94 protein-coding genes (2 of these 94 running past the window's edge) are annotated in these 115,343 nt (G+C 61.4%); 45 read left to right on the top strand and 49 right to left on the bottom strand.

The annotated features are described in order from the left end of the window. The 7 genes from O3303_RS10330 to O3303_RS10300 form a co-directional block, all read right to left on the bottom strand. Positions 1-560: the 5' portion of a branched-chain amino acid aminotransferase gene (locus O3303_RS10330; protein ID WP_269558339.1), read on the bottom strand. The gene continues 505 nt to the left of window position 1, outside the view; only the first 560 of its 1,065 coding nucleotides appear in the window; the start codon lies at positions 558-560; the stop codon falls past the left edge of the window. A gap of 155 nt (positions 561-715) precedes the next feature. After that, positions 716-1,264 carry a cob(I)yrinic acid a,c-diamide adenosyltransferase gene (locus O3303_RS10325; RefSeq protein WP_269558338.1) on the bottom strand — a complete coding sequence of 183 codons (549 nt, stop codon included), beginning with the start codon at positions 1,262-1,264 and terminating at the stop codon, positions 716-718. 148 nt (positions 1,265-1,412) lie between these two features. After that, positions 1,413-2,135, bottom strand: coding sequence for an ABC transporter ATP-binding protein (locus O3303_RS10320; protein ID WP_434086397.1), 723 nt, complete (start codon positions 2,133-2,135; stop codon positions 1,413-1,415). 12 nt (positions 2,136-2,147) lie between these two features. Continuing rightward, positions 2,148-5,210, bottom strand: coding sequence for a hypothetical protein (locus tag O3303_RS10315; RefSeq protein WP_269558337.1), 3,063 nt, complete (start codon positions 5,208-5,210; stop codon positions 2,148-2,150). Positions 5,211-5,216: 6 nt separating this feature from the next. Beyond that, complete coding sequence (gene gatC / locus O3303_RS10310; protein WP_269558336.1) at positions 5,217-5,504, bottom strand: Asp-tRNA(Asn)/Glu-tRNA(Gln) amidotransferase subunit GatC; 288 nt, start codon at positions 5,502-5,504, stop codon at positions 5,217-5,219. A gap of 28 nt (positions 5,505-5,532) precedes the next feature. Continuing rightward, positions 5,533-6,390: a lysophospholipid acyltransferase family protein gene (locus tag O3303_RS10305; RefSeq protein WP_269558335.1), complete on the bottom strand. Its 858-nt coding sequence runs from the start codon at positions 6,388-6,390 to the stop codon at positions 5,533-5,535. Between the two features lie 141 nt (positions 6,391-6,531). Continuing rightward, positions 6,532-7,110, bottom strand: coding sequence for an NUDIX domain-containing protein (locus O3303_RS10300; protein WP_269558334.1), 579 nt, complete (start codon positions 7,108-7,110; stop codon positions 6,532-6,534). Between the two features lie 403 nt (positions 7,111-7,513). Between O3303_RS10300 and O3303_RS10295 the strand changes: the two genes are divergently transcribed. Together O3303_RS10295 and rnhB are read left to right on the top strand one after the other, a co-directional pair. Beyond that, complete coding sequence (locus tag O3303_RS10295; protein ID WP_269558333.1) at positions 7,514-7,765, top strand: hypothetical protein; 252 nt, start codon at positions 7,514-7,516, stop codon at positions 7,763-7,765. A gap of 150 nt (positions 7,766-7,915) precedes the next feature. After that, entirely contained in the window at positions 7,916-8,491 is a 576-nt protein-coding gene (gene rnhB / locus O3303_RS10290; protein WP_269558332.1) for a ribonuclease HII, read from the top strand. A gap of 171 nt (positions 8,492-8,662) precedes the next feature. On the opposite strand, the gene O3303_RS10285 is transcribed toward rnhB, so the two are convergent. After that, entirely contained in the window at positions 8,663-9,088 is a 426-nt protein-coding gene (locus O3303_RS10285) for a response regulator (RefSeq protein ID WP_269558331.1), read from the bottom strand. 57 nt (positions 9,089-9,145) lie between these two features. After that, on the bottom strand, positions 9,146-10,687 hold the full coding sequence (locus O3303_RS10280) for a sensor histidine kinase (protein WP_269558330.1): 1,542 nt from the start codon (positions 10,685-10,687) through the stop codon (positions 9,146-9,148). Between the two features lie 200 nt (positions 10,688-10,887). Between O3303_RS10280 and gcvT the strand changes: the two genes are divergently transcribed. After that, entirely contained in the window at positions 10,888-11,994 is a 1,107-nt protein-coding gene (gene gcvT, locus O3303_RS10275; protein WP_269558329.1) for a glycine cleavage system aminomethyltransferase GcvT, read from the top strand. 150 nt (positions 11,995-12,144) lie between these two features. Next, positions 12,145-12,858, top strand: a complete 714-nt coding sequence (locus O3303_RS10270) for a 2-phosphosulfolactate phosphatase (RefSeq protein ID WP_269558328.1) — start codon at positions 12,145-12,147, stop codon at positions 12,856-12,858. A 153-nt stretch (positions 12,859-13,011) separates the two neighbouring features. Here O3303_RS10270 and O3303_RS10265 read toward each other — a convergent pair whose 3' ends face one another. Together O3303_RS10265 and dtd are read right to left on the bottom strand one after the other, a co-directional pair. Further along, on the bottom strand, positions 13,012-13,338 hold the full coding sequence (locus tag O3303_RS10265; protein ID WP_269558327.1) for a nucleotide pyrophosphohydrolase: 327 nt from the start codon (positions 13,336-13,338) through the stop codon (positions 13,012-13,014). Between the two features lie 234 nt (positions 13,339-13,572). Further along, positions 13,573-14,025, bottom strand: a complete 453-nt coding sequence (dtd, locus tag O3303_RS10260) for a D-aminoacyl-tRNA deacylase (RefSeq protein WP_269558326.1) — start codon at positions 14,023-14,025, stop codon at positions 13,573-13,575. Between the two features lie 111 nt (positions 14,026-14,136). Here dtd and O3303_RS10255 point away from each other — a divergent pair, with 111 nt between their 5' ends. Next, positions 14,137-15,675: a hypothetical protein gene (locus O3303_RS10255; RefSeq protein ID WP_269558325.1), complete on the top strand. Its 1,539-nt coding sequence runs from the start codon at positions 14,137-14,139 to the stop codon at positions 15,673-15,675. 90 nt (positions 15,676-15,765) lie between these two features. Here O3303_RS10255 and O3303_RS10250 read toward each other — a convergent pair whose 3' ends face one another. From O3303_RS10250 to O3303_RS10235, 4 genes are all read right to left on the bottom strand, one after another. Further along, positions 15,766-17,106: a hypothetical protein gene (locus O3303_RS10250; protein ID WP_269558324.1), complete on the bottom strand. Its 1,341-nt coding sequence runs from the start codon at positions 17,104-17,106 to the stop codon at positions 15,766-15,768. 70 nt (positions 17,107-17,176) lie between these two features. After that, on the bottom strand, positions 17,177-18,430 hold the full coding sequence (locus O3303_RS10245; protein WP_269558323.1) for an OmpP1/FadL family transporter: 1,254 nt from the start codon (positions 18,428-18,430) through the stop codon (positions 17,177-17,179). 160 nt (positions 18,431-18,590) lie between these two features. Continuing rightward, positions 18,591-19,640, bottom strand: a complete 1,050-nt coding sequence (mltG, locus tag O3303_RS10240; RefSeq protein WP_269558322.1) for an endolytic transglycosylase MltG — start codon at positions 19,638-19,640, stop codon at positions 18,591-18,593. Between the two features lie 233 nt (positions 19,641-19,873). After that, on the bottom strand, positions 19,874-21,358 hold the full coding sequence (locus O3303_RS10235) for a helix-turn-helix domain-containing protein (RefSeq protein ID WP_269558321.1): 1,485 nt from the start codon (positions 21,356-21,358) through the stop codon (positions 19,874-19,876). A gap of 223 nt (positions 21,359-21,581) precedes the next feature. Here O3303_RS10235 and aceB point away from each other — a divergent pair, with 223 nt between their 5' ends. Continuing rightward, the gene (gene aceB / locus O3303_RS10230; RefSeq protein ID WP_269558320.1) at positions 21,582-23,213 is read left to right on the top strand and encodes a malate synthase A; all 1,632 of its coding nucleotides are present in this window, start codon (positions 21,582-21,584) and stop codon (positions 23,211-23,213) included. Between the two features lie 152 nt (positions 23,214-23,365). Further along, the gene (gene aceA / locus O3303_RS10225) at positions 23,366-24,646 is read left to right on the top strand and encodes an isocitrate lyase (RefSeq protein WP_269558319.1); all 1,281 of its coding nucleotides are present in this window, start codon (positions 23,366-23,368) and stop codon (positions 24,644-24,646) included. A gap of 166 nt (positions 24,647-24,812) precedes the next feature. On the opposite strand, the gene O3303_RS10220 is transcribed toward aceA, so the two are convergent. Continuing rightward, a complete protein-coding gene (locus O3303_RS10220) occupies positions 24,813-25,982 on the bottom strand; it encodes a ribonuclease D (RefSeq protein WP_269558318.1) in 1,170 nt (389 codons plus the stop codon). Between the two features lie 285 nt (positions 25,983-26,267). Here O3303_RS10220 and O3303_RS10215 point away from each other — a divergent pair, with 285 nt between their 5' ends. After that, positions 26,268-29,240, top strand: coding sequence for a SusC/RagA family TonB-linked outer membrane protein (locus tag O3303_RS10215; RefSeq protein WP_269558317.1), 2,973 nt, complete (start codon positions 26,268-26,270; stop codon positions 29,238-29,240). Positions 29,241-29,259: 19 nt separating this feature from the next. Then, positions 29,260-30,666 carry a RagB/SusD family nutrient uptake outer membrane protein gene (locus tag O3303_RS10210; RefSeq protein WP_269558316.1) on the top strand — a complete coding sequence of 469 codons (1,407 nt, stop codon included), beginning with the start codon at positions 29,260-29,262 and terminating at the stop codon, positions 30,664-30,666. A gap of 96 nt (positions 30,667-30,762) precedes the next feature. On the opposite strand, the gene O3303_RS10205 is transcribed toward O3303_RS10210, so the two are convergent. Continuing rightward, positions 30,763-31,230, bottom strand: a complete 468-nt coding sequence (locus O3303_RS10205) for a hypothetical protein (protein WP_269558315.1) — start codon at positions 31,228-31,230, stop codon at positions 30,763-30,765. Positions 31,231-31,438: 208 nt separating this feature from the next. On the opposite strand from O3303_RS10205, the gene O3303_RS10200 reads away from it, so the two are divergent. Continuing rightward, positions 31,439-31,696: a hypothetical protein gene (locus tag O3303_RS10200; protein WP_269558314.1), complete on the top strand. Its 258-nt coding sequence runs from the start codon at positions 31,439-31,441 to the stop codon at positions 31,694-31,696. A 72-nt stretch (positions 31,697-31,768) separates the two neighbouring features. Here O3303_RS10200 and O3303_RS10195 read toward each other — a convergent pair whose 3' ends face one another. Then, positions 31,769-33,688 carry a CocE/NonD family hydrolase gene (locus tag O3303_RS10195; RefSeq protein WP_269558313.1) on the bottom strand — a complete coding sequence of 640 codons (1,920 nt, stop codon included), beginning with the start codon at positions 33,686-33,688 and terminating at the stop codon, positions 31,769-31,771. A 187-nt stretch (positions 33,689-33,875) separates the two neighbouring features. On the opposite strand from O3303_RS10195, the gene O3303_RS10190 reads away from it, so the two are divergent. Then, positions 33,876-36,434 (top strand): M14 family metallopeptidase, encoded by a 2,559-nt coding sequence (locus O3303_RS10190; RefSeq protein ID WP_269558312.1) that lies wholly within the window; start codon positions 33,876-33,878, stop codon positions 36,432-36,434. A gap of 172 nt (positions 36,435-36,606) precedes the next feature. On the opposite strand, the gene O3303_RS10185 is transcribed toward O3303_RS10190, so the two are convergent. From O3303_RS10185 to O3303_RS10175, 3 genes are all read right to left on the bottom strand, one after another. Continuing rightward, complete coding sequence (locus O3303_RS10185) at positions 36,607-36,924, bottom strand: hypothetical protein (RefSeq protein ID WP_269558311.1); 318 nt, start codon at positions 36,922-36,924, stop codon at positions 36,607-36,609. Positions 36,925-37,033: 109 nt separating this feature from the next. Further along, on the bottom strand, positions 37,034-38,272 hold the full coding sequence (locus O3303_RS10180; protein WP_269558310.1) for an S-adenosylmethionine:tRNA ribosyltransferase-isomerase: 1,239 nt from the start codon (positions 38,270-38,272) through the stop codon (positions 37,034-37,036). Positions 38,273-38,323: 51 nt separating this feature from the next. Next, positions 38,324-39,109 carry a class I SAM-dependent methyltransferase gene (locus O3303_RS10175; RefSeq protein ID WP_269558309.1) on the bottom strand — a complete coding sequence of 262 codons (786 nt, stop codon included), beginning with the start codon at positions 39,107-39,109 and terminating at the stop codon, positions 38,324-38,326. 195 nt (positions 39,110-39,304) lie between these two features. Between O3303_RS10175 and O3303_RS10170 the strand changes: the two genes are divergently transcribed. Both O3303_RS10170 and O3303_RS10165 read left to right on the top strand, forming a co-directional pair. Next, a complete protein-coding gene (locus O3303_RS10170; RefSeq protein WP_269558308.1) occupies positions 39,305-39,895 on the top strand; it encodes a hypothetical protein in 591 nt (196 codons plus the stop codon). Positions 39,896-40,048: 153 nt separating this feature from the next. Next, positions 40,049-40,654, top strand: a complete 606-nt coding sequence (locus tag O3303_RS10165) for a hypothetical protein (protein ID WP_269558307.1) — start codon at positions 40,049-40,051, stop codon at positions 40,652-40,654. A gap of 19 nt (positions 40,655-40,673) precedes the next feature. Here the strand turns inward: O3303_RS10165 and priA are convergent, their stop codons facing one another. From priA to rpsF, 6 genes are all read right to left on the bottom strand, one after another. Continuing rightward, positions 40,674-43,223 carry a replication restart helicase PriA gene (gene priA, locus O3303_RS10160; RefSeq protein WP_269558306.1) on the bottom strand — a complete coding sequence of 850 codons (2,550 nt, stop codon included), beginning with the start codon at positions 43,221-43,223 and terminating at the stop codon, positions 40,674-40,676. Positions 43,224-43,292: 69 nt separating this feature from the next. Next, entirely contained in the window at positions 43,293-45,323 is a 2,031-nt protein-coding gene (locus O3303_RS10155) for a thioredoxin domain-containing protein (RefSeq protein ID WP_269558305.1), read from the bottom strand. Positions 45,324-45,388: 65 nt separating this feature from the next. Beyond that, positions 45,389-47,953 carry a GSCFA domain-containing protein gene (locus O3303_RS10150; protein WP_269558304.1) on the bottom strand — a complete coding sequence of 855 codons (2,565 nt, stop codon included), beginning with the start codon at positions 47,951-47,953 and terminating at the stop codon, positions 45,389-45,391. 177 nt (positions 47,954-48,130) lie between these two features. Further along, the gene (gene rplI, locus O3303_RS10145) at positions 48,131-48,574 is read right to left on the bottom strand and encodes a 50S ribosomal protein L9 (RefSeq protein ID WP_044016618.1); all 444 of its coding nucleotides are present in this window, start codon (positions 48,572-48,574) and stop codon (positions 48,131-48,133) included. A gap of 103 nt (positions 48,575-48,677) precedes the next feature. Beyond that, positions 48,678-48,929, bottom strand: a complete 252-nt coding sequence (gene rpsR, locus O3303_RS10140; protein ID WP_022822548.1) for a 30S ribosomal protein S18 — start codon at positions 48,927-48,929, stop codon at positions 48,678-48,680. A 13-nt stretch (positions 48,930-48,942) separates the two neighbouring features. Then, a complete protein-coding gene (rpsF, locus tag O3303_RS10135; RefSeq protein WP_269558303.1) occupies positions 48,943-49,314 on the bottom strand; it encodes a 30S ribosomal protein S6 in 372 nt (123 codons plus the stop codon). Between the two features lie 361 nt (positions 49,315-49,675). On the opposite strand from rpsF, the gene O3303_RS10130 reads away from it, so the two are divergent. The 20 genes from O3303_RS10130 (at position 49,676) to O3303_RS10035 (ending at position 75,994) form a co-directional block, all read left to right on the top strand. Next, positions 49,676-51,019, top strand: coding sequence for a c-type cytochrome (locus O3303_RS10130; RefSeq protein ID WP_269558302.1), 1,344 nt, complete (start codon positions 49,676-49,678; stop codon positions 51,017-51,019). A gap of 154 nt (positions 51,020-51,173) precedes the next feature. Continuing rightward, positions 51,174-54,191 carry a TAT-variant-translocated molybdopterin oxidoreductase gene (locus tag O3303_RS10125; protein ID WP_269558301.1) on the top strand — a complete coding sequence of 1,006 codons (3,018 nt, stop codon included), beginning with the start codon at positions 51,174-51,176 and terminating at the stop codon, positions 54,189-54,191. Positions 54,192-54,296: 105 nt separating this feature from the next. After that, positions 54,297-55,754 carry an NrfD/PsrC family molybdoenzyme membrane anchor subunit gene (gene nrfD / locus O3303_RS10120; protein ID WP_269558300.1) on the top strand — a complete coding sequence of 486 codons (1,458 nt, stop codon included), beginning with the start codon at positions 54,297-54,299 and terminating at the stop codon, positions 55,752-55,754. Beyond that, positions 55,747-56,271, top strand: coding sequence for a DUF3341 domain-containing protein (locus O3303_RS10115; protein ID WP_044016625.1), 525 nt, complete (start codon positions 55,747-55,749; stop codon positions 56,269-56,271). The genes nrfD and O3303_RS10115 overlap by 8 nt, the downstream gene beginning before the upstream one ends. Beyond that, a complete protein-coding gene (locus O3303_RS10110; protein WP_269558299.1) occupies positions 56,271-57,020 on the top strand; it encodes a c-type cytochrome in 750 nt (249 codons plus the stop codon). Before O3303_RS10115 ends, O3303_RS10110 begins: the two co-directional genes overlap by 1 nt. 6 nt (positions 57,021-57,026) lie before the next feature. Further along, positions 57,027-58,346 carry a quinol:cytochrome C oxidoreductase gene (locus tag O3303_RS10105; RefSeq protein ID WP_269558298.1) on the top strand — a complete coding sequence of 440 codons (1,320 nt, stop codon included), beginning with the start codon at positions 57,027-57,029 and terminating at the stop codon, positions 58,344-58,346. Between the two features lie 94 nt (positions 58,347-58,440). Beyond that, positions 58,441-59,502, top strand: a complete 1,062-nt coding sequence (locus O3303_RS10100) for a cytochrome c oxidase subunit II (RefSeq protein ID WP_269558297.1) — start codon at positions 58,441-58,443, stop codon at positions 59,500-59,502. Positions 59,503-59,530: 28 nt separating this feature from the next. Next, positions 59,531-61,384: a cytochrome c oxidase subunit I gene (locus O3303_RS10095; RefSeq protein WP_269558296.1), complete on the top strand. Its 1,854-nt coding sequence runs from the start codon at positions 59,531-59,533 to the stop codon at positions 61,382-61,384. A gap of 176 nt (positions 61,385-61,560) precedes the next feature. Beyond that, complete coding sequence (locus O3303_RS10090; RefSeq protein WP_269558295.1) at positions 61,561-62,652, top strand: COX15/CtaA family protein; 1,092 nt, start codon at positions 61,561-61,563, stop codon at positions 62,650-62,652. Between the two features lie 52 nt (positions 62,653-62,704). Then, positions 62,705-63,568, top strand: a complete 864-nt coding sequence (gene cyoE, locus O3303_RS10085; protein WP_269558294.1) for a heme o synthase — start codon at positions 62,705-62,707, stop codon at positions 63,566-63,568. Between the two features lie 113 nt (positions 63,569-63,681). After that, on the top strand, positions 63,682-64,269 hold the full coding sequence (locus O3303_RS10080) for a cytochrome c oxidase subunit 3 (protein ID WP_269558293.1): 588 nt from the start codon (positions 63,682-63,684) through the stop codon (positions 64,267-64,269). 21 nt (positions 64,270-64,290) lie between these two features. After that, the gene (locus tag O3303_RS10075) at positions 64,291-65,067 is read left to right on the top strand and encodes a cytochrome c oxidase subunit 3 (protein WP_269558292.1); all 777 of its coding nucleotides are present in this window, start codon (positions 64,291-64,293) and stop codon (positions 65,065-65,067) included. A 96-nt stretch (positions 65,068-65,163) separates the two neighbouring features. Beyond that, the gene (locus tag O3303_RS10070; RefSeq protein WP_269558291.1) at positions 65,164-65,502 is read left to right on the top strand and encodes a cytochrome C oxidase subunit IV family protein; all 339 of its coding nucleotides are present in this window, start codon (positions 65,164-65,166) and stop codon (positions 65,500-65,502) included. Positions 65,503-65,566: 64 nt separating this feature from the next. After that, positions 65,567-66,172, top strand: a complete 606-nt coding sequence (locus O3303_RS10065; RefSeq protein WP_269558290.1) for an SCO family protein — start codon at positions 65,567-65,569, stop codon at positions 66,170-66,172. Further along, the gene (locus O3303_RS10060) at positions 66,159-66,713 is read left to right on the top strand and encodes a DUF420 domain-containing protein (RefSeq protein ID WP_269558289.1); all 555 of its coding nucleotides are present in this window, start codon (positions 66,159-66,161) and stop codon (positions 66,711-66,713) included. Before O3303_RS10065 ends, O3303_RS10060 begins: the two co-directional genes overlap by 14 nt. Positions 66,714-66,845: 132 nt before the next feature. Beyond that, the gene (locus tag O3303_RS10055) at positions 66,846-67,103 is read left to right on the top strand and encodes a hypothetical protein (RefSeq protein WP_269558288.1); all 258 of its coding nucleotides are present in this window, start codon (positions 66,846-66,848) and stop codon (positions 67,101-67,103) included. Beyond that, the gene (locus O3303_RS10050) at positions 67,103-67,516 is read left to right on the top strand and encodes a DUF983 domain-containing protein (RefSeq protein ID WP_269558287.1); all 414 of its coding nucleotides are present in this window, start codon (positions 67,103-67,105) and stop codon (positions 67,514-67,516) included. The genes O3303_RS10055 and O3303_RS10050 overlap by 1 nt, the downstream gene beginning before the upstream one ends. A gap of 90 nt (positions 67,517-67,606) precedes the next feature. Continuing rightward, positions 67,607-71,329, top strand: coding sequence for a sensor histidine kinase (locus tag O3303_RS10045; RefSeq protein ID WP_269558286.1), 3,723 nt, complete (start codon positions 67,607-67,609; stop codon positions 71,327-71,329). A 183-nt stretch (positions 71,330-71,512) separates the two neighbouring features. Further along, on the top strand, positions 71,513-75,292 hold the full coding sequence (locus O3303_RS10040) for a DUF8818 domain-containing protein (protein ID WP_269558285.1): 3,780 nt from the start codon (positions 71,513-71,515) through the stop codon (positions 75,290-75,292). Between the two features lie 264 nt (positions 75,293-75,556). Next, complete coding sequence (locus O3303_RS10035) at positions 75,557-75,994, top strand: hypothetical protein (RefSeq protein ID WP_269558284.1); 438 nt, start codon at positions 75,557-75,559, stop codon at positions 75,992-75,994. Between the two features lie 134 nt (positions 75,995-76,128). Here the strand turns inward: O3303_RS10035 and O3303_RS10030 are convergent, their stop codons facing one another. Next, on the bottom strand, positions 76,129-78,201 hold the full coding sequence (locus tag O3303_RS10030) for a beta-N-acetylhexosaminidase (RefSeq protein ID WP_269558283.1): 2,073 nt from the start codon (positions 78,199-78,201) through the stop codon (positions 76,129-76,131). Positions 78,202-78,389: 188 nt separating this feature from the next. On the opposite strand from O3303_RS10030, the gene O3303_RS10025 reads away from it, so the two are divergent. Continuing rightward, entirely contained in the window at positions 78,390-80,192 is a 1,803-nt protein-coding gene (locus tag O3303_RS10025; protein WP_269558282.1) for a hypothetical protein, read from the top strand. Positions 80,193-80,329: 137 nt separating this feature from the next. Here O3303_RS10025 and O3303_RS10020 read toward each other — a convergent pair whose 3' ends face one another. From O3303_RS10020 to O3303_RS09995, 6 genes are all read right to left on the bottom strand, one after another. Then, positions 80,330-81,682, bottom strand: coding sequence for a DUF58 domain-containing protein (locus O3303_RS10020; RefSeq protein ID WP_269558281.1), 1,353 nt, complete (start codon positions 81,680-81,682; stop codon positions 80,330-80,332). A gap of 41 nt (positions 81,683-81,723) precedes the next feature. Further along, complete coding sequence (locus O3303_RS10015; RefSeq protein WP_269561897.1) at positions 81,724-82,617, bottom strand: AAA family ATPase; 894 nt, start codon at positions 82,615-82,617, stop codon at positions 81,724-81,726. Between the two features lie 346 nt (positions 82,618-82,963). After that, on the bottom strand, positions 82,964-84,370 hold the full coding sequence (locus O3303_RS10010; RefSeq protein ID WP_269558280.1) for a DUF4350 domain-containing protein: 1,407 nt from the start codon (positions 84,368-84,370) through the stop codon (positions 82,964-82,966). Positions 84,371-84,384: 14 nt separating this feature from the next. After that, the gene (locus O3303_RS10005) at positions 84,385-85,152 is read right to left on the bottom strand and encodes a DUF4129 domain-containing protein (protein WP_269558279.1); all 768 of its coding nucleotides are present in this window, start codon (positions 85,150-85,152) and stop codon (positions 84,385-84,387) included. A gap of 75 nt (positions 85,153-85,227) precedes the next feature. Next, entirely contained in the window at positions 85,228-86,211 is a 984-nt protein-coding gene (locus O3303_RS10000) for a hypothetical protein (protein ID WP_269558278.1), read from the bottom strand. Between the two features lie 31 nt (positions 86,212-86,242). Then, positions 86,243-87,196, bottom strand: coding sequence for a stage II sporulation protein M (locus O3303_RS09995; RefSeq protein WP_269558277.1), 954 nt, complete (start codon positions 87,194-87,196; stop codon positions 86,243-86,245). 191 nt (positions 87,197-87,387) lie between these two features. On the opposite strand from O3303_RS09995, the gene O3303_RS09990 reads away from it, so the two are divergent. Further along, positions 87,388-88,110, top strand: coding sequence for an RDD family protein (locus O3303_RS09990; RefSeq protein ID WP_269558276.1), 723 nt, complete (start codon positions 87,388-87,390; stop codon positions 88,108-88,110). Between the two features lie 105 nt (positions 88,111-88,215). On the opposite strand, the gene O3303_RS09985 is transcribed toward O3303_RS09990, so the two are convergent. The 5 genes from O3303_RS09985 to O3303_RS09965 all read right to left on the bottom strand — a co-directional run bounded on the left by O3303_RS09985 (position 88,216) and on the right by O3303_RS09965 (position 95,182). Then, positions 88,216-90,195: a DUF4394 domain-containing protein gene (locus tag O3303_RS09985; RefSeq protein ID WP_269558275.1), complete on the bottom strand. Its 1,980-nt coding sequence runs from the start codon at positions 90,193-90,195 to the stop codon at positions 88,216-88,218. 240 nt (positions 90,196-90,435) lie between these two features. Further along, complete coding sequence (locus O3303_RS09980) at positions 90,436-91,155, bottom strand: SDR family oxidoreductase (RefSeq protein ID WP_269558274.1); 720 nt, start codon at positions 91,153-91,155, stop codon at positions 90,436-90,438. A 153-nt stretch (positions 91,156-91,308) separates the two neighbouring features. Beyond that, positions 91,309-92,052: an energy transducer TonB gene (locus O3303_RS09975; RefSeq protein WP_269558273.1), complete on the bottom strand. Its 744-nt coding sequence runs from the start codon at positions 92,050-92,052 to the stop codon at positions 91,309-91,311. Positions 92,053-92,211: 159 nt separating this feature from the next. Beyond that, positions 92,212-93,753, bottom strand: coding sequence for a bifunctional GNAT family N-acetyltransferase/carbon-nitrogen hydrolase family protein (locus O3303_RS09970; RefSeq protein WP_269561896.1), 1,542 nt, complete (start codon positions 93,751-93,753; stop codon positions 92,212-92,214). 310 nt (positions 93,754-94,063) lie between these two features. Beyond that, a complete protein-coding gene (locus O3303_RS09965) occupies positions 94,064-95,182 on the bottom strand; it encodes a hypothetical protein (protein ID WP_269558272.1) in 1,119 nt (372 codons plus the stop codon). A gap of 85 nt (positions 95,183-95,267) precedes the next feature. On the opposite strand from O3303_RS09965, the gene O3303_RS09960 reads away from it, so the two are divergent. Further along, on the top strand, positions 95,268-95,744 hold the full coding sequence (locus tag O3303_RS09960) for a hypothetical protein (RefSeq protein ID WP_269558271.1): 477 nt from the start codon (positions 95,268-95,270) through the stop codon (positions 95,742-95,744). A 107-nt stretch (positions 95,745-95,851) separates the two neighbouring features. Here the strand turns inward: O3303_RS09960 and O3303_RS09955 are convergent, their stop codons facing one another. The 9 genes from O3303_RS09955 to O3303_RS09915 form a co-directional block, all read right to left on the bottom strand. Further along, positions 95,852-96,508 (bottom strand): CoA transferase subunit B, encoded by a 657-nt coding sequence (locus O3303_RS09955; RefSeq protein WP_269558270.1) that lies wholly within the window; start codon positions 96,506-96,508, stop codon positions 95,852-95,854. 5 nt (positions 96,509-96,513) lie between these two features. Then, positions 96,514-96,915 carry a four helix bundle protein gene (locus tag O3303_RS09950; RefSeq protein ID WP_269558269.1) on the bottom strand — a complete coding sequence of 134 codons (402 nt, stop codon included), beginning with the start codon at positions 96,913-96,915 and terminating at the stop codon, positions 96,514-96,516. Between the two features lie 70 nt (positions 96,916-96,985). Further along, on the bottom strand, positions 96,986-97,681 hold the full coding sequence (locus tag O3303_RS09945) for a CoA transferase subunit A (RefSeq protein ID WP_269558268.1): 696 nt from the start codon (positions 97,679-97,681) through the stop codon (positions 96,986-96,988). Between the two features lie 66 nt (positions 97,682-97,747). Continuing rightward, the gene (locus O3303_RS09940) at positions 97,748-98,695 is read right to left on the bottom strand and encodes a bifunctional riboflavin kinase/FAD synthetase (protein WP_269558267.1); all 948 of its coding nucleotides are present in this window, start codon (positions 98,693-98,695) and stop codon (positions 97,748-97,750) included. 93 nt (positions 98,696-98,788) lie between these two features. Then, entirely contained in the window at positions 98,789-99,601 is an 813-nt protein-coding gene (gene truB / locus O3303_RS09935; protein WP_350356578.1) for a tRNA pseudouridine(55) synthase TruB, read from the bottom strand. 135 nt (positions 99,602-99,736) lie between these two features. Further along, the gene (locus tag O3303_RS09930) at positions 99,737-100,525 is read right to left on the bottom strand and encodes an undecaprenyl-diphosphate phosphatase (protein WP_269558266.1); all 789 of its coding nucleotides are present in this window, start codon (positions 100,523-100,525) and stop codon (positions 99,737-99,739) included. A gap of 150 nt (positions 100,526-100,675) precedes the next feature. Next, positions 100,676-100,996, bottom strand: coding sequence for a DUF3098 domain-containing protein (locus O3303_RS09925; RefSeq protein WP_350356577.1), 321 nt, complete (start codon positions 100,994-100,996; stop codon positions 100,676-100,678). 136 nt (positions 100,997-101,132) lie between these two features. Then, positions 101,133-102,026 carry a cell division protein FtsX gene (locus O3303_RS09920; protein ID WP_269558265.1) on the bottom strand — a complete coding sequence of 298 codons (894 nt, stop codon included), beginning with the start codon at positions 102,024-102,026 and terminating at the stop codon, positions 101,133-101,135. Between the two features lie 229 nt (positions 102,027-102,255). Then, positions 102,256-106,833: a translocation/assembly module TamB domain-containing protein gene (locus O3303_RS09915; protein ID WP_269558264.1), complete on the bottom strand. Its 4,578-nt coding sequence runs from the start codon at positions 106,831-106,833 to the stop codon at positions 102,256-102,258. Positions 106,834-107,081: 248 nt separating this feature from the next. Here O3303_RS09915 and tsaD point away from each other — a divergent pair, with 248 nt between their 5' ends. The 5 genes from tsaD to O3303_RS09890 all read left to right on the top strand — a co-directional run bounded on the left by tsaD (position 107,082) and on the right by O3303_RS09890 (position 110,860). Further along, positions 107,082-108,089, top strand: coding sequence for a tRNA (adenosine(37)-N6)-threonylcarbamoyltransferase complex transferase subunit TsaD (gene tsaD, locus O3303_RS09910; protein WP_269558263.1), 1,008 nt, complete (start codon positions 107,082-107,084; stop codon positions 108,087-108,089). A 159-nt stretch (positions 108,090-108,248) separates the two neighbouring features. Continuing rightward, positions 108,249-108,722, top strand: a complete 474-nt coding sequence (gene smpB / locus O3303_RS09905) for an SsrA-binding protein SmpB (protein WP_269558262.1) — start codon at positions 108,249-108,251, stop codon at positions 108,720-108,722. 173 nt (positions 108,723-108,895) lie between these two features. After that, a complete protein-coding gene (locus tag O3303_RS09900) occupies positions 108,896-109,699 on the top strand; it encodes a C40 family peptidase (protein ID WP_269558261.1) in 804 nt (267 codons plus the stop codon). Between the two features lie 160 nt (positions 109,700-109,859). After that, a complete protein-coding gene (locus O3303_RS09895) occupies positions 109,860-110,357 on the top strand; it encodes an HNH endonuclease (RefSeq protein ID WP_269558260.1) in 498 nt (165 codons plus the stop codon). A 125-nt stretch (positions 110,358-110,482) separates the two neighbouring features. Next, complete coding sequence (locus O3303_RS09890) at positions 110,483-110,860, top strand: hypothetical protein (protein WP_269558259.1); 378 nt, start codon at positions 110,483-110,485, stop codon at positions 110,858-110,860. 84 nt (positions 110,861-110,944) lie between these two features. Here the strand turns inward: O3303_RS09890 and O3303_RS09885 are convergent, their stop codons facing one another. Then, positions 110,945-111,808, bottom strand: a complete 864-nt coding sequence (locus tag O3303_RS09885) for an alpha/beta fold hydrolase (RefSeq protein ID WP_269558258.1) — start codon at positions 111,806-111,808, stop codon at positions 110,945-110,947. Positions 111,809-111,925: 117 nt separating this feature from the next. Here O3303_RS09885 and O3303_RS09880 point away from each other — a divergent pair, with 117 nt between their 5' ends. The 4 genes from O3303_RS09880 to rpsA all read left to right on the top strand — a co-directional run. Then, a complete protein-coding gene (locus O3303_RS09880; RefSeq protein ID WP_269558257.1) occupies positions 111,926-113,167 on the top strand; it encodes a DUF3298 and DUF4163 domain-containing protein in 1,242 nt (413 codons plus the stop codon). A 100-nt stretch (positions 113,168-113,267) separates the two neighbouring features. Then, positions 113,268-114,332: a fatty acid desaturase family protein gene (locus O3303_RS09875; RefSeq protein WP_269558256.1), complete on the top strand. Its 1,065-nt coding sequence runs from the start codon at positions 113,268-113,270 to the stop codon at positions 114,330-114,332. 67 nt (positions 114,333-114,399) lie between these two features. Beyond that, positions 114,400-114,999: a hypothetical protein gene (locus tag O3303_RS09870; RefSeq protein ID WP_269558255.1), complete on the top strand. Its 600-nt coding sequence runs from the start codon at positions 114,400-114,402 to the stop codon at positions 114,997-114,999. 158 nt (positions 115,000-115,157) lie between these two features. Then, a protein-coding gene (gene rpsA, locus O3303_RS09865) for a 30S ribosomal protein S1 (protein WP_269558254.1) crosses the window boundary here: on the top strand, positions 115,158-115,343 show its start. The gene runs 1,914 nt beyond the window's last position; only the first 186 of its 2,100 coding nucleotides appear in the window; it begins with the start codon at positions 115,158-115,160; its stop codon lies off the right edge, out of view.

Here is a 115,343-nt window from a genome sequence, read left to right as displayed (position 1 = left end):
GCGGAGCGCACGTATTTCTCCTCGAAGCGCACGCGCAGCGGCTTATTGTAGTAGAGGCCGACGGGGCAAGTGAAGATGACGAAACGGTACGACTCGGAAGGGCGCACGCCGATGAAGCCGTCGGTGGCGTACATGAACGGCCGGATGTAGAGGGCGCTGCCCGACGAATTGGGCACCCACTCGGAATCGAGGCGGATGAGTTGGGTGAGGCCCTGCATGAACAGCTCCTCGGGCACGGCAGGCATGCACATGCGCTCGGCCGAGGCGTTGAGGCGGTGCACGTTGTCAAGCGGGCGGAACAGCGCAATGTCGCCGTCGGCATTTTTGTAGGCTTTCATACCCTCGAAAATGGCCTGCCCGTAGTGCAGGGCCGAGTTGGCGGGGCTCACCGTCATGTCGCCGTAGGGCAGCAGCTGGGGCTCCTGCCATTCGCCGTCGCGGTAGTCTACCACGAACATATGATCGGAGAAGATTTTGCCGAACTCAATATGTTCGGGGTCCAGGTGTTCGAGGCGCGAGGCCGTAGTACGCTGGGTCCGGATGGTGAGGGTTTCGAGCATGGAAAAGGGAGGGTAAAGGGAGGGGGATGGGGGAATTTGGGCAGGTAAGCGGGGCGTGGTACTTGAAAACGAAAGCAGTAAGGGAGTAGTTGCCAAGACGGGCCGCATGGCCGGAAGTTGCACCAAAGATGGTGGAAAGGCGCAACTACCCGCGGCTACATGCGCGGCTTCCAGCTAACTTCTTCGGCGCCAAGGTCATGGCTCATCTGGCGGCTCAGCACGAATAGATAGTCGGAGAGGCGGTTGAGGTACATCACCACCAAGTCGGCTACGAAGGAGTCTTCACGGAGGTGAATCACGAGCCGCTCGGCGCGGCGGCATACGCAGCGCGCTACGTGCGCAAACGACACCGACTGGTGCCCACCGGGCAGAATGAACACCCGCAGCTCAGGCAGGTTGGCGTTCATGGCGTCCATTTCGGATTCCAGCAGCGTTACATCGGCCTCATGCAGGTCCGGAATCTTCATCTTCGATTTCTCGGGGTCGGAGGCCAGCGACGAGCCGATGGTGAACAGGCGGTCCTGGATTTCCTTGAGCAGGTCGCGGCGGGCGGCATTCACGTCCTGGTCGCGGAGCAGGCCGATGTAGGAGTTCAGCTCATCCACGGTGCCGTAGCAGTCGATGCGGAGGCTGGACTTGGGCACCCGGGTTCCTCCGATAAGCGAGGTCAGGCCTTGGTCGCCGGTTTTGGTATATATTTTCATGAAGCCAATTCGGGGAAGTGCGCTGGTGGGCAGGCCGGCGCGGATTTCGGTCGAAAGTAAAGAAGGCCTTTCAGCAGCGCTTGTTCCTTGTTGAAGGGATAACAGGCAACCTGCGAAAAGGCCTTGCTCTCGACAAAAATACTAGGTTTTACTTGGCAATCTCCACGTGGTGAGTGGCCACATCGGTGTTCTCCATGTCCGACTCCACGAGGCCGTCGCGCAGGCGCACGATGCGGTGGGCGTAGCGGGCAATGTCCTCTTCGTGAGTTACCATGATGATGGTGTTGCCTTTCACGTAGAGGGCCTCGAACAGGTCCATGATTTCGTGGCTGGTCTTGGTGTCGAGGTTGCCGGTGGGTTCGTCGGCTAGGATAATGCTGGGGTCGTTGACGAGGGCGCGGGCAATGGCTACGCGCTGGCGCTGGCCGCCGCTCAGCTCGTTGGGGCGGTGCTTGGCCCGATCAGCCAGGCCTACGCTACGCAGCGCCTGCATGGCCTTTTCCTCGCGGTCAGACTTGCTATATCCGGCGTAGATGAGCGGCAAAGCCACATTATCGAGGGAGGTAGCGCGGGGCAGCAGGTTGAAGGTCTGGAAAACGAAGCCGATTTCCTTGTTGCGCACGTCGGCCAGTTGGTTGTCGCTCATGTGGCTCACGTCCTTGCCATTGAGGATGTACTGCCCGCCCGTGGGGGTATCGAGGCAGCCGACAATGTTCATGAGCGTGGACTTGCCGGAGCCGGAAGGCCCCATGAAGGCGACATACTCACCGCGCTGAATGGTGATGGTAACCGAGCGCAGGGCATGGATTTCCTCGGTGCCCATCCGATACATCTTCGAGATGTCGTGGGTGTCGATAACGGGGTTCAGCATAGCCGGGCCGGGTTAGTTCCAGGGAGCAACCGCCGCTGCCTGAGCGGCAAGGCGGGCGTCGTACAGTATACGAAAGGTAGCATATTCGTCGGGGGAAAGCAACGGCCGCAGTTTGGCGAGCGAAGTGGTGGCGTATTCGGCCAGGCCGGCCGGAATGGCCGCCAGCGCATAGGCCTTCAACAGCGGAACTGACTCCGGGTTATACTCCAGGGCTGCTTGCAGCGCGCCGTAAGCGCCCAAATAATCTTTTTGCCGCGAATAAAACTTTGCTGCCGCCAATACGCCCGACTCCAGGAAGGGGGCTTCCTGCAGCAGGCGGCGGTAGAGCTGGCCAGCTTGCTTGGTCTGGCCGGCTTTGTCAGCCAACGCAGCCTGATAGGAGAGGCGGTAGGGCTGGTGCAAGGCCGCGAAGTAGCCGCTGGCTACCAGCTGGCGCAGGCCGGCCGTATTCTGCTGGCGCAGCAGCAGGTCGCCGCGCACTACGTCCCACTCAGAAGCTTCCGGGGTTTGCTGGGTTGGGGCCGGGGCAAAACGAGCCACCGCCTGCGCGGCAGCGGCTAGCTGGTCGGCCTGCAAAGCACGGGGCATCTGGGCCAGCAGCGCAGTTTCGCGCAACTTGCCTTCAGGCAGGCGTTCAGCTGCGGGCAGCATTTCCGCCGGGGGCAGCATGTAGCCCAGCAATGCCAGATACTGTGCCTGAGTAGCCGCCGGAGCCGCAGTATACGTCTGCGGATAGGTGAGGGAAAGCAACTGCTGCAGCTGCCGGGCCGGACGTTGCAAGGCGGTATCGGGCTGCGCCAGTATGGCGGCGGCGGCGGCCCGCGCCGAGTCCGGCTGCTGGTTCAGGGCTAAAGCGTATGCGCGGTGTAGCTGAGCTTCGGGGTAGCCGTTGCGGCCGGCGGCGGCGAAGGTGGCGGCTGCCGAGCTGTAGGCGCGCTGCTCTAGTAGCCACAGCGCTTCCAGATTCTGGTAATAAGCGGCGCTGGGTGTGTTGCCAGCCAGCAGCGGTGCCAGCGTGGTGCGGGCTGGCACAGGCTGGCCGCCATAATGCTGCGTGAGGCCCCGAAGGAACGTCAGCTGCTCGAAGTAGTCGGTGTTGCTGGGGCGCTGGACCAGCTGCGTGAGGGTCGACAGGTAGCTGGTATCGGCCTGCTGCACTTTCCACAAGGCGGCATGGTAGAGGCGCGCAAACTCCGATACCGTCAGGTTGGCAGCGGGGGCGGGAGCGGGCACCGCGGGCAGGGCCACCGTAGCGCGCAGTGACTGTTGGGCCAGCAGCAGCACGTTGCTTTGCCAGGCGGCGTCATCTGTGGGCTTGGCTTCCTGCACCAGTTTAGCGGCATCCGCGAACTGTGCGTTCTGCAGTAGGAAGGCCAGGCGGTTGGTACGTACCACCGGGCTGCCCGGGTCGGCGGCTTCGGCCCGGTTGAGGTACCAGTTCACCGAGTCGGAGAGGGTGGAGCGGGAGTAGAGGTGCGCCAGGTCGTTATTGAGGCGGGGACTGGTGGGGGCGTTTTTCAAGCCCTCGCGCAGCACTGCCAGCCGGTCGAAGAAGTCGTTGGGCTCGTTGTAAAGGGCGGCTAGACGCAGGGAAATCTTTTCAGAGGGCCGGCGGCTGAGGGCCCGGCGCAGGATGTTGATTTCGTTCTGGCGCTGCAGCCGGAACCGGTAGAGCGCCGCGCGGCCCAGGCTGGCCTTGTGGTTATGCTCGTCCAGAATGTCGCTCTCGGCGTAGTAGCGCTCGGCCAGCAATGCCAGCGCGTCGCGGGAAGGCTCCTGCTCACTTTGCAGGCGGGTCAGGTCGCCGAGGTTGTTGTAGTAGCCGGCCTGCACCTGGTAGAGCGTGGCGAAGTTGTTGCGGAACTCCACCGCGCCCACGCCGCCCAGCAGCAGCACGTACACGGCAAACAGCGGCAAGCGGCGCGGCTCATACACCACCCGGTACACGCGCAGCCGCTGCCGGATCAGCGGCCCAAAGTTCACGAGGATATAGAGCAGGTAGGCGGCCCCGCCCACAAACAATACCAGCGCCGTGAAATGGCGCGCGGCCAGCAGCAGCGGGTCGTTGGCGGTAGCAAAGGCGTAGCCTAGGGCGGCCGCGGCCAGCAGCACCAGCACCGGATACAGGTAGAGGGCGCCTTCCCGGTACGGCAGCCAGTCGGCCGCGGCAGCGGCGCGGCGCGGCAGGCCCAGCCAGCCGATAACCACGGCCGGCAGCAGCAGCACCAGCGGGTCGAGGTGGAGGCCGGGCAGCAGCAGGTCGCCGTCGTTCCAGATGTACAGGCCCAGCATGCCCACGTACAGCATGCTGGCCGCCACAAAGGGCAGCAGCCCGAAACGGCTGGCGGGATTTTCGGCCTGGGTGTTGAACCACAGCAGGCCGTTGATATTCTCAAACGCCACCCACACCACCAGCAAGGCCACCAAAATAGCGCCGCCGTTGGTGAAGAAGCTGGCCAGATGCAGCGCCGTGGCATCCAGGGGCAGCTCGGAGCGCTGCACCAGCAGCAAACTCACGGCCAGCACCAGCCCGGCAAACAGCAGCAGCCGGCGTCCCAGCGGTACTTCCGGCCAGAAAGCGTGGAAGGCGTAGGCCGGCAGCACGAAAGCCGCCAGCATCAGCACCAGGAAATACTGCTTCTGCGAATCGAAGATGCCCAGCAAGTCGGCATTCAGCGACATCAGCAGGAAAATCAGCCCCGCCATGGCCGCCACAAACGTGGGGCGCGGCAGCGCGCTGGCCGCCGCCAGAAAGTACACCAGCGCGCCGGCCAGCAGCAGCAGCAGGCCATACGCGGCCTCCGGGCGCACGTAGGGCCCCACTAAGTCGTGGGTTTGGGTGAGCAGGTAGCCGTTGACGCGCACCGGCAGCTCGGCTAGGCCCGCCGCTACCGACGTCAGGACCGTGGGCACGGGCTTGAGCTGGGCTATGGCCTGCACGGGCAGTGCCAGGTCGTCGCCGGTGAAATAGTGGTAGACTGCCAGCAGCACCGCTACGGCTGCCAGGGCCGCCAGTGGCAGCCAAAGGGCGCCGCGCCCCGAAGTGGGGCGGGCAGCAGAAGAAGAGGCCGACACCAGACGCTATTCCAGAACTTTCGGTACGCGGAAATAATCGGAATCCTTGCGCGGGGCGTTGCGCAGGCCTTCCTGGTGGCTCACGGAGTTGTGCGCCTCATCGGGCCGCAGCACGTTGATTTCGTGCGACAGGTGCACCAGCGGCTCCACGTCGGTGGTGTCGAGCTGGCGGAGCTGGTCCACCCAGTTCAGGATCTTGTTCAGGTCGCCGAGCATCTGCTCCTCCTTGGATTCGTCGAGTTCGAGGCGGGAAAGATGGGCCAGTTGGCGCAGGGTGGCTAAGTCGGTGCTCACAGATCAATTAAGAATTAAGAATTGAAAATTAAGAATTGGTGGAGGCCAATTCCTGGTTTTTGGCAGCCTGCGCCGGATGGCTGGCATTTGGCGGCACCGGCGGCGCCGGAAGCCGGCGCCAGTGGCTGGGCTCCGGAATGCCCCGGGCGTCGGGGCGGAAGGCGCTGGCGATGGTGTCGTAGGCTTGCTGCCGAAGCCGGGGAGCATCGACAGCGGTGAGGCCGGTGGTGAAGATAGGCGCGTGCAGCGTGATGGCCAGCGGCGAGTAGCGCACCCGCAAACCTCCAACGTCGGGCATGAAGCGGTGGTTCAGTGGCATCGTGACGGGTACCAGCGGCACACCGGCCGCAATGGCCAGCTGAAACGCGCCGTCCTTGAACTCGCCCATCTCCTCGCCGGGCTTCTTGGAAATCGAGCCTTCCGGGAAAATAACGACCGAGCGGCCGGCTTCCAGCGAGCGGCGCGCCTGCACCATGGCCCGGCCCCGGCTCATGGCATTGTCGCGGTCGACGGTGATGTAGGCGCGCCCGAAAATGGGCCCCCACGCTGGCACGCGGGCCAGCGAAACTTTGCCCATGATGTTGAGCCAGCCCGGAATGGTGCTGAACAGCAGCGGAATATCGATATAGGAGCTGTGATTGGCCACGTACACGCACGGCTGACCGGCGGGCAGTGGGCTGTGGCGCACCACTTCCACCGGCATACCCCACATCCGGATGAAAAGCCGGCTCCAGCCGCGGTTGAGACTGTGCAGGTAGCGGTGCCCGCTTGGTCGCCGGCTCAGGGCCCATTGCAGCGGGTAGGTAACCACAAACGGCATCACAAACCAGAACGTCGCCCAGGTGGTGTAAAGCCGATGACCAAGATAGCGCAGAAGATGCCGCATAGCTGCAAAGGTAGGAACTTGGGTAGGTTCTGTCATCCTGAGCAGATCGAAGGACCTTATCACGCCGGAGTAGTCCTCGTTACAACGCCTTATGCTGGCGTGATAAGGTCCTTTGCTTCACTCAGGATGACAGGCCATTTGCTAAGCCTTCTTTCCCGCCAGCACCTTTTCCGCCTTCAGCAGGCCCGCCACGCTTACGGCGTCGGTGATGCGGTTGTCCATCACCATCTGCACGGCGTCGGCGAGGGGTAGCTTCCAGAGGCGCAGGTCTTCGGTTTCTTCGGGTTCCAGGTCGCCGGGCGTCAGGTCTTCGGCCAGAAACACGAAGCCTTCCTCATCGGTGACGGAGTTGGAGGTGTGCAGGCGGGCAATGTTGGTCCAGCGGCGGGCCGTGAGGCCGGTTTCCTCGCGCAGCTCCCGCTGCGCCGACTCCAGCACGTCCAGCTCCACAGGGCCGCCGCCCATCGGAATTTCCCAGCTGTACTCGCTGAGCGGGTAGCGGTACTGGCCCACCAGCCACGTATTACCTTCGTCATCCACCGGCACAATGCCCAGGGCCTTGTTTTTCATGGTCACGACACCGTAGATGCCGCGCCCGCCGCCGGGATTGAGCACCTGGTCTTCGCGCACCGAAATCCAGGGGTTGTGGTATTTCACTTCGGTGCTGAGCACCTGCCAGGGGTTGTGGTTTTCGTCGAGCGAAGGATCGGGATAGTGCATGAGCGGCAGCCTAATAAACGGTAGGCGGCAAAGGTACGGCCGGGGCGCAATTGACATCCATCGGGTGAGCGGGCGGCTTGGTCGGCAAAATCGGGCAGTTGGCCAAATAGATTAGAGCAAGCCGCTGATGGTGAGTAGCTTTGTTTCATTCAAGAAGGTGCGAGGGAGTTTTGTGGAAAGGAAGGCCTCTCCCGTACTGAGCCGGATGAATACTAAGAGTAGGGTGGATGATTACTAATAATTCATCCGGCGCCGAATGCAAAAGACCGTTGCCGCCCCGCAACGGTCTTTTTGTTTGGTTACGCGCCAGGCCCGGTGCCCCGGCCAAGATTCTGTTTCAACCTGCTTTCTGATGCCGCCGTACCAGTACTACGCCGGCTGCTCACATTCCGGTCGGCGTTGCATGTCTATGGCCAATCAGCCCAAAAACCAGCCCACCCAGAATGCTCAACCCGGCGACCCGCTCTTCAACCTGAAGCACGCACAGGCCGAATCGGAGCTGACCGCCCAGACCGGCGGCCTCGGCCCCACCACCAACGTGTATATCAGCACCGACGAAGACGCGGAGCTCGACGAAGGCCCGCGCGACAAGCAGGGGCTGCGCCGCGGCGAAACACCACCCAGTGAAGGTTCTGCCGCCGGCAGCCATAAATAAGTAGCGAGTAGTTTGTAGTGAGTACTGAGTGTTTTTCTCGCACTACTCACTGCCAAATATCCATTGCCAGAAAAGGCCTCTCCAGGTGCGTCAGCCGCTGGGGAGGCCTTTTTTTAGGTGCTGCGCCGAGGGCCGCCCTATCTTTGGGCCATGTTGCTTGCTTCCTACACTGATCAGCCGCTAGAGGCGGGCCTCGACGAAGCGGGCCGGGGCTGCCTAGCGGGCCCGGTTTTCGCGGCGGCCGTCATTCTGCCACCTGATTTCGCGCCGGCCTACCTCAACGATTCCAAGCAGTTGAGTGCCCGCCGCCGCACGGCGCTACGGGCCGAAATCTGCCAGCACGCCGTGGCCTGGGCCGTAGCGGAGGCGTCGCCCGCTGAAATAGCCGCCGTCAATATTGCGCAGGCTAGCTATCTGGCTATGCACCGCGCCGTGGCGGCCCTGGGCGTGGTGCCTACGCATCTGGCCGTCGATGGCAACCGGTTTAAGCCGTACGCGGGCCTCGAGCACACCTGCCTGATCAAGGGCGACACCCGCTTCCGGCACATTGCGGCAGCTTCCATCCTGGCCAAAACCTTCAGGGATGAGCGTATGAGCGAGCTGGCCGAACTCTATCCGGCGTATGGCTGGGAGCAGAATGCCGGCTACCCGACGCTAAGCCACCGGGCCGCTATCCGGCAGCACGGCCCCACCGAGCACCACCGGATGGGTTTTCGTTTGCTGTGATTGAGTGATGAGGTGAGTGGGTGATGAGGAAGAAATAAAAAGAACGTCATTCCGAGTTGAAGCGAGGAATCTCGCCAGTGTGGTAAAATCATTTACTACACTGGCGAGATTCCTCGCTTCACTCGGAATGACGTTCTTTTGTCACCTGTCACCTTTCACCTCATCACTTCACTACTCTTTCATCTTTAGCAGATCCAGAAACAGGCTGAAGCCGTCTACGGTCGTGCCGCCTTCGCCGAAGCTGTCGAAGCTTAGGGGCTTGATGATGTAGCCGCTCACGGCCAGGTTCTGGGCCTTGAGGCGCTCAGACTCCAGGTCGGAGGTGGTAGTGATGAACACGTTGAGGTTCACAAACTCCGGGTCGGAGCGTATCTGCTCCAGCAGCTCCAGGCCATTCATGCGGGGCATATTGATGTCGAGCATCACGACGCTAGGTTGCTCAATTTTGGTCTGGTCGGCTTCACCGCGCAGCATATTGAGGGCTTCGCGGCCGTTGCGGGCGATATGCAGGGGAACGTTGATATTATTCTTCCGAAGCTCACGCTGCACATTCATGATGTCCATCTGGTCGTCTTCAACTAGCAGAATACTAGGCATATTGGGTGTTGGTTGGTAAGAGCGGAAAACGCAAAACAAAAGCCATTCGGCCAGTGGCTATACGGTAATCAGGGACTTTGGTGCTGAACTACCGGCCCCGGCCCGGCCAGTGGGTGGCTGGCGCGGCCACGTGAAGTAGAACGTGGCACCCTCACCCTCGGCCGACTCGATGCGGATGGTGCCGCCCTGCCGCTCCACAATCTTCTTGACGATGGCCAGCCCCACGCCCGTGCTTTCCAGCGTGTCGCGCTCCGTCAGGGTCTGGAAAATAATGAAGATTCGCTCGTGGTATTCGGGGGCAATGCCGGGGCCGTTGTCGGCTACCGAGAAGGTGAAATAGGTCTTCTCCTCGGTGCAGCCGATGCGTACGAAGCCCGTTTTGGGGTGCTGGTGGTACTTCACGGCATTGCTGATAAGGTTGGTGAACACCTGCTGCAGCTGCACCCGGTTCGTGACCAGCGTGGGCAGGTAGAACGGCAGCTCCACCTCAAAGCCCTCGGGTAGCTCCAGCGAGTCGGTGATTTCGCGCAGCAGCTGCCGCACAAACACGGGCTCGTCGGCTTGGGTGGTGCGGCCTACTCGCGCCAGATCCAGAATGCCCGTGATGAGGTGCTCCATGCGGCGCACCCGCGTGCGCATCAGCAGCAGAAACTCCTGAATGTGGGGCGGCGTGTCCTGGCCCAGGTCTTCCTCAATCCAGCGCGAGGCACTCTCGATGCCCCGTAGCGGCGCCTTCAGGTCGTGCGACACCACGTAGGCAAACTGGTCGAGCTCCTGGTTGCGGCGCTCCAGCTGCGCGATGTTGCCGTTGATGGTGGCCGCCATCTGGTTCAGCGACACCGACAGGTCGCTGAGCTCGTCGCCGGCCGTGTCGGTGAGCTGCGTGTGGTACTCGCCGGCCGCAATCTGCGACGACAGCGACACCATGGTCTGGATGCGCCGCCCGATGAGGCGGGTGAGGTAGAGAGCCCCGGCCAGCCCCAGCGCAATGGCCAGCAGCGTGGTGCCCACCGAAATCAGGCGGGTTTCGCGGATGCTCTCCTGCAGCTTGATGCCTTGTTTCTCGCGCAGCAGCGTCTCTTCGCGGGCAAAGGACGCAAACAGCACCCGAATTTGGTCGGTCAGGCGCTTGCCCGTCAGGCCCTCGGCCTGGTCGCGGTGGGCCATGCCCTGCAGGCCGGCTTGGTCGGGCAGGAGGCGGCGGGCTTCGCGCTTCTCCTGAATGAGCATGTGCGAGTAGGTGAGCCACTCGCGAAAGACAGCGCGGGCCCGCACGATGCGGGCACGCTGCGCCGAGCTATCCTCCAGATCCACCAGCAGCTGCTCGAAATGCATGACCAGGTACCGCTCGCCCTCGTGGTACGGCTCTAGGGTTTCCTCCTTGCCGATCAGCAGGAAGCCCCGAAAGCCGTTTTCCATGTCCACGATGCTGCGCAGCAGGGTGGAGGCCTCCGAGGAAGTGCGCTGCGAGAGCTGCACGCGCCGGGCGTTGCGCAGCACCTTGCGCGAGAGCTGGTAGTTGACGAACACCACCCCCACAAACAGCAGCAGAATAACCAGAAAACCGGTGAAGAGCTTGGTGGAGAGCTTGAGCTTCATGAGCAACGAAAAAAAGACGGCAGCCGCAAATCTGCTGTCGGGTACGCAGGCGCCCGGCCAGAGTTGGCGGCCGGTGCGGGCCGGGCGCTGCCGCCATGCCCGCCCGGCGAAGATACCCGATGCCGACTGCCGCGCGGAAATGGCTAATTTCGCCCCGCCGCCGGGCGGCGCCTCACCTTCCCACCCACTTCTATTTACTGATGAGCGAAAATCTCAAAACCGTAGTCCTGAACGACGTGCACCAGCAGCTGGGTGCCAAGATGGTGCCCTTTGCCGGCTACAACATGCCCGTGCGCTACTCCTCCGACCTCGACGAGCACCACACCGTGCGCCGGGCTGTGGGCATCTTCGACGTGTCGCACATGGGCGAGTTCCGGGTGCGCGGCCCGCAGGCCCTCGACCTGATCCAGCGCGTGACCAGCAACGACGCCAGCAAGCTCACCGACGGCAAGGCCCAATACTCCTGCCTGCCCAACGCCGACGGCGGCATCGTGGACGACCTATTGGTGTACAAGCTGGCCGACGAAGACTACATGCTGGTGGTGAATGCCTCCAACATCGATAAAGACTGGAACTGGATCAGCCAGCACAACACACAGGGCGCCGACCTGGAAAACGTGTCGGACCAGATGAGCCTGTTTGCGGTGCAAGGCCCGAAAACCAGCCAGGCCCTGCAGTCCCTCACCGACGTAGACCTGAGCACGATTCCGTACTACTCGTTCGTGCAGGGTACGTTTGCCGGCGTTGAGGACGTGATTATCTCGGCCACGGGCTACACCGGCGCGGGCGGCTTCGAGCTGTACGTGCCCAACGAGCACGCCAAAACTGTATGGGACAAAGTGATGGAAGCCGGCCAGCCCTACGGCCTGAAGCCCATCGGCCTCGGCGCCCGCGACACGCTGCGCCTGGAAATGGGCTACTGCCTCTACGGCAACGACATCGACGACACCACTTCGCCGCTGGAAGCCGGCCTGGGCTGGGTGACCAAGTTCACCAAGGACTTCACCAACGCCGAAAGCCTGAAGCAGCAGAAAGAAGCGGGCGTGGCGCGCAAGCTGGTGGGCTTCCTGATGGACGGCCCCGGTATCCCGCGCGGCCACTACGAGCTGGTGAACGAAGCCGGCGAGAAAATCGGGGACGTGACCAGCGGCACCCAGTCGCCGAGCTTGAGCAAGGGCATTGGCCTGGGCTACGTGCAAACTGAGCTCAGCAAACCTGGCAGCAAGGTGTTCGTGCAGATCCGGGGCAAAAACCAGCCGGCTACGGTGGTGAAGCTGCCCTTCGTGCCCGGCACGGAAGAAGTGTAAGCTGAATAGTAAATAACTGTCATCCTGAGGCGGCAGCCGAAGGACCTTATTGCGTCAGGACGAGTAGTCCAGCTGTATTGCAGGCGTACTAAGGTCCTTCGGCTATCGCCTCAGGATGACAGCTTTTTTGTAGCATTCCTGATTGACCTTATGCCCACGATTGATATCTGCTTCTCGCCGGAGCTGTTGCCGCTTTTCAACCTGCAGGGCCGCGTGGCGGTGGTGGTAGACGTGCTGCGCGCCACCTCCTCCATTGTGGCGGCGCTGGCTTCGGGCGTCACGCACCTGGTGCCGGTGAGTGAGCTGGCCGAGTGCCGCGCGCTGGCCGCCGAGGGATACCTCACCGCCGCCGAGCGCGACGGCCGCCAGGCCGAAGGCGTGGACCTCGGCAACTCGCCCTTCGGCTACCTCGACGGCGTGGTGCCGGTGCGGGGCCGGGCCGTGGCCATCACCACCACCAACGGCACCCGAGCCCTCCAGCTCGCCCAAACTGCCGACGCCGTCGTGGTAGGCGCGTTCCTGAACCTGCAGGCCGTGGTCGACTTCGTGCGCCAGCAGCAGAAAAACGTGGTGGTAGTTTGCGCCGGCTGGAAAGGCCAGTTCTGCCTCGAAGACACGCTCTTCGGCGGCGCCCTGGCCGCCCGCCTCGCCGACACCTTCGACACTACCGCCTCCGATGCCACCCTGGCCGCCCTCGACCTGTGGCACGCCGCCGAAGCAGATGTGGCCGGCTACCTACTCAAATCGTCGCACGTGCGCCGCCTCAACAGCCTGGAGCTGCACAAAGACATGGAGTTCTGCGTGCGCCCTGACGTGTACGACCTCGTGCCGCTGTTTCGGGAGGGGAAGATTGAGGTGGTTTGAGTGATTTGAGGTGATGAAGTAAGAACGTCATTCCGAGCGGAGCGAGGAATCTCGCTAGTGTGGTACATGATTCTACTACACTGGCGAGATTCCTCGCTCCGCTCGGAATGACGTTCTGCTTTTCACCTCATCACCCCATCACTTCAACACCCCTCAACGCAGCTTCTCGTTGTTGCGGTGGCGGTCGGCGTCGCGGATGGTTTTCTTGGCCAGGTTGCGCTGCAGGGCGTCGGTGAGGTTGATGCCGGTCTGGTTGGCCAGGCAGATAACCACGAACAGCACGTCGGCCAACTCATCGGCCAGCACCTTATCCTTGTCTGATTCCTTGAACGACTGCTCGCCGTATTGCCGGGCAATGATGCGGGCCACTTCGCCCACTTCCTCGGTGAGCATGGCCATGTTGGTTAGCTCGTTGAAATACCGGACGCCGGTGGTCTGAATCCAGTGGTCGACGGTTTGCTGGGCTTCTTCGATGGTCATGGGGGAGTAAATGAGTAGTGGAGTAACTGAGTAAAGAGTAGCTGAGTGGTTGGGTAAGGGAGTAATTGCTTTTACGCAGCGGCAGTAGCGCGAACTTCGTAGTTCGCGTCTCCGCGCCGTTCAAAAGATTCCAGCGGCGCGGGGGCGCGAACTACAAAGTTCGCGCTACTGCCCCCAACGCCCTGCGCAACAGCCGTGAGTAAGCCGATACGGTCTACTCAGTTACTCCACTACTCAGTTACTCTCAGGCGAGTCCAGCACGATGGTGACGGGGCCGTCGTTGAGCAGCTCCACCTGCATGTCGGCTCCGAATTCGCCGGTGGGCACGGGCTGGCCCAGCAGTTGCTCCAACTGCCGCACAAACTGCTCGTAGAGTGGAATGGCAATGGGCGGTGGGGCGGCGCCGGTGTAGCTGGGGCGGTTGCCTTTGCGGGCATCGGCCAGCAGCGTAAATTGGCTCACCACCAATATCTGCCCGCCTACGTCCTGCACGGAGTGGTTCATCTTGCCTTCGGCATCGGAAAAGATGCGCAGCTGCGTGAGCTTGCGCGCCATCCAGTCGAGAGACGTAGCGGTGTCGGTAGGGGAGAAGCCGGCCAGCACCAACAGGCCCGGCCCAATCTGGCCCGTAATGCGGCCTTCGACGGTAACGCTGGCGTGCCGGACGCGCTGAATAACGGTGCGCATAAGGTGGATTGTGGGGTTGGTGGAGTGGTGGATTTGGGCAAAGATAGCGCTCCATGATCCGCCCGGGATGACTGTATCTTTGCCAACCCATCAACCCACCAACCCGCCATCTTGCGTCTGTCGTTTCGGTTGTCTGCTTTCTGGTTGCCGCTGCTGGCCCTGCTGGCCGTGGTGGCGGTGCGCCTGCACGGCCTGGGCCAGGTAGCACTACCCGACTACGATTCGGTGCGCAACTGGCAGATTGTGCAGGAAGTGGCCCACGGCAACCTGCGCAACCTGTTTCACCACGGCAGCCCCGGCTTCTCGCTGCTCTACGCCCCGGTGGCTTGGCTGACTTCCGACTATCACGTGTTCCAGGGCCTGAACGCGCTGGTGGCGGTGGCGGCGCTGGGCTGGCTGGTGCAGTGGGTTGCCCGCGAATGGCGCCTCACCGCGCCGGAAACGGCCCTGCTGCTGCTGTTCACGGGTACCTCCGTGTTCCTCACCTTCTCCGGCCGCGACTTCACCATGGGCTCGTGGAGTTTGCTGCTGTTTGTGGGGCTGCTGCGGGCACACTACCGGCGGCTGCAACAGCCCAGCGCGACGGCGCTGCTGCGGGCGGCCGTCTGGCTGGCGGCCGGGCTCAGCATCAACTACAAATTTCTGCTGACGTTGCCCATTCTGCTGATGCTGGAGCTGCTGTATGGCGGCCGGCTGCTCTGGCAGTGGCGCAACCTGGGGCGGGTGCTGCTGGTGCTGGCCGCGCCCTACGTGCTGCTGGGCGCGCTGGGCGCCGCTGGCGGGGTGCCCTGGTACCGCTGGCCGGCCGTGTACTACAACCTAGTGTTTCCGGGCGCGCAAAACGCCGCCGGCCGCACCGGCCACCTGCGCTTCGACGGGCTCTACTACTTGCGCTTCCTGCGCGACTTCGAGTCGCCGGGGTTAGGGCCGGGGCTGGCAGCGGCGCTATGGCTGTTGGGGCGACGCCTGCGGCCGCTGGCCGGGCCGCGCTGGCCGTGGCCCGCGCCGGGGCTGGCGCTGTATCTGGCGGTGTGGGCCGGCTGCTTTCTGGTGGGCATGTCGCTGTTGCTGAAAGCCCCGCGGGGGCTTTTGCTGGCATATCCGCTGCTGTATGTGCTGGCGTTCTGGGGCGGGCGGCAGTTGCTGCGCCACTGGGCAAGCCCGGTAGCCGGCCAGTGGCTGCTGGCGGCCAGTGTGCTGCTGGCTGTGGCGTTCAACCTGCTACGGATTCAGCGCGAAATCTACGCTTACGCGCCCACCCGCTACGGGCAGGTAGCCGCCTGGCTGCAGCAGCAGCAGCCGGGCCCAGTGCGCGTGGCCAGCACACTCAGCCTGGGCGTGGCGCCGTTTCTAACTGCTGCCGACACTGTTTCGGTCATCGTGAAGGAAGCCGACCTCGCCCAGGCCCGCCGCCAAGGCATGCAGTACGTGCTGCTCGATGCCTCCTGGCGCGTGGTGAATGCCACCGCTTTCGATTCGTTGCGCCGCCAGCCGCCGCTGGCCGCCTGGCCCGAGCCGCTGCTTACCTCGCCGCTGCTGTTTCTGGAGCATTCCGAGTACACCGGCCTCGGCTACGAGGCAACCCTGCAGCTGCAGCGCGCCGCCGCCCTCGAGCCCCGGCAGCTCCGCGTTTACCGTTTACAGCCCTGAAAGAAACCCGTTTTCCTACGGCAAACCCCGAACACGCAAAAAGCAGCCCGAAGGCTGCTTTTTGTAATAGGCGAAGCAAGATGCCGCTGCTTACGGATTGGCCTGCGTGGGCATGTTGTTCACGTTCAGCAGCGGAATGCTGGTGTTGTAGCTTTCGTTGATTTTACGCAGAAACACGTTGGCCAATAAGGCATTGCCGCGAGGCGTCAGCGTGATGCGGTCCAGCGAGTAGAAGTTGCCGCGCACTAGCTCCGGCGTGTAGTTCACCCCGTTGACGTTGATGTTGCCGGCCACCTGCGAAAACAGCGCATCGTTGGTGTCAATGAGTGGCAGTTTGAACGTGGTGTTGGCCAAGCCCAGCATACCCGTGCGGAAGTCTTCGGCTACCTGGCTGATGCGGGCTACTTCCAGGTAGTCCAGCACGTCGGCCCCGCTTACCGGGTTCTGGCGGCTGCCGTAGGGCCGGGTCTGGGGCACGCCCGTCACCGATTCCAGCCGCCCGATGCGGCGCTGGCCGCTGGCCAGTACGTAGTCATCCCCCGAAACCGCCTGAAGGGCGCCGTTAAACGCGCGCACAAACAGCGTATCGTTGGCCGTCGCGCTGTTCTGGCGCAGGCGCTGCTGCACGTCAAGGCCGCGGCTCAGGCGCAAGATGGGCAATGTAGCCAGGGCTGGCGGCAAAGCCACCACGCCGGGCCGGCCACCCGCCGAGAGCTGTGCGAGCAGCAGGCGGGCATTGGCCGTGAGCGTAGACGATGAAGGCAGTGGGCCGCAGCTGCCGCCGCTCACCACGTAAGGCAGCAGATCATCGAGGCCCGCGAAAAATGTGAAAAACGACGCGTTAGCGCTGGCCGCCGTCACTACCTGCAGGTAGGTGCGGTTGTCGTTGGCCGGCAGCAGCCGCTCGAAATAGGGATTGAACAGGCCGACGCGGGTGAGGTTGGCTGTGTTGCCGAGGCCCGTAATGCTGATCTGGCTGAGGCGCAGGCCCGGCACGCCCAGGTTTTGCGGCAGCGTGGTGGCAGCGCGCGGGTAGAGGTAGAGCGTATCGGCTCCGTTGCAGCCGGCCGTGTTGATGAAGCGCGCCACTGTGGTGGCGGGCCTTACCCGCGGCGTGCGGGGCAGGCCGTTGGCATCGTAGCCGGCCAAGGTGAGGTAGCCGGTGCCGGCACCATCCGCCAATAGTGGCTGCGTGAAGGTGGCGTTGGCATCCACCTTGGCAAACTGCCCGGCAATCAGGTTGGCGTAGGAATACGCCTGGCTGGCGCTCGTGAGGCCACCATCGGCGAAGCCGGCCGTGTACGAGTCGCCGACGGCCACGTAGCGGGTCAGGTCGAGGCCGTTGCTGCTGAGCGCTGGTACGGGCTGGTCGGGCGAGCAGCCGGCCAGCAGGAGCAGGGCACTGGCTGCGGCGGGCAGCGCCGTACGCAAAAGAGAAGGGGAGAAAGTATGCACTAAAGTCAGACCTTAAATGAGAAGGAAAGCGGGTAGAGGCCGCCGACTACTTAACCGGGCTGGTGGCGCGGCCTCCAAACGAGTAGGAGATGCCCACCGCCGCCGTCTGCACCGCCGTGCGGTACGAGCCGTCGATGTTGCTCACCACGTCGCGCGATGGGTTCACGCGGGCGCGCCGCTCGCCGCCCTGGGCATAGCTGTAGGCCAGGTCCAGCAGCAGGTTAGACTTCAGCGCCAGACTCAGGCCCACCGAGCCGCCGAGCAGGTTGGCGTCGGGCAGGTCGGGCGAGATGTACTCGTCGCGCACAGGCGTTTCGTCGTAGCTCACGCCGCCGCGCACGCTCAGGGCGGGCGTCACGGTGTACTCGGCCCCAATCCGGAACGCCATGGCGTCTTCGTAGCGGCGGCCGGCCGTCACGCGGGAGGCATTGTCGAGCTCGAAATTCAACGAATCGTAGCGGCTCCAGCTGGTGAGGTGAAAGTCGAACGTCACCAGCAGGTTTTTGGTCATGCGGTCAGCCATGCCCACCGATAGGGTAGAGGGCAGCTCCAGATCAGTGCGGAAGCCGGTGCTGGCCGGAAACTGCGCGGCGTCGCGCTCCGGAATGCCGGTGTAGGTGGCCTCGCCGTTGCGCACTTTCAGCGTCACGGGCGTGCGATAGCTGATGCCGAAAGCCAGGTTGTCGGCAGTGCGGCCGTACAGGCCCACGTTGGCGCCGTAGCCGCTGCCGCTGCCCGTGAACAGGGCCTGCGCGGTGGGGTCGTCGTACTGGCCCAGAGCGCGCTGCTGGCGCATGTCGCCGTAGGCATAGATGACGCCGGCGCCCACGCTGAAATTCTCACTGAGCTGGTAGCCCACCGTGGGCTGCACGTAGAGGCTGCTGAAGCGGGCTTCCTGCACCACGCTGCGGCCTTCCCAGTTGGAGGGCCACTTGGTGTTGTAGCCGAAGGGCTGGTTGACACTCAAACCCACGCTGATTTTGCTGTTGAGGCGGGTGGCGGCGTAGAAGTAGCCGCCCGGCTGCGGCTTCAGCTCCTGGCGGGTCAGGCGCCGCGAATCGGTGCCCAGAAACGAGGACAGCCGCGCCGTGCCCAGGCCGCCCACGCTCACATGCGTCAGCGAGTCGAGGTGGCCCAGTGCCCCGGGGTTGTAGTAGAGCACGGCAATGTCGCGCACGTACGCTGTGCCGGCCCCGCCCAGCCCCAGCAGGCGCGCACTCTGCGGCGCCGACTGGAAGCCGCCAGCGGTGGCGGAAAGCGAAAGAAACAGGAAACCAGAAAGAAAGTAATGATGCGCCATGCAGACAGGGTTTCGGACAATAGGCCGCAAAGGTAGCGCAATTAAGTGGCTGAGTGTTCAGGCAATTAGGCGGGTTTTTGCGGAGCTGTTCAGCCGGATGCTTTTCCGGGAAGCTGGCTGCTGGCCGGTGGTTTCGATGGCGCAGCAGCAGTCAGCCGCTTTACCGTTTCACGCCGAGGCTGTCCAGCGCGTGCTGGTAGCGGCGGGCATTCTGGCGGTGGTCGGCGTAAGTTTCGGCGAAGTCCGAGAAGCCGCTCAGGTCGGCGCGGGCGCAGAAAAACAGGTAGCGGTGCGCCGCCGGCTGCAGCACGGCATCAAGGCTCTGGCGGTTGGCCGACGTGATGGGGCCGGGTGGCAAACCTTTGTGGCGGTAGGTGTTGTAAGGTGAATCCACGAGCTTGTCGCGGTTGAGCACCCGCTTCACCCCAAAGTTGCCGATGGCCCACAGCAGCGTAGGGTCGGCTTGGAGGCGCATGCCGCGCCGCAGCCGGTTGAGGTACACGCCCGCGATAACCGGCTTGTCCTCTTTCTTGGCCGTTTCGCGCTGCACGATGCTGGCCAGTACGTGCACCTGCGGCACCGTCAGCTCCAGTGAGTCAGCCCGCTGGCGGCGCTGCGCGGTCCAGAAGCGGCGGTGCGTGGCCGCGGCCGAATCCAGAAACGTGCGGGCCGAGGTGTTCCAGAAGGCGCGGTAAGGGCCGGGCAGAAACAGCGTCAGGATGGTGGTGGTGTCGAGCTGGTAGCGGCGGCGCAGGTAAGCATTGTCCTGCAGCAGCCGGCGCAGCTCCAGCGAGTCGGCCTCCAGCTGCCGGCTGATCTGGCGCGTGAGCTGGGGCTTGTACTTGAAGGCGTCGAGCGTGAAAGCCACCGTATCCTGGCGGCCGGCCAGCAGCATGTCCAGCAGCTCGGCATTGCCAAGGCCAGGCGCCAGCCGGTAGCGGCCGGGGCGTACCTTGGTGGGGTAGTCGCGCTGCGTGGCCAGCCACTCAAACGTGCCTGGGTCCAGCAGTAGCTCCTGCCGCTGCAGCGAGTCGCGCACGGCCGGCCAGCCCGCGCCCGTCCGGATATACAGGTAGGCCGCCCCGTACGGCGACTCGGCCACGTTGGGCTGCCACAGCACGCGCCACGCGCCGTACAGCGCCGCACCGCCGCTCAGCAGCAGCAAAACCAGTAACAAGAGAATCAGGCGACGACGGGCGGAAACAGTCAAGCGAACCGGGAAATGTGGGCGGCAAAGTTCCAAAGATAACGCGCCAGATGGCTGTGGCACGGACTTCAGTCCGTAGCCCGCTGGTATCGGTCAATTGAACAACAACTTTGAGCTACGGACTGAAGTCCGTGCTACAACCAGCCGTACGCGGCGCGGCCGCCGGTTCGGAAACCGGCCCCACTGGGCGGCGTACGGTCTTGCCGACTTTGTCGGGGCAGACCGTTGCCAGTGTGCTACTCGCCGTTTACCAGGGCCGCAATGGCGTCGGCAGCTTCCTGCTGGCGCTGGCGGCGCGCAATTTCTACGGGCGGCGCGGCCCGCACCTCGCAGTCGGCAATGGAGCACCGCTCGCAGGTTTCGTTTACGCGCTTCTGCACAATGGCCGGGTCGCTGAGGAACTGCACCTTCTGGCGCAGGTTGTCGTCGCAGAGCAAACCCACCGTGACGCTTACGGCCGGCTCGGTGGCCGTGCCGGCGCGGGCCAGCGAGAGGCACAGGTACTCGTCCTCGTTGGGATAGCGCGAACGTTGGGCACCCAGCACAAAAGACGGCGCCGGGCCGGCGGCCTGCTCCCGCGCCTCCCGGATCAGGCGGATGGACACCCAGCGGCGGCAGTATTTCTCGTGCAGCTCGTTGCCGTGCGGGTTGTGCAGCCGCGACAGGTGCAGCTCCTTGGTCAACAAATACGCCGCATCCGCGTCGGGTTGGTCGAAGCGCAGGAAAAACAAACTCTGGATGCCGAAGTAGCGCGGCAGCAGGTTGGTGATGCGCTGCATGAACATCTCCGGCGACACGTCATACTTGGTGAGCATGGCCTGCAGGCGCTCCGGCTGCCAGGTGGCCTGCCCGAAAAAGTCCTGCAGGTCGCGCACCAGGCTTTCTTCCTCCATCAGCAAGGCCCCGGCAAAATAAGAGGCTTTGAAGTTGTTGAGAACCTCATCGAAGGAATGCACCGGGAACGTGGCATTCACGTAGGGCCGCTCCTTCAGGTTGAGGTAGTTGAAGGCCACCTCGCGGCCCAGCACAAACGACTCCTGCGCCTTGCTCAAACCCGGCCGCAGCAGCAGGGTGCGGGTTTTGGGCTGAAACACCGACCGGAGCCGTCCCAGCGCCGCGTACTCCGCCAGCTTCTCCCGGTTGAGGCGGTAGCCGTATTTCTGGCTGAGCACGCGCTCCAGCTGGGTGGTGTCGAAGGGAGCCTGGGTGCTCAGGTTCTGCTCGCCGCAGAAGGTGCGCACGTCCTGCTCCAGCTCCTCAAAATAGTTGTCGTGCATCTCCTGGTAGGAGCGCAGCGCGGCCAGGAAGAAGCTTTCCTGCCGCATTTCGTAGTTGCGGGCTATTTCGAAGATGGTGCTGATGAAGGCGTTCATCTTGGCCGGGGCATCGGCAATCAGCTCCACGATGCGCAGCGGGTCCAGCCCAAACATCTCCAGCGGAAACTCCTTCAGCAGATCCGACTGCAGCAGCTCGGAAATCGGCTCCAGCCGCCGGCTTAGCGTCAGGGACGTGAGCTGGTCGTAAGTGACGCCCAGCACCTTGCTCAGCCCCAGAATCTTGTCGGCCTTGGGGTACTTCTTGCCTTTCTCAATCTCATTGAGGTAGGATACCGACACGTCGCAGGCGCGGGCCAGCTCGGCGGGCGTGAAGCCGCGTTCCTGGCGCAGCTCGCGCAGTTTCAGCCCGAAAATAAGTCGGACAACCTGACCGTGGCTTAGCATTTATAGAATAGAGAGGAAGAAGCGAGAGAGGACATGGTGCCGACAGCAGCAGGTAGCCGCCGCAAAATGCGGTAGTGCGGCATCAGGAACCGCGCAAATCAACGCAAATTCAATGGGTTATAAAAATTAGCGAAAATTCGCTTGTTTGATAAAATTCGCTGAGCTACGTTTGTAATGTCCTCAGCGTAGGGCCCCGATTGTTCTCACACTCAACCGATTCCCTATGTCGCCCTTCGCCGACCTCGAACCTGCCGTAGCTGCTCCCACCTTCCTGACGCCGGAGCGCGTGAAAATTACCGGGGTGTATTCGCCGGAATTCGCGGAAATCCTGACGCCCTCGGCGCTGGCCTTCGTGGCCGAGCTGCACCGCCGCTTCGACCACACGCGGCAGGCGTTGCTCAAGCGTCGCGAGGAGCGGCAGCAGGCATTCGAGGCCGGTCAGCTGCCCGATTTCCTGCCCGAAACCCGCATCATTCGTGAGAAGCCCTGGACCGTGGCGCCCATTCCGGCCGATCTGCAGGACCGCCGGGTGGAAATCACGGGGCCGGTAGAGCGGAAGATGATCATCAACGCCCTGAATTCGGGGGCCAAGGTGTTCATGGCTGATCTGGAGGATTCCAACTCGCCCACCTGGGCCAACGTGGTGGAAGGCCAGCGCAACCTGCGCGACGCCGTGCGCCGCACCATCTCGCTGAGCACGCCCACCAAAGAGTACACCCTCAATGAGAAAACCGCCGTGCTGATGGTGCGGCCCCGCGGCTGGCACCTGCTAGAAAAGCACATGCTCGTGGATGGCGAGCCGGTCAGCGCTTCGCTCTTCGATTTCGGCCTCTACTACTTCCACAACGCCCACGAGCTGTGCGCCCGCGGCACGGCCCCGTATTTCTACCTGCCCAAAATCGAGAGCCACCTGGAGGCCCGCCTCTGGAACGACGTGTTCGGGTTTGCGCAATGGTCGCTGAAGCAGCACAAATGCACCATCAAGGCCACGGTGCTGATCGAGACGCTGCCGGCCGCCTTCGAGCTGAATGAAATTCTGTATGAGCTGCGCGAGCACAGCGCCGGCCTCAACTGCGGCCGCTGGGACTACATTTTCAGCTATATCAAACGTCTGGGCCTGAAGCCGGAATTCCGCCTGCCAAACCGCGCCGACGTGAATATGGCCGTGCCGTTTATGGCCGCCTACTCGCAGCTCGTCATCCAGACATGCCACCGCCGCGGCGTGCACGCCATCGGGGGCATGGCCGCCCAGATTCCCATCAAAAACAACCCCGAAGCCAACGAAGCCGCCTTGGAAAAAGTCCGGCTGGACAAGGTGCGCGAGGCCCGCAATGGCCACGACGGCACCTGGGTGGCGCACCCCGGCCTCGTGCCGGTAGCGCTGGCCGTGTTCGACGAGCTGATGCCCGAGCCCAACCAGATTGCCAACAAGCGCGAGGACTTGGTAGTAACGGCCGAGGATTTGGTGCGGGCTCCCGCGGGCCAGATCACCGAGGACGGCGTCAAGCTCAACATCGACGTGGCGGTGCAGTATCTGGAATCCTGGCTGGGCGGCAACGGCTGCGTGCCCATCTACAACCTGATGGAAGACGCCGCCACCGCCGAAATCAGCCGGGCGCAGGTGTGGCAGTGGCTGCACACGCCCGGCACCGTACTCGCCGATGGCCGTCCGCTCACGGTGGAGCTCTACCGCAGCCTGGTGCCGGGCCAGCTAAATAAAATTGAGGCTTTAGTAGGGGAGGAGCGCTACGCCGCCGGCCGTTACATCGAAGCTGCCCGCCTGTTCGATAAGCTGGTGATGAGCGAGAAATTCATCGAGTTCCTGACCGTAGCGGCCTACGAGCAGCTGAAATAGAACGGAGTGGTACCACGAATTGCCCGAAGGGCTTCGTGGTACCACAGCTGCTCCACACCCCAAACCTGACACTTCCTGACCCAAAAAAAGCCGCTCCGCGAGCCGGCCGGCTACCCTTTTGCCTTCACTTTCACACTTTCATTCCAACTACCATGAACAAGCAGGAACGCATTGCCGCTATCAAGCAGGACTGGGCCACAAATCCGCGCTGGAAAGGAATTGAGCGGCCATACACCGCCGAGGAAGTAGTGAAGCTGCAGGGCTCAGTGCAGATTGAGTACTCGCTGGCCCGCCAGGGTGCCGAGCGGCTCTGGCACCTGCTGCACACCGAGCAGTACGTAGCCGGCCTCGGCGCCCTCACCGGCAACCAGGCCGTGCAGGAAGTGCAGGCCGGCCTCAACGCCATTTACCTCTCGGGCTGGCAGGTGGCTGCTGATGCCAACGGCGCCGGCCAGATGTACCCCGATCAGAGCCTATACCCCGCTGACAGCGTGCCGGCCGTGGTGAAGCGCATCAACAACGCCCTGCTCCGCGCCGACCAGATTCAGAGCGTATCGGGCGAGGGCGACGTGCACTGGATGGTGCCGATTATAGCCGATGCCGAGGCGGGTTTCGGGGGCAACCTCAACGCCTTTGAGCTGATGAAGATGATGATTGAGGCCGGGGCCGCCGGCGTGCATTTCGAGGATCAGCTGTCGTCGGCGAAGAAGTGCGGGCACTTGGGCGGCAAGGTGCTCGTGCCCACCCAGGAGGCCATCAACAAGCTGGTAGCGGCCCGCCTCGCCGCCGACGTGCAGGGCACGCCCACGCTAGTAGTGGCCCGCACCGATGCCGATGCCGCCGACCTGCTCACGGCCGACGTAGACCCGCGCGACCTGCCGTTCATTCTGCAGGAAGCCGAGCGTACCTCCGAGGGCTTCTACCGGGTGCGCTGCGGCGTGGAAGCCGGCATTGCCCGCGGCCTAGCCTACGCCCCCTACGCCGACCTGATCTGGATGGAAACCTCCCACCCCGACCTGGATCAGGCCCGCCAGTTCGCCGATGCCATTCATGCGCAGTTCCCCGGCAAGCTGCTGGCTTACAACTGCTCGCCCTCGTTCAACTGGGCCGCCAAGCTCAGCGTGGAGCAGATGGAAACCTACCGCGAGGAGCTGGCGGCCATGGGCTACAAGTTCCAGTTCATCACGCTGGCTGGCTTCCACGCCCTCAACACCAGCATGTTCGAACTGGCGCTGGCCTACAAAGCCCGGGGCATGGCCGGCTACTCGGAGCTGCAGGAGCGCGAGTTTGCGCTGCAGAAGCACGGTTTCAAGGCCGTGAAGCACCAGAGCTTCGTGGGCACCGGCTATTTCGACGCCGTGCAGAACGTAGTAACCAGCAACCTCACCAGCACCGCCGCTTTAGTCGGTAGCACCGAGGAAGCGCAATTCTAGAACGCGGATTAGCACGGATTTCACGGATTTCGTGGATGATTGCCGCTGGTTGAAAAGAAAGAGGCTTGCCAATCGGCAAGCCTCTTTCTGTTGGCTCTGTTGATAACGCAAGCTTGCGCAGTCCACAAAATCCGTGAAATCCGCTAAAATCCATGCTAATCCGCGATTAAAACGGCTCGGCTATCTGGCTATACTCCAGGCCGTGGCGCTGGGTGGTTTCCTGCAGGATGGTTTTCTGCCAAGGGCGCAGCACTTGGTCGGCGCCCAGCTCGATGATGTCGGCCACGAGGCGGTTGGACAGCACGAGGTTGGCCACGTAGCCGTTCAGGTCGGTGGTGATGTGGTTTTTGAGCTGGAGCAGCAGCTGCTCGCGGGCATCAGCGCGGTTGGCCTTCTCGCCGCTGAGGCGGCGGCGGAACGGGAAGCGGCGCTGCTCGCCCGCCACGGCCGGTTCCGGCACGGCCACGAAATTGTCGGGCGAGAGAGCCGTTAGCTGCTCCAGATACGGGGTGCGCTTCAGCTCGGGGTGCAGGCCGCGGGCGTTTTTCCAGTCGTTGAGGCTGCGGGGCGTGTCGCGCACCAGCTCTGGCAGGCGCTCGTTGGCAAACACCATGTAGGGCGGCCGGTCGAGCTGGCGGGCCACTTGGTCGCGGAGCATATACAGGTCGCGGAACAGGGGCATTTCCTGGGGCATGATGCGGTATTTGCCGGCTACGCGCAGGTAAGGGCGCTCGTCGCGGGTGTAGCGTACTTCTTCCAGGGCAGCGTTTTCCTCGTCGGCCCAGTGCAGGCGGCCCAGGGCGGCCAGCTTGTCGCGCAGGCGGTCGGCCAGCTCAAACAGGTAGAGCACGTCGTTGGCGGCGTACAGTTTCTGGGCTTCCGTGAGTGGGCGCTTCAGCCAGTTGGATTTCTGCTCGCCCTTGTCCACCTCCAGCCCCAGTTCAGACTGAATCAGGCGGCCCAGCGAAATATTGTTGTCAGCTTCGGCCAGCAGTGTGTACTGCACGCTGGTGTCGGTGATGTTGCGCACATGCACACCGTACAACTCATCGAGCAGCAGAATATCCGACTTACAGGAGTGGAACACCTTTTCCACGGCCGGGTCGCGCAGAATGGCCCAGAGCGGCTCCAGGTCGTGGGCCGGGTTGGTGAGCGGCAGCGGGTCGATGAGCAGCATGGACTGCCCGTCAAAAATCTGAATCAGCGCCAGATTGCGGCCGTAGCGGTGGCGCATGTCATCAAACTCCAGGTCGATGGCAATGCGGGGGGCCGTGCTGAGTGCCAGGGCGGCTTGCTGCACTTCTGCAGCAGTGGTAAGGTATTGAATGGCAGACATTCGCAAACAAGGGAAGAGAGCGGCAGACAACGCCGGCCGCCGGGTACTGGCCGGGCCAACTCCGGTAAAGGTAGCTAGTCGCTACACGCAAACCCAACCGGCTATTAAAGGCAGGTTAAGGTCAGTAAGTAGCATGTTAAGAAATATATGATGATTTTGCGTGCAAATTTGGGGCTTTAGGCATCTGAACAGAGGCCGTATGTGCCCGAATTTCCTTTGTTTTTCCGTCTGGCGGTCTTGCCGGATATTTTTCACTCTAATAGGCTCTTGTCATAGTCAAGTAGTATGAAACAAACTTCACTCATTCCTATACTGTGCGCCGTTGCAGCGGCCACGTCGGTGCCGGCTATGGCGCAGACGCGGGCCGTAACCGGCCGCATCACGGGTGCCGACGGCACCGGCCTGCCCGGCGTGACGGTGCTGGAACGCGGCACCTCCAACGGGACTAGCACTGCCAATGACGGCACATTCTCGCTGAACGTGCAGCCAGGTGCCACGCTGGTCGTCAGCTCTATCGGCTTCACCAGCCAGACCCTTGCGGTAGGCAATCAGTCGACGCTGGCCGTTACGCTGCGCGAAGACGCGGTGGCGCTCAGCGAAGCCGTGGTTATCGGTTATGGCTCGCAGGCCAAGTCGGAGGTAACCGGCTCCGTGACGCAGCTGACTAGCAAGGACGTGGAAAACGTGCCGACGGTAAGCTTCGAGCAGGCCATCCAGGGCCGCACGCCGGGCGTGACCATCAACCAGGGTTCCGGCAAACTGGGCTCCGGGGTGCAGATCCGGGTACGGGGCTCATCGTCGGTGACGGCGTCCAACCAGCCGCTGTATGTGATTGACGGTATTCCGGTGACGTCGCAGGACGTGGGCTCAGATACAGAGCCACTGAACCCGCTGGCCGACCTGAACCCGAACGATATCGAATCGATTACGATTCTGAAAGACGCGGCTTCGGCGGCAATCTACGGTTCGCGCGCTTCCAACGGGGTAGTGCTGGTAACGACCAAGCAGGGCCGGGCCGGTCAGTCGCGGGTGAACCTGGGCTACTACGTGGGCACCAGCGAAACCACCAAGCGCCGCGAGTTCCTGAACGCCGCGCAGTACAAGGAGCTGTTTTCGGAAGCAGCCACCAACGAAGGCTACGACCCGCAGGAGGAGTTTGAGGGCAACGGCTTGGATTTCAACTCCACTACCGACCAGAAATGGTCGGATGAGGCGTTCCGCAAGGGCAAGGTGTCCCAGTACGACCTGAACGTGAGTGGTGGAGATGCCAAGACGCGCTTCTACATCAGCACCACTTACAACGACCAGACGGGTATCATCATCGGTAACCGCTACCGTCGTGGCAGCGCCCGCGTCAACCTCGACCACTCCATCACGGAGAAGCTGCGCGTGGGGCTGAACCTGTCGTTGACCCGCTCGGTGAACGACCGGACGCCCAACGACAACGCCTTCTCCAACCCCGTTCAGCTGAACGCACTGCCGCCGATTCAGCCTAAGTTTGACGCCACTACCGGCCTGCTGAACCAGAACACGCTGTACTACAACAACCTGATTGATCTGGACCGCGGCTCCAACCGCGCCGGTACATACCGCTCGTTCAGCAACTTCAACCTGTCGTACCAGCCCATCAAGGACCTGACGCTGCGCACGGAAGCAGGTGCCGACTTCCTGAACCTCAATGAGGAACTGTACCGCGCGGCTGGTACCCAGGACGGTGGCAACACCGGCTACGGCTACAGCAACCAGGTGCAGGTTATCAACTACACCACCAACAACACGGCGGTCTACAACAAAACGCTCAACGAAGACCACAACGTGGAAGCGCTGGTGGGCTTCTCGTTCCAGCGTTCGGACACGAAGCGCACTTCGGCCGAAGGCCGTGGCTTCCCCAACGACCAGTTCACGAAAGTAGCCAGTGCTGCCATCAAAACGGCAGGTTCGTCGTCGTCGGCAGAAGGCTTCTCGTTCGTGTCGTACTTCGGCCGCCTCAACTACGCCTATCAGGGCAAATACCTGCTGTCGGGTAGCGTGCGCCGCGACGGTTCCTCGCGCTTCGGTACCAACAACCCGTACGGTACGTTCGGGGCCGGTTCCGTTGGCTGGGTTATTTCGGAGGAAAGCTTCCTGAAAGAAAACTCTATCATTAATCTGCTGAAGCTGCGGGCCAGCTACGGCCTGACGGGTAACGCCGAGATTGGCAACTTTGCCGCCCGCGGCCTATTTGGCGCCGTGCCCTACGCCGACCAGGCGGGTATCCGCCCGAGCACCGTGGTAGGCAACCCCGACCTGACCTGGGAAAGCACTGCCCAGGCTGACCTGGGTCTGGAATTCGGTTTCCTTGACAACCGCATTTCGGGTGAAATCGACGTGTATAACAAGAAAACCTCTGACCTGCTGCTCAGCCGCCCGCTGGCTTTCAGCAACGGTTATTCCAGCGTGACGGAAAACGTAGGGGAACTGCGTAACCGCGGCCTCGAAATCTCCCTGAACACCCGCAACTTCGACAAGGAGTTCAAGTGGATCACCAACTTCAACATCTCGTTCAACCGCAACGAAATCACTTCCCTGGCGGCACCGATCCAGAGCCAGTACCTGGGCAGCGTGCGTGAGGGTGAGCCGATTGGTGTGTTCTACGGCCGTAAGTATGCCGGCGTAGATCCTGAGAACGGCGATGCGCTGTACTACAAAGCCGATGGCGCTACCACCAACGTGGCCTCGGAAGCGGCGCTGCAGGTGGTCGGCAACCCGACGCCGAAGTACACGGGCGGTATCACGAACAGCTTCTCCTGGAAAGGCATCGACCTGAGCGTGCTGGGCCAGTTTGTGTACGGCAACGACATCTATAATGCCGCCGGTATCTACCAATCGGCCAACGGTGACTATTTCGATAACCAGACGATTGACCAGCTGAAACGCTGGCAGCAGCCCGGCGACATTACCAACGTACCACAGGCCCGACTCTACGCGGCCAACGGCACGGTGCAGTCGTCGCGTTGGGTGACCAAAGGCTCGTTCCTACGCGTGAAAAACGTAACGCTGGGCTACAACATTCCGCAGACGCTGGCCAAGCGAGGCTACCTGCAGTCGGCCCGGATTTACGTGTCGGCCCAGAACCTGTTCACCATCACCAACTACGATGGCTACGACCCAGAAGTGAACACGGCGGCCTTCGGTTTGGCTAACTACTTGGTTGGCCACGACTTCTATACCCCGCCGCTGGCTAAAACCTTTCTGGTTGGCATCAACGTGGGCTTCTAATTTCTAACTGACACTTTCCATGAAAACGATATTTTTTCGGTCGGCCGCCCTCGCCGCGTTGGGCCTGACGCTGGGCCTGGGCTCGTGCGACAAGAAGCTTGACATTGAACCCTTCCAGTCGATTGATGCCAGCACGGCACTGTCGACGGAGGCCAACGTAACCAGTGCTGTGGTGGGCCTGTACGCCACCATTGGCGGTTCTAACCTGTACGGTACCAACCTGATCCTGACGCCGGAACTGATGGCTGCCGACGGCTACATCAACTTCCAGGGAACGTTTGCCAACTTCCGGCAGCTGGCCCGCCGCCTCACCAACTCCGACAACGCCACGGCCGCGCAGATCTGGCAGTCGGCCTATCAGTCCATCAACCAGAGCAACCTGATCATCGACGCGCTGCCGGTGGTGGCTACGCCCAGCCTGAAGTCGCGCTACGAAGGCGAAGCCCGCTTCATCCGGGCCATCATGTACTTCGAGCTGGTACGCCTGTACGCCAACCAGTATGTGGCAGGCGCCAACAACTCGCAGCCGGGCGTTCCGATCAGCTTGGTGCCGGTTAAAACCATTCAGGAGGCCTCGGTGCTGGGCTCACGCGCTTCGGTAGAGGCCGTTTACACCCAGATAATTGCCGATCTGACGCAGGCCGCTACGCTGCTGCCCGCCAACAACGGCACGTATGCTTCCCAGTTTACGGCCAAGGCGCTGCTGGCGCGCGTGTACCTGCAGCAAGGCAACTTCGCCGCCGCCCGCACGCAGGCCAACGACGTGATTACCGGCAGCGGCAAAACCTTGTCCCCTACGTTGCAGTCGGTTTTCACGGGTCGTAACACGTCGGAAACACTGCTGGAAATTCAGCAAAACGACCAGAACAACGCCGGTACGGCCAACGAAGGTCTGGCCACGTTGTTTTCCAACATCGGCCAGCAGGGCCGCGGCGATATTCAGGTGCTGACCGCTTTTGCCAGTCAGTATGAAGAGACCGACGCACGCGGCCGCTCGCAGCTCATCTATGTGGGCACAGGCACCAACCGCCCGGCCGGCCAGCTGCGCTCCGGCAAGTACACGGCTTTCGGCCAGAACATTCCGATCATTCGCTTAGCGGAGATGTACCTGATCCGGGCCGAAACGGCTTTTCGGGCGGGTGATGCCGTTACGGCGCTGGCTGATGTCAACCGCGTCCGGGCCCGGTCGGGCGCTACGCCGCTGACGGCCGCCACGCTCACGCTGAACACCATTCTGCGGGAGCGGCAGCTGGAACTGGCGTTTGAAGGTTTCCGCCTGCATGATCTGAAGCGCACCGGCACCAACATCGTGACGGCTACCACGCCGCCAGTTGTTGTTCCCATCACCAGCAACATCCTGGTGCTGCCGATTCCAAAGCGCGAAACCGACCTGAACCCGAACCTGGTACAGAATCCCGGCTACTAGCCCGACCTAGGCTTAAGCGCATTAAAAAGCCGCCCCACATTCGTGGAGCGGCTTTTTTTGTCAATCAACCGGCTGTTCAAGGTCCAGTCGACGCGCTTATTCGTAGTCGTCTTCGTCGCGCTCAAAATCCAGGGTGCCGGCCAGCTCAGTAGCTTCCCGGATGACGTCGTCCATCAGGGCCTGGGAGTCGGCATCGAGGGTGCGCTCGAACAGGTTCAGCAGCAGCTCGCCCTCGTCGTTGACGTAGAGGTTGGTATAGAGGCGCTCGAAGGCTTTGGCTTCCTTGTGCATCACATTGTCGATTTCGGCGATGGAGCGGGCCTGCAGGGCGCGGAGCAGGGCGTCTACCACTTTGCGGCTGTCGTCGTTGTCGCCGAGGTCGGCGAGTAGCTGCAGGATGCTCATGGCCGTAGCCAGCCGCACCCGCTCAAACCGAAACGACAGGTCGCGGGCCGGGGCCTGCTGCAGCTCGGTGTAGGCCGCAAGGGTGGCAGGCGTGAGGAAGTGGGCCGGATTGGGCGCGCGGCGAAACGCTGCGTGGAGTAACTCTTCGAATGCAGACATAGGAGCAGGGCAGGAGTGGCGCCAACGCCCTGAATAAGGCCGCTGGCGGGTACTGGGAATAAAAAGCAGGAAACCAGACAGGAGATTCTGTAACCCTGCGCGGCAAAGGTACGATTGGAAATAAAGCACGTCGGCACGGTTTTTCCAGCGCTTTCGTGCTTACCTTCATTGTCCCATAAAATTCCCTCCCGCTAACTTCCTTTTCCCGATGACGCACAAGAAAAAATGGCTGCTGTTTGCCCCGGCCGGGCTGGCACTTATTGGCTGTGGGGCCTGCCTGGTGCAATGGGCCGGTCAGAAAAAAGAGCACGGCAGCGATTGGGTGCTGGCGGGCACCGTGGCGCTTGGCGTACTGAATGCCGGCGTAAGCCTGTTTGGCCGCGGCGTAGCGGAAGTGGTGCTGTATGAGCTGGAGGAAAAGGAGCTGGAAGAGAGCTTCGACTACAACAACGTGGCCCGCTTCTAGCGTCCGGCTACCATAAGAAAAAAGCTCCTCAGCACTGGCTGAGGAGCTTTTTTCTTATGGCCTACAGCTGGCCTACAGCACTTTTAGGGTGAGCTGCGAAGCGTGCTGCGGCGAGTGGTAAAGGCGGTGCGTGGCCGTCTGGAAGTCCTTGGCATCGGCCTCAAAGATGTTGGGCACGAAGTTCTGCGGGTTGCGGTCCACCATCGGGAACCAGGTGCTTTGCACTTGCACCATCAGGCGGTGGCCCTTGCGGAAGGTGTGGCACAGGTCCTGCACCGTGAAGGGCACGGCCGTCACTTGGCCTGGCACGAAGGCCTCGGGCTTCTCGAAGCTGTTGCGGAAGCGGCCGCGCATCACCTCGGAGCGCACCATCTGCTGGTAGCCGCCGAGGCGCACGTTGGGCAGCAGGCGCGGGTTGTCGGGCGTATCGTTCGGGTACACGTCGATAATTTTCACCACCCAGTCGGCGTCGGTGCCGGTGGTGGCCACCTGCAGCAGGGCCTGGATGGGGCCGGCCAGCGTCATGTCCTCGGTCAGTACGTCGGTCTGGTAGGTCAGCACGTCGGGGCGGCGCGAGGCGAAGCGCTGGTCGTCGGTCATGTACTCCCGGGTCATGCCGGTGGCCATGTTTTCGTTGGAAGGTACCGGGTGGGTCGGGTCGCTCAGGTACTGGTCGAACTCGGCGCCGCTGGCAGGCTTCTCAAACGAAATCATGCCGCTGGGCTGAAAGTACAGCACCTTTTCCTTGGACTCTTTGGGCGGCCAGGCATCGAAGGTGCGCCAGCGGTTGGTGCCGCTTTCAAAAACCGTGGCTTCGGGCGTGGCGGCGGGCTTGCCATCTTTCAGGTTGGCCTTGAAGAAGGGCGCCTCTATTTCCGTCTGGTAGTACTGCGACGGCGACGGGCCGTAATCGACGTTGCCGACCAGCTCGCCTAGGCCACGGGCCCAGCCTCCGTGCACCCACGGCCCCATCACGAGTCCGTTGCGCTGGCCGGGGTTCTGCCGCTCGATGCTCTTGTAGATTTCCAGGGCCCCAAACAGGTCCTCGGCATCATTGAATCCGCCTACCGTGAGGATGGCGGTGCCTTTGTTTAGGTTTTTGAGGTGCGGGCGCAGGTTGCGCTCCTGCCAGAACTGGTCGTAGTTGGGGTGGCTCATCAAATCCTTCCAGAATGCCACCTGGCCTTTGTAATACTGCGCGTCGGCGTTTTTCAGCGGCCCCATCTTCAGGAAGAAGTCGTAGCCGTCGGGGGTGCCGTGCTTGAAGCCGGGGTTGCCGGTGGGCGTAGGGGTGGGGCGCGGCAGCCCGAAGCTGGCGTAGAAGTTGAAGGCGTGGGGCAGGAAAAACGCGCCGTTGTGGTGGAAGTCGTCCCAGAACCAATCGGCAATGGGGGCCTGGGGCGAGGCGGCTTTCAGGGCCGGGTGGCGGCTGAGCAGGCCGGCGGCGGTGTAGAAGCCGGGGTAGCTGATGCCCCACTGGCCCACGCGGCCGTTGTTTTTGGGTCCGTTTTTCAGCAGCCACGCAATGGTGTCGAAGGTGTCAGTGCCCTCGTCGATGTCGTTTTTGCCGTTGTGCGTGTCCTTTTCCGGCCGCATATCCACAAACTCGCCCTCCGACATGTAGCGGCCGCGCACGTCCTGGTAGGCGAAGATGTAGCCGTCGCGCATCATAGTGCTGCTCGGGCCCAGCACTTTCTTGTAGGTGCCCGGGCCGTAGGGGCCCACCGCGTAGGGTGTGCGGTTGAGCATAATCGGGTATTTTACCTGGCCGGCGTCGTTGGGCGCGTACACGATGGTGTAGAGCTTGCGGCCGTCGCGCATCGGAATCTGGTATTCCGTTTTGGTGTAGTGCTGCCGGATGTAGAGCGTATCGGCCATCATTTGGGCCTGATAGGCTTTTTCAGCGGGCGTAACGAGCTGGGCACGGGCCGGGGCGGCAGCCGCCAGCAGGATTCCCGCCAGCAGCGCCGAACGGAAGTAGGAGTGGGTCATGGGGGGGGGAGAGAAAAGGAACGGCTAACAGACACCCCAAACTACCACAGGCTGCGCAACTTTATAGTTGTAATCCGGACTTTCAGCGAATTCGCGGCTTCTGTAACCCGCTGCTTACCTTGCCGCCTCCAATCCTTTCCGCTACCTGATGAGAGAAGTGTACCGCCTCCCCCGTAGGCTTACTGCTATGCTAGCCTGCGGGCTGGCGCTTCTGGGCGGCCCGGCCATGCTGCCGGCCACCGCCCAGACCACGCCCGCCACCTCTGCCGAAACCGGCGCGCTGCTCACGCCCGCCCAGTTTCTGGGCTATGAGCTGGGCGCCCGCTTCACGCCGCACGCCACGCTGCTGCGCTACGTAGAGCATGTGTCGGCCCACTCCACCGGCCGCATGCGCGTCCAGCCCTACGGCAGTACCTACGAAAACCGCCCGCTGGAAGTGGTGCAGGTCGGGACGCCCGAAAACCTGGCCCGCCTCGACGATATCCGCCAGAACAACCTGCGCCTAGCCGGCCTGCAGTCTGGCACCGCCCGCACCGAAGCTCCGGCCGTGGTGTGGCTCAGCTACAATATCCACGGCAACGAGGCCGTGTCGTCGGAGGCCGTGATGCAGGTGCTGTATGACCTGGCCAACCCCCAGAACGAGCAAACCCGCGAGTACCTGCAGCATACCGTGCTGCTGATTGACCCCTGCGTGAACCCCGACGGCCACGAGCGGTACGCGCAGTGGTACAACCGCGTGCGGGCCCAGACGCCGAATGCCTCGCCCTACGCCTGGGAGCACCACGAGCCCTGGCCCGGCGGCCGCTACAACCACTACTACTTCGACCTGAACCGCGACTGGGCCTGGCAAACCCAGCAGGAGAGCCGCCAGCGCCTCACGCTCTACAACCAATGGCTGCCCCAGGTGCACGCCGACTTTCACGAAATGGGCCCCGACGACCCGTACTACTTCTCGCCGGCCGCCAAGCCCTACCACGAGGATATTACCGATTTCCAGCGCAAGTTTCAGGGTGTTATCGGTGACTACAACCGCACAGTGTTCGACAAGAATAACTGGCTGTACTTCACCCGCGAAACCTACGACCTGTTCTACCCCAGCTACGGCGACACCTATCCGTCGTTCAACGGCGCCATCGGCATGACCTACGAGCAGGGCGGCTCGGGCCGAGCCGGCGTGCGCTACGCCAAGGCCGATGGCGACACGCTCACGCTGGCCCAGCGCATCAGCCACCACCACGCGGCCAGCCTGGCCACCATCCGGGCCGCTTCCGAGCGCCAGCCCGAGTTGATCCGGGAGTTCAAGAAGTACTTCGATGATGCCCGTACTAAGCCGCGCGGCACCTACAAAACGTTCGTGGTGGCCGGGGCCGGCGACCCGGGCCAGCTGAAGGCTTTCACGCAGTACCTGGAGCGCCAGCAGATTCAGTACGGCTACGCGCCGCGCCGCCAGCGCACGCGCGGCTTCAACTACTTCTCCGGCAAAGAAGAAAACGTGCAGGTGGAAGCCCAGGACGTGGTAGTAAGCATGTTTCAGCCGAAATCCACGCTGGTAAAGGTGCTGTTTGAGCCCCGCCCGGCCCTGGAAGACTCCCTGACCTACGACATCACCGCCTGGGCGCTGCCGTATTCGTTCGGCCTGAAATCGTATGCCCTCAAAGACCGGATTGCCACCGACGGCAAGGCCCCCAGCAAAGCCACGCTCAACAACTCGGCCGCCACTGGCCAGCCCTACGCCTATGTGGCGCGCTGGAACAACCTGCAGGACGTGCGGTTCCTGAGCCGCCTGTTGCAGCAGAAAGTGAAGGTGCGTGTGGCGGGCCGGGCCTTCGAGGCCGAAGGGCAGAAATACCAGCCCGGCACGCTGGTTATCACCCGCACCGGCAACGAAACGCTGGGCGCCAAATTCGACCAGCTGGTGCGCGCCCAGGCCGATTCGTCGGGCGTGATGCTGCAGGCCGTGAAATCGGGCTTCTCGACCTCCGGGGCCGACTTAGGCTCGGGCTATGTGCGCAACGTGGCGCGGCCCAACGTGGCCGTAGTGGCCGGCGAAGGCGTGTCGTCGACGGCGTTTGGCGAGGTATGGCACTTCTTCGAGCAGCAGATCGGCTACCCCGTTACGGTGCTGGGCTCCGACTACCTGCGCTCGGTGCCTTTAGCCAAGTTCGACGTGCTGATTCTGCCCGATGGCGACTACTCCGACATCTACAACGAGCGGCAGCTGGAAGCCCTCAAAACGTGGGTGCGTGGCGGCGGCCGCCTCATTGCCATGGAAGGTGCTTCTGCCTTCCTGGCCGGCAAAAAGGACTTTCTGCTGCGCACAAAGCCCGCCGACAGCTCCGCCACCAAGAAAGCCAGCCCCTACCGTTTGCTCAAGCCCTACGCCAACGCCGAGCGCGAGCAGATCGGGCAACGCGTGCAGGGCAGCGTTTACCGCGTGCAGCTCGACAACACGCACCCGCTGGCCTTCGGCTACGGCGACACCTACTTCGCCCTCGTGCGCGACACCCTCAACTACCGCTTCCTCGGCGAAGGCGGCTGGAACGTGGGCGTGCTCAAGCGCGACAACTACGCCGCCGGTTTCGCCGGCCGCCAGGCCCGCCGCAAGCTCACCGACACGTTCGTGTTCGGGGCCCAGGACATGGGCCGCGGCCAGGTTATCTACATGGCCGACAACCCGCTGTTCCGGGGCTTCTGGCAGGGCGGTAAGCTGCTGTTCGGCAACGCCCTGTTCTTCGTGGGCCAATAGCAGCACGGATTTTTGCGGATTAGTCGGATTTCACGGATTTAGTGAGGGCCGGCTGAGTAATCCACTGCAACACCACAAAAAAAGGGCTTGCCAGATGGCAAGCCCTTTTTTTCTATAATCACCTCAGCCGAATCGTCTGGAATAATCCAGATTTTTTGACTGATTCCGGGAGTTAGTCAACGATATCCTCAGCTTTGTTTTTCACGGCTTTGGCGCCTTTCTTGATGCCACGGCCGGCTTTTTTAGCGCCTTTCTCTACGGTACGGCCCGTCTTTTTGCCGGCGTACTTTACGTCTTCTTTGGTATTATAGGCCTTCTGGCCGGCTTCCGTGCGGCCGGTGCGGGTTTCGGTTGTTACCGTACCGTTGTCACGCACAGTAGTTTCGGCTTTGGCACCGGTGGCTTCATCACGCACAACTACTTTGTCGCCTTGGGCGAAAGCTGCGGTGGAAAAGGTAGCTGCAGCGAGCAGCATGAGCATCTTTTTCATGAGTTCAGATTTTAGGAGAGGTTTAGGTAAACCTGAGCCCTTATACGCGCCTCACGAAATAGGTTGCTGCCTCCTGCCGAATTGGGTTTTATAGCCCCTAAAATGCTGTCTACGGCAGCAGCAGCGAGGAGTCACCGTAGCTGAGGAACCGGTAGCCGCTGGCCAGGGCGTGGTCGTACACGCGCCGCCAGCCCGGCCCTATCAGGGCGGCTACCAGCAGCAGCAGGGTGCTTTCGGGCTGATGAAAATTCGTGACCAATCCCTGAATAAGGCGGAATCGGTAGCCGGGCGCGATGAGTAGCTGCGTGGTGGCGTGCAGCGTGTCCTGCTGCTGCGTGTCGAGGTGGTGTAGCAGGGCGTGCAGCGCGGCGGCTGTGGGCAGGTCGGAGCCGGGCTCGTAGGGCTGCCACTGGCCTACGTGCGGCGTGGCATCGGTTGGGAGTAAACCTTGGGCGGCCTGCACGCCCAGCCAGTAAAGGCTTTCCAGCGTGCGCAGACTAGTGGTACCCACCGCAATGATAGGGCGCGGGGCATGGTGCAGCAACTGCTCCAACACCGCCCGGCTCACGCTGATGGGCTCGCCGTGCATAGCGTGGCCGTCCATGCGGTCGGCTTTCACGGGCTGGAAGGTGCCGGCGCCCACATGCAGCGTCACGCGCACCTGCTGGTGGCCGCGTTCGGCCAGCTCAGCCAACACAGCTTCGGAGAAGTGCAGGCCGGCGGTAGGAGCCGCTACGGCGCCTTCATGGGCGGCGTACACGGTCTGGTATCGCACGGCATCTACGGCGGTGTCGTCGCGGTTGAGGTAGGGGGGGAGGGGCAGGTGGCCGGCCCCGCGCAGCACTTCGGCAAACGGCAGCGCGGCCGGCTCCCAGCTGAACTGAATCAGTGAATAGCCTTCAGCGGTGGCTTCCAGCCGCTCGGCCGTGAGCGTGGCCGGCGCACCTAAGGCTTCAAACTCCAGCAAAACCGGCCCGGTTTTCCAGCGCTTGCCATTCCCGACCAGGCATTTCCAGACGCAGGAGCCGGTTTGCTGCATGGCGGGCTCCAGCGCGCGGTGTGGCGCTACCGGCTCCAGGCAAAACAGCTCGATCTGGCCGCCGGTGGGCTTGTGGCAGAACAGGCGGGCCCGTACCACTTTGGTATCGTTGAAGACCAGCAGCGAATCGGCCGGCAACACGGCCGGCAGCTCGTGAAATGTGCGGTCTTCAATAGCGCCCTGGCGGCTCAGCAGCAGTTGCGACTGGTCGCGCTGGGCCAGGGGCTCGGGCGCGATACGCTCGGGCGGGAGCTGGTAGGTGTAGTCGTGGATGGAAAGCTGGCGTGGGTCGGGCAGGGAACTGGACATGGGCACAAAGGTAGCCCGAGGCCGCCATTGCGCCTATATTCCCGCCAGGGCTTACTTTTTGCGCTGGAAAATCAGCAGGTGCTGCTGCGGCAGCGTCTGGCGGTTTTCCACAAACTCTAGGCCGGCCGCTTCCACTTCCTTGCGGGCCTGGGCCTCGCTCATCTTATGGATGCGCTTGATGGGCACGTTGGGGTCTTCAGCGCGGTATTCCACCAGCGCCAGGCGCCCGCCCGGTCGCAGCGACTTGTAAATGGACTGCATCATTTCGCGCGGGTGGTCGAACTCGTGGTAGGCATCCACAATCAGCACCAGATCCACGCCGGCGGCCGGCAGGTTGGGGTTTTGCACGGTGCCGAGCACCGGCTGCACGTTGGGGGCCTTGTTGCGGGTTCGGTTGTCGCGCAGATACTCAATCATTTCCGGCTGAATATCCACGGCCAATACCTTGCCTTTGGGCACCAGCGGGCTGATCCGAAAGGAGAAGTAGCCGGTGCCGGCCCCGATATCCGCTACCACATCGGTGGGCTTTAGCTGTAGCTCACGCAGCAGAATATCGGTGCCTTCTTCTTCCTGCCGGTCGTTGCGTTCCAGCCAGTCGGCGCCTTCGTGGCCCATTACGTGGGCAATCTGGCGGCCTTGATAATACTTGCCGATGCCGTTGGGGTCCTGCGGCGCGCCCACCCGATAGCCAGAGGTATCGGGGGCCGCCGCCGGACCGGTTTGCAGCCGGCGCTCCGCGCCTATGGCGGCAGCGCTTTCCATCGGCGTTTGGGTGCAGGCTGTGGGAAGCAGAAGGGCAAACAGCACAGCTGCTTGGAACAGGGGGTAAGGAGTCATACGCACAGGTGCAAATAAACTGTGTTCCGCTCAACATTCCAGCAGGCGGAAGCGTTCGGCGGCATTGGGTATGCCATACGTGCTAAACCCAAATTGGCGCTGATACGGCTGTACAGCGCACTTTTTTTTCACCGTGTTCCGATTTGTATCGTACAAAGTCCTTTCTTAACACTTTCACCAACCCTCTTACTACCTATGAAGCACCTCTTCAACCATCTGCCCAAGCTGGCGGCCATTGCCGCCATTGCCCTGAGTATGAGCAGCTGCAACCGCGCCGAGTACGCCATGCTGCCCAAGACCACGCCGTACCACGCCACGTACCACGGCACCGCCAAGCCGGCCCCTGCGCCAGTCGTAGCAGCCGAAACGCCCGCTCCAGCTGAAGCTCCGGCCGCTGTGGTAGAAGAAAAAAATTCGGTTGCTGCTTCGGTAGTGGCGCCCGTAGCTACTCCGGTAGCTGCCGAGAAGCCCGCTACGGTAGTTGCTCCGGCCGCGGTAGCTAAATCGGCTACGGCTGCCCCGCAGAAACTGCGTCTGGCCGAGCGGGTGGCTCTCAACAAAGTAGCTAAGAAGCTGGACAAGTACGCCCCGAAGCTGCAGCTCAAGCAAAAGAGCGAAACGGCGGAGGCCAATGCCATCAGTGGCAACCTGCGTACCGGCCTGATTCTGCTGCTGGTAGGCGCTTTGATTACGATTTTGCCCGGTAGCATCTTCGGCGTGATTGGTGGTATCATCGCCATTATCGGTCTGATCTTCATTATTCTATGGCTGCTGGATCAGGCGTAGGCTACCCTGATTCTTGTAAATAGAAAAGACCCTCCCGATACATTGGGAGGGTCTTTTTTTGTAGCAAGGCGGCACGTTGGCGGCTGTAAGCAGGAAGGATTATCTGGCTGTGCTGTAATAGTGCTTTCTTGCGCTGTATTTAACAGAACTATCATGAAAGACTATTCCTTATTCGCGCTTCTAGGCGCCTTGCTACTGTTGAGCAGTTGCCAGAGTCAGCAGGCTTTTCTGTTTCGGCCAACTGTCGCCACACATTCGTCGGCAGCGGGTATGGCGCGCGAGCCGCTGGAACCGGCTTCGGAACATACCGCCATACCAGTTCCTGAGCTGACAGCTGAACTGCCTATAGCTGCCAGTAACAGCCCTGCCAAGTATAGCCGCGCGCATCTGCCTCCGGTACGGCCGACGGCGACGGAGCCGATAACCAACTTGGTTCAGCCAGCAGCGCTTCGGGTGGCGCCGGATACTGCTTTGGTCCGGCCCGCCGCAGATATTCCCCTCCATAAGATCAAGGAAACCAGTAATCTGACAAAAGTAGTGCGGGCTTTGGGTGTGCTTCTGCTGTTGTTCGGCGCCGTGCTGTTTCTGGTGCCATTTTTCACTTCCTTACCCGGGTGGACATTCTTGGCCTACTTTTTATATGGCCTTCTTGTTATGCTGCTTAGCCTTCCATTGCTGATCTTCAGGAGCAAAAACAGTCCGCGCCAGCAGGAACTGGAACGGCGCCGCGCTGCCCGCAAAGCTGCGGCCGGCCGTTAGCTTCCCCTAGGAAGAGGCACTACATTGGGTCTACGTCGGCCACGAAGCGGGCCTGCTTGTAGTCTTTCTGGTCGCGGATCAGGTTGATGGCGTCCAGGATGTCGGCTTTGGCGGCTTTGAGCACGGTATGCTCGCGGCTGAGCTTGATGGTGATTTCCTGCAGGTAGAAGTTGCGGATCCGGAAGATATACGGCGCTTCCGGCCCCAGCACCGCCTCGCGGCCCAGCCGTTCTACCAGTTCGCCAGTGAGCAGCATGGCAGCCCGCTCGCACAGTAGTTGGTCCATGTGCTTGACGGTGAGCCGGATGATGCGCATGAACGGCGGGTAGCCATGCTCGCGCCGTTGCAGGATTTCATACTCGTAGAACTCCAGGTAGTCATTGCGGATCACCTTGTCGAAAATCACCTGCTGTGGGTCGGCGGTCTGGATGATGACCTTGCCTTTCTTGCCCTTTCGGCCGGCGCGCCCACTCACCTGCACAAACATCTGGAAGGCCCGCTCGTGCGCCCGGAAATCGGGATAGTGAATGATGCTGTCGGCGTTGATGATGCCCACCAGACTCACGTTGGCGAAGTCGAGGCCCTTGGTCACCATCTGGGTGCCCACCAGCACATTCGTCACCTGCTGCTCGAAGTCCGAAATGATCTGCTGGTAGGAGTTTTTGGCGCGGGTGGTGTCGAGGTCCATGCGCTGCACGCTGGCCTGGGGCAGCATCACCTTCAGGTCGTCCTCAATCTTCTCGGTGCCGAAGCCCACGGTTTTGATGTTGCGCGAGCCGCAGGCCGGGCACTGCACCGGCATCCGGTCGTGGTGGCCGCAGTAGTGGCAGCGCAGCTCGTGGGCCTGCTTGTGGTAGCTGAGGCTCACGGCGCAGTTGGTGCACTTCGGAATCCAGCCGCAGTCCAGGCAGTTGATGAAAGGCGCGTAGCCGCGGCGGTTCTGAAACAGAATTACTTGTTCCTTCTGGGCCAGCTTGCTTTCCATCTCCGCCATCAGCTCGGGCGTGAAGTGGTTGAGCAGCGTTTTGGCTTCGCGGGCCTTGCGGGTGTCTACCAGCTCAATTTCGGGCAGGCCGGCCTCGCCGTAGCGCTTGGTGAGGCTCACGAGGCCGTAGCGGCCGGTGCGGGTCTGGTAGTAGGTTTCCACCGACGGCGTGGCCGAGCCCAGCAGGGTTTTGGCGCCCTGGAAGTTGGCCATCATCAAAGCCACCTCGCGGGCGTTGTAGCGCGGGGCGGGGTCGTATTGCTTGTAGCTGCTTTCGTGCTCTTCGTCCACAATCAGCAACGCCAGGTTGTCAAACGGCAAAAACACCGACGAGCGCACGCCCACCACCACCTGGAAGCGGCCGGAAAGCACGCCGTTCCATACTTCCACCCGCTCGTTGTCGGAGAATTTGGAGTGGTACACGCCCAGCCGCGAGCCGAACACGCGCATTAGGCGGGTCACAATCTGGGCCGTGAGGGCAATTTCGGGCAGCAGGTACAGCACCTGCCCGCCGCCGTCCAGCGCCTGTCGGATCAGTTCGATGTAGATTTCCGTTTTGCCAGCGCCCGTTACGCCGTGCAGCAGCACAATGTCCTTGGTGTTGAATTGGTCCAGGATGTCGTCGTGGGCCGCCTGCTGGGTTTCGCTCAGCCGGAAGTGCATGTTGGCCTCCGTGGCATCGTCCAGCGGAAACCGCGACACAATCACGTCGAACTGCTCCAGCACGCCGTTTTTGATGAGCGTATTCACCGCCGACGGCGACAGGTGCGGCGCCGACGACAGGTAGGCCTTCTCGATGCCGTTGTGGTTGGCGTGCTCGTTCTGGTACACGGGCACCTTCTGCAGGTAGCGCATCAGCACATCCAGCTGCTTGGCGCGGCTGGCCAGCTGCGCAAACAGGCCCTCCAGCGCCGCCTCGGCCACGTAATGGTGGGCCAGCCGTACCTTCTTCACCACCTTCGGCGAGTATTTGTCGGCCAGATGCTCGAACAGGAAGATGGTTTCCTTGTGCATCAGGCTCTTGATGACCTTGTGGAAGGACGCAATGCCTAGCACGTCGCCCACCTCCGTAAACGTCATCGACTTGCCTTCCTCGCCGTCCAGCAAAGCCACCACCACTTTCTGCTCCTGCTCGCTGAGCGGGTAGCGGTCGGCCTCGTCGGTGTTCAGCCACACCGGATGCAGCTGCACGCGGCTCTCGGAGTTGAGCTTGAGGGCGGCCGGCAGCGCGGCGTTTATCACCTCGCCCAGGGTACAGAGGTAATAGTCGGCCATCCAGCGGAACAGCTTGAGCTGTGGCTGGGTCACGACGGGCGTTTCGTCGATGAACTCCAGGATGTACTTGGCCTGGTAATCTTTGGGCGGCGTTTCGTGCACGGCCGCCACAATGCAGCTCAGGGTGCGCTTGGCCCCAAACTGCACAATCACGCGCCCGCCAATCACGACCTGGTCGTTCAGCTCGAAGGGCACGCGGTAGGTATAGAGCTTGGGCAGCGGCAGCGGCAGAATCACGTCGGCGAAGAGCGTAACCCGGTCGGCGGCCGGTTCCGGCTGCGGCTGAACAAAGTCGAACGTAAGGCTCAAAGGGAAATCAGTCAGAAAGCGAAAGGTAAAGATACACGCTGGCCCGGCGCGGTGCTGCAGAAGTTCGCGCTATAGCTGCGCCAACGCCTCCGCGACGGTGTGCACCGGCCGCTGGCAGGCGTGGTTGTAGCAGACGTAGAGCGTGGTGCGCCCCTGCAGGGCCGTGCGGCCCTCCAGCAGCGGCAATGATGAGCCAACCTCAGTAGCGCCGGCCACCACCACGTTGGGCAAAAAGTGCCGGCCCAGCTCCTGCCGGTACACCTCCACCTCGGGCCCGACGATGGTAACTTCGGCGGTGGGGCGGAGCAGTGAGGTGTACAGGGCGGCCCAGTTTGCGGTGGCCTGGGGCTGCTGCGCCACCAGCGCCTGCACGCGGCGCAGCATGGCGGCGGCTAGCTCGGCGTAGCGCATATTGCCGAGGTGCAGCCCCAGCCGGTGCAGGTTGTGCGCCATCACGGAGTTGGAAGAAGGCAGGACGTTGTCGAGTAGTTCCTTTTTGCGGGCTATCAGCTGCTCACTGGTGTCGTCGGTGTAGAAAAACAGGTCTTCGGCGGCATCGAAAAAATGCGTGAGCGTGTACTGGGCCAGCTGGTCGGCTTCACGCAGCCAGTTCTCCTGGAAGGTAGCTTCGTAGAGGCTGATGTAGGCTTGAATCAGGAAAGCATAGTCGTCGAGGAAGCCGCCGATGGTGGCACGGCCCTGCTGGTAGCTACGCCAAACGCCCGGGCCCCGCCGCAGGTTGGCTTGCAGAAAATGGGCATTGCGCACCGCCAGCGTCAGAAACTCCGGCTCCGCAAAGGCCCGGTAGGCATCGAGAAGCCCTTGCAGCAGCAGCGCGTTCCAGCTGGTCAGGATTTTGTCGTCGAGGGCGGGGCGGGGGCGAAGGTCGCGGGCCGCCAGCAGTTTCTGCTTCCAGCCCTGCACCAGCCCCGCCAGCACGGCCGGCTGCAGCTGATGGGCTTCGGCAAAGGCCTCCGGGGTCTGGTGGCGGTGCAGAATGTTGCGGCCATGCTCCCAGTTGCCAGTTGCCGTGCAGTTGTAGTAGGCCGAGGCCAGCGGCTGCTCATCACCCAGAATGTCCTGCAGCTCCTGCTGGGTGAAAACGTAGAACCGCCCTTCCTCGCCCTCGCTATCTGCATCCAGCGAGGCGTAGAAGCCGCCCTCGGGGCTGGTCAGCTCCCGCTGCACGAAGGCCACCGTATCGTACACCACTTCCCGCAGCAACTCGTCGGGCTGGAGCTGGTAGGCTTCGGCGTACAGGCTCAGCAGCTGCCCGTTGTCGTAAAGCATCTTCTCGAAATGGGGGGCCAGCCAGTCTTCGTCCACCGAATAGCGGGCAAAGCCGCCCCCAATCTGGTCGTAGAGGCCGCCCCAGGCCATGTGCCGCACGGTGCGCATGGCCTGGGCCAGCAGCGCCGTGCCGGGAGCAATCTGGCTGGCCCGCAGTAGCAAGCGCCAGATGCCGGGCATTGGAAATTTGGGCGCTCCGCTCATACCTCCTTTGTCCAAATCGAATCGGGCTGACAGGTTCCGCAACGATTCCGCCAGCTCCTCCTCCGACAGACCTTCAGCGGAAGGGGCAAGGCGGTATTTGTGTAGCTCGCTCATCTGCAGCGCCTGCGCGAACTGCTCGGCAGAAGCCTCCAGCTCCTGGCGGTTTTCGTTCTGGTACGCTTCGCCGATGCTGGTGAGCAGCTCTGTCCAGCTGGTAGGAGGGAAGTAGGTGCCGCCGTAAAACGGCTTGGCATCCGGGGTCAGAAACACGTTCAGCGGCCAGCCGCCCTGCACCCCCATGGCATGCAGGGCCTCCATGTACACCTGGTCCACATCGGGGCGCTCTTCCCGGTCTACTTTGATGCACACGAAGTGCGCGTTCATCACGGCCGCTACCTGCGGGTTCTCAAACGACTCCCGTTCCATGACGTGGCACCAGTGGCAGGCGGCGTACCCAATGCTCACCACAATGGGCTTCTGCTCGGCGCGGGCCCGTTGCAGCGCCTCCTCGCCCCACGGATACCAGTCTACCGGGTTGTGCGCGTGCTGGAGCAGGTAGGGGCTGGTTTGCTGAGCTAAACGATTGGGCGCGGCAGCTGACGACATGAGCAGACAGGAGGGTGAAAAAACAAAACCCGGCCGCTGAGGGCCGGGTTTCGAATAAGGAAGGATTATGCGTTTTCCGGCGGATTATCCGGCTTCGCGGGCTTTTTGCGCGCCGGCCGGGCCGATTTGCTGGCCGCTGCCGGTTTTTCTGGGGTGGCAGCTTTTTTGGCCGGCGCGGCTTTCTTAACGGCCGGCTCCTTTTTAGCTGACGGCTGCTTGGGCGCCGGCTTACGAGCTGCTTTAGGTGCCTGAGGCGCCGGAGCCTCGGGCGCGGCAACTGTTGCCGGCATTACTATAGGTGCCTCTGGTACAGCCGAAGCTGGTTTAGCCTTGCGCGGAGTCCGCGCCGCGGCTGGCTTGGCTGCCACAGGCGCTACTGCTGCAGGAGCCGCAACTGGCGTTTCCGGAGCCACGACTGCTACAGGAGCATCCGGCACTGCTACAGCCTCAGCGGCCGGCGCAGCAGCCGGAATAGTAGCCTTTGGTTTACGGGCCGGAGCCCGACGTGCTTTGGCTACCGGCGCTTTTGCCGGTGCTACGGCACTGCTATTTTCCTGCGCTGGTGCTGGTGTATTCTCCGTTTCCGGCACTGCAGGCGTAGTGGCCGGGACTATAACTGCCGCAGCAGTTGGCGCAGATTGTACCGCAGGAGCCGCGGGGCGTGCGCTAAGCGTGGCCTTGCCCGATTCTGTCAGGCGCCCGGAGGCACCGGTGCCTACCGTTATCGGAATGGCTGGCGCAGCCTTAGGAGCAGGTTCAGGAACAGTGGTTGGCTCAGTGGATTGCTGCTGGCTGGCTGGAGCGGCCTCATCGGCATACAAAGGCTTGTGGCGCGGGTTAGCGCGGTGCGGCTTCCGCAAAGCGTCGGCGCGCTTCTCGCTGGCCGAGCGACCCGTGCGGGCCAAGCGCTGCGTTTCATCAGCTTCTGCCGGCTCCTGACCGGCAACGGGCGCTGCGGTTTGGGGCGTATCGGTAGCAGGCTCCTCCTGGCTTACTGCAGCAACCACAGGCGTAGGCTCAGTGGTTGCGGGTTGATGCTCTGGTTTGGTAGCAGGCAGCAAGTCAGCCGGGGCATCCATAGATACCGTGGCTTCTTCCTGGTCGGTGGACTGCGCGGCGTTCTGGTCCCGGCCTCTGCCGCGGCGCGAGTTGCGCTTACGGCGCTCAAGGGCCGTTTGCGGCGCCATATCCGGGTCGGCCAGAATGGCTACTGCGGGCGCAGCGGGAAGCGGGGTAGGGGCAGCTGGCTGGTCGGTGGCAGCAGGGAGGGTACCATCTTCGGCGGCAGCGGCAAGTTCAGCCGCCAGACGGGCCGCGTGCTTCTTTTTGTTGCGTTTGGCTCCGCCGCGGCTCCGGCGCTTTTTCTTGGGCGCAAGGGCATCCAGCACCTCGGCCGCATCAGATTCGGCTGTGGCGTCGTCGTTGCTGTCCTCCTCGTCCTCGTCGTCTTCGTCAGCAGGTTCCGCCGAAACTGGCTCGTCATCACCCCGAACGGACTCGAACTCCTCAAACTCTTCCACTTCCTCCACTTCTTCAACCTCCGCCGGGGCTGGGGCAGTGGATTTGGCTGGGGCAGGCGCCGAATATGCGCCAATGTCAATCCGCTCCTCGCCATCGTCTTCCAGTTCCGGCGCGGGTTTCGCCACGGGCAGCGGCAGGTTCTGCAGCTGATGACGGACTTCCAGCAGCTCCATCCGAACATCGGTCTGGCTGGCAAGCCGCTCCAGCTTGGCCAGCGTGCTTTCCAGGAACTGGCGATGCTCCGGCGCAGCGGCGTATAGTGGGCGGTGGCTCAGGGCTTGGCGCACAGCTTCCCAGTCTTTGCGGAAACGGCCGAAGCCAGCATCAAAATACGTGCGGGCAAACCGCTCCCAGATGTAGTCTTCGGCTACCTTCGACGGGTGCAGCATATCTTCCGCGTAGAAACGGTAGTCGCGCAAATCGTCCAGCAGCAGCTCGTAGGCCGGGAAGTAGGAAACGTCGGGCAGCAGCTCACTCAGGTAGTGGCAGGCCACCCGCAGCACCGACTTGCTCACGGCATTCAGCGGCAAAGTGTCCTTGGCGTGGCGCACCGGGCTTACCGTGAGCACAAAGCGTAGCTTGGGATTATGCAGCCGCAGATACGCGTGCGTTTCGGCAACGGCATTGATGATTTCGTCCGGCGTCAGCAGCTCTTTCTCGAACTTCTCGGCCGGCAGCTTATGGCAGTTGTTTACCAGCTCGCCGGTTTCCTTGTAGCGGTACACCCACGCCGAGCCCATCGTCAGCACTACCACGTCGGCGGTGGCCACGAACACGCCCGTATCGCGCAGGAGCTGCTGCGTCTGCTGCAGCAGGTCCACCGGCGACTCGGCGCCGAACGTAGCGTGCAGGTCGAGGCTCTGCCAGCGGCCCCGGGCTTCCACCAGATGCTGCTGCCAGTCCTGGTCTTCGCCGGCGGCAGCGCGTAGCAGGCGGCAGGCGGCCAGCGGGTTGAATACAGTGCCGAACGGGTTGGCAAGCGTAGCTACCTTGTCGGCAGCCAGGCGCGAGCCGATGCTGTCGGAGAAGCAGGAGCCTATAGTCAGCACGCGCGCGGAGAGCGGCAGCTGCTGTGGGTGCGGAGTAAGCGGTAATTCAGTGCGAAACATTCCTAGAAGATACGGCCAAAACAGGCCAACGGATGGGCAACCTACTCAACATCGTGCGTTCAAGCAAACACGCTGCTACCGGAGCCGTGTTTCTGGCGGGAAAGCAAGGAGGGAAAAAGCAGGTAAAAAAAAGGCCCGACTGTGCAAACAGTCGGGCCTTTCCTCAAGAGAAGGAGCTTATTCAGCTACCACGTTGAAACGCACTTTGTGCTTCACTTCGCGGTGCAGATCCACCGTAGCGGTGTACTCGCCTACCGAGCCGGGCTCCTGGTCGAAGGAGAGACGCTTGCGCTCTACATCGATACCTTTTGCCTTCAGGGCATCGGCCAGCTGCAGCGTGGTTACGCGGCCGAAGATTTTGCCGCTCTCACCCACTTTTGCCGGAATGTCCAGTACTACGTCACCGATTTTGTCGGCAATAGCCTGAGCGTCGCCTTTCACTTTGTCGGCTTTGTGAGCAGCCTGACGGATGTTTTCAGCAACGATTTTCTTGTTGGTCTTGTCAGCCAGGATGGCCAGACCCTGCGGGAGCAGGTAGTTGCGACCGAAACCGGGCTTCACCGTTACGGTGTCGTTCTTGTAGCCCAGGCCCTTTACGTCGTCTTTCAGAATTACTTCCATGTCTGTGTCTAGTATTGAGTAGTGAGTAGTAAGTATTGAGTAAGAACCCTGCTGAAAAGCAACTGTCTCACTACTCAATACCAACTACTCAATACTAAATTATCTATTTCAACGAGTCGGTTACGTAAGGCATCAGCGCGAGGTGGCGGGCCTTGGCCACAGCCTGAGCTACTTTGCGCTGGAACTTCAGGCTGGTGCCCGTGATACGGCGGGGCAGAATGCGGCCCTGCTCGTTCACAAACTTCAGCAGGAAGTTCGGATCCTTGTAATCAACATACTTGATGCCGTTTTTCTTGAAGCGGCAGTACTTCTTGCGGGTATCCTGCTTGTGGATACGTTCGTTGGCGAGACTCATCTTCTTGGGCTGACTAGGCAAGGGCTTCGGACGGTTTAGCTTTCTGCTGATTCATTTCGCCCTTACGACGACGCTCGGCGTAGGCTACTGCGTTTTTGTCCATCACCGTGGTCAGGAAGCGGATGATCCGCTCGTCACGACGGAACGCGAGTTCCAGCGTGTCCACAATGTTGCCCGAGCCAGTGAACTCCACAAGGAAGTAATAGCCAGTGTTTTTCTTCTGAATTGGGTACGCCAGTTTCTTGAGGCCCCAAGCTTCAGTGTTGATGATGTCGGCGCTATTTTCCTTAAGCACCTGCGAGAACTTCTCGACCGTCTCTTGCACTTGGCTCTCGTTTAGAACGGGAGTCAAAATGAAGACCGTCTCGTAATTTCTTACTTCCATTACGACGGGGTGAAATTATGATGTGAAAAAAATCAATGAGCCGGCAAAGATACGCTTTTTATCCTATCGTACACACTGCCCTTTTAGAATCTTGTATCCATGCGGCTGGCATTTAACGGCTTGTTTATCAACAAGCAAACCTTATCGGCAAACAGTAGTTAACCAAAGCAGAGAGGGAAGGTGCTGAGTAGTAGGGCTGCATCTGCTATATACTACGGTGCAACCTGCCCTTTTAGAATGCTTCCAGACAAACTTCACAGGGCGAAAATTAGCCCGAATGGGTTTGTTCTCTGGGTTTCCCGACCTACATTTGTGGCCTTGAAGCACCCCCCGCGTTTCTTTTTTCCAGTTGATTTGTGCTATGAATAGCATCCGACTTCGTCCCCTTTCCCGCCTCTTTCTCGCTCTTTTCCTGACGTTTGCTGCCGTAGGTAACTCTTCGGCGCAGGATGTTGGGTCGGCCCCGGCCGTGAGCAAAGAAGGCGTGGTCCCCGGCGCTACGGCTGCCGCCACTCCCGCTACGGCGGCTGCTCCCGCTGCTGGCGGTGGCGACGCCGCAGCCATTGCTGCCGGCGACGCTCTCTTTAAAGGCAACTGCGCCCAGTGCCACGCCATCAACGACGTAGTAGTTGGTCCTGCTCTGGCCGGTATCACCAAGCGCCGCCCGGTATCCTGGTTGATTCCGTGGATCAAGAACTCCAGCAAAGTAGTAGCCAGCGGCGATGAGTACGCCGTGAAAATCTACAACCAGTACCAGAAGCAGCAGATGCCCAGCTTCCAGCTGAGCGACACCGAAATCACCTCGATTCTGGCGTATGTAACGGCCGAAGAAGGTAAATCTGCTGGCGCTCCCGGTGCTGCTACCAACATCAAGCCTGGCGATGGTACCGAAACGCCTGGTGCAGCCACTGCTGAAGCCGATGGTGGTAAGTACATGGACGTCCTGCTTATCGTACTGGTAGTGGTGCTGATTGTGCTGGTGGTAACGCTGGTTATCATTGCCAACATCATGAAAGATGTGCTCCGCGGCCGCAAAGACCTTGATGGTCGCGACGTGGAAGTGCTGGATCAGCGCACCGACTGGAGCAAGCTCTACAAGTCGCCGGTGTTGCGTGGCATTGCTGGTGTGGTGTTCGTGCTGGCTATTCTCTACACCTCGGTACAAGGTGCCATGGGTGTGGGCTTGACCCAGGGTTATCAGCCAACGCAGCCAATTGCTTTCTCGCACAAGCTGCACGCCGGTGAAAACCAGATCAACTGCGCCTACTGCCACACTTCGGTATATAAGAGCAAGTCGGCTAACATTCCTTCGGCCAACATATGCATGAACTGCCACTCGCAGATCAAAACGGAGTCGGCGGAAATCAAGAAGATCTACCGCGCCATTGAGAAGAAGCAGCCAATCCAGTGGGTGCGCGTGCACAACCTGCCCGACCTGGCTTACTTCAACCACTCGCAGCACACGCAGGTGGGCGGTATCGAGTGCCAGACTTGCCACGGTCCTATCCAGAACATGGAAGTAGTGTACCAGTATTCGGCCCTGACCATGGGCTGGTGCATCAACTGCCACCGCGAAACTCCGCTCAACACGAAGGGCAACGGCTACTACAACAACCTGGTGAAGCTGCACGACAGCGCCAATGGTGCCGCTCCTTTCACGGTATCGTCGAACGGCGGTACGGAGTGCTCGAAGTGCCACTACTAATCGCCTGACTGAATCCTGCGCCGCCGGAATGATTATCTTCCCGGCAGTGCAGGATTCTCCGCCGAAACGCCCTTAAAAAAAGCCTTCAACTTGCCGGCGGCGCCGACCCAGAAAATCCGGCCCTCGCCCGCAAGACCCTAAGTCCCCATAACAAATGCAAGAGTCGCCCAAGTACTGGAAGGGAATTGAGGAACTGGAGAACTCACCGGAGTTCATGAAGAATGCACTCACCGAGTTTGCAGACTTCCTGCCGGTGAAGGAAACCTATGGCTCTTCCGACGCTACGGTTGCCCCGCGCCGCGACTTCCTCAAGCTCATGGGCTTCGGCCTGGCCGCCGCTACCCTCGCCAGCTGCGAAACCCCGATCAAAAAGGCTATTCCGTACCTGAATAAGCCGGAAGAAGTAGATCCAGGCATTGCCAACTTCTACGCTTCCACCTATTTCACGGGACAGGACTACAACAGCGTATTGGTGAAGACCCGCGAGGGTCGTCCGATCAAGCTGGAAGGCAACCCTGAGTCGCCGATTACGCGTGGTGGCCTGTCGGCCCGTGCGCAGGCTTCGGTACTAAGCCTCTACGACGGTGCTCGTCTGCAGCATTTCGCTATCAAAGGCGCGAAGAAGGACAAGGACCAGGTTGACCAGGAAATCCGCACGGCCCTGGCTGCCGGCGGCCGCGTGGCCATCGTGTCGCCGACCATCATCAGCCCCAGCACCAAAAAAGTTATTGCTGAATTCGCGACCCGCTACGCTGGCACCGAGCACGTCATGTACGACGTGAATTCGGCCTCGGGTCTGCTCCGTGCCAATGGCGGTGTGCTGCCCAGCTACGACTTCAGCAAAGCCGATATCATCGTGAGCCTGGGTGCCGACTTCCTCGGTACCTGGATTTCGCCAGTAGAACATGCCCGCCAGTACGTGGCCAACCGCAAGGTTAGCTCCGAGAAGCGCGCCATGTCGCGCCACTACCAGTTCGAAAGCGCCCTTACCCTGACCGGCTCCAACGCCGATGTACGGGTGCCGGTGAAGCCTTCGGAAATGGGCACAACGGCTGTGGCTCTCTACAACGGTATTGCGGGCGGTGCTGCTGCCGGCAGCCTTCAGCTGAAGAAAGCAGTTGCCGATTTGAAAGCAGCCGGAAGCCGTGGTCTGGTAGTATCGGGTTCCAATGACCCGGCTGTGCAGTCCCTCGTTACGGCTATCAACCAGAGCCTCGGCAGTGCTGCCGTCGACGTGGCCGCGCCATCGATGGTGCGCCAGGGCGACGACGCTCGCATGGAACGCCTTGTTAAGGACATCATCGGCGGCCAAGTTGCCACGGTGATTTTCTACCATGCCAACCCCGTGTTCGACCACCCGATGGGTGCTCAGCTGGCAGAAGCGCTGAAAGGTGGTAAAGTGAAAACCACCATTTCACTGAATGACCGTCTCGACGAAACGGGCAGCCTGTGCACTTATGCTGCTCCCGACCACCACTGGATGGAGTCATGGAATGACTACGAGCCGAAGCGTGGCTACCTGAGCCTGGCTCAGCCTGTGATTTCGCCGCTGTTCGCTACCCGCCAGGCGCAGGATTCGTTCCTGATCTGGGCCGGCAACCCAACCAGCTACTATAACTACCTGCGGGCTCAGTGGCAAACGCTACTCGGGGCCGACGCTAAAGCCTGGGATAAGGCCGTACACGACGGCGTGGCTATGGGCTCGGCCCTGGCTGCTCCGGCTGCACAAGGTGTTGCCATGGGTGCCGCTGAAGCCATCAGCGCCATCAACTCGGCTCCCAAGTCTACAGGCACGGAGCTCTGCATCTACGAAAAGATAGGTGTGGGTAACGGTTCGGAAGGCAACAACCCCTGGTTGCAGGAACTGCCTGACCCGGTATCGAAAGCTACTTGGGGCAACTACGTGGCCGTGCCGCGCAAAATGGCCGAAGAAAAAGGCTGGGCCCAGGGCGACGTGCTCAAAGTAACTGCCAATGGCAAGTCCATTGAGCTGCCCGTGCTGATTCAGCCCGGCCAGGCAGCTGGTTCGGTTGCCATTGCCCTCGGCTACGGCCGCACCAAGGCGGGTAAAGTAGGCGACAAAGTAGGGGAGAATGTGCTGCCCTTCGCGGTGATGCGCAACGGTGCCATTCAGTATGCCAACTCGGTGACGCTGGAAAAAACCGGTGCTACCTCGCCCATCGCCCAAACCCAGACCCACCACACCATCATGGACCGCAAGCCGGTGGTGCAGGAGTCGACGCTGGCTCAGTACATCAAGAACCCAAAAGAGGTAACGGAGTACGAAATGCTCACGACGCCGGAAGGCAAGGTGAAACCCAACAAGGTTTCGCTGTGGCAGGACTACGAATACAAAAACCACCATTGGGGCATGGCCATCGACCTCAACTCGTGCATCGGCTGCGGCTCGTGCGTGGTGGGATGCCAGGCTGAGAACAACGTAGCTGTAGTAGGCAAGCAGGAGGTTATCAACCGCCGCGAGATGCACTGGATGCGCATCGACCGCTACTACAGCTCCGACGCCACCAAGGAGGACTTCGAAACCAAAGGCAAGCTGGCTACCTACGCCGCCATGGAAGACCCATCCGAGAACCCCTCGGTTATCTTCCAGCCGATGATGTGCCAGCACTGCAACCACGCTCCGTGCGAAACGGTGTGCCCCGTACTGGCTACTACCCACAGCTCGGAAGGTCTCAACCAGATGACCTACAACCGTTGCGTAGGTACCCGCTATTGCGCCAACAACTGCCCTTACAAGGTTCGTCGCTTTAACTGGTTCTCGTACTACTCCAATGAGAAGTTCGAAGCCGTTAACGGCCACATGTTCACCGACCTCGGCCGTATGGTGCTGAACCCGGACGTAACGGTGCGTGCCCGTGGTGTAATGGAGAAATGCTCGCTCTGCGTGCAGCGCATCCAGCTCGGCAAACTCGAAGCCAAGAAAGAAAAGCGTCGTCCGAAGGATGGCGAGATTGTTTCGGCTTGCGCCCAGTCCTGCCCAACGCAGGCAATCGTATTCGGTGATATGCGTGACCCCGAGTCGCGTCTGTCGAAGTTGCTGCGCCGCGAAGATGGGGAGCGTGCCTTCCACGTGCTCGATGCCATCAACGTGCAGCCGAACATTGCCTACCTGACGAAAATCCGCAACACGGAAGAAGTTCGCAACGCATAAATCAGTAATTGGGGGCTTGGGAGCTTGGGGTGTTGGTTTTCAACCAGATGCCACTGCCACAAGAAGCTGAGTCCCTGAGTTCCCAAGACCCAAAATTCTAAAACTATGCAGCACGTATCGCCTGTACGGGAGCCGCTCGTAACCGGGGGGAAAACGTACCACGACGTCACCCAGGACGTGTGCCGCCAGGTAGAAGCCGCTCCCAACGTCCGTTGGATGGCCGCCCTGGCCGTGGCTCTCTTCTTCCTCGGCATCTTCTTCTATTCCGTGTACCGCACGCTGTGGTACGGCATCGGTGAATGGGGCCTGAACAAAACCGTTGGCTGGGCCTGGGACATCACCAACTTCGTGTGGTGGGTAGGTATCGGCCACGCTGGTACGCTGATTTCGGCGGTTCTACTGCTGTTCCGTCAGAAGTGGCGGACCTCCATCAATCGCGCTGCTGAAGCCATGACCATCTTCGCAGTAATCTGCGCGGCCATGTTCCCGGTACTGCACATGGGTCGTCCTTGGCTGGCATTCTATGTGTTCCCGCTGCAGAACACGCTGGGCTCGCTGTGGGTGAACTTCAACTCCCCACTCCTCTGGGACGTGTTTGCCATCTCGACTTACTTCACGGTGTCGCTGGTGTTCTGGTACACGGGTCTGGTTCCTGACTTTGCCACCATCCGTGACCGGGCTAAAGGCCCGATTGCCAAAGTAGCTTACTCGCTGCTGAGCATGGGCTGGAAAGGCTCGGCCAAGCATTGGAGCCGCTACGAAACGGTTTCGCTGATTCTGGCGGGTGTTTCGACGCCACTGGTACTCTCGGTACACACTATCGTATCGATGGACTTTGCTACCTCGGTTGTACCGGGCTGGCACACCACCATCTTCCCGCCCTACTTCGTGGCCGGTGCTATCTTCTCGGGTTTCGCCATGGTACTGACGCTGATGCTCATTACCCGCGTGGTGTTCAAACTGGAAGACTACATTACCATCGAACACATTGCCCTCATGAACAAAATCATGATGGTAACGGGCTCGATCGTAGGGGTGGCGTATATCACAGAGTTCTTTATTGCCTGGTACTCGGGAGTTGAGTTCGAGCAGTACGCCTTCATCAACCGCGCAACCGGTCCTTACTGGTGGGCTTACTGGTCGATGATGACCTGCAACGTAATTACGCCTCAGTTGGTGTGGTTCCGTCGGGTGCGCTACAGCATCCCACTGACCTTTGTGCTGTCGATCATCGTGAACATCGGTATGTGGTTCGAGCGTTTCGTGATTATCGTAACCTCGCTGCACCGCGACTACCTGCCGTCGAGCTGGGTTATGTTCTCGCCAAGCATCATCGACATCGGTATCTATGTTGGTACGCTGGGCCTGTTCTTCACGCTGTTCCTGCTGTTTGCCAAGTTCTTCCCGGTAATCAACATGGCAGAAGTGAAGTCGGTACTGAAGTACACGGTCGATAACGGCCCAACGTACACCGGCCACGACCCGCATCACCACGCAGTTCAACAACCCGCCACCCACGGCGTGCCGGCTTCGGCTCCCATAAACTACGATAAGCATGACTAAGCGCTTCGCCCTCGGCATCTTCGAAGACGAGGACGTGCTGCTGCACGCCGTTGAAAACGTCCGCGAAGCGGGCGTTAAAATCTACGAAGTCTTCACCCCGTTCCCAATCCACGGCATCGACGATGCCCTCGGCATCGAACGTTCGCGGCTGCCCATCGCCGCTTTCTTCTACGGTCTGGTTGGTCTGTGCTTCGCCCTGTGGCTACAGATCTACACGCTCGGTTTCGACTGGCCGATGATCATCGGTGGTAAGCCGCACATCGCGCTGCCAGCTTTCATCCCGGTATCCTTCGAATTGACGGTATTCTTCTGCTGCCACGGCATGGTGATTACCTTCTATACTATCAGCAAGCTGTATCCCCGCTGGAAGACGCCCGTTCTGGACGTACGCTCCACCGACGACAAGTTTGTGATGGCTATCGAGCTGAACGAGAAGACCGACCTGAACCATCTGACGCAGCTGCTGCGCGCCAACGGCGCCTCAGAGGTGAACGAAAAAGAAATGACCAAATTCTAATGACGCATTCGCTGAAACTAGGTCTGCAAGCGTCGGCAATCCTGTTTGCCTCGGTGCTGACCACCGGCTGCAACCGCGCCGATGATCCTGGCATTGAGTACGCCCCGGAGATGTACGAATCTATTCCGTACGACCCCTTGCGTCAGGTGAGTGCCAATACAATAAACCCTATGGGTATCAACGAGCGCACCCCCGTGGTGGGCACCGTGGCCCGTGGCAAAGCAGAGTACTACTCGCACATCGCTAAAGATGATGTGGCTACCGCCGAAACCAAGCTGCGCAATCCATACTCCTACACCAAGGAGAACTTGGAGGAAGGCAAGTCGCTGTACGTGCGCAACTGCCAGCACTGCCACGGTGAGCAGGGCGACGGCCAGGGTCCGGTAGGCATCAAGTTCAAAGGTGTACCGAACTACTCGGCCGGCGCTTACAAAACCATGAACGACGGGCACATCTACCACGTCATTCAGTGGGGGCGCAACCGCATGATGCCACATGGCTCGCAGGTAAACCCTGAGGAGCGTTGGAAAATCGCCATGTACGTTCGCGCACTGCAATTGGGCAAAGGCGCTGATGGTGTGGCCGACCTGCTCAAAGCCAACGGCGCTTCGGCTGCCGGTGTAGCTGCTGCAGATTCTTCGCAGACCACTGACACGCAAACGCAGGCGCCCGTTCAGGAAGCGCAGGCAGACAAAGGTTCGGAAACTCCGGGCCAAGGAGACCAGGCACGTAACGGCACCGCAAACTAATCCACTATGGCAACTCTGACGCAACACGAAGGCGTTACGGCGGAATACCTGGAGATTTCAGCCGGTACTCGCAAGAAATTCATGATGATCATCCTGGCCGGCGTTCTACTGCTGGTAACGGGCCTGATTGTCGCCTACTTCAACATCGGTGCCGAGCACGCTGAAGGTGCCGCTGGGGCCCACGGTGCTGCTGCAGGTCATGCCGGCGGCCACCACGGCAGCCCGCTCTGGCTGAAGCGCCTGATTGTAAGCCTCTGGCACAACAACGTATTCTTCACCGGGGTATCGGTAGTAGGCACGGTGTTCATGGCCATCCAATATGTAGCCTACGCCGGTTGGTCGGTTCTGATCAAGCGGGTGTATGAAGCCCTTAGCGCCTGGGTCATTCCAGGTGGTGTGCTGATGGTTATCATTTTCTGCCTGGGTCTGATTAACAACGACATCTTCCACTGGACGGTGCCGGGTATCATGGAGAAGGGGAGCGAAACGTACGACGCCATCATTGCTGGCAAGTCGGGCTTCCTGAATATGCCCTTCTACCTGTTCCGTATGGTGCTGTTCATTGCCATCTGGGCTTTCTTCACCAAGAAGCTTCGCGACCTGTCGCTGGCCGAAGACCTGAACGGCGGCACGGAGTACTTTCACAAGTGCATTAACGTATCGGCTCTGTTCCTAGTGCTGTTCGCCGTTTCCTCGTCGATTGCAGCCTGGGACTGGGTTATGTCGGTTGACGTACACTGGTTCTCGACCATGTTCGGCTGGTACGTATTCGCCTCGTGGTGGGTATCCGGCATTGCTGCCACCACGCTGTGCACTATTCTGCTGAAAGATGCTGGCTACCTACGCTGGGTGAAGGCAGGCCATCTGCACGATCTGGGCAAGTTCATGTTCGGCTTCAGCATTTTCTGGACTTACGTGTGGTTCTCGCAATTCATGCTGATCTGGTACGCTAACCTTCCTGAAGAGTCGGTGTACTTCAACCAGCGTCTGGGCGGCTTCAACAACCAATACACTTGGCTGTTCTTTTTCAACCTGATTATCAACTTTGCCTTCCCTTTCCTTGTTCTGATGACACGGGACGCGAAGCGCCAGATGATCATGCTGAAGATTGTAACCGTAGCTATTCTGATCGGCCACTGGTTCGACTTCTATTTGATGATCATGCCTGCAACTATGCAGGAGAATAACGGGTTCATCATTGAGTTCGGTGTTGCGCTGGTGTTCTTGGGTAGCTTCTTGCTGCTGATGACCAAGCGGTTGTCGCAGGCTTCGTTGGTGCCGTTGCACCACCCGTTCCTCGACGAGAGCTTGCACCACACCACCTAATCAGACTTGAGTACTGGCAGGGGAGAGGCACAGGCTTTGCCGCTATTCGTCTCTTCACCTCCACTCTCACAAATTTCACCTCTTTCCTTACCTAATGACTGCTCTTGGTATTCTGCTGGTGCTGGTGTTGCTGCTGGTCGTGTTCGGCCTGCTGTTCCGCCTCCAGATTCTGACCTCGATTTTCTCTGGCAGCTCAGCCCGCGAATTTGGGATGAGCAACCGCGTAAATGCGGTGCTGATGATCATCTTTATGGTAGTTGGCGGTGCGGCCTTTGCTTGGTCGTTCGGTGACAACTTTAACAAGATGAATCCGCCGATTGCCTCGGTACATGGCTTGGCTACAGAGCGTATGTTCTGGACCACGATGATCATCATCGGCATTGTATTCGTCCTGACGCAGGTTGCCCTCTTCTACTACTCATACAAGTACCAGCAGAAGGATGGCCGTCGTGCCTACTTCTTCCCCCACAATAACAAGATCGAAATCATTTGGACGGTAATTCCGGCCATTGTGATGGCTGGTCTGGTATTCGCCGGCTGGAAGGAATGGACCCGCATCACCGGTCCCGCTCCCAAGGATTCTGTAGTGCTGGAAGTAATGGGCAAGCAGTTCAACTGGCTTGTGCGTTACCCCGGCCGCGACCTGAAGTTGGGCGTGGTTAACTACCGCCTGATTGATGCTACCAACGAATTTGGTTTCGATCTGACCGATAAGACGGGCTTGGATGACTTTGTTGCCGGTGAGATTCACGTGCCCAAGGGCCACCCGGTGTTGTTGAAGATCCGTTCGCGCGATGTGCTCCACGCTGTATATATGCCGCACTTCCGCGTGCAGATGTATGCAGTCCCCGGTATGCCAACCAAGTTCTGGTTCACGCCTACCAAGACTACCGACGAGATGCGTGCGCAGTTGGGCAACCCCAAGTTCAACTATGAACTGGCCTGCAATCAGATCTGTGGCCGTGGTCACTTCGCCATGAAACTCAACATTGTGGTGGATGAGCCAGACGATTACGTAGCTTGGTTCAGTCAGCAAAAATCTTTTTCGGAGCAAAATCCAGATGTATTGGCTTCTTTCAAACAGAAAGAGGAAAAGCTGGTTGTAAAAGAGGCTGCTGCCGCCGTGACGGTGCCTGCTGCCAACGCTTCACTCTAGTTCAACGCAGTTAATTTGTACGCTTTTTATGGCTGCTAATCTTCCCACGCAAGTGCAGGGAGGCATCGGGGTAACCGAGCCGGGCATCTTGCACGACGAGCACCTGCACGACGACCATCACCACGATCAGCACTGGCTGTTCAAGTACGTGTTCAGCACGGACCACAAGGTGATTGCCAAGCAGTTCCTCATTACGGGTATCTTCTGGGCCATCCTGGGAGGCACTCTGTCCAGCTTGTTCCGTCTGCAGCTCGGCTGGCCCGAGTCGACGATGGAATGGTTGACGCCCGTATTGGGCAAATGGATCGAAGCTGGTAAGCTGAATCCGGAGTTCTATCTGGCCCTCGTGACGATGCACGGCACTATTATGGTGTTCTTCGTGCTGACTGCCGGTCTGTCAGGTACGTTCTCCAACTTCTTGATACCGCTGCAGATCGGTGCCCGCGACATGGCTTCGGGGTTCATGAACATGCTTTCGTACTGGTTCTTCTTTGTATCCGGTATTATCATGTTCGCCTCGATGTTCCTGGAAACTGGTCCTGCTTCGGCTGGTTGGACAATCTACCCACCGTTGAGCGCCTTGCCACAGGCTATTCCTGGTTCAGGCATGGGCATGACGATGTGGTTGGTGTCGATGGCGCTGTTCATCGTGTCGCAGCTGCTGGGTGGTGTTAACTACATCACCACGGTTATCAACCTGCGTACTCGTGGCATGAGCATGAGCAAGCTACCGCTCACCATCTGGTCGTTCTTCCTGACGGCTATTCTGGGCCTGCTCTCGTTCCCAGTGCTGTTTTCAGCCGCCTTGCTGCTGATCTTCGACCGTTCGTTCGGTACGTCGTTCTTCCTGTCGGACATTTACATTGCCGGTCAGGCCTTGAATAACACGGGCGGTTCGCCGGTCCTGTTCCAGCATTTGTTCTGGTTCCTGGGTCACCCCGAGGTGTACATCGTAATCATGCCTGCCATGGGTATGGTATCCGAAATCCTCGCTACCAACGCTCGCAAGCCTATCTTCGGCTATCGCGCCATGATTGGCTCGCTGCTGGGTATTTCGCTGCTGTCGTTCGTAGTGTGGGCTCACCACATGTTCGTAACGGGTATGAACCCTTTCCTCGGATCGGTCTTCATGTTCCTGACGCTGATTATTGCGGTGCCATCAGCTGTGAAGACTTTCAACTGGCTGGCTACGTTGTGGCGCGGTAACATCCGCTTCACCACGGCTATGCTGTTCTCGATTGGCTTCGTGTCGCTGTTCATTTCGGGTGGTCTGACGGGTATCATTCTCGGCAACGCGGCCCTCGATATCCAGATGCACAACACCTACTTCGTAGTGGCTCACTTCCACTTGGTAATGGGTAGCTCGGCTTTCTTCGGTCTGTTTGCTGGTGTTTATCACTGGTTCCCCAAGATGTTCGGCCGCATGATGGATGAGAAGCTGGGCTACATCCACTTCTGGCTCACGTTCATCGGCGTGTATCTGGTGTTCATGCCAATGCACTATGTAGGTATCGCCGGTTTCCCCCGCCGCTACTACGCCTGGACTGGTTTCGATTCGTTCAGCCAGTTCGCTGACCTGAACAAGTTCATCTCGGTGGCCGCCATCATGGCGTTCTTCGCCCAGTTCGTGTTCATCTTCAACTTCTTCTACAGCATTTTCCGCGGCCGTCGTGCCAGCGAAAACCCGTGGCGTTCGACCACGCTGGAGTGGACTACGCCTGTCACACCTGGCCACGGTAACTGGCCCGGTGAGATTCCGGCCGTCTACCGCTGGCCTTACGATTACAGCAAGCCAGGCGCAGAAGAAGACTTCATTCCGCAGAACGTACCGTACTCGAAGACGCAGTCGTCGAACTTCCCTTACGAGAGCGAAATGGAATAGTCAACATTTGGCAATCTTCCCGAAACGGGCCGCTGTATTTACGGCGGCCCGTTTTGCTTTTGGACAAACTAAGCCTGCCCTACTGCTGTTTTACACCGGATTCTGGTACCATTGCAAAGGGTGCCAACCTTCTTCTTCTGACCGATAACACAATAACAGATTGTGTTCCCTGTTCTATGAATCAACCTGCTTTTGTGAAGCGTTTCCGCTTCTTTGGCATCCTGACGGTAGTGGCAGTTTATCTGCTGATTCTGGTAGGCGGCATTGTCCGGAGCACCGGCTCCGGTATGGGATGCCCCGACTGGCCCAAATGCTTCGGGACGTGGGTGCCACCCACCTCGGTCGGGCAACTGCCTGTCAACTATAAAGAAATCTATACCGAGCAGCGGGTGGCTAAAAACCAGCGTATTGCCAAAACGCTGGACAGGCTGGGCTTTAAAGAGGTGGCCGCGCAGATTTTTGCGCACCCTACGCAGTACGTCGAAACGGACTTCAACGCCACCAAAACCTGGATTGAGTATCTGAATCGGTTGCTGGGAGCCCTGATAGGCGTCTTCATCTTCTTGGCAGTACTGCTGGCTTTGCCCTACCTGCGCCGCGACCCGGCCGTATTCTGGCTGGCCTTTGCTTCCTTCCTGCTGACCGGCTTCCAGGGCTGGCTGGGCTCCCTGGTAGTCTCTACTAACCTGCTACCCGAAATGGTGACGGTGCACATGGCTGTGGCCCTACTGATCGTAGCTCTGTTGATTTATGCCGTTGATCGTTCACAACGAGTAGAGCAGGATAGCCCGCTGATTGAACCATCATGGACGCCGTCAAACGGCATCACAGTTTGGCTATGGGTGATTACGCTGGCCACATTCGGCCAGATTATGCTCGGCACCCAAGTGCGGGAGCAGGTAGATGTGGTAGCGGCGGCGGCCGACTATGGCAGCCGGGCCGATTGGGTGGAGCAGTTGGGGCTGACGTTTAAGGTGCATCGGTCTTTTTCACTGTTGCTGCTGCTTGCCAACGCCTATGTGGCGTTTCGCCTGTACCAGACCCGCTCCCTACGCCTGCAGCGACTGGCCAACGCAGTGATGCTGCTGATAGGGCTGGAAATAGCGGCTGGTGTCACGCTGGCATACTTTGCGCTACCTGCCGCCGTGCAGCCCGTGCACCTGACGCTGGCCACGGTTCTTTTTGGAGCCCAGTTCCTGACGATTATCCGCTACCGCCGCCAGACGAAAACCCAAGGGCAGGCCGCTATTCCGCGCGTTGTTGCGTAACTTTGCGGCCCGGTTTGGAGTCCTTCCGCCGCCCGTGTTGTTTTAACTTCTGATGATCAAAGCCAGGGCGTATTTTCAACTGCTTAAGTTTCGGCTGGCCCTGACGGTCGCCTTCTCCAGTGCCATTGGCTTTTTGCTGGGGGCCCACGCTTTCGACTGGGGACGGGCGCTGCTGGTAATGCTGGGTGGGCTGGCCATCACTGGCTCGGCGAACACCATCAACCAGATCTACGAGAAAGACCTCGACAAGCTGATGAAGCGCACCGCCAAGCGGCCTCTACCGCTCGGTATCCTGTCGGTGGCCGAGGCGTGGGTCTTTACCATCGTGCTGGGTGTGCTAGGGCTGGGGTTGCTGGCCTACTGCTTCAATCCACTGGCGGCGGCTCTGTCCCTGATTTCGCTGATTATTTACGGCTTCATCTACACGCCGCTCAAGCAGCTCTCGCCGATATGCGTGTTCGTGGGTGCCATTCCGGGTGGATTACCGCCCTTTATTGGGTGGGTGGCCGCTACCAATGCCATTACCGGGGCGGCCAGCATTGGCGGCTGGGTACTGTTCGGCATTCAGTTTATGTGGCAGTTTCCGCACTTCTGGGCCATTGCCTGGGTGCTGGACGAAGACTACCGCGCCGCCGGCTTCAAAATGCTCCCTTCGCCGGGCCGCAAAGACCTGCGCACCGCTTTCCAGATCATGACCTATACGCTGCTGCTGATACCTATGAGCCTGCTGCCGCTGCAGTTTGGCATCAGCGGCAAGGTGTCGGCGCTGGTAGCGGTGGTGTGCGGCGTGCTATTTTTGATGCAGACTTTTTACCTGATGCGTACCTGCACCAAAAAAGCCGCCATGAGCATCATGTTCGGTTCTTTCCTCTATCTGCCCATCGTGCAGATAGCCCTTGTTCTTGACAAACTTTAACGCAGCTTGTTGACTCTTTTGCCTGCTTGATTGTTGATATTCCGGAGGAAGCAATCCGCCTGACATACGCTGCAACTTCTCCCGCCAAAAGAGAGTAACAACCCCCATACTTCATGCAAACCACCGAATCCTTAGAAACCAAAGAGCCCGGCTCCGGCCTGCATCCCCTGCGGCTGCTGCTGATTCTGATGATCGTCAGCATCATCATGATGTTCGCCGCCTTCACCAGCGGCTTTATCGTGCGCCGCGAGGAAGGTAACTGGCGCGAATTTGACCTGCCTGTCAGCCTGCTTTACAATACGATAGTGATTGTGCTGAGCAGCGCCACCATGCAGTGGGCCTACGCCTCCGCCAAGCGAGACGAGCTAGGTCGTGCCAAGCTGGCCATGGGCCTTACAGTGCTACTGGGCTTCGCCTTTCTGGTGGGCCAGTGGTTTTCGTGGGGCGACCTGATTGCCGGTCGTACCTATTTTGGCGGGGTAGATGCCAACCCTTCCGGCTCATTTGTGTATGTACTTATGGGCGTGCACGGATTTCACCTAATCACCGGGCTCGTTTTTTTGGTCAAGACTTACCTGAAAACCCTTCGCTATCAGGTGCATTCGCGGCAGATGATGCCCATTGCCAACTGCACCATCTATTGGCACTTCCTGGGCGGGCTTTGGTTGTACCTGTATTTGTTCCTACTTTTGAACCACTAGTTTCGTCTTACCCCGCACTGTATGTCCACGATTTCCACGACGCAGCCCCTCTCTACTGCCAGCGCCGCCGACCGGCCGCGTAGCGGCAACTGGGACGGAGGCAACGAGCCCTTCAAGGCCAGCTACGGCAAGCTGATGATGTGGTTCTTCCTGCTGTCGGACGCCTTCACGTTCGCCGCGTTCCTGACCACCTACGGCCTGATTCGCCACCGCTACCCGGCATTTGATGCCGCTGCGGGCAAAGTCTTCGAATTCTCCACGGCTTATTGGCCGGTACCGGATAAGGTATTCAACGGTTTCCCCGGCCTGCACGGCATGGACGTACCGCTGGGTTTCGTGGCCTTGATGACGATGATTCTCATCTTCAGCTCCGTGACGATGGTGCTGGCCGTAGAAGCCGGCCACCGCATGGACAAGAAGGACGTGCAGAAGTGGCTGTTGTGGACTATCCTGTTCGGCGCTACGTTCCTGGCCTCGCAGGCCTGGGAGTGGAGCCACTTTATCCACGGCACGGAAGAAGGCACGAAGATGCTGGACGGCAGCACGGTATATGGCGCCAACTTGGCTGTCAATCAGTATGGTCCGGTGCTATTCGCTGATCTGTTCTTCTTCATCACCGGTTTCCACGGTACGCACGTATTCTCGGGCTTTTGCCTGCTGGTGTGGGCATTCATTGCTACCACCAACGGTACCTTCGAGAAGCGTGGTCACTACGAAATGGTCGAGAAGATTGGCTTGTACTGGCACTTTGTAGATCTGGTGTGGGTATTCGTTTTCACCTTCTTCTACCTCGTTTAAATTGTTTAATGGCTGAAGTGTTGAATGGTTGATCCTTCGACTGACTTGCAGAACCGTAAACCATTTAGCAATTCAACAATTTAACCATTCACTAAAATGGCTAACCACGCAGGCACTGAGCCTACCGCTCCCGGCGAAATCGCCAAGCCAAACACCGGTTGGATCTGGAGGACATTCTGGATTCTGGTCGGTATCACGGCTTTGGAATTCGTGTTCGTATTCCTGATGAATCCGAGCACGCTTCGCAACTCCATCTTCATCGTCCTCACGATTTTCAAGGCGTTCTTCATCGTAGCCGAGTTCATGCACCTGAAGCATGAAGTGAAAGCCCTGATTTGGACGATTCTTATTCCGATGGCTCTGCTCGTCTGGTTGCTGATTGCACTGGTGACGGAGGGTTCCTATCAGAACGCGTTCTGGAACGTATTCAACTAACTGCATGAGGCCCAAACACGTCCTGTTGTTGGGCCTCCTGCTATTGGTCCCGGTGCTGGCTTTTGTGTTTTTGTACACTTTCGGCACCAACCGTTACGCGCTGCCCACTTACCTGCCCACGGGCGTCGATTCGACGCTGGTGGAAGGGAAGTGGCGGCGCGATACTGTTTTCCACCAGTTGGCCGATTTCCGGTTCACGTCGCAGTCGGGCCGGATAGTAACGCAGCGTGAGGTGGTGGCGAACGGCCTGTATGTGGCCAACTTCTTCTACACCACCTGCCCCGGGGCCTGCCCGCGCCTAAGCAGCCAGATGGCCCGCGTGCAGGAGCGGTTCCGCAAAGACCCGCGCGTGAAGCTCGTTTCCTTCACCGTAGATCCGGCTCGCGATTCGGCGGCCGTGCTGGAGCGCTACGCCGAGCAGTATGGGGCCATTGCCGGCAAATGGTTTTTCCTGACCGGTGACAAAACGGCGCTTTACCGGTTAATCACCGATGAGTTTCGGCTAGAAGCTCCGCGGGGCCAGGCGCCCGGCATCGAGCACAGCCAGAATCTTTACCTAATAGACCGCAACCAACGGGTGCGCGGCATCTACGACGGTACCAAAACCAAAGACGTTGAGCGCCTCATGACGGAAATCGACGTGCTGCTCTACACCTATGAACACGAATAACCCTTCTGCTCCTGTCGGCGGCAACACCAAATTCAAAGTGCTGGCTGCCGTGCTTGGCGCGGTCATTCCGGTGGCGGTGGCGGTGCTCTACTACTTCCCCAATGTGTTCCGCATCGAAGGCGCGCAGGTGAAGTCGCTGCCGGCCGTGAATGCCGTGCTGAATTCCTTAACGGCGTTGCTGCTGATGGCCGGCTACTATTTTATTCGCCGCAAGGATATTGCCAAGCACCGCGCCATGATGGGGCTGGCGTTTCTGATGGGTTCCCTGTTCCTGGTGTCGTACGTGGCCTACCACTCGCAGGTGCCCAGCACCACGTTTGGCGGGCAGGGCCTGATCCGGAGCGTGTATTACTTCATTTTGCTGACGCACATTCTGCTGGCCGCCATAACGGTGGCACTGGTACTGTTCACGCTATATTTTGCGCTGACCGAGCAGTTTCAGAAGCACCGCCGCATTGCCCGCTGGACCTACCCGATCTGGCTGTATGTGTCCGTGACGGGTGTGATTGTGTACTTCATGATTTCGCCGTACTACACCTAAATAGTGGCTGGACAGCTGGACGCTTGAAGGACAAATTGTTTGATGTATTGCCAGAACAATTATCCATTTCAACTACGCAGCCATTTATCTGTTCAAGCAAACCATTACGCCGCAAACGCAGTTGGTAAGAGTATGAAAAAGCTGTTTGTTACCTCGGTTTTTGCCCTTCTGCTGGGCGTGCTGTTTAGCCTGGCCCCCAGCTCGGCGGCCGCACAGTGCACCATGTGCAAAACGCAGGTAGAGTCGGCCCGCAATGAGAAGGATGGCTATGACTTCTCGGGCCTCAATAAGGGGATTCTGTACATGGCGGCTATTCCGTATTTGCTTGTGGGCGCCGTAGGCTACTTCTGGTACCGCAACGCCAAGGCCAAGAAGCCGGCGCGCCGCTAGTGGCCATCCGGGCCGACTCGACGGTGGCGGCCATGCTGGCGCAGAAGTGCCCGCGCTGCCACCGGGGCCCGTTGTTTCGCTACTCAGCGCTGCATCTTACCCGCTTCGACGATATGTATGAGAGCTGCGCGGTCTGCGGGCAGCACTACGAGCCGGAAGTGGGGTTTTATTGGGGAGCCATGTACATCAGCTACGGTTTCTCCACGCTCATCGTCGTGCTGACCGGCGTGCTGCTGTTTTATCTGGCCCACGACCCGCCGGTGTGGGTGTATGTAACGGCCGTTGCGTTGGTGGTTATTGCCCTGACGCCGCTGCTGTTCCGGTATGCCCGCGTGGTGATGCTGTACTTTTTTGGGGGCATTCACTACAATCCTCGGTTTGCTGAAAGTCTGCCGCTGCGCCCTGCGGAATAGGGGGCAGCTAGGAAATGCCGCCAATTGGCGGCATTTTTGTTTGGTAGCGGCTTCTGCGGAGCCGCGTGCTGCCGCTCAACCCTGCGCCTGTTGAAGTTCGCCCGTTTCCTCCCACCTTTCCTGCTGCTGATTGCTTTTCTGTGTTTCGCGGGGGCTTTCCTGAGCAACCGCTACGGCCAGACCCCTGCTGTACTGCTGCGCGCCGATGCGCTGCGCCTGCAGAAGCTGGTGCGGGATGCCGAGCAGAAAGCCGGGCAGGAAGCCACTATGGTGCTGGGCCAGGCCACCCGGGGCGAGCTGCGCTTCGGAACGCTGGTGGGCCGCACCGTCTATCCGTGCTTCGTGTACCAGAACGGGCAGTTGCGCTACTGGTCTGACCACACCACCCGGCCCCAGCCCGAAAACGTCAGTCAGGACTTCCGGGAGAAGCTGGTAGATATGCAGTTTGGGCGCTACCTGGCAGTGCGGCGAGCTGCCGGCCTCTACGTGGTGCTGACGTATGTACCGCTGGAAAAGGGCTACGGCATCAGCAACCGCTACCTGCGCGACGGCTCCGAAAAAGCTTTGTTCCGGGGGCTGAACGTGCGGCTGGTGACGGACCGGCTGCCCAGGCTGCCGGCCATCAATGCTGAGGATGGTCGCTATCTGTTCTCGGTGGAGCGGCAGCAGCCCAACCCCATCACCGGCAAGTACATTCCGATGGTGCTGCTGGTGGTAGGGCTGCTGCTGTACCTGGCTAGCTGGCTGATCTGGGCGCGGCGGCTGTTTGCGGCGGGGCGGGTGCTGGCCGGCACGGCAGCGCTGCTATTGCCGCTGGGGCTGATTCGGGCCGGGCTGCTGCAACTGGGTTTGCCGTTTTCCTTTATCGAGCTGCCGCTATTCGACCCGCGGGTGTACGCGGCTTCCTGGCTGTCACCTTCCCTCGGCGACCTGTTCATCAACGCGCTGCTGCTGGCGCTGGCGGCTTACTGCGGCCTGCGGCTGTTCCGGCACTACAATCCTACCCGCTGGGTGGAGCGCCTGCCCAAAACCTCGGACCGCACGACGGTAGGCGTGGTAACTGGCGTGCTGTTTTTTGTGCTGCTGGAGCTGCAGTTTCAGTTCTATTCCAACAGCTTCAACAATTCGCGGGTCATTCTCGACATCACCCAGGATATTTCGGTGTCGGGCTTTAAGCTACTGCTCACGCTGGCCATTGCGCTGCACACGGGCGCGTATCTGGTCGGATTCTATCTGGTGTCGCAGCTGTTCAGCGCCACGCTGGGCACCGGCAAAGGGCGTGAGGGCGTATTTGGGCTGGGACTGGGGGCGCTGCTGTTTCTGCCGGTAGGCATTGCGCTGGGGCAGGTGCAGGTAATACTGGTGGGCATTACGCTGTGGATTTTCCTGCTGCTGCGCCTGACCGGATTGCGGCGCGTGGCGGCCATGGTTACTTACCAGGTGTATCTGTTCATTTTCCTGATGCTCAGCATCAGCGCGGCCGTGGGGGCGCTGGCGCTGTTCGAGCACTTCGACCGCCAGCTGGTGCAGAACAAGCAGAACCTGGCCGGCAACCTGATGACCGACAACGACCTGCAGGGCGAGTTTCTGCTTACGGAGCGGGCCCGTGAAATTGCGGCCGACCCCATCATCCGGAAAGGGCTGGCCGGCCCGTTTGCCAGTCCGGAAATGGTGCGCCAGAAAATCGTGAAGCACTACCTCGGCGAATATTTCGACAAATACGAAGTCACGGTATCGTTTTTTGATGCGGCCGGCCGGCCAATAGGGGCGGGGCAGGGGGCCGAAACCCTTTCGCAGGTGCGGCGCCGACTGCTGCAGAATTCCACCCGCACCGACCAGATGAACCTGTTTCTGGTGCGCGGCAGCAACTCGTTCAGTACCCGGCGCTACGTTAATTTCGTGCCCGTGCCCGGCGCGGCGCGCGGCACCAATACGGTGTTGCTGGAGCTCATGCTCAAGAAGCTGACCACCTACAGTGTGGTGCCCGAGCTGCTGGTCGACCAGAAGTTCTTTCAGCCCGGGCTGGGCGCCGAGCTGAGCTACGCCGGCTACGAGCAGGACCGGCTGGTGTACAGCGAAGGAGACTTCGACTACGTGAACCGCCTGCGGCGGCAGCAATACAACGACCCGCGCCTGTACCGCACGGGGCTGGTGGTGGGCCGCTTCCACCACCTGGCCGTGCGCGACGAAACCCAGCACCGCACGGTGGTCGTCACCACGTCTACTTACAGCTTCAGCGACTGGCTGGCCAACTTCTCGTTTCTGTTTCTGCTGCACGCCTTCTACTGGCTGCTGGGCATGGCGCTGTATCTGCTGCTGCGCGGCGAGTACCTGGCCGTGCTGCGCACCAACTTCAGCACCAAGATTCAGCTGTTTCTCAACTTCGGGATTCTGGTGCCGCTGGTGCTGGTGAGCATTGCCACGGCCAGCCAGGTGACGTCGTCGTATAAGCGCGACCTGCGCCGTACTTACGAGCGGCGCGGCCGCACCGTGCAGGACAACCTGCTGCAGAACCGCGCCCTGCTCACCGACTCGGCCGGCCGCCCCGCGCTGCTGGCCCTGGCCGACAACGTGGCCTCGCTCACCGAAACCGACCTCAACCTCTACGATGCCGCCGGCCAGCTCATCGTCAGTAGCCAGCCCATCATGTTCGAGTCTGGGCTGCTGGGGCCGCTGATGAATCCGCAGGCTGTGGCGGCACTCAAGGAGCGTGCCCAGCCGCGGGTGCTGCTGCTGGAGCGGGCCGGCTCGCTGTCGTTCAACTCGCTGTACCTGCCGCTGCGGGCCGCCGAAACCGAGGCCGGGCAGGCGGGCCGGGTGCTGGGCTACGTGGGCATTCCGTTCTTCGACTCCGAGAAAGAGCTGGATAGCAAGCTGATTGAGCTGATTTCGACCCTGCTCAATATTTTCACGGGCATGTTCATCGTGTTTCTGGTGCTCACGTTTGTGGCTTCGCGCATGCTCACCAATCCGCTCAAGCTGCTCACCCAGAAGCTCAAGCAGACCACGCTTACCGGCCAGAACGAAATGCTCGACTACCAGTCGGACGACGAAATCGGGCTGCTGGTGCGCGAGTACAACGCCATGCTGCTCAAGCTGGAGGAAAGCAAGCTGGAGCTGGCCACCCAGGAAAAGGAAGCCGCCTGGCGCGAAATGGCCCGGCAGGTGGCCCACGAAATCAAGAACCCGCTCACGCCCATGAAGCTGAGCTTGCAGTTTCTGCAGCGCGCCATCCAGGACCAGCGCCCCAACCTCGACGAGCTGATTGCCAAGGTGTCGCAGACGCTCATCACCCAGATTGACGTGCTAACGGACATTGCCACCTCGTTCAGCACCTTCACTAACCTACCCGCCATGCGCCCCGAGCGCCTCGACGTGGCCCCTATTCTGCGCCGCTGCGTGGAGCTGCACCAGGGCAGCCGCCCCGACGCCCGCATCGAGCTGCAGCTACCTGATATAGACACGCCCACCATAGTGTTTGCCGACGAAAACCTGCTGGTGCGCACGTTCAACAACCTGCTCATCAATGCGCTGCAGGCCGTGCCGGAGGGGCGTGCCGCCCAGGTGTCGGCCCAACTAAGCGTGCAGAGCAATAAGCGGGTGCAGATCAGTATCCAGGACAACGGCGCTGGCATTTCCGACGACGTGCGCGAGAAAATCTTCATTCCCAACTTTACCACCAAAGCCACCGGCTCCGGCATCGGACTGGCCGTGGCGCGCCGCGGCATCGAAAGCGCCGGCGGCAGCGTCTGGTTTGAGACGGAGGAAGGCACCGGCACCACGTTCTATATTGAGCTGCCGCTGGCGGGGTAACGCTAAGATCCGGCTTGGGGACGAGCCGCAGGCGAGTAGCCGGAACCGCGCCACTTGCGCCAACGCGAGGTACTCGCTCCGCTCGTTCGCCAAGCTGGAGCTTAGCGGTACAGCAGGCTGGCACGAATCCACGCTATTTTTACGTTGAGCTACCGGCAGCCCGCCGGCGTGTATATCTTTTCTATGAGTAGCAGCTTTCCGCCCCACTTTCTGCGCCTGTGCCTGCTGCTAGCGTGCGTGGTGGCGTGGGCGGGCGCGTGGGCCCAGCAGCGGCCCGAAACGCCACCCAACACGCGCCGCTGCGTGTGGGTGCGCCTGCTGCCGGGTCGGGATACCACGGACTTTGCGCTGCCTGATACGCTGACCGTAGTGCCAACTTCCGTGAGCGTAAAAGACCGTTCGGTGGCCTACGACGCCCGCCAGGACCGGTACCGCTACGTGGAGCCCGGCCGCCGGCTGCCCAGCCCCGAGCCCGGCCAGCCGGATATTGCGGTGCCCGGCCTCGATTCGGTGCTGGTGTGCTACCGGGTGCTGCCGCTGCGGCTGGCGGCGCCGGCGTTTCGGCGGCCCCGCGGTTTGCTGGATAGCCTGAGCTTTCCGCGCCGCACGTTCGGGCAGGAAGATTTCACGGTGAAAGAGCAGATTCTGAGCACGCCGGGCATCAACAAAACCGGCAACCTGGCCCGCGGCATCAGCTTCGGCAACGCCCAGAACGTGTTTGTCAACTCCTCGCTGAACCTGCAGCTCGAAGGCCGCCTCACCGACAACATCAACCTCACGGCCGCCATCAGCGACCAGAACGTACCCTTCCAGCCCGAAGGCAACACCCAGCAGCTGCAGGAATTCGACCGGATCTACATCACGCTCACCAGTCCGCGCTGGAACCTGACCGCCGGCGACGTGGTGATGCGCAACAAGCCCGACTACTTCCTGCGCTTCTACAAAAACGTGCAGGGTGCGGCCCTGGAAGTGAATCTGGGGCAGAATGCGGGCGGCCTCAGCGGCTTCAGCACGCCCCAGCTGACGCCGCTGAGCAGCTACCCGGGCGTTGGCTCGGGCTCGTATTCGACCACCACCATCACCAACGGCGGGCAGCAGGGCGCCACCACCGCGCCCGGCAGCCCGCTGGCGCCGGTGGGCTTGGGCGTGCCGCAGGCCACCGGCGCTACGGTAGCTGGCGAAACCCGCGGCCGGTTCGGGCCCGTTCGGTCGTCTACCACGGTGGCGGGCGGCGTGGCTAAGGGCAAGTTCGCCAGCATCGATGTGGCCCCGATTGAAAACGTGCAGGGACCGTACCGCCTGCGCGGCCCCAATGGCGAGCAGTTCATCATCGTGCTGGCCAACTCCGAGCGGGTGTACCTGGACGGGCGCCTGATGACGCGCGGCTTCGACAACGACTACGTAATCGACTACAACCAGGCCGAAGTCACGTTCTCGCCCCAGCACCTGATTACCCGCAATTCGCGCATCAAGATTGACTTCGAGTATTCCGATTTCAACTACGCCCGCTCGCTCTACCACGCCAGCCACTACCAGCAGGTAGGCCGCCTGAACGTGCACGCCAACTTCTACCGCGAAGCCGACAACCCCGACAACTCGCCCAACCTTCAGCTCGACACCTTGGACCGGCGGCGCCTGCGCGAGCTGCCCGACAACGTGGCGCAGGCCAGCACGCCCGGCGGCGGCAGCCCCGTGACCTACACCCGCACGCAGGTGCTCTACAACCGCGAAACCCGCACCATCAACGGCCTGCCTGTGGAGGTGTTCACCTATCCGGCTGACTCCACGCGCGACGTCTACAACGTGCGCTTCACGGAGGTGGGCCCCGGCAACGGCGACTACAACCTGAGCACGCGCTTTCCGGGCGCCAATGGGCGGGTGTTCGAGTTTGTGGCTCCGGTGGCGGGTGTGAGCCAGGGCCGCTACGCGCCCATCCGGCTGCTGCCGGCGCCGCTGCTCAAGCAGATTGTGTCCAGCGGGGCCAGTTTTCAGTTGGATTCCACGGCCTCGGTATTTGTGGATGTGGCCGTGTCGGAGCTGGATCTGAACCGCTTTTCGCCGGCTTCCGACAAGGGTCAGGCCATGCGCGTGGGCTATGCCGTGCAGGACCGCCGCCTACCTGGCCTGGGCTTCCTGCGCGACTACCGCTTCCGCAGCGCCCTCGACTACGAGTACACCAGCAGCCGGTTTGCACCCGTAGACCGGTTTCGCGATATCGAGTTTGACCGCAACTGGAGCACCGCCAGCACCGTGCAGGGCAACGCCACCCGCCGCGAGGCCCAGGCCGACAACATTCTGAACTTCGCGGTGGGCGCCGCCAAAGACGAGAACAACGCCGTCAACTACCGCCTCAGCCGCCGGTTTCGGTCGGGGGAAGTGAGCGGGCTGCAGCACTGGCTGGATGCCGCCCGCCAGATCGGCGACGTGCAGCTGCGCGGTAGCCTGTTTCTACTGAACTCGCAGGCCGGGCGCAAGGAGTCGCGCTGGGCGCGGGGCGAGGCGGCGGCGCGCTACGTGGGCGCGCCCATTGTGCCCGGCTACGCCTACCGGTTCGACAAAAACCGGGTGGCGCTGCCCGCCGGCGACTCCGTCACGTCGGCCAACTACTTCGACGAGCACAATGTGTTCCTGCAAAGCCAGGACTCGGCCCGCACCCGTTTCCGCGCCGACTATACCTTCCGCCGCGACCAGACGCCCAACCTGGAGCAAACCGCCATTCAACCGCGCAGCACCGCCCAGACCTGGCAAGGCACCATGACCACGCGCCTCGGCAAAAGCCAGGACCTGGCCATCCTGGCCACCTACCGCGACCTGGCTGTGCGCGACAGCGCCCGCCAGCGCAATGTGCTGGCCAAAATCGACTGGAACGCCAGCTTTCTGCAAAACCAGATCCGCTCAGAGCTGAGCTACCAGGTGGCTACCGGCCGCGAGCTGAAGCGCGACTATGCCTTCGTGGCCGTGCCCAACGGCCAGGGCACCCACTACTACGGCGGCGACACCAACGGCAACAACACCGAGGACCGCGACGAATTCCTGGAAGCCCAGACCTCGGATGCCGTCTACCGCACCCACATCAAGGTGTATCTGCCCACCGACGACTACATTCTGGCCTTCACCAACCGCTTCAGCTACCGCCTCACCACCAGCGCCCCGCGCACCTGGCGCGACGCCGGCGGCTGGCGCGCGGCCGCGGCCCGCTTCTCGGCTATCAGCACCGTCACGCTGGACCGCCGCACCACCGACAACAGCCTGTCGTCGCGCCTGAATCCGTTTGCGTTTCAGACTGAGGACTCGCTGCTGCTGAGCCTCAACAAGCTGCTGCGCAACACGCTGTACTTCAACCGCTCCAATCCTATTTTCGGGGCGGAAATGACCGTGCAGCAGACCCAGCAGAAAGTGCTGCTCACGCAGGGTTCCGACATCCGCAACCTGGCGGCGCAGAGTTTGCTGCTGCGCCGCACGCTGGCGCAGTCGTTTACGGGCCGCCTGAACCTGAGCCGCACCATTCGGCAAAACAGCTCCACCTATTTGGAAACCCGCAATTTCCGGGTGCTGGCCTACGAGCTGGCCCCCGAAATCAGCTACCAGCCTAACGGCACTTTCCGCTTCACCGGCACCTACCTGCGCACCGACAAAAACAACGTCGCGCCCATCAACGACGCCAACAAGGCCCGCGGCATCTTCGACGAGCTGGGTATCGAAACCCGCATCAGTCAGGTCAGCAAGCGCACCATCACGGCCACCACGCGCTACGTGCGTATCAGCTTCGACGGCTCCCAGGACTCGGTGGTGGGCCTGGAAATCCTGAATGCCCTGCGCCCCGGCAGCAATTTCACCTGGAACCTGAACGCCGAGCAGCGCCTCAGCAACGGCCTCAACCTGAGCGTAGCGTATGATGGCCGCAAAGCCAACGGCATAGGGGCGGTGCACACGGGCCGCATGCAGGTGTCGGTGCTGTTTTGAGGATCAAAGGTTCGCAACGCGAAGTTTCCGCTTCGCGGCGGACTTTGGGGTGGCACGTTCGCCGCGAAACCAGATTATTCGTTACTTACTACTAGGTTGTTGAACGGTGCGAAGCGGAAGCAGCGTGCTGCAAGTTGCGACGCTACATTTTCCTTCGCTATGTACTCCTGCCTGCTACGTCTGCTGCTACTGCTTACCTGCCTGCAAGCATCTTTCCTGACAAGTCACGGGCAAACCCCAGTTTCTAAGGCACCGCCCATTACCATGCCCGATCCTATCTATTTGCTGAACTCGAGCATTGTTATCAACGGTGCGTTGGAGTACATAGTCCCAAACGACATTGATAGGGTTGTGATTCATAAAACCGACACTGCGCCGGAGGCGTTGCACAACCTAGCATCAACGGGCATCGTGGATATAGCACTCAAAAAATCCAGTAAATCCATCAAAAGCAAAACGTTTAAGCAGGTCGCCCGCCAACAGAAGGTACGTGGCCCGTTTCGCGTGGTCCTTAATGGGCAGTTGCTGAGTGCCGCGCAAGCAACGACGTTGCGCATTGCCCCGGCAGCCATTGGGCAAGTTCAGGTAACGCCCGCCACGGCCGACGACCCGGTCGCACTGTTGTCCATCAAGCTGTCGAGGGAAAAGCCGATTCAGCACCCACCCGGTGCCATTATGATTCGGGGAATGGCAGTGCAGTAGCCAGTGCCTGCTGTTTGCGCTCCATCACCAAACAGGACCTGCCGAAGCTTCGACAGGCCCTGTTGCGGCTTCAAATAGAGCCCCGGCTGGATGAGGTGCGGCGTGTGCAGTATCCACTCTACTGCTTGACTGCTCTATAGAGCCAGCAGCTTCCGAAATCCGGCCACTACGGCCAGTTCTGTCTGGCCGGCTGGGGCTTTAGCAGCATCCAGCTGCTTCTGGGCGGCGGCCAGCCACACGGCCGGTGGCGCGGTGCCGCGCTCCAGCTGCGTGAGGCGCTCCAGGCCCAACGCGGCCAGTAGGCGCAGCTGCCCGGAAAGCGGGGCGTACTCGGTGAGGGTGGGGGAAGTGAGCAGCAGCGGCTGCAGGCGCGTATCGTTGGTTTGCCAGAGCTCCAGCTGCTCGCGCAGGCTCTTGTGCAGGTTGCGCACGGCGGCGGTGCGGGGTAGGGCGGCGGTTTTGGCGGGGCGCAGGACCAGCAGCGAATCCACGCGCCAGCTGAACTGCCGCGCCACGTCCGATTCGGCCGGCGCGGCGTCGACGAGGCGGGTGAGGGGCGTGCCGGGGGTGTAGCTGAAGCCCTGGAAATGACGCTTGTATTCCTTCACGGGCTCCAGCACAGCCGCAAAGGTGCGCAGCGGCGCCAGCGCGGCCGGATCGGGGCCGGCGAGCTGCTGTAGTAGCTGCAGCGGCGCCCGGCGGTGCTGCAAGCCCAACTTTTCCAGCTGCCCCGCTACGGCCTCCAGTCGGCGGTACATATCCGGCACGTCCTGCACCGTGCGCGCCGACCACAGCCGCTCGGCCACGGCCGCGGCGCGGGGCCAGATGCGCGAATCGATAACTACGCTGTCGGCAAACTCGCTCCACATCGTGGCCTCGCCGCCCAGAATCAGGGCCTGCTGCTCGGGCGTGAGAGGGTTGTCGGCGGGGAGTGGGTCGGTAGTGTAGCTGCTGGCGGCCGTCAGGTAGAGGTCGAGGTAGTAGCCGCTGGACAGCAGGGCCGGGTTGCCGGCCTTGGCAGCATCGTAGAGGCCCTTTTTGCCGCGCCAGCTCTGGATGACGGCATTCTGCGGCAGGCCGGGGCCCAGGATTTCGTCCCAGCCCACCATCTTCTTGTTGTACTTCGTGACGATGGCCAGCACTCGGCGGTTGAAGTAGGTTTGCAGGGCGTGCTTGTCGAGCGTCTTGTCGGCTTTCAGCATGCCGTTGACGCGGGCAAACTCCATGATGCGCGCACTTTTGCGCCACTGCCGCCCGTCGTTTTCGTCGCCGCCGATGTGGAAATACGGGTCCGGAAACAGCGCCGTCATTTCCCGAAACAGCATGTCAAGGAGGGTGTAGGTGGTTTCCTTGGTGGGGTCGATGGCCAGGTTGGCGGTGCGCCAGCTCTGGTACACGCCGTAGATGGAGTCGTTGGAGGCCAGCTGCGGGTAGGCCGCCATCCAGGCAATGGTGTGGCTGGGCACGTCGAACTCGGGCAGCACCCGAATGCCGCGGGCGGCGGCGTAGCGCAACACCTCGCGCACCTGCGTCTGGCTGTAGTGCTGCCCGCTGACCTCGTGCAGGCGCAGCAGCGTGCGGCTTTCCACCCGGAAGCCCTGGTCGTCGGCGAGGTGCCAGTGCAGCACGTTCAGCTTCATGGCGGCCATGGCGTCAAGGTTGCGCTTGATGACCGAAACCGGCATGAAGTGGCGGGCCGCGTCAATCAGCAACCCCCGCCACACAAAGCGCGGCTGGTCCTGGATGTCCACTTCGGGCAGCACCGTGCGGCGGCCGTCGGGCTGCGGCAGCTGCTCCAGCGTGGCCAGCGCCCGCAACACGCCCAGCGTGGTGGGCGCGTCAATCAGCACGCCGGTGGGCGTCACGCGGAGGCTGTAGCGCTCCTCGTCCTGCAGCTCGGGCAAACCCACGCGGCCGTAGCGAATCTGCAGAGGCGCAGCGGCCGGGCTACCGGCAGGTAGGGCGCTGCCGTTGCGGCGCAGCCGGTCCAGCGTGCGCCCGACGGCGGCCTTCAGCACCGGGTCGGCGGGGCCGGTGAGCAGGGGCCGCAACGCCAGCCTGGCGCCCAAATTGCCCGTTCCCCAGCGTACGGAGGTAGGCACCGGCAGCAGATTGCGGGTAGCGGCCGGGGCAATGGCCTGCGCCTGCAGCGGGCCGGCGGGCACCAGCGCCGCCAGCAGCAGCACAGCGAAAAAGCGGAAAAGCATAAGCAGCAAAAGAGCAGGGTGGGGGCGAAAGATACGGCACCCGCCGAATCAGCAGTGGCTACCCTGCACCATTCGTGCCGGGGTTGAACACCAGTTGAACCGCTGTTCAACCTCGGCCGCAACTCGACGGTGGTAAAGGCGCGGGCTTTTCCGCAATTTGCGCCAGCGTATCCCTCTTTTCCCTATTCATGATTTCTCCTTCCCGATGGGCGGCGTGGGCCAGCACGGCGCTGCTGCTGGTGCTAACCTGGTGGTATTATCCGGCTCCGCAGAGCGGCAATAAGTCGCCGGTGATTAACTGGGATGCTTCCGGCTACTACCTCTACCTGCCGGCCACTCTCATTTACCACGACCTGCGCGAGCTAAACTTCCGCGACGCCTACATGCGCGACTACGCGCCCACGCCCGATTTCTACCAAGCCTACCGCGACTCCGCCAGCGGCCATTTCGTGCTGAAATACCCCGCTGGCTTGGCGCTGCAGGAGCTGCCGTTTTTCCTGGCGGCGCACGCCGTGGCGGCCCCGCTCGGCTATCTGCCCGACGGTTTTTCGGCGCCGTATCAGCTGGCCGTGAAGCTGGGTAGTCTGCTGGTGTCGGTGCTGGGGTTCTGGCTGATCCGGCGGGCGCTGCTGCCGCGGTTTGGCGAGTGGCCCACGGCGGGCGCGCTGCTGATTTTGCTGCTCGGCACCAACTACCTCACCTACAGCGGCGCCGGCCACGCCGGCATGACGCACAGCTGGCTGCTGACCTGGTATGCTGCCTTGTTACTGCTCACGCCCGCCTTCTACGCCCGCCCCAACTGGGCCCGGGCCATCGGCATCGGCGCCATTATCGGGCTGATGACGCTCACGCGGCCCACGGCGCTGCTGGCCGTGCTGCTGCCGCTGCTCTGGGGGCTGGGCACGCGGGCCGCGCTACGGGAGCGGCTCACGTTCTGGCGGCAGCACTGGCCGTTGCTGCTGGCGGCTGGCGCGGCCGGTGGCGTACTGCTGAGTCTGCAGCCGCTTTACTGGCATTATGCTACCGGCCGCTGGATTGTGTATAGCTACCAGGAGCAGGGCTTCAACTGGCTGAAACCGCACCTGTTCGATGGTATCTTCAGCTTCCGGACAGGCTGGCTGATGTATTCGCCGTTGATGGTGGTGGCGCTGCTGGGCTTTGGGCCGCTGCGGCGGCAGCAGCCGGCGGCGTTCTGGCCGCTGCTGGTGTTTACGGTGCTGTTCACCTACGTCACGTTTGCCTGGAACGAGTGGCTGTACGGCGGCGGGCTGGGTGCGCGCGCCATGATTGACAGCTACGCCGTGCTGGCCTGGCCGCTGGCTGCGGCTCTGCGCTGGCTGCTGGCCCGGCCGCGCTGGGCCGTGGCCGCAGCGCCGCTGCTGCTACTGGGCTGCGCCTACGGCTACTGGCTGACGCAGATGGCCATTCCCGGCGGCCAGGGCCTGCTGGCGGCCGGCGACATGAACCGCACTTACCTGCGCCGCATCCTGTTCCGCTACGAAGTGCCCGACGAAACCCGCTTGCTGCTCGATAGCAACTCCGAATTCACGGGCGAGGCCCGCAACACCCGCGTGCTGTGGCAGCAGGATTTCGAGCAGCCTGCGCCGGGCCTGTGCGGCACGCCGGCCCTGCAAGGCGCCTGCTCCCTCTCCCTCGACGCCCAGCACCCGCACAGCACCGAATGGATGGTGCCGGTGCAGCCCGGCCAGTTCACCTGGGTACGCGCCTCTGCCCAGGCCCGCGCCGACCAAACCGAGTGGGACATGAACCGCATGACGCAGTATGTAGTGCGCTTCCGCCGCGGCCAGGAGGTGGTGAAGGAGCGCACCGTGCGCCTGCAACGCGCCCTGGAAGGCGGCTGGCCCCGCGAGCTGCACTTCGATATGCGGCCCCCGCAAGCCGATTTCGACAACGTCTCCATCACCTTTCTCTACTACGGAACCAGCACCAACCTGCTTCTCGATAACGCCCGGCTTGAGGCTTTCGACTGAATCACGGATTTTTGCGGATTAGACGGATTGGTCGGATTTCGTAGACGACGCGTTCTAGCGGTATTATGTATGGTGCTGCTGTCGGTGCTGAAACTACAAAATCCGACCAATCCGTCTAATCCGCAAAAATCCGTGATTCAGATCAGTCCTCTTGCCTTGAACTCCAGGTATTTGTTGATGGTGTTCACCGTCAGGTTTTGCGGTGCGGTGAGCAGGGCGTGGATGCCGTAGCGGTTCAGTTCGCGCACGATCTGGCGCTTTTCCTGCGCGAATTTCTCGGCAATGGTCTGGTTGTAGACGTCCTGCGGGGTAGCGGCGGTACCGTCCAGGAACTCGCGCAACTCGGTATTTTCAAAGAAAATTACCAGCAGCAGGTGGTCTTTGGCGAGGCGGCGCAGGTAGGGCAGTTGGCGCTGCATGCCGCTCAGCGTCTCGAAATTGGTGAACAGAATCAGCAGGCTGCGTTGCCGGACGTTGTTCCTGACGCTGATGTACAGCCGCTCGTAGTCGGTTTCGAGGTACTTGGTGCGCTGCCGGTAGAGCACTTCCAGCAGCTTGCGCATGTGGCCGCCGCGCCGGTCGGCGGGCAATACCGTGCCGGGCTGGTGCGAAAAGGTAATTAGCCCAGCCTTGTCGTGCTTGAGGATGGCAATGTTGCTGACGACCAGCGTGGCGTTGATGGCATAATCGAGCAAACTCAGCCCTTCAAACGGCATCCGCATCACGCGGCCCTTGTCGATCAGGCAGTATACCTGCTGGGCGCGCTCGTCCTGAAAGTGGTTGACCACCAGTGAGTCGGCGGCGTGGGTGGTGGTGCGGCGGGCGGTGGCTTTCCAGTTGATGGAGCGCGGGTCGTCGCCGGGCACGTAGGGCCTGATCTGCTCGAACTCCATGCTGTGCCCGACCCGCCGGATGCGCTTCACGCCCACTTCCGTGAGGCGGTTGCTGATGGCCAGCAGCTCGTACTGCCGCATCTGCAGAAACGACGGATACACCGGCACCACCCGTTTCTCATCGAACTGGAAGCGCCGCCGCACCAGCCCCAGCGGCGAGCACACGTACACGTTCAGCGCCCCGAATTCGTATTCGCCGCGCTTCACCGGCCGCAGCTGGTACCGGATTACCTGCGTCTCACCGGGCCGGATAGCAGCCCGAAACAGCACGTCGCGGCGCTGAAACTGGTGGGGAATCTCGTCGATGGTTTCGGTGCTGACCGGGAAGCGGTAGTGGTTTTCGAGGTAGAGGCTGATGTCGTTGTCGGAGCCGTTGGCCAGCTTGTCGCCCAGCACGCGCCGCCCGAACAGGTGGCCGGCGCCGCCTTTGGCCGGGGCGTAGAGCAGCAGCATATCCAGCGCCAGTAGCACCAGCAGCAAGCCCAGCGCCAGCTGCACCGGCGCCAGCCAGCCCGGCAGGAAAAACGCTACCACCAGCCCCAGGATAAGAGCGGTGAGCAGTAGAAAGAAGCGGCGGGTGAGAAAGAAGGATTTCATGTTTTCTGTCATTGCGAGCAGAGCGAAGCAATGGCAATGGGCTACCGGGGTACCTCAATCTGCTGCAGAATCTGCTTCACGATGTCGTCGGGGGTGCTGCCTTCCATTTCGCGCTCGGGGGTGAGCTGGATGCGGTGTCGCAGCACCGGCGCGGCCAGATACTGCACGTCTTCGGGCGTCACGAAGTCGCGGCCGCGGAGGGCGGCCAGGGCCTTGGCGCCGTTGAGCAGCGCCAGCGAGGCGCGGGGGGAGGCGCCGAGGTACAGGCCTTTGTGGGCGCGGGTCTGGCCCACCACCCGGGCAATGTACTCCAGCAGCTTCGGCTCGACGTGCTGGCGGCGCACCTGCTCGCGCAGGCTGCGCAGGTCGTCAGCACTGAGCACGGCCTGCACGGCCTCCAGCGGCGTGCCACCAAAACCGGCGTGGTGGCCCTGCAGAATGGCAATTTCCTCTTCCATGGTCGGGTAGCCCACGTGCAGCTTGAACAGGAAACGGTCGAGCTGGGCTTCGGGCAGGCGGTAGGTGCCTTCCTGCTCGATGGGGTTCTGGGTGGCCAGCACCACAAACGGCTCCGGCACGGCGTAACGGGTGCCGTCCTGGGTCACCTGGCGCTCTTCCATCACCTCAAACAATGCCGACTGCGTCTTGGCTGGGGCGCGGTTAATCTCGTCAATCAGCACAATGCTGGCGAAGATGGGGCCGGGCCGGAACTCAAACTCGGCCTTGTTGGGGCGGAAGATGGAGGTGCCCAGCACGTCGGAGGGCATGAGGTCGGGCGTGAACTGCAGGCGGCTGAAGGGCACGTCGAGGGTGCGGGCCAGCAGTTTGGCGGTGAGGGTCTTGGCCACACCGGGCACGCCTTCCAGCAGAATGTGCCCATCGGCCAGGATGGCGGTCAGCAGCAGCTCAGCCAGGGCCTGCTGCCCCACAATCACCTTGCTGAGCTGCTGCCGGATGGCTTCGGCGTGGCGGCTGAGCGCGCTCAGATCGGTGCGGGCGGCGAACGGGGCCGCGGTGTCCGGTGCAGTGGCAGGGGCAGCTTCGGTAGTCGGCTCCGGGGCGGGCTGTGCGTGGGACTGGGGGAATTCGTTTTCGGGCGTCAGATTATTTTCCATCTTGGCAGTCAAAAGCAGGAAGAAGCGAATTGGGAGAAAGAGGTGTAGCGGGATAATGTCATAGAGATTATTCTATGTGTAGAGAAAATGCCTATTTAGTGCGTTATATCAGGTATATTGGAATATTTATAAAAGGAAAAATTCAAATAGAACCCATAGTGCAATTTTAAGCGGCGGCTTTCCTGAACTCGTTGAAGGCCTTGTTGAGGGCTAGCAGCTCCGCATCGGAAACGCGCGGGGCAGTGAGCAGGAAATTGATGCGGCGCACCAGCGTGTCTACTTCGGAGCGGGGCAGGCCGGACTTTTGGGCCAGCCGCTCGCGGGCGGCTTCGTCGTTGAGGTCGAGGCCGGGCTCGTGGAAACGGGTGCGCAGATGCTCCAGAAATAGCTGAATCTTTTTCTCGGCAATGGGCGCGTGGCTGTTGCCCTGGCGGTAGAGGCTGGCCACGGTGCGCGTAAACAGCAGCGTGGTGTTGGGCAGGGGCCGCAGAATCGGGATGATGCGCTGCCGCCGCCGGGCTTCCACGCCCACAAATAGCAAGGCGCCCAAGAGGCTCAGATACAGCGCCCAGCGCAGGGCATCGTGGGCCAGCAGCACCCGCAGCAGCGACTGTTCTTCCAGCCGGCCCTGCTTCTGGTACTCGTCCCACCACACCGGCCGGCCCGTGGGCAGGTACGACAGCGCCGCAAACGCGAAGTTGCTGGTGGCTGGCTGCAGCACGAAGTAGTTGGTGAAGGCCAGCGGCACGGTGCACAGGTAGAGGTGGCCCCGGCCGTGCGGCACGCGCACCAGCACGGCCCGCCCGGCGGTATCGGCCGCGAGCTGGGTGGCGCGCATGGTGCTGTCGGGCAGCAGGCGGTAGGAGGCGCCCAGGGCCGGCAGCCGGAAGTAGGGGCGGCGGGTCTGGCGGGCCAGCCCGGCGTTGCTGAGCTGCAGCTGCACCGAATCGTTGAGCAGTTCCTCTGTTGAGGCCTTCTTCAGGCGCGGGCGTTGCACGAAGGGCGCCGTGCGGAAGCCCAGCGTGTCGGCAAACTGCCGGTCGAACTGCTCGGCGGCAATGAACACGTCGTTGCCGCGGGCCACGTGGCGCAGCAGGGAGCGGCAATCGGAGCTGCTGAGCGTGAATTCATCGTCCACGAACACGTAGGTGGCTTTGGGAAAGCCAGATTCCGCGAGGCCCGCCATGTAGTCGGCGTCGCCGGTTTCCACGGTTTCGGTGGTGCTGCGCTCGGGCGTGGCGGCGGTGCCGGCGGTAGCGTCTTCGGATGAAATGGTATCGGCTGCGCTGAAGGAATCGGTGGAATCAACTGCTTCGGCCGTGGTGTCCTCGGTGGGTTCGTCTTCGCCCTCAATCTGGTTGTAGATGGGCACGCGCACGGCTTTTACCTCGCGTTTGGCCACGCCCATTACCTCGGGCAGCACGTCGTAGAGCACGTAGGTGCCGTACGGAATCTTGTCTTTGTTCTGGAAGGTGGGCGTCCAGTCGAGCGGCTTGGGGCGGTAGTATTCCACGGCCACATAGGCCCCGAAGAGCAGCGCCAACCCCAGCAGATACCAACGGAAAGTGGTCATGGGCGAGGGGGAAATCAGGCGGCGCGGCGGCCGGAGGAAAGGAGTTGCTGGAAGGCCAGCCGCGTGGCGCGGGCTTGGGCGTAATGGCTGGGCGTGAGGTCGTCCTGCTCGCCGTACCACACATAGTCGAACTGCCGGGTCAGCTCCCGGAAGGCATCGGGCAGCGGGCCCGGGGGCAGCTCAAACAGGTAGTCGTGGTTGGTTTTGTCGGGCTGCCACCGGATCAAGCCTTGGTCGGTAAGCTGCTTGAGGATTTGCAGGTAGCCCAGGCGCACGGCCAGCCGGAAGTTGCCGGCGGTTTCGGCGGCTCCTATCAGCTCCTCAAACTGCAGCCCGTGGATATCCTCGCCCTCCACGTCGTAGGGCAGCGCGGCGGTATTTGGGGCCCGGCCGAAAGCGCGGGTGAAATCAATCTGGAGCAGCTTGAGCACCACAAATACCAGCGCCACCACCAGCCCGGCGTAGATGCCGTATTTCCAGACCACCTGGCCGGAACGGGTATCGAGCATCTCCGCCAGCCAGCGCCAGAACCGCGCCCAGAACAGGTCCCAGGCGCTTTGCTCGCTTTTCACCTCCACGTACTGAAACTCGCGCTGCTTCCGGAAGTCGCGCAGCCGCGCCGGGACCGGCTGGCGCAGGGTGGGCGTCGGCGCGTTGTCGGGTGGCAGCTGGCGCACGGCGGCGGTATTGCGAACCGGCGTCCGGGCTGCAACGGGCCCAACGGCCCAGGGCAGCATCAGCATCAGCGCCAGCAGCCACCGGCGGCTGTAGGAACGGAGCATCAGCGCAAATGAAAGGTAAGAAGCCACCAGAAACGGATAGAAAATCGGGCTAATTAGCGTCGGGTAGGGGGGAGCTTAGTATTCGCCTTCGTCGTCGGGGCGGTGGGCGTGGCTGTGGGCCACCGGGGCCGGGGTAGCACCCAGGCTATCCACCAAGCCCCGCAGGCCCACGCCTTCCTTGCGCTCCACTAGGTTGAAATACTGAAACGACAGCGCCAGCAGGAGCACCGGATACGTGAGCATGGCGCCGGCCACGTACACGCACTGCGCGGCCATGCCCACCACATCGGAGCCCAGCACCGGCACTTTCAGCATTTTGCCGAACATCACGGCGTACTGGGGCAGCGCAAACAGAATCGTCAGCATGCCCTGAATCATCCCGGCCACGATAACTAGGCCCAGCGTCGACCACCACTTGCCGCGGGCCAGCGCAAAGCAGCGCCGCAGCGCGGCTACTACACCGCCTTCTTCCAGCAGCAGCACCGGGAAGTACAGCATCAGCGGCACACCCACATACATCAGGACCGGAAATAGCACCAGCATCAGCACAAACGACATTTTTTGCAGCACCGCTATCAGTCCCACAAAGACGCCGATAAATGCCAGATACAGCCCCACGAACAACGCAAAAGACAGCAGAATACGGCCGATACGTTGCTTCATCAGGCTCCATACCTGCGCGGGCGTGGGTGGCGCCTGGGGCTCGGGAGTGAGCAGGAGGCGCACGTAGCTGTACACGGTGCTCATCACGGCCACGAACGAGAGCAGGCTGCCCACCATCACCAGGCCCATGCCGGAAAAGTAGGAGGCCCCTAACGAAGAAGTAGCTATTGGCATGGCCTGCGGGTTGGACTGCATCTTGCCCATCAGGTTGAACATATTGTTCATCACCAGGCCCAGGCCGATGCCCATCACCAGCGAAACGGGCAGCACGAAGTACAGCAGGCACTTGCCCAGCGGCCGCCAGTGGGCTCCCAGAAACTCGAACGTGGCCCCTATTTTGGCCCCAAAATCCCGTTCCTGGCGGAAATCGGCTTCGCGGGTAAATTTTGCGTGCATAATGCGGTAGTTGACAATAAAGAGAAAAGACTCAGGCGGGAGATTGGCTGGCCCGCTTCAGGCGCAGTGGGTACAGAATGAAATACCACCCGATGAAAGCCGCCGACGAGCCGATAATGCCCAGACTCAGCCACAGCGGCATGCCGGTGTGCCGGGTCACGAAGCCTTCGAGAAAGCCGGCCACGATGAAGATAGGCACCAGCCCGAGGGCCAGCTTCAGGCCGTCGCGGGCGGCCTGGCGGAAGGCGTCGGTGCGGGAGTAGGTGCCGGGGAAGAGCAGGCCGCGTGCCATCACGAAGCCCGCGCCGCCGGCCAGCACAATGGCCGATATTTCCAGCGTACCGTGAATCCAGATGGTAAGCAGCGAGGGCAGCAGCACGCCTTTCTGGTAAAAGAAATACTGAAACGAGCCCAGCATCATGCCGTTGCGGAACAGCGCATACACGGTGCCCAGCCCCAGCGTGGCGCCCAGCGCGTAGGCCGTGAGGGCCACGTAGATGTTGTTGGCGGTGATGGCCAGAAACATGGGCGTTTCGCTCATGCCCTTGTACACGGCCATCGGGTCGCCGCGCTCAATGTTTTCCAGGGTTTTGTTGACGTAGGCATCGCCGAGCACCACGCGCACGAACGTGTCGTCGTAGGCCGCCGATAGCGCCCCCAGCAGCGTGAACACCGTGAACAGCACCAGCGAAACCAGCAGCGGGCGGTGGTGGCGGGCCACCAGCAGCGGCAGCTCCTGCCGCCAGAAGTGGGCAAAGCGGTTGGTAGTTTCGGGCTTGTTCTGGTAGATGGCCTGGTGCTGCTTGGCGGCCAAGTCGTTGAGGTAGTGGGTGGTGGGGGAGGTGGGGTAGAACGTCTGGGCGTAGGCCAAGTCGTCGGTCAGCTCCACGAAACGGGCGGCTAGCTCGTCGGGGCCGGCGGGCGGCTGCAGCTCATACTGCTTCCATTTAGCCTCATTCACCCGGAGAAACACTGCCTCGCGCATACGGATACCTGTTGAGAAGAAGAAGCAGCAACCAAGATAGAATAAGCAGCGCGGAAGTGGCCGGAATGTGGGCAGAACCCGTAATTTGCGGCTTTCCAGACGGGGCGAAGATTGCCAATTTTTTTGACCCCGCTGCTATTCGTTCCGCCTTATAAATTCCAGCCGGCCCGGCGGCCGGTTTCTGCTACCCCATGAGTACCATCCGCGTCCAGACTGCCCAGAATGTCACCCTCGAATACGAAGTCGCCAGCGTGGGCGAACGAATTGTGGCTGCCCTCATCGACGGCCTGATTCTGCTGGCCTGGATAGTGCTCTGGGGGCTGCTGGTAGGCGCGCTGGGGTCCAACAACGACGTACTAGTGGGTTTGGTAGTGATAGTGGCAGGCGTGCCGGTGGTGTTCTACCATCTGCTGTGCGAAATGTTCTTCAATGGGCAAAGCATAGGCAAAAAGGCGCGCCACATCAAGGTCATCCGTCTCGATGGCACCCGCCCCGGCTTCGGCGACTACCTGCTGCGCTGGATTCTGCGCATCGTGGACACCGGTATCATGAGTGGGCTGATTGCGGTGGTCGTGATTCTGGCCAACGGCCGCGGGCAGCGCCTCGGCGACCTGGCCGCCGGCACATCGGTGGTGAGCACCCGCCCCCGGCAGCAGGCCGGCCCGCTGGCCCCCGCCTTCACCGACGCCGACTACATGGTGGTGTTTCCGCAGGCGGCCCAACTCCAGGACCACGATGTGGCCACCATCCGGCAGCTGCTTTTCAAGGGTCTGGAGCGCGAAAACTACGAGCTGCTCAACGAAGTCGCCAACAAAGTGAAAGTCCTCACCGGCATCCAGACCCAACTGCCCGACGAAGCCTTTCTGCGCACCGTACTGCGCGACCACGCCCACCTGGCCGCCGTGCAGGGGTAGTCCGCTACACCCGCAACAGGCGCATTGTAGACACGAAAAAAGCCTCCGAAACAGGCATCTCACAGCGAGATGCCCGTTTCGGAGGCTTTTTTATTCAGGCGAAACCTATTCCGTCACGACGGCCTGGCGGGTGCCGGCGGGCTGGTTGTCGAAGCGCAGGTTCAGGAAGTAGGTGCCGGCGGCGCGGCCCTTGCTGTTCCACTTCACCGTTTGCATACCGGCCGGGCGCATCCCTGCATCCACGGTGTCCACGGTGCGGCCCAGCGCGTCCGTCACGGTCAGGGTGACACGGGCGGCGCGTGGCAGCCCAAAGCTGATGCTGGCAATGCCGCGTACCGGGTTGGGGTAGAGGGCCAGGTTGGTGGCCAGCTCGGCCCGGCGCACGCCCGTCACGCCGGCAGCGCCAGCCACCGCAATGTCGCGGATGGCGCTGCCGTTGCCGATTGTGCCTACTGCGGTAGTCGCCCCAGTGGTGGTGTTGAGGGTGTAAAGCGTGCTGTTGCCATTAGTCGCGGCATTAGCCACCAGATAGGCGGTGTTGGTGGCACCAGCAGTGAAAATGTCCATATCCACGTCGCGGGCCGCGGTGGCGGTGAGGCCCGTGGTGCCCAGCGTGTTCAGCGTCCCGTCGTTTGGCGGGTTCTGCAGGGCCAGCACGTTGCGGGCCTCATCGTAAACGAAAAGCTGGGTGGCAGTAGCGTTGGCTACGCTGTTGGTGTACGCTGCCGCTCCGATTGAGGGCGTGTTGGCGGCGTTAACGTCGCCGGCGGCGTAGGTAAGCTGGCCGTCGGTGGCGGCTACGGTGCCGTCAACGGGGTTGAGGCGGAAATTGGCGCGGTTGGCGCCTACCACCCGAATCCGGTCAACGGTGGGGTTGAAGTCGAAGCCGATGCTGCCCGTGCCCAGCGCCAGCGCCACCGGCGTGGTGTTAATGGCGCGAGCTGCTCCCGTTGCGGCATTGATGGTGTACACCGTAGCCGTCTGGGCCGTGGCGTTGTAGCCCAGCGCGTACAGCGAGTTGGTGGCCGGCCGCACATCGAGGCCCACCAGGGTCTGGGTGGCGTCTACGCCCGTAATGCCAACGGCGGCCCGAATCAGGCTGGGGTTGGCAGAGTCAAACGTAATCAGGTTGGTGCCGCCCAGCGCGTACACCAGCTGGCCCGTAATGGCCGGCAGCGAAGCGGGGCGGGTGATGGCAAACGTAATGTCGGTAATGGCGACCAGCGGCCCGGTGCCCAGCGCGCCTACCGCCGTGGCCGCGCCCGTCGTCAGGTTCACGGTGTACAGCGTGGAAGTGGCAGCCGTGGCGCTGGCAGAAATGGCGGTGGTCAGGTAAGCCACGTTGGCCCCCGTAGTCGGGTTGAAGTAGATGTCGAGGTCAGAAGCCTGGCTCACGCCGTCGGTGGCCACGCCCAGTGCACCCACCGTGTTCAGGGTGCCGTTGTTAGGCGGGTTCTGCGTCACGAGGCGGCTGTTGGCCTCGTCGAGGTTGTAGAGCGTGGTGCCGGTAGCACCAATGTAGCTGTTGGTATAGGCCGACGAGCCGATGGTGGGCGTCTGGCTGGCGTTGGTATCGGTGGTGGCGTAGGCCAGGGCGCCATCGGTAAAGGCCAGGGCGCCATTGTTGGGGTTGAGGCGGAAGTTGGTGCCCGCGCCCGACGTCACCCGGATCCGGTCAACGGTGGGGTTGAAATCGAAGCCGATACGGGAAGTAGTAGTGCCCAGATTGAGCGTCAGAGCCGCCCCAATGGCCGTGGCTACCCCGGTCGTGGGGTTGATGGTGTACAGCTGGCTCTGCGTGCCGGTGGGATTGTAGCCCAGCGCAAACAGCTCGCCCGTGTTAGGCCGCACATCGATGCCCACAATTGCTTGGCCAGCCGTGAAACCGGTGATGGGCACCGTGGCTGTGAAGGTGCCGGGAGTGGTGGCGTTGAACGTCACCAGATTCGCCACGGCCGGGCTGCTGGTGATAGAAAGACCATATACGGTCTGGGCCTGGGCGGCCCCGCCGGACAGTCCGAGCGCGGCTAAACCCAGAAAGGCGGAACGCCAGGAAGAAGTGCGCGAAGTAGCTTTTTGACGCATAACGAAAAATGAAAAGGGGGTAAAAAAGGAAGCAAATCAGGGGCCTAAGGCCTTCCTGCGTGCTTTCTCTACGAACGGATTGATAATTCGGACTTGTTTTAATGGGTTTTTAATGAAATAGATAGCCTTTATCGAAGTGCAGCAAGACACAAAAGCCAGCTGTGGCGCTTCGGTAAACGAAAAAGGATGGCCCCTGTGCAAAGGCCATCCTTGTCATGGTTGTGCTTATTAATTCGCAGGCTACCAGGGCACAAACTCGTTTTGCCAGGTCACGAAGCTGCCGTTTTCCTCGTCGTGCAGCTGCTCAGCGAGACGTAGGATGCCTTTGGCCGCCACGGCCGGATCCTGCGCTGCGGCGGTGCCGCCCATGCCGGTGCGCACCCAGCCCGGGTCCACCAGCATCGACAGCACGCCGTACTGCCCGATTTCGGCGGCGAGGGCGCGCATGTACATGTTCAGAGTGGCCTTGCTGGCGCTGTAGTGGTACGGGTCGCCGGCCGCTTTCCAGGTAATCGAGCCCTGCCCCGACGACAGGCTGAGGATGCGTGGCTTAGTGCCGGCGCGCAGCAAATCCAGGAAGGCCTGCGCCACCAGCAGCGGCCCCACGGCATTCACGCGCAGTACCTGTAGCGCCACTTCGGCCGTGAACTGCCCCAGGCGCTGGTTTTCCGGGTCTTCGGGCCCCGCCCCCGGATACACGCCGGCGTTGTTGATGAGCAGATCGAGGCTGCCGGTAGCCGCTCTGACGGCCGCGTGAGCGGCTTGGATGCTGGTCTCGTCCGTAACGTCGAGGGCGACGAGCGTCAGGCGGTCGGGGTAATGACCGGCCAGCGCGTGCAGGTCGGTAGCGGATTCGGGCCGGCGGCAGGTAGCAAAGACCAGGTCGCCGCGCTCCAGTGCCTGCCGGGTGAGCTCCAGGCCCAGGCCGCGGTTGGCCCCAGTAATGAGGACGCGTTTCATAAGAAGAGAAAAATGAAAGGGTACATTATGGGGGAGGGGCCCGCAGTTTAGCGAAAAACTGCCAGGCCGGCGCGCCAGCCCCGAATTCTGCACAACGCCAAACGGCCCGCCAGAACCTGGCGGGCCGTTTTCAAAGGAAGGTTGCATTTGGTGCTACTGGGGCCGACGGATCGGAGTGGTAGTGCGCGTAACCCCAAAGGCAGTCACGACCACTTCATCCACGTATGGTGGGCGCCGGGCCGGCGCGGCAGCGGAGTCCGGCTGAGTAGCTGCCGCCTGAGCGGCCTGTTTGCGGGCATTGGCCAGATTGAACGGGCTGTTTTTAATCTCAAATGTCACCTTGAGATAAAAGCGTGTATCCACCGGCTGGCCACGGTATATGGCTGGTATCCAGGTGTCGGGCATCTGATGCACCACCCGCCAGACTTCCTCCGTGCAGCCGCCTCCTACGCCGCTTATCACGGAATAGTCGCGGCTGTGGCCATCGGCGCCTACTGTGTAGGCCAGCACCACGGTGCCCTGCAGCTGCTGCTGAAGCGCCGCTACCGGGTAGCGGATCTGGCGCCCGATCATTATTGTCCGGTGTTCCTGGCTGCCCAGAATGCGGGGCGGTCGGTTCATGGCCGTCAGGGCCCATTGGTCGCCAGTGAGCATGGCGTAGCGGGCCGTATCGGGCGGCAGAAAGCTGATGCGGCTGGAGTCGTAGTCGAACGTCAGCTCCAGTTGGTGCTTGTAGTCGTAGAAATTCCACTTGCCCACTCGTTGGCCGTCGGCGCCGGTCTGGCCCTGCTCCAGCGCCGCCAGCGCGGCATCCGCAGATTTATTGTTCTTTTTCTGTGCCTGCGCGGTGGTACCAGTCAGCAGAATGGCCCCCAACAGGACCAATAAATTCTTCATTGCAGAGAAACTATAGAGGTATAAGGATTGCCAAATGTAACAGAAGTAGCACAAGGTACATAGTGCTGGTAGCGGCGGCGCCCACGGCATAAAAAAAGCGCCCTACCTGGATGGTAGGGCGCTTTAGTCAGGCAATAAACAACGTCAGAAATACCGCCCTTACCCCGCCGATACGGCCTTGCGCTTGCTGGCGGTTTTGGGGGCGCGCTCCTCGCCCTGGGCCAGCAGCTCGTCGTCGCGCTCGGTCTTCTTCGACCAGCTCAGCGAGTACAGGTCCTTGCGCCGGTCGCGCAGGTTGCGGACCGCGCCGCTGGTGTTCAGGTCTTTGAGCAGGTCCAGGTCGAGGTCGGCAATGAGGGTCATTTCCGTGTTCGGGGTGGCCTCGGCCACGATGGCGTCGTGGGGGAAGGCGAAGTCGGAGGGGCTGAACACGGCCGACTGCGAGTACTGGATGTCCATGTTCTCGACGCGCGGCAGGTTGCCCACCGAGCCGGTAATGGCCACGTAGCACTCGTTTTCGATGGCCCGGGCCTGGGCGCAGAGGCGCACGCGCTGGTAGGCGTTCTTGGTGTCGGTCCAGAAGGGCACGAACAGGATTTTCATGCCTTCATCCGAAAGCATGCGGCTCAGCTCGGGGAACTCCACGTCGTAGCAGATCAGGATGCCGATTTTGCCGAAATCCGTGTCGAAGCAGCGCAGTTTGTCGCCGCCGCGCATGCCCCAGTAGCTGGCCTCGTCGGGCGTCACGTGCAGCTTGTACTGCTCATCCACGGTGCCGTCGCGGCGGCAGAGGTAGCTCACGTTGTAGAGCTTGCCGTCCTCGTAGAGCGGCATCGAGCCGGCAATGACGTTGATGTTGTAGCTCACGGCTAGCTCCATCATCTTGGTTTTGATGGGCTCGGTGAAGGCCGCCATCGAGCGGATAGCCACCGACGGCGACTCCTCATTGGTGAGGGCCATCATGGGCGCGTTGAAGAACTCGGGGAACAGCACGCAGTCGGCCTTGTAGCCGCTCACGGTGTCTACGAAGAACTCAATCTGCTGGAAAAAGTCCTCCAGGTTCTTGGTGGCGCGCATCTGCCACTGCACAATGCCGATGCGCACGTTCGACTTCTGGTTGCCGATCAGCTTGTCGAATTCCTCGTCGTAGTACACGTTGATCCACTCCAGCAGCGTGGCGTAGGCCTTGCTTTCGGAGTCGTAGGGCAGGTAGCCTCGGATGAGCTTGCGGACGTAGAAGTCGTTGGAGAGCTGGAAGGTGAGGATGGGGTCGGTGAGCTCCTTGTTGCGCACCATCTCCACGTACTTGGCGGGCGTCATTTCCTCGGCGTACTGGTTGTAGCCGGGAATGCGGCCGCCGGCCACCATGGCGCGCAGGTTCAGGTTCTCGCACAGCTCCTTGCGGGCATCGTACAGGCGGCGGCCCAGGCGCAGGCTGCGGTACTCGGGGTCCACGAACACGTCGACGCCGTAGAGCGTGTCGCCGTCGGCGTTGTGGGTGTCGAACTTGCCGTTGCCCGTGATTTTGGCGTAGGTGTGCCGGTCGCCGAAGTCGGAATACTGCACGATGATGGCCAGCGCGGCCGCCACCACCTGCCCGTTGTCCTCGATGCAGATCTGGCCCTCGGGGAATTTCTTGAGCAGGGCGTTGTACTCTTCCTGCGACCAAGCGCCTTCCATGTTGGAATACACCTTGTCCATGATTTGCTGCACCACCTTGAAATCAGAGCGTTTCAGGGCGCGCAGCACCAGTTTGTGGGCGGGTACGGCCGTGGGCGTCAGCCGCTCGGGCGCGGCGGCAGCGCCTTTTTTAGCGTGGCTACCGCCCGTTTTGCCAGTGGAATTCGTGGCCATAGTAAGTCAGGGAAAATGAACGTCAGAAGAAGAGGCGCAAAGATACCTCCCCGGCGGGGCCGGTACTACCTCTTACGACGCCACAACAAAACCGGCGGCAAAAAGGCTCATCCGGGGCCGGCGGGCGGCGTCCGGGGGCTTTGGCGAATCGGCGCCGCTACTCCCGCACCACACGCCGCACGGCCACGCCGGCCTCTGTTTGTACCCGTAGCACGGCCACGCCCCGGAAGTCACCAAACAGTGCCGCCGGTAGCTCCGCTGCCGTGGCTGCTGCGGGTAGCGCGTACCGAAACAGCTGCCGCCCGGCTAGGTCAGTAGCCGTGACGGTGGCCACGCCGGCTGCGGTGCGCAGCAGGTGCAGCGGGGTTTGCGCGCTGCCCGGATTGGGGTAAACCTGCACCGCAGCGGCGGCCAGGGCTGGGCGGGTGCCCAGCACGATGCGGCGGTACACGTCGCGGTATTCCACGCTCGATATGACTTCCTGCGCGCCTACCTGCGCGGTCGTGATGGTGAGTAGCGGCACGTGCTGGCCGGTAGCCAGCCACTTGTACTCGCGCCGCACCGGCAGATCAAACCCCTGGCTGGTAGTGCCTACCGATATGCTGTCGTGGTCTTCGAGGCGCGTCACGACGCGCACCGCCGCAAACGTGCCGAAAGGCGTGGTGAGCGTGCCCCAGGCATCGGGCCGGTTTACGCGCTTGCGCTTCTGGCTGAGGTAGCCGGCGCCGGGCACGCTGATGCTGAAGAAGGAATTGCTGGAATCGGGGGCGCTGGCGTAGCTGAGCGGAAACCGGTAGATGATGTCCTGCTGCGTGGGGCTGGCGTACGTCACGGGCACGGCTGTGCCGGCCAGTGTGCCGCCGTAGCCCACCGACCGGAAGTCGGCCGCCGAGGCGTTGAAAAACTGATACGGGTCGGTGAGGGGCAGCGCGAAGCCGGGCGGCAGCGGCACAGATTGCGGCGAGGCTACCGTGGCACGGTTGGCGCCGCTCAGGGCCGAGTTGAACGTAAACGTGTAGAGCGGCTGGTTCGGGACGGGCGTGAAGCGGGCCACGTTCTGGGCCGTGGCGACCAGGGCGCCGTAGTTCCAGGTCTGGTTGGGGCCGCGCCGGCTCAGGGGCGGGGCGCTGGCCGGCAGCTGCACGGCGGCCGTACTCTGGCGCAGCGTGTCGGTAGGCACCGGCATGTCGGCGCGGGTGAGGGTGGGCGAGGTGGCGGTTTGGGCCTGGGCGGTAAGCGCCGACACGGTAAGTAACAGAAGGTAGCAGTAGCGCATAGCAGCGGGGAAAAACGCGGAAACCCCAATATAGTGCTTACGCGGTTCGGAGTAGCATCCGGGTGCGCCGTCGTACCTTGCAGGCATGCTTCCGCCCGAAGAACGCCGCCTCCAGACCCTGGGCCGTCTGCTTGCTCAGCCCGAAGGGTTTCCGCCCACGGCCTGGCTGTGCGCCCCGCCCGACGCCCGCCGCTGGCAGCCCGACATGCCCGCGGCCGTGCTGCTGGTAGCGGCGGCCGGCCAGCTGGTGCCCGCGCCGCCCGGCCTGGTGCGCACCCTGTTCATGGACGAAGTGCAGCTGGTGATGGAGCGCCTGCTCACGCAAGTGCCCGGCGCTTCCCCCGAGCTGCGCGTGAATATTCTGGCCAGCTACAAGCTGCAGCACGAGTTTCCGGCCCTCACCGGCCACCCCGACCAGTTGGCCGACCACCTCGCCGACGCCGTGCGGGCCGGCGGCCTCAGCCCGGCCGCCGCGCTGGCCCACCTGCGCCGCTATTTCGGCCATTTCACGGCTGAAGCCGCCGAGCGCATCATGGCCCAAGCCTTCCGGCGGCTGAAGTAACGCGAAGCTCCAGCTTCTGCGAACGAGCAAAGCGAGTACCCGGAACCGCGCCAGTTGCGCCAATGCCGGATACTCGCTTTGCTCGTCCACCAAGCAGGAGCTTGGTGCTACACGCCCGTCATTTCCGGGATTTCGCCGCGCACGACCAGTTTGCCGGCCGTGGCGGCCTGAATCTGCTCTACCGTGACGCCGGGGGCGCGCTCGCGCAGCACGAAGCCGTCGGGCGTCACGTCGATGACGGCCAGTTCGGTCACGATTTTCTTTACGCAGCGCAGGCCGGTGATGGGCAGCGTGCAGGCGGGCAGCAGTTTGCTGCTGCCGTCGCGGGCCACGTGCTGCATGGCCACGATGATGTTTTTGGCCGAGGCCACCAGGTCCATGGCGCCGCCCATGCCTTTCACCATCTTGCCCGGAATCTTCCAATTGGCAATGTCGCCGTTCTCGGAAACCTCCATGGCCCCCAGAATCGTCAGGTCCACATGCTCGCCCCGGATCATGCCGAACGAGTCGGCCGAAGAGAAGATGCTGGAGCCGGGCAGGGTGGTGACGGTTTGCTTGCCGGCGTTGATGAGGTCGGGGTCTACTTGGTCTTCGGTGGGGAAGGGGCCCATGCCCAGCAGGCCGTTTTCGCTCTGCAGCTCCACGTTGATGCCTTCGGGAATGTAGTTGGCTACCAGCGTTGGGATGCCGATGCCGAGGTTGACGTAGGAGTTGTTCTGGACTTCCTGCGCAATGCGTTTCGCAATGCCGTGTTTATCGAGCATAGATTTTAGGGCTTAGGGGCGTAGGGCTTAGTGGGGGTAGCCAACACCCCAATGCGCTTTTTCAGAGTTTGGATGAATTGGGTAAGCATTTTCCGAATTTCAGTGAGTTCATTCGCTGTAGATACCCACTCATCTGGTGAAAGGTAACCAAGCTCGTGAGACAGTAGCAGCTGGTAGTCCAGTTCACTGGCAGAGCCGGCTGCAATGGTCAGAAAACGCGCCAAATCGGCGTCGGAGCCGCGTCCACAGCCTTCCGCAATGTTGGTTGGAATGGAGGCAGCCGAACGTCGCATCTGACTGACAAGGCCGAACAGTTCCTCGCGCGGAAATGCTTTGGTTTGTGCGTAAATCAGAAGTGTAAGCTGATGACTACGCTGCCAGATCAGCAAGGAATGGTAGTCGAGCATGGAGCAGGGCCTGGGTAGTAGAGTTCAGTAAGTTGGGTAATATGTACTCTAAAACCTATGCCCCTAAATCCTAAGCCCTAACAGTTCTCTGCTCGATGCGCTTTTCGTAGTTCTCGCCCTGATAGATGCGCTGCACGAAGATGCCAGGCGTGTGAATCTGGTTGGGGTCCAGCTCGCCGGCGGGCACCAGCTCCTCCACTTCCGCCACCGTGATTTTGCCGGCCGTAGCCATCATGGGGTTGAAGTTGCGGGCCGTGCCCTTGAAGATGAGGTTGCCGGCCGTGTCGCCGCGCCAGGCTTTCACAAAGGCGTAATCGGCGTGCAGGGCGGTTTCCAGCAGGTACATCTTGCCGTTGAACTCCCGGCTTTCCTTGCCGTCGCCTACCTCCGTGCCGAAGCCGGCGGGGGTGTAGAAGGCCGGAATGCCCGCGCCGCCGGCCCGGCACCGCTCGGCCAGCGTGCCCTGCGGAATCAGCTCCACTTCCAGCTCCCCCGACAGCAGCTGGCGCTCAAACTCGGCGTTTTCGCCCACGTAGCTGGAAATCATCTTGCGCACCTGCTTGGTCTGCAGCAGCAGCCCGATGCCAAAATCATCGACGCCGGCGTTGTTGCTGATGCAGGTGAGGTTCTTCACGCCCAGGCGCAGAATTTCCCGGATGCTGTTTTCGGGGATGCCGCACAGGCCGAAGCCGCCCAGCATCAGGGTCATGCCGTCCGTCAGGCCCTGCAGGGCTTCTTCCGGGCCGGCTACTACTTTATTGATCATAGGAATTGGGTGGGATGTTTGGGAGCGGAAAGGTAAAGTTTCTCACTGCGAAACACTGCGGGAAATCTATAAAAACGCTGCCCGCGCCGCATCGGCATCCAGTGCCAGCTGAGCTTTCAGCTCATCCAGGCCGTTGAACTTCTGCTCGTCGCGCAGGCGGGCTACGAACTGCACGGTCAGGGGCTGTTCGTACAGGTCGCCCTCAAAGTCCAGCAGGTGGGCTTCCACGGTCTGGGCCAGGTCGCCGCCGATGGTGGGGCGCACCCCGATGTTGAGCATGGCCGGGTGGTGGGTGCCGGCGGCCGTGGTGGCCAGCACCGCGTATACACCCCGCGCCGGAATCAGCTTCAGCGGCTCCTCGCACACGATATTGGCCGTGGGCCAGCCAATGGTGCGGCCCAGCTGCCGGCCCTTCACCACGGTGCCCGTCAGCGGGTAGGGGTAGCCTAGGTAGCGGTTGGCGGTGGCCACGTCGCCGGTTTCCAGGGCCCGGCGGATGCGGGTGCTGCTCACGCCCACGGCGTCCACGTCCTCGCGCGGAATTTCCTCCACGCTCATGCCGTAGCGGTCGGCGTGCAGGCTGAGGTAGTCGAAGCCGCCTTCCCGGTTTTTGCCGAAGCGGTGGTCGTAGCCAATCACCAGCTTGTGCGTGCCCACGGTGCGTAGCAGGATATTCTGGATGTACTCTTCGGAAGTCCACTGCGCAAACTCGCGGGTGAAGGGCACCACCAGCAGGTAGTCGACGCCGAACTCGGCCAGCTTGGCGGCCCGCTCTTCCAGGGTGCTGAGCAGCCGCAGCTCCAGCAGCTCGGGGTGGGAGGGTGGCGGCCCCAGCACCAGCCGGGGGTGGGGCCAGTAGGTGATAACCACGGCCGGCCCGCCGCTATGGTGGGCTACTTCGCACAGGCGCCGCAGAATCTGCTGGTGCCCGACGTGCACGCCGTCGAACGTGCCGCTGGTCACGACGGCATTACCGAGGTGCGGAAATTGCGCCGGATCGTGGATGACGTGCATAAATCGCTGATTTGCGCTGATTAAAGTGATTTCGCTGATGGCCGGACGGCCAATACGACGCGTTTGCCGGCTGCCGTTCGCCGCCCGCAGCAGCTATTCGGTGGCGTCTGGCGCGGCAGAGGATGGCGCGGTATCGGTTTGGTTGGCGCTGTAGTATTCCAGGCCGGCGCGGCGCTCGGGGCGGGGCTGCCGCTGGCGGCGGGGCCGTTCGGTTTCGCCTTCGGGGCGCGGCGGCCGCATGGCTTCCACGGCTTCCATGGTTAGGGCGTCCTCTACTCGGTACTCGCCGATGCGGGTGCGCACCAGTTTGGTGAGGTGGGCGCCGCAGCCCAGGGCCGCGCCCAGGTCGCGGGCGAGGCTGCGGATGTAGGTGCCTTTGGAGCAGGTCACGCGGAAGTCCACCTCGGGCAGCTCAATGCGCGTGAGCTCAAACTCGCGGATGGTGACCTGCTTGCTCTTGATTTCGGCCTCACCGCCGCGGCGGGCCACTTCGTAGGCCCGCTCGCCGTTCACTTTCACCGCCGAAAACAGCGGCGGCGTCTGGGTAATCAGGCCCACGAACTGCGCGGTGGCGGCCCGGATTTCGTCGTCGGTGAGGTGGGCGTACGGCAGCTCGGCATCCACGGGCGTTTCCAGGTCGAAGCTGGGCGTGGTCTGGCCGAGGCGGAAGGTGCCAGTGTACTCCTTTTCCTGGGCCTGAATCAGGTCAATTTCCTTGGTTTTCTTGCCGGTGCACATGATCAGCAGGCCGGTAGCCAGTGGGTCGAGGGTGCCGGCATGCCCGATTTTCTTGATGCGCAGCGTGTTCTTCACCTTGCGCACCACGTCAAACGACGTCCAGGTGAGCGGCTTGTCCATCAGCAGTACTTCGCCGGCTTCAAAGTCGAATGAGCGGGGATTTTCCAAAGGAGTGGTTGTTATTGAGTACTGAGTAGATAGTATTAAGTAGTTAGTATCTAGTGCTGAGGTTGCCTGTAGGGTTCCTGACTTACATCTAAGTACTCAATACCAACTACTCAATACTGTCTTCTCAGTACGTAGTTAAATCAGCTGCATCGGAATGCCCAGCGCAATCATCACCAGGATGATAACGCCCACGATGATGCGGTAGAAGCCAAACGCCCGGAAGCCGAAGCGCGACACGAAATTCACGAACGACTTGACGGCCAGCAGCCCTACAGCAAAGGCCACCACGTTGCCGAACAGCAGGTATTTCAGGTCCTCGACGCCGGGCGCGTCTACTTTGTAGGTCTTGTAGAGCTGGTAGGCCGTGATGACGACCATGGTGGGCACGGCCAGTAGAAACGAGAAGTCGGCGGCCGAGCGGCGGTCGAAGCCCTGGGCCAGGCCGCCCACGATGGTGGCGGCCGAGCGGCTCACGCCGGGCACCAGCGCCAGGCACTGAAACAGCCCAATGCGCAGCGCTTGCACCAAACTGGGTGTGGTTACGGCCTTGCGCTCCCCGGAAAACCAGCGGTCCACGAACAGCAGAATCACGCCGCCCACTACCAATGATATGGCTACCACCGTCACGCTTTTCAGGAGTTCCTGAATGACATCTTTCAGCAGAAAACCCAAAATGCCGAATGGCAGAAAGGCCACAAACAGCTTCACGTAGAAGTCGAAGCTTTGCAGAAACCGCCGCCAGTACAGCACCACCACCGACAGGATGGCACCAAGCTGAATGGAGGTGATGTAAGTTTCAGTGAAGGGCAGCTGGCCGATACCCATCAGGTTGGCCACGATAATCATGTGGCCGGTGCTGGAAACCGGCAGAAATTCCGTCAGGCCTTCGACGATAGCCAGAATCAGGGCGTACCAGTAGTTCATGCAGGGGAGAATTAGAACATTCCGTCATCCTGAGTTTGCAAAGGATCTTGTCACGCGTGAACGAGCCGGTGCTATGCAAGCTGGCTTAACGTGATAGGATCTTTCGCAAACTCAGGATAACAGATATAAGTGACTGACTACGCTTGTCAATCAGCGCTTGTAGGTGGGCGCAACCGGGGCCACGGGCGCGGCCGGCGCGGGCTGCTGCGCCAGGGTCTCGCGGGTGGCGGGGTCCTGCGCTACCGGAGCCGGGCCGCCGGGCTTGGCCATAATGGCCCAGAACTCAATCAGAAAGCCGGTAACCAGTAGAATGGGGCCGAGCGTGATGCCCAAAAACCCCTCGCCGTAGTCGGCTGTGTCCAGTGTCATGGTGATGAAGCCGGCGGCCAGCACGGCCAGGCCCACGAACATCAGGCGGTAGTTGCGCGGCCCGAAGGCGAAGCGGGGTGTTTGTGAGGTGGTAGGTTCCATATGGTTGGGAAAGGAACGTCATGCTGAGCTTGCCGAAGCATCTCTACCGAGTAGTAATCAGATTACTTCAGCAACGAGGCGGTAGAGATGCTTCGGCAAGCTCAGCATGATGTTCTGTTATGCACGTTCAAACAGGTTAATACAGCTCATCCAGCGACATGCCCAGGTACTTGCGCACGGCGCGGTAGGAGCTCAGAAAGCCAATGCCGCAGCCCAGCGCCACCATCACCAGCAGCAGCGCCCCAATGAGGCGGTCGTCGCGCAGGGCGCGCAGGTCGGCCACCTGCAGGTAGGCGTATTGGAGCAGCGCCAGCAGCAGCAGGCTTGCTAGAATACCGCTCACGAGGCCCTGCCAGGTGGCGCGGTTCAGGAAGGGCCGCTGAATGAAAAACGAGGTAGCGCCCACCAGCTGCATGCTCCGGATGAGGAAGCGTTGCGAGAAGAGGGCCAGCTTGATGGTGTTGTTGATGAGCACCGTCACGACGAAGGTCAGGACCACGGCAAAGCCCAGCAGCACCAAACTCAGCTTGCGCACATTCTGGTTGATGGAGCTGATCAGGCTCTGCACGTACTGCACCTCGTGTACGCCCGGCTCGGCCTTCAACTCGCGCTCAATGCGGCCCATCTGCAGCGAATCGGAATATTCGGCGTTGATTTTCAGGATGTATGCGTCGCGCAGCGGGTTGTCGCCGAGGAACTGCTGGAAGTCTTCGCCGGTCTGCTCAATGAACTGCTTGGCGCCTTCCTCGCGGCTCAGAAACCGCACCTGCGCTTGGCCGTCGCGCTGCGCGATGTAGGGCTTGCGGGCGAAGTCCTGCTGCAGCCGCAGCAGCTCGGTGGGTGGCAGGTCGCGGTCCAGGTACACCTGCATCTCAATGTTCTCCTTCACTAGGTTGGAGAGCTTGTGCGCATGAATCAGCAGCAGCCCAAACAGCCCGACAACCAGCAACGCCAGCGTGATGCTGAACACTACCATCGTGTGCGGGTAGCTGCCTAGCTTCTTCTTGCGGGTCGGGCGGGGTTGGGCCATAGAGGGCAAAGGTAATTGTTGGAATGGTTGCGGGTTTGTTATTGATTGTTAATTGTTGGGAGCTGATAGGTAGTAGTAGCTCAAGTCAATGGTTTTAGGTCGTGGCAAAACGCAGTCAACCGAACCGTTGCGCAGGCGTGTGAACCGCAAACGAGCCAGTGGGCCAGCCCGTTTGCGGGATAGTGGGTAGCACCGTAAGGGCTTGTGCGCCTGCCTTGGAATCCGGCAATTAGATACTCGTCCGCGGATCGTCGTCCACGTTGAGGACTTCGCGCGCTTTGCGGGCGTTCTGCTGCTTGCGCGTAAGGTGTTTGCGGGCAAACAGCTCCGTGAGCGAGTCGAACTGCTCGGTGTGCAGCAGCGAGACGCCGGCCCGGGCTTGGTTCTGGCCGTTGCTCAGGGCGCTCAGGTCACGCGGGGTGGTTTCGTAGCGCAGCTTTGCCCGGAACTTGCCGTCGGCGCGCAGGTAGTATTCCAGCGTCAGGTCGCCGAGGATGGACGAGTTGTTGCCCACGGTGGTGGTAGTGCCGGTGTTGGCGTCGGTTACCACGCCGTTGTTGAAGCCGCCTTCCCGCGTCACGCGCAGCCGTCCGTTCAGGAACGAGTAGCTCAGGCGCACCTGCAGGGCCTGCAGCTGCTCGGCCGAAATGCCGTTGAAGTTGAAGCTGATTTCCAGGTTGGGGTCGAGCTGCGAGGTGAGGGCGCCCAGCTGGGTGCTGATAATCTGGCCCAGGCTGTTGCCCAGAGCGTTATTCTGGCCCTGAAACGAGGTAATCGACGACAGCGAAGAGGCGGGCGCCAGCTGCCGGAACACCACCAGGCTGAACACCTGCCGGCTCAGCTCCTGCTCGTCGTTGCGCAACGACGACAGGAACGGCACCAGGTCGCTTTCCAGCGACGACGGAATATCGTTGAACTCCAGGTTGAGCTTGATGACGGGCAGCAGCAGCGGTCCGGTCAGGTTCATAACGGCCGTTACGGGCACCACGGCGTTGTTGGTAGCCAGAATGGGGGCCAAGGAAGTGCGCTGGGTGTAGGCGGCCGTCACGTTCATCTCGCCAGCCAGCGGGTCGCCGTTCCAGGCAATGGTGCCGCCGGGCCGCACCACAAACTCCTTGTTCACTAGGCCCTGCAGCGTGAAATTGTAGGCCCCGCGCACAATTTCAATCTGCCCGAACATATTGAAGTCGCCGCGGGTGTCGATGTTGAGGCGCAGCCGCCCGGCAGCCGTCCCGCGGATTACGTCGCCGGTGCTTTCGTCCAGCAGAATCTCCACGTAGGCGTCGGGCGTCACCTCCAGGTTCATGTTCAGCCGGATACCCGACAAATCGACTTTCTCCTGCGCCCCAATGGGAATGGGCGTGCGGGCCGTGTCGGTGAGGTTGCGGTTGACGAAGCGGATGTAGCTGGCTTTTTCGGCGCGGGCAGCATTGTCGAGCGGCAGCGAGAGGCGCGTGCCGGGCTCCGATTTGGCCTGCACGTTCACCACCAGGTTGTTGGCGGGCCCATTTACGCGGGCCGAGCCGGTGGCGTAGGCCGTGCCAAAGTACAGCTCGTTGTCTTTGCGGGTGGTGTTGAGCACCAGAAGCTTACGGAACGAGGCCTCCAGCGCCAGCCGCATGTTCTGAAAGCCGTCGTGGAAAATGTCGCCTGTGATAACGCCGGTGTTGCCCAGCGGGTCCTTCATCCGGATGTCGCGCAGCACAATCCGGTCGTCGGTGAACCGGATTCGGTCGGCGAAGGTGTAGGTGGTGCCCAGGTAGATGAACGTCAGCTGCCCGTCGCTCACGTCGAGGGTGCCCGTAAGGTGGGGCTGGCTGAAGCGCCCCGCCAGCCGCAGCGTGCCCACGGCCGTGCCGCCGATATCTTTAAACAGCGTTTTTAGAAACGGCTCGGCCAGCTTTATGGGCGCTTTATCGAGGGTGGCGGTGAGGTTGAGCTGCTCGTTCTCGCGCGAGGGCGCAATGCTGCCCGCCACGCGCACCACGCGGCTGCCGTCGCGCAGCACGTCCAGGTCCACGAGGGCCTGCTTGGCGCGGTTGTCCCAGTTGCTTTTGCCCGCCACGTTGCCAATCAGCACCTTATCCAGCGCCAGCGAGTCGACGGTGAGCGTGGAGCTGATGGCCAGCGGGCCGTACACGCCGCTCACGGTGCCTTCGGCATTCACGCGGCCCGTCATGTTCTGCGAGGTCAGGGCCGTGAGCGTGGCCAGCTCCAAATCGCGCACCGTCAGCTTGAGCTGCTTGGCCGGATTCTGCGAGATGAAGCCCTGCGCACTCACGCTCTGGGCGCCGTTGCTGAGGCTCAGGTTCTGAATATCAAACTCTTTGCCCTGCTTGGAGATGATGACCGAGTTGTCCTGCGCAATCGTCCAGTCCTTGCCCAGCAAATTTACGCCCGACTGGCGGAACACCACCTTCACGGCATCAGGCAGGAAGCTGAGTGCGCCGTTGATCTGGGCTTTGTTGGTGGTGTTGGTCTGGACCAAGGCCGTGGAGAAGTTGATGCGTTCCTGGTCCCAGACGCCTTCCACGTAGAAGCCCTCGGTACGGCCCAGCCCCGGCAGAACCTGCCGCTCCGACGTTACGTTGGCCTGGGCCAGCACCTCGGGCCGGTAGGGCAGCTTGGAGGTGTTGAATTCAAAGGCCGTGCGATACGTACGCACGCTGTCCACCGTCAGCGTGTCGAAGCTGCCGCCGAGCTGCAGAATCGAGGTCTGCCCGTTGCGGAACGAGCCGTCGATGCGCGAATAGTTGGCCACCTGCAGGCCCGGCATAAACAGGCGCAGCAGCGGATTCGGCTTCTTCAGGTACAGATCCAGGTCGATGGCGTACTCCGGAATAGCGCGCTGGCGCTTGCGGCGGTAGTAGTCGGCAATGGCGGCGTCGTTGCTCTCGAAGTTGAGGCGGTACTCGGTCAGCAGCACCTCAGTGCTCCGGATGACCTCCGTGAAGTCAAAGTTGCCGGTGGCCGTCAGGTTGAGCGCCTCCGAGCGGACCGCCAGCCGGCGCTGGCCGGCGGTTTTCTCACTCACCACGTCCAGCGTATCCACGGCCACGGTGCGGCCGGCGTAGCCCACCCGCGAGTTGCGCAGTTGAATCCGCCCGATCAAATCGTCGAGGCGCAGGCCGCGGAACTTCACGTCGGCGGTGGTGGCCACCACCACGCTTTGGTTGGTCAGGCCCAGAGCGCGCAGGTCGGCGCGGCGCACGCGGGCCCGCAGGTCGAAGGCCTGGCGCTGCCGGTTAAGGTCGATGCTGCCGTCGGCATCGAACTGCAGGTTGGGGTCGTTGGCGGCAATCTTGCCCGTAAACGACTCCCGGCTGAAGCGGCCGTTGGTGGTGATGTTGCGGTAGCGGTAGCCGTTCAGCCAGATGCTCTGCACCGTGGCGTTGGCCGTGAGGCGGGCGCCTTCGGGCGTGAAGCCCACGCCTTCCACCCGGCCGCTGAAGGTCACGTCGCGCACCACGTTTTCCTGCCCCAGCAGCTTGCCCAGCTGAAAGCCCGTGGTGCGGATGTCGCCTTCATAAGACGAAAAACGCGGGTCGTCTTTGAACTTCAGGTTTACGTCGGACACCACCGAGCCCAGCGCCGTCTGAAACGAGCCGTTAGCCACAAAGTCGTTATAGAAGCCCAGAAACTGCCCTTTCAGCTTCACGGTGCCCAGCCGCTGCACGTAGGGCCAGCCCGAGGCCGGAATGAACTTGCGGATGTCGCGCCCGTCCACCACCGAGGGCTGCAGGCGCATCTCCACGAAGCTTTCCTTGAGATTAGGCAAACCCTCGACGTTGATGTTGCCCACTACCCGCGTGTTGCGGCCGTAGGTGATGTCGAGGTTCTTGGTGGTGAAGTTGCGCACGTAGCCCTTGGCCTCACCGGAGAGCAGCACCGTTTCCTTTAGTTCGCGCATGAAGGGCTGGGGCGCAAACAGGGCAATGTCGTCGGAGTAGATGCGCGAGGGCTGCAGGCGGGCCACCACCCGCACCGAGTCGTTGAAGCTGGTGAAAGCCAGAAACCGCGGGTATTCAAACCGCAGGTAGTTGTGCAGCTGGCTGTTGCCCACGCGCAGGTTCAGGCCCCCGAATTCCCAGAACTTGCCGGCGTAAGTCATGTTGGCCGTCAGCTCGCGCAGGCGGGTTTTCGACGGCAGATCCACGGCCCGCAGCCCATCAATCTGGGAGTGAATGGTGTCGCCGCGCAGCCAGATCCGCGAAAAATCGCCGTAGATGCTGTCCACGCGCATGTGGCCGTAGTCCATCGAGCGGCCATAATAAGGCTCCCGGGCTTTGTCCTGGCGCTCCAGAATGAAGCGCCCGTTGCGCAGACTGATGGCCTCAATCTTGAAATCGAACGGCTTGCTGACCTTGGTGGTGTCGGAAGGGCCCACGAGGCGCTTGATGGCCGCCAGAAACTCGGAAAGGTTGGTGGTGTCGGGCCGGTCTTTGTAGGTGACGAGGGCAAAGCGCGGCTCCTCCAGCGTGAGCTTGCCTACGTGCAGGCGGTCGGGGCTTAGCACGCTGAACAGCGTAATGTCGGCGTCGGCGCGGCCCACACTGAACAGCTCGTCGCCGCGGCGGTCCAGCACCCGAATGCCTTCCAGCAGCACCCGCGAAAACGGGCGGATGTCCACCCGGCCCACGGTCACGCGCTGGCCCAGCTTGTCGGTGAGCATCTGGGCGGCCTTCTGGGCCAGGCGCGTTTGCACGCTGGGCACGCGCAGGGCCACCAGCGCCCCCACCACAGCCAGCACCACCACCAGCACGAGGCCCAGCAGCACTTTCAGCAGAATGGAGACGAAACGGGGCACGGCGAGCAGGGGTGAAGAAGATTATCCGAGCGAAGATACAGGGTTGGCAGTTGCCCGACAGACGCCGGCGGCCGGGCAACCGTTGCCGCAACAACGAAGCAGTACGGGTACAGGTTAGCAGTTTTAACGAACTTTGTAGCCGGTTGCGTCTGTAGAAGCGCGAAGCGTACGCCTCGAGCCCCAGCCGTGCCGCTCCCCTAATTCCTTCAACGCTACGCCAAGCAGGTGCTTAGTGCTACTTTCCAATTATGCAGCCCACCATCCTCGCCATCGAATCTTCCTGCGACGACACTTCCGCGGCCGTGCTGGTTGCCGGCGAAATCCGGGCCAATGTGGTGGCCACCCAGCAGGTGCACGAGCAATACGGCGGCGTAGTGCCCGAGCTGGCCTCGCGCGCCCACCAGCAGCACCTCATTCCGGTGGTGAATGCCGCCCTGCAAAAGGCCGGCATCCGCAAGCAGGACCTCGACGCGGTGGCCTTCACGCAGGGGCCGGGGCTGCTGGGCTCCTTATTAGTAGGGGGCATGTTCGCCAAAACCCTGGCCCTGGCCCTGAACAAGCCGCTGATTGCCGTCAACCACATGCGGGCCCACATTCTGGCGCACTTCATCGAGGAGCCGCGGCCGGTGTTTCCGTTTCTGTGCCTTACCGTGAGCGGCGGCCACACGCAACTGGTGGTGGTGAAGTCGGCACTGGAGATGGAAATCATCGGCCAGACCATCGACGACGCGGCCGGCGAAGCCTTCGACAAAACCGCCAAGCTGCTGGGCCTGCCGTATCCCGGCGGCCCGCACCTCGATAAGCTGGCGCGCGAAGGCAATCCCACGCGCTTCCCGTTCCCGGTGGGCGCTATGCCCGGCTACGACTTCAGCTTCAGCGGCCTGAAAACCTCGGTGCTCTACTTCCTGCGCAAGGAAACCGCCCAGAACCCTGATTTCGTGCAGCAGAACCTGCCCGACCTCTGCGCCAGCATCCAGCACACCATCATCCAGACGCTGCTGCGCCAGCTGCGCCGCGCCGCCGCCGACCAGGGCCTGACCCAGATTGCGCTGGCCGGTGGCGTGGCCGCCAACTCCGGTCTGCGCCAGGCTTTGCAGGACGAGGCCGTCGCCCAAGGCTGGCAGGTGTTCATCCCGGCCTTCCAGTTCTGCACCGATAACGCCGGCATGGTGGCCAAAACCGCCGAGTTCCAGTATCAGGCCGGCGACTTCGCCGACCAGCTCGTAAGCTCCGACCCGCGCCTGAAGCTCATGTAGCATAAGCTTCAGCTTGTGCCGACTGAACGGCCCGGCCCGGTATTCGCGCCGGCCTGGGTTGGTCGGGTCAGCCGCTCGCCGGCTACTTTGCGTACCACTGCGAGAAACACTTTCTTACTTTCCGGCACAGGCTGAAGCCTATGCTACATTTGCCGTTCTATGGCTTCCAAAAAAGACGACGCGCCCAAGCGCATCAATATCCAAAACCGCCGCGCCAGCCACGAATACGCTTTCCTGGTGAAGTACGACGCCGGCATCATGCTGCAGGGTACCGAAATCAAGAGCATCCGCGAGGGCAGCGTGCAGCTGCAGGACGGCTTCTGCACGTTCCACACCGACGGCAGCCTGTGGCTCAATCAGGTGACCATCGCTAAGTACACTGAGGGCACCTACAACAACCACGAGCCCATGCGCGCCCGTAAGCTGCTGCTCAACAAGCGCGAATTGAAGCAGCTGGCCAACAAAAATCAGGAGCAGGGCCTCACCATCATCCCGCTGCGCATGTTCGTCAGCGACCGGGGCTTTGCCAAGGTGGAAATTGCGCTGGCTAAGGGCAAGAAGCTCTACGACAAGCGCGACGACCTCAAGGCCAAAGACCAGAAACGCGAAATGGACCGCGCCCGGGACTATTAATTACAGATTGCACAGATTTTTGCGCAGATTTCGCAGATCAGGGATCTTACTCTATGGGGCTTTGGCTCTGGCAGGATAAGAAAGTTGTACAATCCGGTTTTTACTTGGAGCTTCGCTTATCTATTCAAGCTGAATCTGCGAATCTGCGCAGAAATCAGCGTTAATCTGTGATTGTGGAACACGGAATCTGCGCGTTGAGCGTTGTGCCGGTGCGCGCGGAGCCCACCGATAAAGCCGAAATCGTCACCCAGCTCATCTTCGGCGAGTGCTATTCCATTCAACTCACCCAGGGCATGTGGATCCAGATCCGGACCACCGCCGACCAGTACGTGGGCTGGATGGACCTCAAGCAACACACGCCCGTGAGTTCGGAGTACCTGGCCGCCTGGCAGGCCCAGGACCACCCGCGCACGTTGGATGTGGTGCAGATGGTAAGCTGCCCCAACACGCGCATTCCGGTGCAGTTGGGCTCACGCCTGCCGTTTTTTGATGGTATGACACTGCGCGTCGGCGAGCAGCAGATGTTTTATAACGGGGCCGCCACCAACCCGCTGAACGGCCACGGCCCGCACGGCCCCGTGGACCAGCGCCTGCGGCTGCTCCAGAAAATGGCCCTTACGTATCTGAAAGCGCCCTACCTGTGGGGCGGTAAAAGCCTGTTCGGCATCGACTGCTCGGGGCTGATGCAGCAGCTCTACGGCCTGATTGGGGTGCAGCTCCCGCGCGACGCCCGCCAGCAGATCAACCTAGGCCTGCCCGTGCACTTCGTGGCCCAGACCCAGCCCGGTGACCTGGCCTTCTTCGACAACGCCGACGGCAACATCGTGCACGTGGGCCTGTTGCTGGAGGATCAGCAGATTCTGCACGCCAGCGGCGAAGTCCGCATCGACCCGCTCGACCACAACGGCATCTTCCACCGCGACCGGCAGAAGTACACCCACAAGCTGCGCCTCATCAAGCGCCTGCTGGCCGAGTAGGAGGGGAGCATGAAGAGGTGCCTAGTTGTGGGGCGCCAGTGCCGATTGGGCATCCGTGCAGCTTGCGGCGTTACCCCAGAAACTAAACTTTCCGGCTGTTGTTAATGCGCTAAGAATCATCTAGCTTTCGCTGTACCCGATGATTCCTCCCCAAGCGCGTATGGATCAAAAAGTCTTAGTCCTGAATGGCGACTATACCGCCATAACGCTGTGCAGCGTGCAGAAAGCCTTCGTCCTGCTGTTTCTCGATAAAGCCGAGATGATAGCCCGGTCGGAGAGTGGCGTATTGCGCACCGTGAGCACCACGTACCCCAAGCCCAGCATCATCCGGCTGCAGCGCTACGTGCGGGTGCCGTACAAGGGCATTGCCCTGAGCCGCCACAACATCATGAAGCGCGACCATTTCGAGTGTCAGTATTGCGGCGCCACCAAAAACCTCACCCTCGACCACGTGCTGCCCCGTTCCCGCGGCGGCGACAGCAGCTGGGGCAACCTGCTCACGGCCTGCTCGCGCTGCAACCACGCCAAAGGCCACCGCACGCCGCAGGAAGCCGGCCTCACCATCAGGCAACAGCCCAAAAAACCCACCTTGTCCGGGTTTCTCAGGCTCAGCGCCGGCACCATCGACCAGAACTGGCACGCCTATCTCACCCACTAAACCGGTAGCATTTGCTGCCGGTTTTTTTGTGCTGTGTCGTGGCCGGTGGCTGGCCGCGGTGCGGCGCTCTTGCAACCGTTTTTCAGCGGGCGGGCTCTCCTGGGAGAACTTACCCGATACCTGTTATGAAAAATCTGTTGCTGATTCTGGGCCTGTTGCTGAGCTGCGCGGCCTGCAAAAAAGAAGACGATGCCACCCCCGGTGGTGTGAGCATCCGGGTGCGCAACACCAGCCCGTTTGCTTTCGAAAGCGTGCTCGTCAACACGTCAGATGGGGAAAACAGCTACGGTCAGCTGGCCGCCGGGCAGAGCACCGACTACAAGTCGTTTGCCAGCGCCTACCGCTATGCCTACGTCAGGGTATTGGTCAATGGGCAGGAGGTAGTGTGGCAGCCCATCGACTATGTGGGCGAGCAAAAGCTGGCAGACGGCAAATACACCTACGTGCTGGGCATTGAAGACCTGGCCAACCGCCGCATCAGCCTCGTCCTCGAAAAGGAATAGCCTGACGCAAAAACACATCGGCCCGGCTTCCTTGGAAGCCGGGCCGATGTGTTTGTCAGATGCCTGAACGGCAGAGAGTGTGGACTAGCGGTTCTCGTCGCTGCGCACTGTGCCGCTGGTAGCAAACTCCACCAGGTCGCGGTTCAGCTTGTCTTTCTCCGTGATGAACAGGCCGTGGGGCGCGCCGTCGTAGGTTACGTACGTGGCGTGCTTGAGGTGCTGGTTCATCCGGTCACCGCTGTTCTTGATCGGCACCGTCTTGTCGTCGTCGCCGTGAATGACCAGCGCGGGGACGCTGATGGTTTCCAGGTCGCGGCGGAAGTCGGTTTCAGCAAACGCCTTGGCGCAGCCCAGCGTAGCCTGCTGCGAACCCAGGGAACCCATATTGAACGACCAGTCCAGTACCGCCTGGCTGACGGGGTTGCTGAGGGTACTTACACCGTAGAAGTCTTTACCGAATGCCTGCAGGAATCCGAAACGGTCGTCTTTCATCTGCTCGGTCATGCCCTCGAACACCGACTTGTCTACGCCGTCGGGGTTGTCGTCGGTTTTGAGCAGGAATGGCGTCACGGCCGACACGAATACCACTTTGGCCACGCGGGCACCGCCGTGGCGGCTCATGTAGCGGGCTACTTCACCGCCGCCCATCGAGAAGCCGACCAACGTTACGTTCTGCAGATCCAGCTCATCCAGCACCGCCTTCAGGTCGTCGGCCAGCGTATCGTAGTCGTAGCCTTCAAAAGGCTTGGTAGAATTGCCGAAACCGCGGCGGGTGTAAGCCACCACGCGCAGGCCATGCTTGGGCAGCTCGCCCAGCTGGTAGTTCCAGGCCTCGTGGGTCTGGGGCCAGCCATGAATCAGGACTACCGGCTGGCCGGTGCCTTGGTCGGTGTAATGCAGTTTGATGTCGTTGCCGTTGGCGTCCTGGCCGGCTTTGATGTAGCTCATACGAGTAAGATTGGCGTGGTTGAGAGATTAGTGTTTATACATACGCCGGATCGGGCCATTGGATAGGGGCTCGCCAAGATTTTGTACACCGCCTCCGAATATGCTTCCTTTGACCTGATGCGCTATACCCTTTCCTCTGCTCCGACGGCTGCCCGCCTGGCAGGCCTGTTGCTCGGCACCAGCTTGGCTGCCTGCCAGTCCAACTCCTCCGATAAGGCCACCACGGCCAGCAAACCCGCCGCTGAAGTTGCTGCCGCCGCCACCGCCCCACCCGACTCGCGGGGCGCCTGGTACCGGCAGTACCGGGGCGTGCTGCCCGGCCAGCCCACCGATACCATCACGCTACACCTACAGGTGTGGCCCGCCGGAACCGAGTTCGGCGGCGTGGCCGCCAGCTACACCGGCCCCGACGGCCACCCGTTCGATCTGAACGGTACGGCCGGCCCCGCCGATAGCCTCACGTTGCAGGACTACGCGCCCGAGCACGGCGCTAGTGGCAGCCAGCCAATCGTGTGGCGGCTGCGCCGGCAGGGCAGCCTGCTTACGGGCACCGTTGGCGGCCGTCCCGTAGAGCTTCGGCAGGGGCAGCCCGCTGGTAGCATCCAGCTGGGGTCGCGCTTTTTCCAGGATTCTGTGGCGGCTTTTCCCGAAACGCCCGGCACGCCCTACGCGCAGCAGCGCCTGCTGGCCTTGCTGCCCGCTTCAGCCAGTACCTCCGGCACCCTGCAGGAAAGCCTGCTGCGCGGCCTGCGCGCCGATACCGTGGATACCCAGCCGGCCCCGACCCTGCCAAAGCTCTGGCAGCAGCGCCTCCAACAATTCACCGAGGACTACCGCCAGGACGCCGCCGGCAGCCGCCCCGAGCCCGGCGACACCTCCTCGCCGGCCTTCGGCATCGGCCTCCGCTACGATGAGCAGCAGCTGATGCACGTGCTTTGGAATCAGGCACCACTACTCAGTATCGGCTATTTCAGCTACAGCTACACCGGCGGCGCGCACGGCATGTACGGCACCAGCGCCGCCACCTTCGACACCCGCACCGGCCGCCGCCTCCGCTACGACGACATCTTCCGGGCCGGCACCCAGCCCCAGCTGGTGGCCCTGCTCGACCAGGCCGCCCGCCGCATGTTGGGGTTGGCGCCCGGCGCTTCGCTGGAAGGTCCGCTGTTCGTGAAGCACCTGCCTGCCACCCGCAACGTCTTCCTGACCAGCGGTGGCGCCGTGTTCATCTACTCGCCCTACGAAGTGGCTTCCTACGCGCAAGGCGAAATCCGGGTGTTCGTGCCGTTGGCGGAGTTGCGGCCGTTGTTGCGGCCGGGGCTGCCGGTAGCGGGCGGGGGCGAGGTGAGCCGGCCCTAGCCGCTGGCGCCAGCGTACATAATACCGGGATATGGACCGTTCGGCGGCCGCCTCGGGTTATGAAGCGGTATATTTACCGAATTCCTATTCACTGCCCTTCATGCACGCACCCAAATTTGCTGCTTCCCGCTCCTTTCATAAAGAGTTGAAGCTTCGCACCAGCGCCTACTTCGCCGAAGCCGGCAAAGACACCACCGGCGACTCCCGCCTGTTCGCCAAAGCCATCATCCTCACGGTGGCCTTCGTGGCGGTGTACCTGCACCTCGTGTTTCTGACGCCGCCCACGTGGCTGGCGCTGGCCGAGTGCGCCCTGCTGGGCCTCGTGGGCTCGGCCATTGGCTTCAACGTCATGCACGACGGCGCCCACGGCTCGTTCAGCAAGTCCCGCTGGATCAACCAGTTTGCGTCTTTCACTCTCAACGTGTTGGGTGGCAATAGCTTCATGTGGAACGTGAAACACAACCTCATCCACCACATGTACACCAACGTGGACGGCGTGGACGACGACCTCGACGCCCAGCCTTGGCTGCGCCTGAGCAGCACGCAGAAGCGCTACGGCTTCCACCGCTTTCAGCACCTGTACTTCTGGTTTTTCTACGCCCTGCTCTTCATTGCCTGGATTTTCTTCATGGATTACCAGAAGTATTTCAAAGGCAAAGTAGGGGAGATGCCTATCAAGAAGATGACGGCCACCGACCAGAGCGTGTTCTGGGGCTTTAAGGCGCTGCACCTGTTCCTGTTCGTGGCGTTGCCCATCTATACCGTGGGTTTCGTTTTCTGGATTGTGGGCTTCCTGGTGTTTGCCACCGTGGTTGGTTTCACCATGAGCATCGTGTTCCAGCTGGCGCACACTGTCGAGCACACGTCCTTCCCTATGCCCCACGAAATCACCAACAAGCTGGAAGACGAGTGGGCCATTCATCAAATCAAAACCACCGCCAACTTCGCTACCGATAGCAAAGTCATCAGCTGGCTGGTAGGCGGCCTCAACTTCCAGGTGGAGCACCACCTGTTCCCCACCATCTCGCACGTGCACTATCCCGCACTCAACAAAATCATCCGCCAGGCCTGCCTGGAGTTCGGCGTGGAGTACAACGAGTACCCCAAGATGCGCTACGCCGTAGCCTCCCACGTTGCGCATTTGCGCGAGATGGGCCGGGCGTAGAGTAGCAAGACGGTTTTATCAAACGAAAAAAGAGGTATCATGCAGTTGATACCTCTTTTTTCGTTTGATGAAATCGTCTACTATCTCAGGCCTTATTTTTCTAAGCTACATATCACTATTCGGCTGTCAAAAAGATGATTCTGTAGCAAAAGAAATCCGAATAGGCGGGCAAGCTATTGAATTACGAAAGGTTGCTGTAGCCAATGATTCTATACAAATATGGGTGCCAAGCTCGTGGGTAAAAATGGAAGTGCTACCCCTATTCGGGCCTTGTTATAAATGTGGCCCAGAAACTGAAATTAATACAAGAGTAAGTGACGGAAAAGCAGAAAAGCTGACTCTTTCAGTAGTGTCCTATTGTCGAGAAGCTAGCGTCATTCAAGCTGACAACTACAAGCAAACGTTTCTAAAAACTCTAGTAGAACAATATCTAGATTCGGAAAGAGGTAATGCGGTTCTATTGGATTCAGTGATCCAAGGACCAATAACAGCTATTGGAGTGAGGACAATTCGGAATCAAAAGGTTTCTTATGTGAAGCGCATAACAGCCAGAGGTCGGCGCAGAAGTGTATCCTTGATTCTCGAAGGACCGACGGATAAGCATACGATAGAGGCTTTTCAGGGTATTCAGCAAGAGATTATAATCAATCCTGCTTACCTCAATTAATCTGGTAAAGCCAGACACTGTTTACTGCCCCAAACTCCGTATCTTTGCCGCCCCGCCAGGGTGGTGGGCCGGCGCGTTTGCGCTGTGTATCAAACAAAAACGCGTTCCGGAGGCGGGCCCTGCGCCGGACGTGTACATGAGGGCCACTGCACAACACTATGGCAGAAGTAGTAGACAATTTCGACTGGGACAACGTTGGAGCCAGCGGCTTCGGTGGTAACTATACCGCTGAGCAGCGCGCCGAAATGGAGCAGATGTACAGCGACACGCTGACCACTGTCCAGGAGGAAGAAGTAATCAAAGGCACCGTGGTAGGTATCACCGACCGCGACGTAATCCTGAAC

This window comes from Hymenobacter canadensis (assembly GCF_027359925.1).
Classification (GTDB): domain Bacteria; phylum Bacteroidota; class Bacteroidia; order Cytophagales; family Hymenobacteraceae; genus Hymenobacter; species Hymenobacter canadensis.
Note: the sequence above shows the minus strand (reverse complement) of the source record. Positions and strands in the feature narration are given on the sequence as shown.

Coding starts and splice junctions, on each gene's coding strand:
- O3303_RS10040 (WP_269558285.1), top strand. CDS start 71,513: ATGAGTAGCAGCTTTCCGCCCCACTTTCTGCGCCTGTGCCTGCTGCTA.
- O3303_RS10305 (WP_269558335.1), bottom strand. CDS start 6,390: ATGCGGCATCTTCTGCGCTATCTTGGTCATCGGCTTTACACCACCTGG.
- O3303_RS10030 (WP_269558283.1), bottom strand. CDS start 78,201: ATGCTTTTCCGCTTTTTCGCTGTGCTGCTGCTGGCGGCGCTGGTGCCC.
- O3303_RS10035 (WP_269558284.1), top strand. CDS start 75,557: ATGCCCGATCCTATCTATTTGCTGAACTCGAGCATTGTTATCAACGGT.
- O3303_RS10130 (WP_269558302.1), top strand. CDS start 49,676: ATGAATAGCATCCGACTTCGTCCCCTTTCCCGCCTCTTTCTCGCTCTT.
- O3303_RS10010 (WP_269558280.1), bottom strand. CDS start 84,370: ATGACCACTTTCCGTTGGTATCTGCTGGGGTTGGCGCTGCTCTTCGGG.
- O3303_RS10280 (WP_269558330.1), bottom strand. CDS start 10,687: ATGAAGCTCAAGCTCTCCACCAAGCTCTTCACCGGTTTTCTGGTTATT.
- O3303_RS09875 (WP_269558256.1), top strand. CDS start 113,268: ATGCACGCACCCAAATTTGCTGCTTCCCGCTCCTTTCATAAAGAGTTG.
- O3303_RS10100 (WP_269558297.1), top strand. CDS start 58,441: ATGACTGCTCTTGGTATTCTGCTGGTGCTGGTGTTGCTGCTGGTCGTG.
- O3303_RS09925 (WP_350356577.1), bottom strand. CDS start 100,996: ATGGAACCTACCACCTCACAAACACCCCGCTTCGCCTTCGGGCCGCGC.
- O3303_RS10180 (WP_269558310.1), bottom strand. CDS start 38,272: ATGTCCAGTTCCCTGCCCGACCCACGCCAGCTTTCCATCCACGACTAC.
- O3303_RS10000 (WP_269558278.1), bottom strand. CDS start 86,211: ATGCACGCAAAATTTACCCGCGAAGCCGATTTCCGCCAGGAACGGGAT.
- O3303_RS10055 (WP_269558288.1), top strand. CDS start 66,846: ATGAAAAAGCTGTTTGTTACCTCGGTTTTTGCCCTTCTGCTGGGCGTG.
- O3303_RS09890 (WP_269558259.1), top strand. CDS start 110,483: ATGAAAAATCTGTTGCTGATTCTGGGCCTGTTGCTGAGCTGCGCGGCC.
- O3303_RS10215 (WP_269558317.1), top strand. CDS start 26,268: ATGAAACAAACTTCACTCATTCCTATACTGTGCGCCGTTGCAGCGGCC.
- O3303_RS10200 (WP_269558314.1), top strand. CDS start 31,439: ATGACGCACAAGAAAAAATGGCTGCTGTTTGCCCCGGCCGGGCTGGCA.
- cyoE (WP_269558294.1), top strand. CDS start 62,705: ATGATCAAAGCCAGGGCGTATTTTCAACTGCTTAAGTTTCGGCTGGCC.
- O3303_RS10235 (WP_269558321.1), bottom strand. CDS start 21,358: ATGCTAAGCCACGGTCAGGTTGTCCGACTTATTTTCGGGCTGAAACTG.
- O3303_RS09955 (WP_269558270.1), bottom strand. CDS start 96,508: ATGCTCGATAAACACGGCATTGCGAAACGCATTGCGCAGGAAGTCCAG.
- O3303_RS10325 (WP_269558338.1), bottom strand. CDS start 1,264: ATGAAAATATATACCAAAACCGGCGACCAAGGCCTGACCTCGCTTATC.
- O3303_RS10205 (WP_269558315.1), bottom strand. CDS start 31,230: ATGTCTGCATTCGAAGAGTTACTCCACGCAGCGTTTCGCCGCGCGCCC.
- O3303_RS10005 (WP_269558279.1), bottom strand. CDS start 85,152: ATGCTCCGTTCCTACAGCCGCCGGTGGCTGCTGGCGCTGATGCTGATG.
- O3303_RS10105 (WP_269558298.1), top strand. CDS start 57,027: ATGGCAACTCTGACGCAACACGAAGGCGTTACGGCGGAATACCTGGAG.
- O3303_RS10210 (WP_269558316.1), top strand. CDS start 29,260: ATGAAAACGATATTTTTTCGGTCGGCCGCCCTCGCCGCGTTGGGCCTG.
- dtd (WP_269558326.1), bottom strand. CDS start 14,025: ATGCGCACCGTTATTCAGCGCGTCCGGCACGCCAGCGTTACCGTCGAA.
- gcvT (WP_269558329.1), top strand. CDS start 10,888: ATGAGCGAAAATCTCAAAACCGTAGTCCTGAACGACGTGCACCAGCAG.
- O3303_RS10020 (WP_269558281.1), bottom strand. CDS start 81,682: ATGAAATCCTTCTTTCTCACCCGCCGCTTCTTTCTACTGCTCACCGCT.
- O3303_RS09920 (WP_269558265.1), bottom strand. CDS start 102,026: ATGGCCCAACCCCGCCCGACCCGCAAGAAGAAGCTAGGCAGCTACCCG.
- O3303_RS10115 (WP_044016625.1), top strand. CDS start 55,747: ATGACTAAGCGCTTCGCCCTCGGCATCTTCGAAGACGAGGACGTGCTG.
- O3303_RS10075 (WP_269558292.1), top strand. CDS start 64,291: ATGTCCACGATTTCCACGACGCAGCCCCTCTCTACTGCCAGCGCCGCC.
- O3303_RS09940 (WP_269558267.1), bottom strand. CDS start 98,695: ATGCACGTCATCCACGATCCGGCGCAATTTCCGCACCTCGGTAATGCC.
- O3303_RS09930 (WP_269558266.1), bottom strand. CDS start 100,525: ATGAACTACTGGTACGCCCTGATTCTGGCTATCGTCGAAGGCCTGACG.
- O3303_RS10165 (WP_269558307.1), top strand. CDS start 40,049: ATGAAAGACTATTCCTTATTCGCGCTTCTAGGCGCCTTGCTACTGTTG.
- O3303_RS10095 (WP_269558296.1), top strand. CDS start 59,531: ATGGCTGCTAATCTTCCCACGCAAGTGCAGGGAGGCATCGGGGTAACC.
- O3303_RS09870 (WP_269558255.1), top strand. CDS start 114,400: ATGAAATCGTCTACTATCTCAGGCCTTATTTTTCTAAGCTACATATCA.
- O3303_RS10025 (WP_269558282.1), top strand. CDS start 78,390: ATGATTTCTCCTTCCCGATGGGCGGCGTGGGCCAGCACGGCGCTGCTG.
- O3303_RS09985 (WP_269558275.1), bottom strand. CDS start 90,195: ATGCGTCAAAAAGCTACTTCGCGCACTTCTTCCTGGCGTTCCGCCTTT.
- aceA (WP_269558319.1), top strand. CDS start 23,366: ATGAACAAGCAGGAACGCATTGCCGCTATCAAGCAGGACTGGGCCACA.
- O3303_RS10125 (WP_269558301.1), top strand. CDS start 51,174: ATGCAAGAGTCGCCCAAGTACTGGAAGGGAATTGAGGAACTGGAGAAC.
- O3303_RS10060 (WP_269558289.1), top strand. CDS start 66,159: ATGAACACGAATAACCCTTCTGCTCCTGTCGGCGGCAACACCAAATTC.
- O3303_RS09885 (WP_269558258.1), bottom strand. CDS start 111,808: ATGAGCTACATCAAAGCCGGCCAGGACGCCAACGGCAACGACATCAAA.
- O3303_RS10110 (WP_269558299.1), top strand. CDS start 56,271: ATGACGCATTCGCTGAAACTAGGTCTGCAAGCGTCGGCAATCCTGTTT.
- nrfD (WP_269558300.1), top strand. CDS start 54,297: ATGCAGCACGTATCGCCTGTACGGGAGCCGCTCGTAACCGGGGGGAAA.
- aceB (WP_269558320.1), top strand. CDS start 21,582: ATGTCGCCCTTCGCCGACCTCGAACCTGCCGTAGCTGCTCCCACCTTC.
- O3303_RS10175 (WP_269558309.1), bottom strand. CDS start 39,109: ATGACTCCTTACCCCCTGTTCCAAGCAGCTGTGCTGTTTGCCCTTCTG.
- O3303_RS09950 (WP_269558269.1), bottom strand. CDS start 96,915: ATGCTCGACTACCATTCCTTGCTGATCTGGCAGCGTAGTCATCAGCTT.
- O3303_RS10185 (WP_269558311.1), bottom strand. CDS start 36,924: ATGAAAAAGATGCTCATGCTGCTCGCTGCAGCTACCTTTTCCACCGCA.
- O3303_RS10090 (WP_269558295.1), top strand. CDS start 61,561: ATGAATCAACCTGCTTTTGTGAAGCGTTTCCGCTTCTTTGGCATCCTG.
- O3303_RS10080 (WP_269558293.1), top strand. CDS start 63,682: ATGCAAACCACCGAATCCTTAGAAACCAAAGAGCCCGGCTCCGGCCTG.
- O3303_RS10220 (WP_269558318.1), bottom strand. CDS start 25,982: ATGTCTGCCATTCAATACCTTACCACTGCTGCAGAAGTGCAGCAAGCC.
- O3303_RS09995 (WP_269558277.1), bottom strand. CDS start 87,196: ATGCGCGAGGCAGTGTTTCTCCGGGTGAATGAGGCTAAATGGAAGCAG.
- O3303_RS10285 (WP_269558331.1), bottom strand. CDS start 9,088: ATGCCTAGTATTCTGCTAGTTGAAGACGACCAGATGGACATCATGAAT.
- O3303_RS09975 (WP_269558273.1), bottom strand. CDS start 92,052: ATGAAGAATTTATTGGTCCTGTTGGGGGCCATTCTGCTGACTGGTACC.
- O3303_RS10150 (WP_269558304.1), bottom strand. CDS start 47,953: ATGTTTCGCACTGAATTACCGCTTACTCCGCACCCACAGCAGCTGCCG.
- rplI (WP_044016618.1), bottom strand. CDS start 48,574: ATGGAAGTAATTCTGAAAGACGACGTAAAGGGCCTGGGCTACAAGAAC.
- O3303_RS10265 (WP_269558327.1), bottom strand. CDS start 13,338: ATGACCATCGAAGAAGCCCAGCAAACCGTCGACCACTGGATTCAGACC.
- O3303_RS10170 (WP_269558308.1), top strand. CDS start 39,305: ATGAAGCACCTCTTCAACCATCTGCCCAAGCTGGCGGCCATTGCCGCC.
- O3303_RS09980 (WP_269558274.1), bottom strand. CDS start 91,155: ATGAAACGCGTCCTCATTACTGGGGCCAACCGCGGCCTGGGCCTGGAG.
- tsaD (WP_269558263.1), top strand. CDS start 107,082: ATGCAGCCCACCATCCTCGCCATCGAATCTTCCTGCGACGACACTTCC.
- O3303_RS10155 (WP_269558305.1), bottom strand. CDS start 45,323: ATGTCGTCAGCTGCCGCGCCCAATCGTTTAGCTCAGCAAACCAGCCCC.
- O3303_RS10070 (WP_269558291.1), top strand. CDS start 65,164: ATGGCTAACCACGCAGGCACTGAGCCTACCGCTCCCGGCGAAATCGCC.
- O3303_RS10245 (WP_269558323.1), bottom strand. CDS start 18,430: ATGGCGCATCATTACTTTCTTTCTGGTTTCCTGTTTCTTTCGCTTTCC.
- O3303_RS10320 (WP_434086397.1), bottom strand. CDS start 2,135: ATGCTGAACCCCGTTATCGACACCCACGACATCTCGAAGATGTATCGG.
- rnhB (WP_269558332.1), top strand. CDS start 7,916: ATGTTGCTTGCTTCCTACACTGATCAGCCGCTAGAGGCGGGCCTCGAC.
- O3303_RS09965 (WP_269558272.1), bottom strand. CDS start 95,182: ATGCGCTACTGCTACCTTCTGTTACTTACCGTGTCGGCGCTTACCGCC.
- O3303_RS09960 (WP_269558271.1), top strand. CDS start 95,268: ATGCTTCCGCCCGAAGAACGCCGCCTCCAGACCCTGGGCCGTCTGCTT.
- rpsF (WP_269558303.1), bottom strand. CDS start 49,314: ATGGAAGTAAGAAATTACGAGACGGTCTTCATTTTGACTCCCGTTCTA.
- O3303_RS10270 (WP_269558328.1), top strand. CDS start 12,145: ATGCCCACGATTGATATCTGCTTCTCGCCGGAGCTGTTGCCGCTTTTC.
- O3303_RS09945 (WP_269558268.1), bottom strand. CDS start 97,681: ATGATCAATAAAGTAGTAGCCGGCCCGGAAGAAGCCCTGCAGGGCCTG.
- O3303_RS10190 (WP_269558312.1), top strand. CDS start 33,876: ATGCTAGCCTGCGGGCTGGCGCTTCTGGGCGGCCCGGCCATGCTGCCG.
- O3303_RS10195 (WP_269558313.1), bottom strand. CDS start 33,688: ATGACCCACTCCTACTTCCGTTCGGCGCTGCTGGCGGGAATCCTGCTG.
- O3303_RS09880 (WP_269558257.1), top strand. CDS start 111,926: ATGCGCTATACCCTTTCCTCTGCTCCGACGGCTGCCCGCCTGGCAGGC.
- O3303_RS09970 (WP_269561896.1), bottom strand. CDS start 93,753: ATGGACAAGGTGTATTCCAACATGGAAGGCGCTTGGTCGCAGGAAGAG.
- O3303_RS10295 (WP_269558333.1), top strand. CDS start 7,514: ATGTCTATGGCCAATCAGCCCAAAAACCAGCCCACCCAGAATGCTCAA.
- O3303_RS10300 (WP_269558334.1), bottom strand. CDS start 7,110: ATGCACTATCCCGATCCTTCGCTCGACGAAAACCACAACCCCTGGCAG.
- O3303_RS09990 (WP_269558276.1), top strand. CDS start 87,388: ATGAGTACCATCCGCGTCCAGACTGCCCAGAATGTCACCCTCGAATAC.
- O3303_RS09895 (WP_269558260.1), top strand. CDS start 109,860: ATGGATCAAAAAGTCTTAGTCCTGAATGGCGACTATACCGCCATAACG.
- rpsR (WP_022822548.1), bottom strand. CDS start 48,929: ATGAGTCTCGCCAACGAACGTATCCACAAGCAGGATACCCGCAAGAAG.
- smpB (WP_269558262.1), top strand. CDS start 108,249: ATGGCTTCCAAAAAAGACGACGCGCCCAAGCGCATCAATATCCAAAAC.